The organism is Streptomyces sp. NPDC003023 (genome assembly GCF_042888225.1).
In the GTDB taxonomy this organism is placed as follows: Bacteria; Actinomycetota; Actinomycetes; order Streptomycetales; family Streptomycetaceae; genus Streptomyces.
Genome location: NZ_JBIAPL010000013.1, coordinates 68,157 through 182,361, shown reverse-complemented (window position 1 = coordinate 182,361; position 114,205 = coordinate 68,157). Strand labels below are relative to the sequence as shown.

The 114,205-nt window shown below is 70.6% G+C and carries 96 protein-coding genes, 1 pseudogene and 1 riboswitch (1 of these 98 running past the window's edge); of the genes and pseudogenes, 58 read left to right on the top strand and 39 right to left on the bottom strand.

Translation table 11 applies throughout. The features are described 5' to 3' along the window. From ACFYV1_RS31190 to ACFYV1_RS31175, 4 genes are all read left to right on the top strand, one after another. Positions 1-731 carry the 3' portion of a tetratricopeptide repeat protein gene (locus tag ACFYV1_RS31190; protein ID WP_389398972.1) on the top strand. The gene continues 238 nt to the left of window position 1, outside the view, so the window shows 731 of its 969 coding nt (coding positions 239-969); its start codon lies off the left edge, out of view; its stop codon occupies positions 729-731. Between the two features lie 716 nt (positions 732-1,447). Then, positions 1,448-2,119 carry a DUF6230 family protein gene (locus ACFYV1_RS31185; protein WP_389398971.1) on the top strand — a complete coding sequence of 224 codons (672 nt, stop codon included), beginning with the start codon at positions 1,448-1,450 and terminating at the stop codon, positions 2,117-2,119. A gap of 97 nt (positions 2,120-2,216) precedes the next feature. Further along, a complete protein-coding gene (locus tag ACFYV1_RS31180; RefSeq protein WP_389398970.1) occupies positions 2,217-2,774 on the top strand; it encodes a DUF6114 domain-containing protein in 558 nt (185 codons plus the stop codon). Then, entirely contained in the window at positions 2,764-4,065 is a 1,302-nt protein-coding gene (locus ACFYV1_RS31175) for a hypothetical protein (RefSeq protein WP_389398969.1), read from the top strand. Before ACFYV1_RS31180 ends, ACFYV1_RS31175 begins: the two co-directional genes overlap by 11 nt. Positions 4,066-4,254: 189 nt before the next feature. Here ACFYV1_RS31175 and ACFYV1_RS31170 read toward each other — a convergent pair whose 3' ends face one another. From ACFYV1_RS31170 to pta, 7 genes and pseudogenes are all read right to left on the bottom strand, one after another. After that, on the bottom strand, positions 4,255-4,644 hold the full coding sequence (locus ACFYV1_RS31170; protein ID WP_389398968.1) for a GntR family transcriptional regulator: 390 nt from the start codon (positions 4,642-4,644) through the stop codon (positions 4,255-4,257). Further along, positions 4,641-5,399, bottom strand: a complete 759-nt coding sequence (locus tag ACFYV1_RS31165) for a hypothetical protein (RefSeq protein ID WP_389398967.1) — start codon at positions 5,397-5,399, stop codon at positions 4,641-4,643. Before ACFYV1_RS31165 ends, ACFYV1_RS31170 begins: the two co-directional genes overlap by 4 nt. Positions 5,400-5,588: 189 nt before the next feature. Beyond that, positions 5,589-5,942 (bottom strand): annotated as a pseudogene (locus ACFYV1_RS31160) (pyruvate kinase alpha/beta domain-containing protein); the annotation flags it as partial. A gap of 3 nt (positions 5,943-5,945) precedes the next feature. Beyond that, entirely contained in the window at positions 5,946-7,421 is a 1,476-nt protein-coding gene (locus ACFYV1_RS31155) for an ATP-binding protein (RefSeq protein ID WP_389398990.1), read from the bottom strand. A gap of 140 nt (positions 7,422-7,561) precedes the next feature. Further along, positions 7,562-8,992, bottom strand: coding sequence for a pyruvate kinase (gene pyk, locus ACFYV1_RS31150; RefSeq protein ID WP_389398966.1), 1,431 nt, complete (start codon positions 8,990-8,992; stop codon positions 7,562-7,564). A 128-nt stretch (positions 8,993-9,120) separates the two neighbouring features. Further along, complete coding sequence (locus ACFYV1_RS31145; protein WP_389398965.1) at positions 9,121-10,323, bottom strand: acetate kinase; 1,203 nt, start codon at positions 10,321-10,323, stop codon at positions 9,121-9,123. Then, positions 10,320-12,410, bottom strand: coding sequence for a phosphate acetyltransferase (pta, locus tag ACFYV1_RS31140; protein ID WP_389398989.1), 2,091 nt, complete (start codon positions 12,408-12,410; stop codon positions 10,320-10,322). Before pta ends, ACFYV1_RS31145 begins: the two co-directional genes overlap by 4 nt. 618 nt (positions 12,411-13,028) lie before the next feature. Here pta and ACFYV1_RS31135 point away from each other — a divergent pair. From ACFYV1_RS31135 to ACFYV1_RS31125, 3 genes are all read left to right on the top strand, one after another. Beyond that, a complete protein-coding gene (locus ACFYV1_RS31135; RefSeq protein WP_389398964.1) occupies positions 13,029-14,054 on the top strand; it encodes an ATP-dependent 6-phosphofructokinase in 1,026 nt (341 codons plus the stop codon). An 848-nt stretch (positions 14,055-14,902) separates the two neighbouring features. Beyond that, positions 14,903-16,504, top strand: a complete 1,602-nt coding sequence (locus tag ACFYV1_RS31130) for a M4 family metallopeptidase (RefSeq protein ID WP_389398988.1) — start codon at positions 14,903-14,905, stop codon at positions 16,502-16,504. A 183-nt stretch (positions 16,505-16,687) separates the two neighbouring features. Further along, the gene (locus ACFYV1_RS31125; RefSeq protein WP_389398963.1) at positions 16,688-17,665 is read left to right on the top strand and encodes a LuxR C-terminal-related transcriptional regulator; all 978 of its coding nucleotides are present in this window, start codon (positions 16,688-16,690) and stop codon (positions 17,663-17,665) included. A 38-nt stretch (positions 17,666-17,703) separates the two neighbouring features. Here the strand turns inward: ACFYV1_RS31125 and ACFYV1_RS31120 are convergent, their stop codons facing one another. The 3 genes from ACFYV1_RS31120 to ACFYV1_RS31110 form a co-directional block, all read right to left on the bottom strand. Further along, positions 17,704-18,315: a helix-turn-helix domain-containing protein gene (locus tag ACFYV1_RS31120; protein ID WP_389398987.1), complete on the bottom strand. Its 612-nt coding sequence runs from the start codon at positions 18,313-18,315 to the stop codon at positions 17,704-17,706. A gap of 309 nt (positions 18,316-18,624) precedes the next feature. Beyond that, on the bottom strand, positions 18,625-19,305 hold the full coding sequence (locus tag ACFYV1_RS31115; protein WP_389398962.1) for a response regulator: 681 nt from the start codon (positions 19,303-19,305) through the stop codon (positions 18,625-18,627). After that, a complete protein-coding gene (locus tag ACFYV1_RS31110) occupies positions 19,302-21,173 on the bottom strand; it encodes an ATP-binding protein (RefSeq protein WP_389398961.1) in 1,872 nt (623 codons plus the stop codon). The genes ACFYV1_RS31115 and ACFYV1_RS31110 overlap by 4 nt, the downstream gene beginning before the upstream one ends. Before the next feature lie 129 nt (positions 21,174-21,302). Between ACFYV1_RS31110 and ACFYV1_RS31105 the strand changes: the two genes are divergently transcribed. The 4 genes from ACFYV1_RS31105 (at position 21,303) to trxA (ending at position 23,914) form a co-directional block, all read left to right on the top strand. Continuing rightward, positions 21,303-22,679, top strand: coding sequence for a cation:dicarboxylate symporter family transporter (locus ACFYV1_RS31105; protein ID WP_389398960.1), 1,377 nt, complete (start codon positions 21,303-21,305; stop codon positions 22,677-22,679). Positions 22,680-22,949: 270 nt separating this feature from the next. After that, positions 22,950-23,153 carry a zinc ribbon domain-containing protein gene (locus tag ACFYV1_RS31100; protein ID WP_389398959.1) on the top strand — a complete coding sequence of 68 codons (204 nt, stop codon included), beginning with the start codon at positions 22,950-22,952 and terminating at the stop codon, positions 23,151-23,153. A gap of 29 nt (positions 23,154-23,182) precedes the next feature. Further along, a complete protein-coding gene (locus ACFYV1_RS31095; RefSeq protein WP_389398958.1) occupies positions 23,183-23,575 on the top strand; it encodes a MerR family transcriptional regulator in 393 nt (130 codons plus the stop codon). A gap of 3 nt (positions 23,576-23,578) precedes the next feature. Beyond that, complete coding sequence (gene trxA, locus ACFYV1_RS31090) at positions 23,579-23,914, top strand: thioredoxin (RefSeq protein WP_389398957.1); 336 nt, start codon at positions 23,579-23,581, stop codon at positions 23,912-23,914. Positions 23,915-24,038: 124 nt separating this feature from the next. On the opposite strand, the gene ACFYV1_RS31085 is transcribed toward trxA, so the two are convergent. Further along, positions 24,039-25,478: a WGR domain-containing protein gene (locus tag ACFYV1_RS31085; protein ID WP_389398956.1), complete on the bottom strand. Its 1,440-nt coding sequence runs from the start codon at positions 25,476-25,478 to the stop codon at positions 24,039-24,041. 315 nt (positions 25,479-25,793) lie between these two features. Here ACFYV1_RS31085 and ACFYV1_RS31080 point away from each other — a divergent pair, with 315 nt between their 5' ends. Then, complete coding sequence (locus tag ACFYV1_RS31080; protein ID WP_389398955.1) at positions 25,794-28,022, top strand: HelD family protein; 2,229 nt, start codon at positions 25,794-25,796, stop codon at positions 28,020-28,022. A 59-nt stretch (positions 28,023-28,081) separates the two neighbouring features. Here the strand turns inward: ACFYV1_RS31080 and glgB are convergent, their stop codons facing one another. The 4 genes from glgB to ACFYV1_RS31060 form a co-directional block, all read right to left on the bottom strand. Beyond that, positions 28,082-31,006, bottom strand: a complete 2,925-nt coding sequence (gene glgB, locus ACFYV1_RS31075; RefSeq protein ID WP_389398954.1) for a 1,4-alpha-glucan branching enzyme — start codon at positions 31,004-31,006, stop codon at positions 28,082-28,084. Between the two features lie 330 nt (positions 31,007-31,336). Beyond that, positions 31,337-32,713, bottom strand: a complete 1,377-nt coding sequence (locus ACFYV1_RS31070) for a maltokinase (protein WP_389398953.1) — start codon at positions 32,711-32,713, stop codon at positions 31,337-31,339. A gap of 178 nt (positions 32,714-32,891) precedes the next feature. Continuing rightward, positions 32,892-34,640, bottom strand: a complete 1,749-nt coding sequence (treS, locus tag ACFYV1_RS31065; protein ID WP_389398952.1) for a maltose alpha-D-glucosyltransferase — start codon at positions 34,638-34,640, stop codon at positions 32,892-32,894. Then, positions 34,637-36,745 carry an alpha-1,4-glucan--maltose-1-phosphate maltosyltransferase gene (locus ACFYV1_RS31060; RefSeq protein ID WP_389398951.1) on the bottom strand — a complete coding sequence of 703 codons (2,109 nt, stop codon included), beginning with the start codon at positions 36,743-36,745 and terminating at the stop codon, positions 34,637-34,639. Before ACFYV1_RS31060 ends, treS begins: the two co-directional genes overlap by 4 nt. Before the next feature lie 353 nt (positions 36,746-37,098). Between ACFYV1_RS31060 and glgP the strand changes: the two genes are divergently transcribed. The 4 genes from glgP (at position 37,099) to ACFYV1_RS31040 (ending at position 42,750) form a co-directional block, all read left to right on the top strand. Next, positions 37,099-39,777 (top strand): alpha-glucan family phosphorylase, encoded by a 2,679-nt coding sequence (gene glgP, locus ACFYV1_RS31055; RefSeq protein ID WP_389398950.1) that lies wholly within the window; start codon positions 37,099-37,101, stop codon positions 39,775-39,777. Between the two features lie 202 nt (positions 39,778-39,979). Continuing rightward, entirely contained in the window at positions 39,980-41,245 is a 1,266-nt protein-coding gene (locus tag ACFYV1_RS31050) for an alginate lyase family protein (protein ID WP_389398949.1), read from the top strand. A 399-nt stretch (positions 41,246-41,644) separates the two neighbouring features. Beyond that, a complete protein-coding gene (locus ACFYV1_RS31045) occupies positions 41,645-42,226 on the top strand; it encodes a hypothetical protein (RefSeq protein WP_389398948.1) in 582 nt (193 codons plus the stop codon). Then, positions 42,223-42,750, top strand: a complete 528-nt coding sequence (locus ACFYV1_RS31040; RefSeq protein WP_389398947.1) for a hypothetical protein — start codon at positions 42,223-42,225, stop codon at positions 42,748-42,750. The genes ACFYV1_RS31045 and ACFYV1_RS31040 overlap by 4 nt, the downstream gene beginning before the upstream one ends. A gap of 15 nt (positions 42,751-42,765) precedes the next feature. Here ACFYV1_RS31040 and ACFYV1_RS31035 read toward each other — a convergent pair whose 3' ends face one another. Continuing rightward, complete coding sequence (locus ACFYV1_RS31035; protein ID WP_389398946.1) at positions 42,766-42,975, bottom strand: DUF397 domain-containing protein; 210 nt, start codon at positions 42,973-42,975, stop codon at positions 42,766-42,768. Between the two features lie 22 nt (positions 42,976-42,997). Then, entirely contained in the window at positions 42,998-43,849 is an 852-nt protein-coding gene (locus tag ACFYV1_RS31030; RefSeq protein WP_389398945.1) for a helix-turn-helix transcriptional regulator, read from the bottom strand. 412 nt (positions 43,850-44,261) lie between these two features. On the opposite strand from ACFYV1_RS31030, the gene ACFYV1_RS31025 reads away from it, so the two are divergent. Further along, positions 44,262-44,396, top strand: a complete 135-nt coding sequence (locus tag ACFYV1_RS31025; RefSeq protein WP_389398944.1) for a hypothetical protein — start codon at positions 44,262-44,264, stop codon at positions 44,394-44,396. Further along, entirely contained in the window at positions 44,396-44,800 is a 405-nt protein-coding gene (locus ACFYV1_RS31020) for an ATP-binding protein (protein ID WP_389398943.1), read from the top strand. Before ACFYV1_RS31025 ends, ACFYV1_RS31020 begins: the two co-directional genes overlap by 1 nt. Positions 44,801-44,840: 40 nt before the next feature. Here the strand turns inward: ACFYV1_RS31020 and ACFYV1_RS31015 are convergent, their stop codons facing one another. Both ACFYV1_RS31015 and ACFYV1_RS31010 read right to left on the bottom strand, forming a co-directional pair. Then, positions 44,841-45,311, bottom strand: coding sequence for a redoxin domain-containing protein (locus tag ACFYV1_RS31015; RefSeq protein ID WP_389398942.1), 471 nt, complete (start codon positions 45,309-45,311; stop codon positions 44,841-44,843). A gap of 380 nt (positions 45,312-45,691) precedes the next feature. After that, positions 45,692-46,369, bottom strand: coding sequence for a helix-turn-helix domain-containing protein (locus ACFYV1_RS31010; protein ID WP_389398941.1), 678 nt, complete (start codon positions 46,367-46,369; stop codon positions 45,692-45,694). 282 nt (positions 46,370-46,651) lie between these two features. Between ACFYV1_RS31010 and ACFYV1_RS31005 the strand changes: the two genes are divergently transcribed. Together ACFYV1_RS31005 and ACFYV1_RS31000 are read left to right on the top strand one after the other, a co-directional pair. Beyond that, positions 46,652-48,097 carry an NCS2 family permease gene (locus ACFYV1_RS31005; protein ID WP_389398940.1) on the top strand — a complete coding sequence of 482 codons (1,446 nt, stop codon included), beginning with the start codon at positions 46,652-46,654 and terminating at the stop codon, positions 48,095-48,097. Positions 48,098-48,181: 84 nt separating this feature from the next. Then, a complete protein-coding gene (locus ACFYV1_RS31000; protein ID WP_389398939.1) occupies positions 48,182-48,562 on the top strand; it encodes a hypothetical protein in 381 nt (126 codons plus the stop codon). A gap of 101 nt (positions 48,563-48,663) precedes the next feature. Here the strand turns inward: ACFYV1_RS31000 and ACFYV1_RS30995 are convergent, their stop codons facing one another. The 4 genes from ACFYV1_RS30995 to ACFYV1_RS30980 form a co-directional block, all read right to left on the bottom strand. Continuing rightward, positions 48,664-50,229 (bottom strand): sensor histidine kinase, encoded by a 1,566-nt coding sequence (locus tag ACFYV1_RS30995; protein WP_389398938.1) that lies wholly within the window; start codon positions 50,227-50,229, stop codon positions 48,664-48,666. A 65-nt stretch (positions 50,230-50,294) separates the two neighbouring features. Beyond that, a complete protein-coding gene (locus ACFYV1_RS30990; protein WP_389398937.1) occupies positions 50,295-51,032 on the bottom strand; it encodes a Clp protease N-terminal domain-containing protein in 738 nt (245 codons plus the stop codon). Between the two features lie 52 nt (positions 51,033-51,084). After that, positions 51,085-51,855 (bottom strand): response regulator, encoded by a 771-nt coding sequence (locus ACFYV1_RS30985; protein ID WP_389398936.1) that lies wholly within the window; start codon positions 51,853-51,855, stop codon positions 51,085-51,087. Positions 51,856-52,077: 222 nt separating this feature from the next. Continuing rightward, positions 52,078-54,102: a M4 family metallopeptidase gene (locus tag ACFYV1_RS30980; RefSeq protein WP_389398935.1), complete on the bottom strand. Its 2,025-nt coding sequence runs from the start codon at positions 54,100-54,102 to the stop codon at positions 52,078-52,080. Between the two features lie 743 nt (positions 54,103-54,845). Between ACFYV1_RS30980 and ACFYV1_RS30975 the strand changes: the two genes are divergently transcribed. Continuing rightward, positions 54,846-55,208, top strand: a complete 363-nt coding sequence (locus ACFYV1_RS30975) for a peptidase inhibitor family I36 protein (protein WP_389398934.1) — start codon at positions 54,846-54,848, stop codon at positions 55,206-55,208. 619 nt (positions 55,209-55,827) lie between these two features. Here the strand turns inward: ACFYV1_RS30975 and ACFYV1_RS30970 are convergent. Both ACFYV1_RS30970 and ACFYV1_RS30965 read right to left on the bottom strand, forming a co-directional pair. Continuing rightward, on the bottom strand, positions 55,828-57,654 hold the full coding sequence (locus ACFYV1_RS30970) for an ABC transporter ATP-binding protein (RefSeq protein WP_389398933.1): 1,827 nt from the start codon (positions 57,652-57,654) through the stop codon (positions 55,828-55,830). Between the two features lie 134 nt (positions 57,655-57,788). Next, the gene (locus ACFYV1_RS30965; RefSeq protein WP_389398932.1) at positions 57,789-59,666 is read right to left on the bottom strand and encodes an ABC transporter ATP-binding protein; all 1,878 of its coding nucleotides are present in this window, start codon (positions 59,664-59,666) and stop codon (positions 57,789-57,791) included. A 291-nt stretch (positions 59,667-59,957) separates the two neighbouring features. Between ACFYV1_RS30965 and ACFYV1_RS30960 the strand changes: the two genes are divergently transcribed. Genes ACFYV1_RS30960 through ACFYV1_RS30935 form a run of 6 tightly spaced genes read left to right on the top strand, consistent with a single transcriptional unit; the run spans position 59,958 to position 64,438 of the window. Then, positions 59,958-60,353, top strand: coding sequence for a hypothetical protein (locus ACFYV1_RS30960; RefSeq protein WP_389398931.1), 396 nt, complete (start codon positions 59,958-59,960; stop codon positions 60,351-60,353). Further along, complete coding sequence (locus ACFYV1_RS30955; protein WP_389398930.1) at positions 60,350-60,715, top strand: hypothetical protein; 366 nt, start codon at positions 60,350-60,352, stop codon at positions 60,713-60,715. Before ACFYV1_RS30960 ends, ACFYV1_RS30955 begins: the two co-directional genes overlap by 4 nt. A gap of 55 nt (positions 60,716-60,770) precedes the next feature. Next, entirely contained in the window at positions 60,771-61,712 is a 942-nt protein-coding gene (locus tag ACFYV1_RS30950; protein WP_389398929.1) for an ABC transporter ATP-binding protein, read from the top strand. Then, positions 61,709-62,488, top strand: a complete 780-nt coding sequence (locus ACFYV1_RS30945) for an ABC transporter permease (RefSeq protein WP_389398928.1) — start codon at positions 61,709-61,711, stop codon at positions 62,486-62,488. Before ACFYV1_RS30950 ends, ACFYV1_RS30945 begins: the two co-directional genes overlap by 4 nt. Before the next feature lie 32 nt (positions 62,489-62,520). Next, positions 62,521-63,795: a sensor histidine kinase gene (locus ACFYV1_RS30940; protein ID WP_389398927.1), complete on the top strand. Its 1,275-nt coding sequence runs from the start codon at positions 62,521-62,523 to the stop codon at positions 63,793-63,795. Then, the gene (locus tag ACFYV1_RS30935; protein ID WP_389398926.1) at positions 63,788-64,438 is read left to right on the top strand and encodes a response regulator; all 651 of its coding nucleotides are present in this window, start codon (positions 63,788-63,790) and stop codon (positions 64,436-64,438) included. Before ACFYV1_RS30940 ends, ACFYV1_RS30935 begins: the two co-directional genes overlap by 8 nt. An 18-nt stretch (positions 64,439-64,456) precedes the next feature. Here the strand turns inward: ACFYV1_RS30935 and glgX are convergent, their stop codons facing one another. Then, positions 64,457-66,775: a glycogen debranching protein GlgX gene (gene glgX, locus ACFYV1_RS30930; protein WP_389398925.1), complete on the bottom strand. Its 2,319-nt coding sequence runs from the start codon at positions 66,773-66,775 to the stop codon at positions 64,457-64,459. A gap of 196 nt (positions 66,776-66,971) precedes the next feature. On the opposite strand from glgX, the gene ACFYV1_RS30925 reads away from it, so the two are divergent. The 5 genes from ACFYV1_RS30925 to ACFYV1_RS30905 all read left to right on the top strand — a co-directional run bounded on the left by ACFYV1_RS30925 (position 66,972) and on the right by ACFYV1_RS30905 (position 72,357). Then, positions 66,972-68,198: an Ig-like domain-containing protein gene (locus tag ACFYV1_RS30925; protein ID WP_389398924.1), complete on the top strand. Its 1,227-nt coding sequence runs from the start codon at positions 66,972-66,974 to the stop codon at positions 68,196-68,198. A 170-nt stretch (positions 68,199-68,368) separates the two neighbouring features. Next, positions 68,369-69,616: an Ig-like domain-containing protein gene (locus tag ACFYV1_RS30920; protein WP_389398923.1), complete on the top strand. Its 1,248-nt coding sequence runs from the start codon at positions 68,369-68,371 to the stop codon at positions 69,614-69,616. A 78-nt stretch (positions 69,617-69,694) separates the two neighbouring features. Further along, positions 69,695-70,462: an enoyl-CoA hydratase/isomerase family protein gene (locus tag ACFYV1_RS30915; protein ID WP_389398922.1), complete on the top strand. Its 768-nt coding sequence runs from the start codon at positions 69,695-69,697 to the stop codon at positions 70,460-70,462. Between the two features lie 275 nt (positions 70,463-70,737). Next, complete coding sequence (locus ACFYV1_RS30910; RefSeq protein WP_389398921.1) at positions 70,738-71,241, top strand: ATP-binding protein; 504 nt, start codon at positions 70,738-70,740, stop codon at positions 71,239-71,241. Positions 71,242-71,745: 504 nt separating this feature from the next. Then, complete coding sequence (locus tag ACFYV1_RS30905; protein WP_389398920.1) at positions 71,746-72,357, top strand: ADP-ribosyltransferase; 612 nt, start codon at positions 71,746-71,748, stop codon at positions 72,355-72,357. Between the two features lie 18 nt (positions 72,358-72,375). Here the strand turns inward: ACFYV1_RS30905 and ACFYV1_RS30900 are convergent, their stop codons facing one another. Continuing rightward, the gene (locus ACFYV1_RS30900; RefSeq protein ID WP_389398919.1) at positions 72,376-73,023 is read right to left on the bottom strand and encodes a GNAT family N-acetyltransferase; all 648 of its coding nucleotides are present in this window, start codon (positions 73,021-73,023) and stop codon (positions 72,376-72,378) included. A 114-nt stretch (positions 73,024-73,137) separates the two neighbouring features. Here ACFYV1_RS30900 and ACFYV1_RS30895 point away from each other — a divergent pair, with 114 nt between their 5' ends. Beyond that, positions 73,138-73,353, top strand: a complete 216-nt coding sequence (locus ACFYV1_RS30895) for an EF-hand domain-containing protein (RefSeq protein ID WP_389398918.1) — start codon at positions 73,138-73,140, stop codon at positions 73,351-73,353. A 62-nt stretch (positions 73,354-73,415) separates the two neighbouring features. Here the strand turns inward: ACFYV1_RS30895 and ACFYV1_RS30890 are convergent, their stop codons facing one another. From ACFYV1_RS30890 to gcvT, 7 genes are all read right to left on the bottom strand, one after another. Continuing rightward, positions 73,416-74,090 (bottom strand): hypothetical protein, encoded by a 675-nt coding sequence (locus ACFYV1_RS30890; RefSeq protein WP_389398917.1) that lies wholly within the window; start codon positions 74,088-74,090, stop codon positions 73,416-73,418. A gap of 55 nt (positions 74,091-74,145) precedes the next feature. Next, positions 74,146-76,428, bottom strand: coding sequence for a hypothetical protein (locus tag ACFYV1_RS30885; protein ID WP_389398916.1), 2,283 nt, complete (start codon positions 76,426-76,428; stop codon positions 74,146-74,148). Next, positions 76,425-76,805: a hypothetical protein gene (locus ACFYV1_RS30880; protein ID WP_389398915.1), complete on the bottom strand. Its 381-nt coding sequence runs from the start codon at positions 76,803-76,805 to the stop codon at positions 76,425-76,427. Before ACFYV1_RS30880 ends, ACFYV1_RS30885 begins: the two co-directional genes overlap by 4 nt. Positions 76,806-77,753: 948 nt before the next feature. Then, positions 77,754-79,124, bottom strand: a complete 1,371-nt coding sequence (locus ACFYV1_RS30875) for an L-serine ammonia-lyase (RefSeq protein WP_389398914.1) — start codon at positions 79,122-79,124, stop codon at positions 77,754-77,756. A gap of 231 nt (positions 79,125-79,355) precedes the next feature. Beyond that, complete coding sequence (gene glyA, locus ACFYV1_RS30870; protein WP_389398913.1) at positions 79,356-80,615, bottom strand: serine hydroxymethyltransferase; 1,260 nt, start codon at positions 80,613-80,615, stop codon at positions 79,356-79,358. A 33-nt stretch (positions 80,616-80,648) separates the two neighbouring features. After that, positions 80,649-81,023, bottom strand: coding sequence for a glycine cleavage system protein GcvH (gcvH, locus tag ACFYV1_RS30865; protein ID WP_389398912.1), 375 nt, complete (start codon positions 81,021-81,023; stop codon positions 80,649-80,651). 78 nt (positions 81,024-81,101) lie between these two features. Continuing rightward, positions 81,102-82,217 carry a glycine cleavage system aminomethyltransferase GcvT gene (gene gcvT, locus ACFYV1_RS30860; protein WP_389398911.1) on the bottom strand — a complete coding sequence of 372 codons (1,116 nt, stop codon included), beginning with the start codon at positions 82,215-82,217 and terminating at the stop codon, positions 81,102-81,104. A gap of 149 nt (positions 82,218-82,366) precedes the next feature. Continuing rightward, a riboswitch (glycine riboswitch) is annotated at positions 82,367-82,462 on the bottom strand. A 144-nt stretch (positions 82,463-82,606) separates the two neighbouring features. Between gcvT and ACFYV1_RS30855 the strand changes: the two genes are divergently transcribed. The 10 genes from ACFYV1_RS30855 to ACFYV1_RS30810 all read left to right on the top strand — a co-directional run bounded on the left by ACFYV1_RS30855 (position 82,607) and on the right by ACFYV1_RS30810 (position 93,625). Beyond that, positions 82,607-83,284 (top strand): AAA family ATPase, encoded by a 678-nt coding sequence (locus ACFYV1_RS30855; protein ID WP_389398910.1) that lies wholly within the window; start codon positions 82,607-82,609, stop codon positions 83,282-83,284. A gap of 681 nt (positions 83,285-83,965) precedes the next feature. Then, a complete protein-coding gene (locus ACFYV1_RS30850; RefSeq protein WP_389398909.1) occupies positions 83,966-84,712 on the top strand; it encodes an enhanced serine sensitivity protein SseB in 747 nt (248 codons plus the stop codon). Positions 84,713-84,853: 141 nt separating this feature from the next. After that, positions 84,854-85,642, top strand: a complete 789-nt coding sequence (locus tag ACFYV1_RS30845) for an enhanced serine sensitivity protein SseB C-terminal domain-containing protein (RefSeq protein ID WP_389398908.1) — start codon at positions 84,854-84,856, stop codon at positions 85,640-85,642. 213 nt (positions 85,643-85,855) lie between these two features. Further along, positions 85,856-87,523 carry an ABC transporter substrate-binding protein gene (locus ACFYV1_RS30840; protein ID WP_389398907.1) on the top strand — a complete coding sequence of 556 codons (1,668 nt, stop codon included), beginning with the start codon at positions 85,856-85,858 and terminating at the stop codon, positions 87,521-87,523. 85 nt (positions 87,524-87,608) lie between these two features. Beyond that, entirely contained in the window at positions 87,609-88,613 is a 1,005-nt protein-coding gene (locus tag ACFYV1_RS30835) for an ABC transporter permease (protein WP_389398906.1), read from the top strand. A gap of 10 nt (positions 88,614-88,623) precedes the next feature. After that, positions 88,624-89,577: an ABC transporter permease gene (locus ACFYV1_RS30830; RefSeq protein WP_389398986.1), complete on the top strand. Its 954-nt coding sequence runs from the start codon at positions 88,624-88,626 to the stop codon at positions 89,575-89,577. A 6-nt stretch (positions 89,578-89,583) separates the two neighbouring features. After that, positions 89,584-90,582: an ABC transporter ATP-binding protein gene (locus tag ACFYV1_RS30825; RefSeq protein WP_389398905.1), complete on the top strand. Its 999-nt coding sequence runs from the start codon at positions 89,584-89,586 to the stop codon at positions 90,580-90,582. Then, on the top strand, positions 90,579-92,027 hold the full coding sequence (locus ACFYV1_RS30820; protein ID WP_389398904.1) for an ABC transporter ATP-binding protein: 1,449 nt from the start codon (positions 90,579-90,581) through the stop codon (positions 92,025-92,027). The genes ACFYV1_RS30825 and ACFYV1_RS30820 overlap by 4 nt, the downstream gene beginning before the upstream one ends. Before the next feature lie 46 nt (positions 92,028-92,073). Further along, complete coding sequence (locus ACFYV1_RS30815) at positions 92,074-92,751, top strand: trimeric intracellular cation channel family protein (RefSeq protein ID WP_389398903.1); 678 nt, start codon at positions 92,074-92,076, stop codon at positions 92,749-92,751. Positions 92,752-92,776: 25 nt separating this feature from the next. Beyond that, entirely contained in the window at positions 92,777-93,625 is an 849-nt protein-coding gene (locus tag ACFYV1_RS30810; RefSeq protein WP_389398902.1) for a thioesterase family protein, read from the top strand. 28 nt (positions 93,626-93,653) lie between these two features. On the opposite strand, the gene ACFYV1_RS30805 is transcribed toward ACFYV1_RS30810, so the two are convergent. After that, positions 93,654-94,226 (bottom strand): TIGR03086 family metal-binding protein, encoded by a 573-nt coding sequence (locus ACFYV1_RS30805; protein WP_389398901.1) that lies wholly within the window; start codon positions 94,224-94,226, stop codon positions 93,654-93,656. Between the two features lie 84 nt (positions 94,227-94,310). Here ACFYV1_RS30805 and ACFYV1_RS30800 point away from each other — a divergent pair, with 84 nt between their 5' ends. Continuing rightward, on the top strand, positions 94,311-95,417 hold the full coding sequence (locus tag ACFYV1_RS30800; RefSeq protein WP_389398900.1) for a helix-turn-helix transcriptional regulator: 1,107 nt from the start codon (positions 94,311-94,313) through the stop codon (positions 95,415-95,417). Here ACFYV1_RS30800 and ACFYV1_RS30795 read toward each other — a convergent pair. Then, positions 95,386-96,000: a TetR family transcriptional regulator gene (locus ACFYV1_RS30795; protein ID WP_389398899.1), complete on the bottom strand. Its 615-nt coding sequence runs from the start codon at positions 95,998-96,000 to the stop codon at positions 95,386-95,388. The genes ACFYV1_RS30800 and ACFYV1_RS30795 overlap by 32 nt on opposite strands. A gap of 100 nt (positions 96,001-96,100) precedes the next feature. Between ACFYV1_RS30795 and ACFYV1_RS30790 the strand changes: the two genes are divergently transcribed. From ACFYV1_RS30790 to ACFYV1_RS30780, 3 genes are all read left to right on the top strand, one after another. Beyond that, positions 96,101-96,262, top strand: a complete 162-nt coding sequence (locus ACFYV1_RS30790) for a hypothetical protein (RefSeq protein ID WP_389398991.1) — start codon at positions 96,101-96,103, stop codon at positions 96,260-96,262. A 43-nt stretch (positions 96,263-96,305) separates the two neighbouring features. Continuing rightward, complete coding sequence (locus ACFYV1_RS30785) at positions 96,306-96,662, top strand: hypothetical protein (RefSeq protein WP_389398898.1); 357 nt, start codon at positions 96,306-96,308, stop codon at positions 96,660-96,662. Between the two features lie 125 nt (positions 96,663-96,787). Further along, positions 96,788-97,951, top strand: coding sequence for a cysteine desulfurase family protein (locus ACFYV1_RS30780; protein ID WP_389398897.1), 1,164 nt, complete (start codon positions 96,788-96,790; stop codon positions 97,949-97,951). A gap of 49 nt (positions 97,952-98,000) precedes the next feature. Here the strand turns inward: ACFYV1_RS30780 and ACFYV1_RS30775 are convergent, their stop codons facing one another. Continuing rightward, on the bottom strand, positions 98,001-98,696 hold the full coding sequence (locus ACFYV1_RS30775; protein ID WP_389398896.1) for an N-acetylmuramoyl-L-alanine amidase: 696 nt from the start codon (positions 98,694-98,696) through the stop codon (positions 98,001-98,003). Positions 98,697-98,799: 103 nt separating this feature from the next. On the opposite strand from ACFYV1_RS30775, the gene mnmA reads away from it, so the two are divergent. After that, entirely contained in the window at positions 98,800-99,930 is a 1,131-nt protein-coding gene (gene mnmA / locus ACFYV1_RS30770; RefSeq protein ID WP_389398895.1) for a tRNA 2-thiouridine(34) synthase MnmA, read from the top strand. Positions 99,931-100,340: 410 nt separating this feature from the next. Next, on the top strand, positions 100,341-101,345 hold the full coding sequence (locus tag ACFYV1_RS30765) for an ArsR family transcriptional regulator (protein WP_389398894.1): 1,005 nt from the start codon (positions 100,341-100,343) through the stop codon (positions 101,343-101,345). A gap of 105 nt (positions 101,346-101,450) precedes the next feature. Here the strand turns inward: ACFYV1_RS30765 and ACFYV1_RS30760 are convergent, their stop codons facing one another. Continuing rightward, positions 101,451-101,849, bottom strand: coding sequence for a hypothetical protein (locus ACFYV1_RS30760; RefSeq protein WP_389398893.1), 399 nt, complete (start codon positions 101,847-101,849; stop codon positions 101,451-101,453). Positions 101,850-102,074: 225 nt separating this feature from the next. After that, on the bottom strand, positions 102,075-102,872 hold the full coding sequence (locus ACFYV1_RS30755) for an alpha/beta fold hydrolase (protein ID WP_389398892.1): 798 nt from the start codon (positions 102,870-102,872) through the stop codon (positions 102,075-102,077). Positions 102,873-102,962: 90 nt separating this feature from the next. Here ACFYV1_RS30755 and ACFYV1_RS30750 point away from each other — a divergent pair, with 90 nt between their 5' ends. From ACFYV1_RS30750 to gatB, 9 genes are all read left to right on the top strand, one after another. Beyond that, on the top strand, positions 102,963-103,502 hold the full coding sequence (locus ACFYV1_RS30750; protein WP_389398891.1) for a TIGR00730 family Rossman fold protein: 540 nt from the start codon (positions 102,963-102,965) through the stop codon (positions 103,500-103,502). A gap of 16 nt (positions 103,503-103,518) precedes the next feature. Then, the gene (locus ACFYV1_RS30745; RefSeq protein ID WP_389398890.1) at positions 103,519-104,208 is read left to right on the top strand and encodes an SDR family oxidoreductase; all 690 of its coding nucleotides are present in this window, start codon (positions 103,519-103,521) and stop codon (positions 104,206-104,208) included. A 60-nt stretch (positions 104,209-104,268) separates the two neighbouring features. Continuing rightward, the gene (locus ACFYV1_RS30740) at positions 104,269-105,282 is read left to right on the top strand and encodes a methionine synthase (RefSeq protein WP_389398889.1); all 1,014 of its coding nucleotides are present in this window, start codon (positions 104,269-104,271) and stop codon (positions 105,280-105,282) included. Between the two features lie 30 nt (positions 105,283-105,312). Next, positions 105,313-107,493: an NAD-dependent DNA ligase LigA gene (gene ligA, locus ACFYV1_RS30735; RefSeq protein WP_389398888.1), complete on the top strand. Its 2,181-nt coding sequence runs from the start codon at positions 105,313-105,315 to the stop codon at positions 107,491-107,493. A gap of 310 nt (positions 107,494-107,803) precedes the next feature. After that, entirely contained in the window at positions 107,804-109,933 is a 2,130-nt protein-coding gene (locus ACFYV1_RS30730) for a putative bifunctional diguanylate cyclase/phosphodiesterase (RefSeq protein WP_389398887.1), read from the top strand. 542 nt (positions 109,934-110,475) lie between these two features. Then, complete coding sequence (gatC, locus tag ACFYV1_RS30725; RefSeq protein ID WP_389398886.1) at positions 110,476-110,772, top strand: Asp-tRNA(Asn)/Glu-tRNA(Gln) amidotransferase subunit GatC; 297 nt, start codon at positions 110,476-110,478, stop codon at positions 110,770-110,772. A gap of 5 nt (positions 110,773-110,777) precedes the next feature. Continuing rightward, positions 110,778-112,274: an Asp-tRNA(Asn)/Glu-tRNA(Gln) amidotransferase subunit GatA gene (gene gatA, locus ACFYV1_RS30720; RefSeq protein ID WP_389398885.1), complete on the top strand. Its 1,497-nt coding sequence runs from the start codon at positions 110,778-110,780 to the stop codon at positions 112,272-112,274. A 5-nt stretch (positions 112,275-112,279) separates the two neighbouring features. Continuing rightward, a complete protein-coding gene (locus tag ACFYV1_RS30715) occupies positions 112,280-112,513 on the top strand; it encodes a hypothetical protein (protein WP_389398985.1) in 234 nt (77 codons plus the stop codon). Between the two features lie 16 nt (positions 112,514-112,529). Beyond that, on the top strand, positions 112,530-114,038 hold the full coding sequence (gene gatB, locus ACFYV1_RS30710) for an Asp-tRNA(Asn)/Glu-tRNA(Gln) amidotransferase subunit GatB (protein ID WP_389398884.1): 1,509 nt from the start codon (positions 112,530-112,532) through the stop codon (positions 114,036-114,038). Positions 114,039-114,205: the final 167 nt, after the last annotated feature.

Below are 114,205 nucleotides of genomic sequence, written 5' to 3'. Positions count from 1 at the left end.
AGCCGTGCAAGCAGCTCGGCCCGCTCCTGGAGCGCCTCGCCAGGGAGTACAACGGCCGTTTCGTCCTCGCCAAGGTCGACGTCGACGCCAACCAGATGCTGATGCAGCAGTTCGGGATCCAGGGCATCCCCGCGGTCTTCGCGGTGGTGGCCGGCCAGGCGCTGCCCCTCTTCCAGGGTGCGGCCCCCGAGGCGCAGATCCGCCAGACGCTGGACCAGCTCGTGCAGGTCGCGGAGGAGCGCTTCGGTCTGACCGGCATCGCGGTCGACGCGGAGGCGTCGGACGACGCGGCCGAGGCCCCCGTTCCCGCCGGCCCGTACGACGCCCTGCTCGAAGCGGCCGTACAGGCCCTGGACGCGGGCGACTTCGGCGGTGCGGTCCAGGCCTACCGGAACGTGCTCTCGGACGATCCCGGCAACACGGAGGCGAAGCTCGGCCTCGCGCAGGCCGAACTGCTGGGCCGCGTCAAGGACATGGACCAGGCCAAGGTGCGCCGGGAAGCGGCCGACAACCCGGCCGATGCCACCGCCCAGATCGCCGCGGCCGACCTGGACCTGGTCGGCGGGCATGTGGAGGACGCCTTCGGCCGGCTCGTCGAAACCGTGCGGCGCACGGCGGGGGACGAGCGTGACGCGGCGCGGGTGCGACTGCTGGAGCTCTTCGAGGTGGTCGGTCCCGACGACCCCAGGGTGACGACGGCGCGGCAGGCCCTCGCGCGAGTGCTCTTCTGAAGCTTTTCTCCGGTGGCCTGAATGTTTCGTCGGCGCCTCTGGTGCGTTTGGTTGACGCTTCATTGACAGCCGTTATGACAAGGGTGTCCTGAGAGTCCCGTTCTGACGGAAATGCGGCGGTGGCGCTGACGCGGCGTCACCGCCGTTTTGGCGACACAGTGACAATTCGCGACGCGGCTTTGCCAAAACTTGGTAAACCGAACCTCGGGTTACTCCGAGTACAACAGCGCGCTGTTTCTGTCCGGTTATCAACAACTTTCATCCCCTCTGTGTGGCGGGTCGGTGGTACCGAGCGTGCTCGCGCGACATCGCGCGGTCGCGCCGTGGTTATGCGGCCGTTACTGCCCAGTAACGAACCCCCTTGTGCCCTGGCCTGGAATGGACAACGATCGGCGACGCTCGGTCCAATACCGCACCAGCCCGGCCACCAGCCGTGCCGCGGCACCTTGGGTCCCCACCGAGCCGGTCGACGCCGACGGCGTCGACCGCGGACAGGGGGGTTCCTGCTACAGACCGGCAGGGCCTGTCCGGCAGGTTGTGCGTGATGAGTCAGGCGCGACCAGTGGTTGTCGCTCGGGGGTGATCGCCGGTGTTTTTCGGACGCTCAGCGCGCCTGAAAGAGCAGGCGCTCTCCTTCCCGAGGACGTAGCACTTCTCCCATCCCAGGACGGGCCGAGGCCCGGACCGGAGATGTACGTCCGAGAAGGAGGAAAGTCATGGAGTCTATGGCTCGTGGTGGAACCAGATGGAAGCGGTTCGCCCTTGTCATGGTGCCGAGCGTGGCCGCGACGGCCGCGATAGGCGTCGGCCTGGCACAGGGGGCGCTCGCCGCGTCCTTCGCGGTGTCCGGCCAGGAGTTCAAGGTCACCACCGGCAAGCTCGTCGGACATGGGTTCTCCCAGTACGGCGGCGTCGACATGGGGTACAAGGACCTCAAGGGTGAAGAGAAGGTCGCGCACCCCGTTGCGATCTCGACCTTCAAGAACGCGTCGATCACCAACATGTGCCAGTCGGTCGTCACCGACGTGCCGTTCGTCGGCAAGATCACGCTGAGGCTGACCGCCGGTGACAAGGGCACCGACGTTCAGGCCGAGAAGCTCTACCTGGACGTGTCCGAACTGGACGCGGACGCCAAGTTCAAGAACATCGACATCGGCGTCGCGGCCAAGGACACGGACAACCCGGCAGGTGGCCCCGGCCCCGCGGGCAAGGGCCCGGCGGTCAAGGACACCTCCATCCTCCCCAACGGGTTCGCCCAGCAGGCGGATGAGGTCGAGCTGACCGGCGTCAAGCAGAAGGCGTGGGCGACGACCGCCGGCACCTTCGAGCTCAGTGGTCTGAGCATGCGCCTGCACAAGGGCGACGGCCCCAAGGTCGAGTGCTACTGACGGTAGCCCCGTCCGGGCGGGCGGGTGAAACTCTGGCAGCTTCGCCCGCCCGCCACTCTCTTCACACAGCAACGCCAGTACCAGGGAGCTGTTTTCCATGAGCGCCGAGACTGCAGTGTCACAGGGGCGGGACGAGCACTACACCCGCGTCCTTCGGCGGAACTTCCGTACCTGGCGGGGGCAGCGGCCCTTCTGGGCGGGTCTGCTGACCCTGCTCGGCGGGATCCCCATCGCCTACTTCCCGTATGCGACCTTCAAAATCGGCCACATGAACCTCGCCATGCAGACGACGGCGGGGGCCGGCTCGCTGATCATCGGCGTGCTGCTGGTCACGCTGGGTCTCACGATGTGGTTCCAGCACATCGTGCGGGTGTTCGCAGGCGTGGCCACGATTCTCCTGGCGCTGGTCTCCCTTCCGATCGCCAACATGGGCGGCTTCATCGTCGGGTTCGTCCTCTCCCTCACCGGCGGTGCGCTCTCGCTGTCGTGGGTTCCGGCCAAGACGGTCCTGCCCGCGCCCGCGCCCGCGGCCGAGGATCCGCTCTGGGCCGACGAGGCCGAGGCCTCCGCCGTGCCGGAGCAGTGGGACGGCCGGGGCACGGACACGCACGAGACATACACCGAAGGCAACGGCGGGAGGAACAGTGCCGGGTGACGTGACACCACCGCTGACCGCGACCGCGGGCGGCGACGGCTCGCGGGAGAGAAAAGGGCCGCGGCACGCCGCCCCGAGGAAGTCGCTGCTGACAAAGCTTCACATGCCCGCGAGCAAGGCGATCGCCCTCGCCGCGATGCCCACGGCCGTCTTCGTCGGGATGGGGCTCACGCCGAAGCTCGCCCTGGCCGACGACAAGGAGATCCCGTTCGCGCCCGGCCCGTGCGTGACCCGCTCGGACGAGCCGTCGGAATCCGCCTCACCGTCCGCCTCCGAGTCACCGAAGCCGTCCGAGTCGGCGTCCCCGAGCGAGACCGCGAAGCCGGAGCCGACGCCGAGCGCGACGTCCGGAACCGGTACGGGTGCCGACGAGCTGCTGCCGCAGCCGGGCGAGAGCCCGTCCTCCTCCGTGGCCGGATCCGAGCCGAAGGTGCCCGCACCGGAGCCGTCGGCGGGCGAGACGAAGAACCCGCTCGACCCGCTGGGCGTCGGCGAGAAGATCGAGGACTTCTTCGACGGTGTGGGCGACGCGCTCAAGGGTGAGCCGTCCGAGACGCCGTCCCCGAGCGACACCGCGACCGAGCCCGTCGAGGAGCCGGCGGAGAAGCCTTCCGAGGCGCCCGCCGACGAGCTCACGGACAAGCCCGGCGATCTCGTGGACGGAACCGTCGACAAGACCAAGGAAGCGATCAAGGACGCTGCCGAGAAGGCCGGCGTCGAGGTCGAAGAGCTGGACGAGGACGTCAAGGGTCTCGACCCCAAGAAGGACGAGGACATCCCGGAAGGTGCCAAGCCGCGCTTCCCGTGCCCGACCCCGGACCCGGACGCCCTGGCGGCCGCCGAGGCCGAGCCCGGTCTGCCGCTGCTCCCGGACGACCCGTGGATCCTCGAGAGCTCGATGCTCACCCTGAGGGGGCTGGACTACCACGGCATCGTCGAGGTGAGGACCGGCAGCGGCAAGACCAAGAAGGTCCTGAAGTTCACCGCGACGGGCGTGGACATCAAGGACCTGCACCAGCTGGTGGTCGGTCCCATGGGCACGACGACGCACGTCGAGGCCGACAAGGGGTCCACATCGACCATTCGCGACGGCGAAGTCACCATGTACACGGAGGAGTTGAAGGGTAACCTGTTCGGGATCATCCCGATCACGTTCAGCCCGGAGACCCCGCCGCCGCTGAACGTCCCCTTCGCGATGTTCACCGACGTGAAGGTCACCCAGGCCGGCCAGTTCGGCGGGACGCTCACCGTCCCCGGCCTGCACAACTACTTCACCGGCGGGAACTCCTGACCCAGGACCACCGGGAGCCGCGAAAACGCTGTGGGTCGCACCCGTTCAGGGGGGTGCGGCCCACAGCTGTTCCCGGTTCACGGGTTCACCGGCTCGGAAGCCGCCGGGCGTTCATGCCGTCGCGCCGACCCGGTGGAGCACCCGAGAACCGGTGGGCAGGGGCGGTGCCTCAGGGCGCCGACCGAAGCCCTAGCAGCTCTCCGTCGACGCCAGTGCGTGCCGGATCGCCGCCAGTGCCTCCTCGTCCGTGGCGTGGAGCTGCCTGGCCGCCGTCGCGAACAGACGGGCCTGTTCCGCGAGTTTCGCCTTCGAGTCGGAGATCGAGGCGGGTGCGACGACCTGGGTGCCCGAGCCGCGGCGGGTTCTGACCAGGCCGGCGGACTCCAGTTCGCGGTAGGCGCGGACCACCGTGTTGTTGGCCAGGCCCAGGTCGGAGGCGAGCTGGCGTACGGAGGGGAGTCGGTCGCCCTGACGGAGCCGGCCCACCGAAATCAGGTCGGCGAGCTGCGCCCGGACCTGTTCGTAGGGTGGGGTCGGACTCATGTGGTTGACGACGATGCGGATTCCGCCGGTGCTCATGGCCTCGCCTTCGTGTAGGCCGTGGGGATCAGGAGGACGCCCAGGCAGTGGCAGCCGGTCAGTGCGGAGGTGAAGGCGGTGAGGGCGAGTGCCGCCAGGGCGGCCAGTTTCGCCGCGCCTCCGCAGGCCAGGCTCAGTACGACGACCGCCATTGTGGACGAGACGGCGAACAGCGGAGCCGTCACCAGCACGCCCCAGGCACCGACTGCCGCGCGTGCCTGGACCCGGCGCTGGTCCTCCGGCTGGGGACGCAGGGTCACACGGCGCAGCAGCAGTGCGCAGGCGAGCGTGCCGAGGGCGACACCGCCCAGCGCGGGCCAGGCGTAGTAGAGGCCGGGCCAGGGGCTGAGAAGCTGGGACCCGGCCGGGCATTCAACGGCCAGAGCCCGTCCGGAGCGGCCTTTGGAGTCCGCTGACGCCGTGGTCGCGGAGATGACGACGAGCACCGTGAGGATCGCCGTCTGCGCGGTGACGAACAGTGTGAGGGCGCGGGGTATGCGGTCGCGGACGCGGCGGGGCGTCACTTCCGCCACCCGTATCCAGTCCCGTCCGGGGCGGGCGATGAGATCGGCCACAAGGACGCCGGCCATCACGGACAGGCCGAACACGGGGAACGCGTACAGGAGTTGGACATCCGGCTCCGGGCTGAAGTCGACGAACACCCCGACCGCGATGCCGGCGGCCGCGCCGGCCCATCGGACGAGAGTGTCGATCCAGGTCCGCCAGGTGTCTTCCGTCGTCGTGGCAGCAGACATGCCTGCCCCCTTTCGTGGTCCGCTCGGCCCCATCAGGTGTATCAGTCTATTAATACACTTCCTCAACTGGAGGACTGTGTCAAGGAGTTGATACATCCGGCTCGGGCCAGGAGGCGGCCGGTGCCGAGAAGAGGGCGGCCCCCCACCCGGAAGGGTCGGGGGCCGCCCTGCGGCAGGGGAGGCGGAAGGTCAGCTCCGGGACTTTCCGCCGAGGTGGTGCACCCGCACCATGTTCGTGGTGCCGGGGACGCCGGGAGGCGAGCCGGCCGTGATCACCATGATGTCGCCCGCGTTGTAGCGCTGGAGCTTCAGAAGTTCGGCGTCCATCAGGTCGACCATGGCGTCCGTCGTCTCCACGAACGGGGCAAGGAAGGACTCGACGCCCCAGCTCAGCGTGAGCTGGTTGCGGGTGTCCTGGTCCGTGGTGAAGGCGAGGATCGCCTGCTCGGCGCGGTAGCGGGACAGTCGGCGGGCCGTGTCGCCGGACTTGGTGAAGGCGATGAGCGCCTTGCCGCCCAGGAAGTCCGCGATCTCGGCGGGGGCGGTTCAGGACCTCCCGTACAGCATCCCGAGGTCGACCAGTCCCATGTCCCCCGACGCCCCCGCGGCGGCACGCGCCTTGTTGTTGAAGCCCGCCCCGCTGAAGCACAGCAGCCGCGTGCGCGTGGTGTCGAAGCGGTCCGCACGGGCGATCAGGTCCCGTACGTGCTTCAGCCGTTGTACGTGTGCCGCGCCCATCTCGTCGTTCCACTTCGCCTCGCCGATGGCCAGCAGCGGTGGCTTGCCGCTGCCCTCGGGGATACCGACGACCGCGACATCGACCTCGTGGCCCTTGCGCGCCGCCGCGTCGTGGACGGTGCCGTGGCCGACGCGGGCCGGCAGACCGCCCAGCCAGTCGGGGTCGGCGTGGTGCAGGGTCCACTCGCGGCAGACCTGTTCGAAGTGCGGTCCGAGGACGTTGCTCGCGAAGCGGCGGCGGCTTGCCTGCCAGACACGGGCCGCACTGCCGGGGCGCTCCAACTGGTCCCAGACGGGTCGCATGATGGCGTGGTAGAAGGCGATCAGTGGTTCGGCGATCCGATAGGCGGGACGGTTCTCGCGGAAGGCATCGGCGTCCCGGTGGAGAAGGCCGGCGTCCTCCAGGACGGTGATCGGATGCGCGATGTCCGTCGCCTTGCGTTCCAGGTAGCCGGCCATGCCGCCGCGCGTCGCGTTCCCGTCCGCTACGGCGCTGAGGACGGACAGGTACAGGGTGGTGTCACGCAGGTCCGGTTCCTCCGCGAGGAGGTATCGGGCCTCGCGGAAGAGCGGGGTCTCTGGATTGAGTACCGTACGGACGACCCAGTCGTCGAAGTCGTCGAGGCCGGAGGGGCTGTCGCCGCGTGCGAACTCACGCCGATAGGCGGGCGTGCCGCCGACGACCGCGTTGACCTGGAGGGCGAGACGCGGGTCCGAGATGTTCCAGAAGTCCGCCGCGAGTCGGTGATCGAGCGTACGGACGATGAGTTCCAGCCCTGCGCGACCGCGCAGCGGCGCGTTCCCCGAGAGCAGCTTGCCCATGAACGACAAGGCCGAGCCGCACAGCAACAGCCGCGTGCGGGAGTTGGTGCGCTCCGCGCGCAGTGGGCGCAGCGCCTCTTGGATGATCGACGGAAGCTCCGGGTTGGCTTTCACCAAGTAGGGGAACTCGTCGAGGACCACAGGCACCGGTCCGTCCGAGCCCAGAGCGAACAACGCGTCGATGGCTTCGGACCAGTTGGCGAAGTGGTACGGAGCGGCGGGCCGTGCGTGTTCGGTCAGTGCCGAGCTGATCCGCCGGAGTGACTCGGCGTCGGTCGCCTCGGTCGCACCGAAGTAGAAACCGCCGCCCGCCCGGCAGGCGGCGTCCAGGAGGAACGTCTTGCCCTGGCGGCGTCGTCCGGAGACCACGCCCAGCGTGGCGCCCGGCTGCGCATCGGTGATGAACCGGGAGAGCGCGGACCACTCGTGTTCCCGGTCGAACATCTCCTCCGGCTTTTGCAGCAGCATGTTCACCTCGGCCCAGAGATATAGGGGTACAGTTCTGTAAACTGTACCCCTATATCTTTTCCGCGTGCGCAACGCAGGGCGGCCTCCGACCCGGGCTGGATCGGAGGCCGCTCAGGGAAGGGTGAGGCGGAGCGTCAGTCGCGCTCGCTGCCGCCGAGGTGGTGCACCCGCACCATGTTCGTGGTGCCGGGGACGCCCGGAGGCGAGCCGGCCGTGATCACCATGATGTCGCCCGCGTTGTAGCGCTGGAGCTTCAGAAGTTCGGCGTCCACCAGGTCGACCATGGCGTCCGTCGTCTCCACGAACGGGGCAAGGAAGGACTCGACGCCCCAGCTCAGCGTGAGCTGGTTGCGGGTGTCCTGGTCCGTGGTGAAGGCGAGGATCGCCTGCTCGGCGCGGTAGCGGGACAGTCGGCGGGCCGTGTCGCCGGACTTGGTGAAGGCGATGAGCGCCTTGCCGCCCAGGAAGTCCGCGATCTCGGCGGCGGCGCGGGCCACCGAACCGCCCTGCGTGCGGGGCTTCTTGCCGGGGACGAGAGGCTGAAGGCCCTTGGAGAGGAGCTCCTCCTCCGCCGCGGCGACGATCTTCGACATCGTCTTGACCGTCTCGATCGGGTACGCGCCGACCGACGACTCCGCCGACAGCATGACCGCGTCCGCGCCGTCCAGGATCGCGTTGGCGACGTCGGACGCCTCCGCGCGCGTGGGGCGGGAGTTGGTGATCATCGACTCCATCATCTGGGTCGCCACGATCACCGGCTTGGCGTTGCGGCGGCACAGCTCGATGAGGCGCTTCTGCACCATGGGGACGCGCTCGAGGGGGTACTCCACGGCGAGGTCGCCGCGCGCCACCATCACCGCGTCGAACGCCGCGACGACGTCCTGCATGTTCTCGACCGCCTGCGGCTTCTCCACCTTGGCGATGACCGGGACCCGGCGGCCCTCCTCGTCCATCACCTTGTGGACGTCCTTGACGTCCGCGGCGTCACGGACGAATGAGAGGGCGACCATGTCGCAGCCCATGCGCAGTGCGAAGCGCAGGTCCTCGACGTCCTTCTCGGACAGGGCCGGGACGTTGACGGCGGCACCCGGCAGGTTGATGCCCTTGTGGTCCGAGATGACGCCGCCCTCGACGACGATCGTCTTGACCTGCGAGCCGTCCACCTCCACGACGCGCAGTTCGACGTTGCCGTCGTTGATCAGGATCTGGTCGCCCTTGGAGACGTCTCCGGGCAGGCCCTTGTACGTGGTCCCGCAGATGGACTTGTCGCCGGCGACGTCCTCCGTGGTGATGGTGAACTCGTCACCGCGGACCAGCTCCACCGGACCCTCGGCGAAGGTCTCCAGACGGATCTTGGGGCCCTGGAGGTCGGCGAGCACGCCCACGGCGCGGCCGGTGTCCTCGGACGCCTGGCGGACGCGGTGGTACCGCTCCTCGTGGTCGGCGTGGGTGCCGTGGCTGAAGTTGAAGCGGGCCACGTTCATACCGGCCTCGATGAGCGCTTTCAGCTGCTCGTATGAGTCGACGGCGGGGCCCAGTGTGCAGACGATTTTGGAACGGCGCATAAGGCGGATCCTATCGGTTTGTTTCCCTGCGGAATATTCCGTCTGGTGGAATGTACAAATGGGCGCCGGCCCGCTCAGGCGTTCACCGATTCGGGGCAAACCGATTCGGTTCACGTCACCGACTTCCCTCACTTCACCAGATCAAAGGTCTGTCGTGCGATCTCGAGTTCCTCGTCCGTCGGGACCACGGCGACCGCCACCCGTGCCGCCTCGGGCGAGATCAGCCGGGCCTGGTCCGACCGTACGGCGTTCAGGCCCGCGTCCACCGCCAGGCCCAGCCCTTCCAGACCCGCGACGGCGGCCTCGCGAACGGGAGCGGCGTTCTCGCCCACACCCGCCGTGAACGCCACCGCGTCCACCCGTCCGAGTACCGCGTAATAGGCGCCTATGTACTTCTTCAGCCGGTGCACGTAAATGTCGAACGCCAGCCGCGCCCGCTCGTCGCCCTCTTCGATCCGTCGGCGGATCTCCCTCATGTCGTTGTCCCCGCACAGGCCCACCAGCCCGCTCTTCTTGTTGAGCAGCGCATCGATCTCGTCCGTGCTCATTCCGGCGACCCGCCTGAGGTGGAACGTCACCGCCGGGTCGATGTCACCGGAGCGCGTACCCATCACAAGGCCCTCCAAGGGGGTGAGCCCCATGGAGGTCTCCACACACCGGCCCCCGGCCACCGCGGAGGCGGAGGCGCCGTTGCCGAGGTGCAGCACGATGACGTTCACCTCGGACGGGTCCTTGCCGAGCAGCGCCGCCGTGGCCCGGGAGACGTAGGCGTGCGAGGTGCCGTGGAAGCCGTAGCGGCGGATACGGTGCGCGTCCGCGGTCTCGACGTCGATGGCGTACCGCGCCGCCGCCTCCGGCATCGTCGTGTGGAAGGCCGTGTCGAAGACCGCGACCTGCGGCAGGTCGGGCCGGAGCGCCCGGGCGGTACGTATGCCGGTGATGTTCGCCGGGTTGTGCAGCGGGGCGACCGGTACGAGCCGCTCCACCTCGGCGAGCACCTCGTCGGTGATCACCGTGGGAGCGGTGAACCGCAGCCCGCCGTGCACCACCCGGTGGCCGATGGCGGCGAGCTCCGGCGAGTCCAGACCGAGCCCGTCCCGGGTCAGTTCCCCCGCGACCGCCTTGAGCGCCGCGTCGTGGTCGGCGATCGGGCCGGAGCGCTCGCGCCTGTCACCGCCGCGCGCGAGCGGTGTGTGGACCAGCCGGGAGGTCTGTTCGCCAATACGCTCCACCAGGCCGATCGCCAGCCGGGACGAGTCGCGCATGTCGAGCAGCTGGTACTTCAGGGACGACGAGCCGGAGTTGAGGACGAGGACGCGGGTGGCGGTCATGCGGAGGGCTCCTGTGCCTTCGACGGGCTCGCGGACGGGCTCTGGGACCGGCCCGCGGACGGGCTCTGGCTCTGGGACCGGTTCTGCGCCGGGCTCTGGGACTGGATCGCGGTGATGGCGACCGTGTTGACGATGTCGCTGACCAGCGCGCCGCGCGACAGGTCGTTGACCGGCTTGCGCAGACCCTGCAGCACCGGCCCGACCGCGACGGCGCCCGCCGAGCGCTGCACGGCCTTGTACGTGTTGTTGCCGGTGTTCAGGTCCGGGAAGATCAGGACCGTCGCCCGGCCGGCCACCTCCGAGTCGGGCAGCTTCGTCGCCGCGACGGAGGGCTCGACGGCCGCGTCGTACTGGATCGGTCCCTCGATCCGCAGATCCGGGCGGGAACCGCGCACCATCCCGGTCGCCTCGCGCACCTTGTCCACGTCGGCGCCGGACCCCGAGGTGCCGGTGGAGTACGACAGCATCGCGATCCTCGGCTCGACGCCGAACCGGGCGGCCGTCGCGGCCGACTGGATCGCGATGTCGGCGAGCTGCCCGGCGTCCGGGTCCGGGTTGACCGCGCAGTCGCCGTAGACGAGCACCCTGTCGGCCAGGCACATGAAGAAGACGGACGAGACGATCGAGGCCTCTGGCTTCGTCTTGATGATCTCGAAGGCCGGACGGATGGTGGCGGCCGTGGAGTGCACGGAGCCGGACACCATGCCGTCGGCCAGCCCCTCCTCCACCATGAGGGTGCCGAAGTAGTTCACGTCCGCCACCACGTCGTGCGCCAGATCGACCGTCACGCCCTTGTGGGCGCGCAGCGCGGCGTAGCGTTCCGCGAACGTCTGGCGCAGGTCGGAGGTGTTCGGGTCGATCAGCTGGGCGGCCGACAGATCGATGCCGAGGTCGGCTGCCTTCTTGCGGATGATCTCGGTGTCACCGAGGAGCGTCAGGTCGCACACGTCCCGGCGGATCAGCACATCGGCCGCGCGGAGCACCCGCTCCTCCGTGCCCTCCGGCAGCACCACGCGACGGCGGTCGGCGCGCGCCTGTTCCAGCAGCTCGTGCTCGAACATCATCGGTGTGACCCGGCTGCTGCGGGACACCGCGAGACGGGCCAGCAGGTCGGCGGTGTCCACATGGCGCTCGAAGAGGCCGAGCGCGGTCTCCGCCTTGCGCGGTGTGGTGCCGCTCAACTTGCCTTCCATCGCGAACAGTTCACCGGCGGTGGGGAAGCTGTTGCCGGCCACGGAGACGACCGGGGTGCCCGGCGCGAGACGGGCCGCGAGGGTGAGGACCTCGTCGCTCGGGCGCTCGTTCAGCGTCAGCAGCACGCCCGCGATGGGCGGGGTGCCCGCAGAGTGCGCGGCGAGCGAGCCCACCACCAGGTCGGCGCGGTCGCCCGGTGTCACGACGAGGCAGCCGGGGGTCAGGGCGGGCAGAAAACTCGGCAGCATCGCGCCGCCGAAGACGAAGTCCAGGGCGTCACGCGCGAGACCGGAGTCGTCGCCGAGGAGGACCGTGCCGCCGAGGGCGTGCGTGATCTGGGCGACCGTGGGGGCGGCGAGCGCGGGCTCGTCGGGGATCACGTAACAGGGGACCGGCAGCCGCGCCGCGAGCCGTTCGGCGATGCCTGCCCGTTCGGCGGGGACGACGCGGTTGGCGACCATGGCGAGGACGTTGCAGCCGAGGGCCTCGTAGGCGCGGTAGGCGTTGCGGGTCTCCGCCCGTACGGACTCCGGGGTCTGGCCCTTGCCGCCCACCACCGCGACCACGGAGGCGCCGAACTCGTTGGCGAGCCGGGCGTTGAGCGCCAGCTCGTCGGGGAGCTGGGTGGCGGCGTAGTCGGTGCCGAGGACCAGGACCACCTCGTACTCCCTGGCCACCGCGAGGAAGCGTTCGACCAGGTGGGAGACCAGCTCGTCGGTGCCCTTCTCCGCCTGGAGCGCGGCCGCCTCGTGGTAGTCCATGCCGTAGACGGAGGCGGAGTCCTGGGAGAGCCGGTAGCGCGCCCGGAGCAGTTCGAAGAGGCGGTCGGGTCCGTCGTGGACGAGGGGGCGGAAGACGCCCACCCGGTCCACCTGGCGGGTCAGGAGCTCCATGACTCCCAGCTCGACCACCTGCCGGCCGTCTCCGCGGTCGATCCCGGTCACGTACACTCCGCCTGCCTTCGGCGGGTGGTGCCCCCTGCGCGTCACGCTCGTGCTCTCCCGTCCATGAAGTCCGTGTTCATGATGTCCGTACCGGGCGTATGGGCGCCCTGGCCGCTCCGACCGCCTGCCGACCGCCCTGCCGGGCGCCCGCGCAAGCCGTCCGCCGCACCGCCTCGCGGACGGCGGGGTCGGGGCGTGCCTGAGGGCCGCTCGGGGCGGCATTGCCCTCTTGACAGTACCTCCGAAGGTGGCTAAGGGCTGTCCCGTCATCCGCGGTGGATCAGCGCGCGGCGTCAGATGCGGTGCATCGCAAGGCGGAGGGTCGTCCTCATACTGGATGTATCCGGGCGATTCGACAACGCGGCGAGGTGCCGTAGCTGTCGTCGTGCGCCCAGCGGGGATTGCGGGACAGCCCTTAGGGCGCCCGCCGGGCGAGCGGGGCGGCCGCGAGGAGAGCAAGGAGCGGCAGGAGCGCCCCGGAGCAGCAGGGAGCGCGGGCGATCCAGGGCCCGTGGGACAATCGGAAACGGCTCACAAGGACCACCGAGGAGCAGGAGACACAGCACGATGCGCATCGGAGTTCTCACCGCAGGCGGCGACTGCCCGGGTCTGAACGCAGTGATCCGCTCTGTCGTGCACCGTGCCATGACAGGTCACGGCGACGAAGTCATCGGTTTCGAGGACGGATTCAAGGGTCTCCTCGACGGCCACTACCGTCCGCTCGATCTCAACGCGGTCAGCGGCATCCTCGCCCGCGGCGGCACGATCCTCGGCTCGGCCCGCCTGGAGCGCGGCCGGCTGCGGGAAGCGGCGGAGAACGCGGCGGAGTTGGCGAAGCAGTACGGCATCGACGCGCTCATCCCGATCGGCGGCGAGGGCACACTCACCGCGTCGCGGATGCTGTCCGACGCCGGGATGCCCGTCGTCGGCGTCCCGAAGACCATCGACAACGACATCTCCTCCACCGACCGCACCTTCGGCTTCGACACCGCCGTCATGGTCGCCACGGAGGCAATCGACCGTCTGAAGACCACCGCCGAGTCGCACCAGCGGGTCATGGTCGTCGAGGTCATGGGCCGGCACGCCGGCTGGATCGCGCTGGAATCGGGTATGGCGGGCGGTGCCCACGGCATCTGTCTGCCCGAGCGGCCGTTCGACGTGGGCGACCTGGTCAAGATGGTCGAGGAGCGCTTCTCCCGCGGCAAGAAGTTCGCGGTCATCTGTGTCGCGGAGGGCGCGCACCCGGCCGAGGGTTCCATGGAGTACGCCAAGGGCGAGATCGACCAGTTCGGCCACGAGCGCTTCCAGGGCATCGGCAACCGGCTCGCCGCCGAACTGGAGCGCCGGCTCGGCAAGGAGGCCAAGCCGGTCATCCTCGGCCACGTCCAGCGCGGCGGCACGCCCACGGCGTACGACAGGGTGCTGGCGACCCGCTTCGGATGGCACGCGGTCGAGGCGGCGCACCAGGGCGCGTTCGGCATGATGACCGCCCTGCGCGGCACGGACGTGGTGATGGTGCCGCTGGCCGAGGCGGTGACGCGGCTCAAGACCGTCCCGGAGAACCGGATGTTCGAGGCGGAGTCGGTGTTCTGAGCCCTCCGCCCGTCGTCGTGCGGTCCTGATCGTCCTCCGAGGGCGGTCGGGGCCGTTTGCTGTTTCCTGCTGCTTCCGCGCCGTCGGCCCGACGGCCTGTCGCCCCTGCTCGTGACGCCGACTCCGGGTAGGTGACCGGGGCGGCGCCCGCGACCACGGTCGGGTGGCCTCCTGAACCGCGACGGCGACGGCGACCTCGACGGCAACAGCGACGGCAACTGCGACGGCAACTGCGACGGCAACTGCGACGGCGACGGCGACGGCAACAGTGACCGCTACCACGGCAGCGGACCGCCGACCGGGAGTCCGCCCTCGCGCCTGCCGCCGCCCTCGCCGCCCTCGCCCTGTCGGCCGCCGCCGCGACTCCCTCGCCCCCGGCGGCCGCCCTGCTCCCGGCCCGCGCCCCGGACTCCCGTCCGCCGCCCGGTCGTTGGTGAGCCGGGGCGCCTCTCCCGCTCGTGCGCGACGCCCGCGACCTGCCCCGACCTGCCCCGACCTGCCGTCACCCTCTCCGTGCGCTGACGTGATTCGGCATGTCGGGTATACGACAGCTCTTGTCCGGCCACTGTCATTCACGCCCTGGTTGCTGGCAGTCTCGGCCGCGTTCATCCGGAGGCGTCGGACATCGCGTCCCGGCAGGCTCGCCCGTCCCCCCTTGAGGCGTTCCTGACGGGCCGTGCGGTCCCGGCTGCCCCGGCGAGCTCCTGACAGGACGGCGCCTGCACCCCGGCCCGTCACCCCCCTCGGCCGCGGTCCCCACGCGGCCCTCGCCTAGGAGTACTTGAGTGACACGCACCACCACCCGCAGGGCGACCGTCCGGGCCGCGGCTCTCACCGCCTGCGCCGCCATGGTCGTCGTCGGGATCCAGTCCGGCTCGGCGACAGCGGGCTCCGACGGCATCGCTGACGCGACGGCGGTCGCGCTCGCCCCCTCGGAGCGGGTCGCCGCGCTGAAGTCCGCGCAGGCCGCCGCCGGTTCGGAGGCGAACGCCATCGGGCTGGACAACCGCGAGAAGCTCGTCGTCCGCGATGTGATCAAGGACGCGGACGGCACCGTGCACATCCGTTACGAGCGCACCTTCGACGGGCTGCCGGTCCTCGGCGGCGACCTCGTCGTGCACAAGGAGAAGAACGGCAAGCGCGGCGTCACCAAGGCGACGAACGCCCGCATATCCGTGCCGAGCACGTCCGCCAAGGTGCCGGCCGCCGCGGCGAAGAAGGCCGCCGTGAAGGTCTCCGCGGAGAAGGAGAACACCGAGGCTGCGGCCAAGACCGCGCGCAAGGTGGTCTGGGCCGCCTCCGGTACGCCGGTACTGGCCTGGGAGACCCTTGTCACCGGTGTGCAGCACGACGGCACGCCCAGCGAGATGCTCGTCGTGACCGACGCCGCCACCGGCGCGGAACTGTTCGCCTACGAGACCGTCCACACCGGCACGGGCACCGGCGACTACAACGGCACGGTCCCGCTGACGACCACGGCCAACGGCGCCGGCTTCGACCTCAAGGACGGGGCGCGCGGTGGCCACCGCACCCTCGACATGAACCAGGGCACCTCCGGCTCGGGAACGCTGTTCAACGACGCCGACGACGTGTGGGGCGGCGGCCGCCAGAACGCCGCCGTCGACGCGCACTACGGTGCGGCCGTCACCTGGGACTACTACAAGGACGTGCACGGCCGCAACGGCATCAAGAACGACGGCGTGGCCGCGTACTCCCGGGTGCACTACGGCGACAACTACGTCAACGCCTTCTGGTCGGACTCGTGCTTCTGCATGACCTACGGTGACGGCTCCGGCAACAGCAAGCCGCTCACCGCGCTCGACATCGCCGCCCACGAGATGACGCACGGCCTCACCTCCAACACCGCCGGTCTCGTCTACCGCGGTGAGTCCGGCGGCCTGAACGAGGCGACCAGCGACATCTTCGCCGCCGCTGCCGAGTTCCACGCCAACAACTCCCAGGACGTGGGCGACTACCTGGTCGGCGAGAAGATCGACATCCGTGGCACCGGCGCGCCGCTGCGCTACATGGACAAGCCGAGCAGGGACGGCAACTCCGCGGACTACTGGTCCAGCTCGCTCGGACGGATCGACGTGCACTACTCGTCGGGCCCGGCCAACCACTTCTTCTACCTGCTGTCCGAGGGCAGCGGCGCCAAGACGATCAACGGCGTCAGCTACGACAGCCCGACCTACGACGGCAAGGCGGTCAGCGGCATCGGCATCGCCAAGGCCGAGCAGATCTGGTACAAGGCGCTCACCGTGTACATGACCTCCACCACCGACTACCAGGGCGCGCGCACGGCCACTCTGTCCGCGGCGACCGACCTGTACGGCGCGGGCAGCGCCGAGTACCAGGCGGTCGACGCGGCCTGGGCGGCGGTCAACGTGAAGGCCGGCACCTCCGGCAAGGGCGGCAAGGGCGGCAAGGGCGCCCGGAGCGGCAGCTGACGACCTGATCCGGGCCCGGCTCCAGCGGAGCCACGGCCGTACCGCACCGCTGTCCCGCGGTGCGGTACGGCCGTTCGCGTTTTCGAAGCGTTATTGCAGAATGTGGTCCGGCTCATGCGTCGGGACCGAAGACATCTGACATCATCTCTCCCGCCGTGAACAGCAAGTCGGAGGGGTGATCCCGTGGTCGAGCCCGAGCGTACGGGGCGCATACTGCCGGTCGACGACCCCGTCCTCGAGCAGGTGTACGCGGAACTCGCCCGGTCACCCTGGCACGACCCGAGGAGCCTGGCCGCCGCGACGAAGCTGACCCCCAAGGAGGCGCGCGAGGCGCTCGACCGGCTGCTGGACATGGGAGCGGCGGAGCCCGCCGCCGGCGTACCTCTGGAAGCGGCGGTCCGGCCGCCCGGCGCGGTGTCCGCCGCGTGGGTGGGCCGACTGGAGGAGCAGGTGCTCCTCTCCCACCGGGCCGTCGAGTCCCTCACCCAGCAGTACCTGGCGGCGCGGGGCGCGGGGAACACGTCGACGATCCGCGAGGTGCGGGCCGAGGAGATGCTGCGCCTCTTCGCGGCGGGCCAGGACAACTGCCGGTCCAGCGTGCGCGGGATAGCCGCCCCGCCCTTCGCGCAGACGCTCGGCGCCAACGACGAACGTCAGATGAAGGCCATGGACCGGGGCGTCGCCTACCGCACCATCTACGCGGCGGAGGCGCTGAACCTGCCCGCCGCGCGGGCGAGCATGCTCCGCACTCTGGCCCGGGGCGAGGAAGGGCGCTTCATCGCCAGGACGCCGATGAAGCTGGTCATCTTCGACGAGGACATGGCCCTCGTACCCACCGCGACCGCGTCGCCGAACCACAGTTCCGAGTCGCTGGTGATCGGCCGCTCCGCCCTGCTCGACGGCTTCATCAGCCTCTTCGAGACGGTGTGGGAGATGGCGATGCCGCTCGGCGGCGAGGGTGAGGCGGACGTCGACCTCGGGGACCAGGAACGGGAACTGCTGTGCCTGATGGCCGCCGGCTCCACCGACCTGCGGATCGCCCGCCACTTCGGCGTCTCCCCGCGCACCGTCGAGCGCAGGATCAGGACGGTCCTCGACCGGCTGGGTGCCACGAGCCGGTTCCAGGCGGGTGCTCTCGCGGCCCGGAGGGGCTGGCTGTGACCGCGTGATCCGGTCCGTGGGCGGGCCCGGCTCCGGGGTCAGCCGTGTGCCAGGTCCCAGAAGTGGTCCAGTACGCGGTCCAGGTACTCCCGGCCCGCCTCGCCCGTGTCCTGTGACGCGTCGCCCCAGCCGAGGGTGGCCACCATCCGGGACTGGTAGTCGGTGTGCAGTCGCTGGAGGACGTCCTCGAGACGGGCGCGCTCCAACGGCAGCATCTTGCCCACCGGCCGTACGTACGCCTGCCAGCGCGAGGTCACCGCGGCCCGCAGCAGGTCGGCCAGATCCTCGTCGCGCCCGGTGGCGGCGAGCAGTTCGCGGGGGCCGAGGCCGAGCACATCTGCGAGGGCGGCGGTCTGCCGCTCGTTGCCCCGCCACCGGCCCGACTCCTCCATCCGCGTGTAGGCGAAGGCGTCCATGCCCAGTCGTCTGGCCAGCTCGTCGGGCGCGAGGCCGCGGGCGATCCGCTGCTCGCGCAAGGTTGTCGCGGCGGACAGCAGTTCGCCCGGTGAGCACCACAGCACCCCGGCGAGCGCGGTCAGTTGCCGCGCGTCGGGTACGGCGAGCCCTCGTTCCCAGGCCGTCACCGTGTCCGGGGTGACGCGCATCCCGTACTGGGCGTGCAGCCCGTACGCCACATGACCGGGCGCCATCCCGAGCGCCAGACGCAGTCGGCGGGCGGCGGAGGCGTTGAAGGGAGGGGAGGGGTTGTGCTGCACGCGCACAACCTACGGGCGGCCCGCCGGCCCTGACCACGGTGCGTACCCCCAAAGCGACGGTTCGTCGAAACGTCCTACGGACTCGGTCGCCCGTACCGTCGTGATGGCCATGAGCGGGCCGGGGGAAGAGGCGTCGAAGAGGTTACCGACCGGTTCCGTGCAGAGCCGCCGGAGCAGGGCCGCGGGGTGTGGGCCGCGGGGTGCGGGCCGCGGGGTGCGGGGCGTGGGGCGTGGGGCTCGGCGTCAGCGCACGGTGCTGATCCAGCGGTACTGCAGTTCGGGGCGGCCGATCTGGCCGTACTGGGGGGCGCGGGCCGCGCGACCGGCGGTGACGAGGTGCTCCAGATAGCGGCGGGCCGTGATCCGCGAGATGCCGACGGCCGCCGCGGCCTCCGTGGCGGTGAGCCCTTCCGCCGACTCGCGCAGGGTCCGCGTGACCGCCTCCAGGGTGGGGCCGCTCAGGCCCTTGGGCAGGGAGGTGGTGACCCGGGGGGTGCGCAGGGTCGCCAGCGCCCGGTCGACCTCGTCCTGGCCGCTGGCCTCACCGGCCGACGCGCGGAACTCCGCGTAACGGGTGAGCCGGTCGCGCAGGGTGGCGAACGTGAACGGCTTGAGGACGTACTGAACGACTCCGAGGGACACGCCCTCACGGACGATCGCCAGGTCGCGGGCGGAGGTGACGGCGATGACGTCCGCGGAGTGGCCGGCCGCGCGGAGGGACCGTACGAGCGCCAGGCCGTGGCCGTCGGGCAGGTAGAGGTCGAGCAGCAGCAGATCCACGTCGGTGCGCTCCAGTGCGCGCACGGCCTCGGCCCGCGAGTGCGCGATCCCGGCCACCTGGAAACCGGTGACCCGGCCCACGTACAGGGCGTGCGCGTCGGCGGCGACGGGGTCGTCCTCGACGACGAGAACGTTGATGGTCACACGGTCACCTCCGCTGGGTGCAGGGGCAGCCGTACGGTGAACTCCGCTCCGCCGTCCGGACCCTGCGCGAGCCCGATGGTGCCACGACCACGGTGCACCGCCTGCCGCACCAGCGCGAGACCGAGGCCGCGGCCGGCGCCGTGCGTGGACCAGCCGCGGCGGAACACCTCGGCGGCGTCGCCGGGGGCGACGCCGGCGCCGGTGTCGGCGACCCGGAGCAGCAGCTCGCCGTCGTCGGCCCGCGCGGTGACGGTGACGCGGGCGCGTCCGCCCCGGGGGGCACCGGCCGTGGGCGCGTCGCTCGCGAGGGCGTCGGCCGGGTCGGCGTCGGCCGGGTCGGCCGGGTCCGGCTCTCCGGCGCGACCGGCGCCCGGGGCGGGGGCGGCTGCCGAGGCCCGCGTGCCGGGCCCACTGGCTGTGCCGGGTTCGTCGGCCGTATCCGGCCCACTGGCCGTGCCCGCCGCCTGGGCCGGGAGCCGGGGGGTCCCGCCCACATCGCCCGTCGCCGCCTCCGCGGCCACCTCCGCAGGGACTCCGCCGCCCGCTGTCGCCTCCGCCGCCGCGTCGACCGCGTTGTCGATCAGGTTGCCCAGGATCGTCACCAGGTCGCGGGACGGCAGGCAGCGGGGGATGACACCGTCGTCGATGCGGCTGTCTTCGGTGAGGGTCAGTTCCACGCCCCGCTCGTTGGCCTGCGCGGCCTTGCCGAGCAGCAGGGCCGCCAGCACCGGCTCGCCGACGGCGTCGACGACGCGGTCGGTCAAAGCCTGGGCCAGTTCCAGCTCGGCCGTCGCGAAGTCGATCGCCTCGTCCGCCCGGCCCAGCTCGATGAGGGAGACGACGGTGTGCAGCCGGTTGGCGGCCTCGTGCGCCTGGGACCGCAGGGCCTGGGTGAAGCCCCGCTCCGAGTCGAGTTCGCCCGACAACGACTGCAGCTCGGTGTGGTCGCGCAGGGTGACGACCGTGCCGCGCTGCTCGCCGCCCACCACCGGCTGGGTGTTCACGACGACGACCCGGTCGGCGGAGAGGTGGAGCTCGTCGACCCGCGGTTCGGAGGACAGCAGGGCCCCGGTCAGCGGCCGCGGCAGCCCGAGGTCGGCGACGTGGCGGCCCACGGCGTCCTCGCCGAGCCCGAGCAGCTCGCGCGCTCCGTCGTTGGCCAGCGCGATCCTGCGGCTGCCGTCGAGCATGACGAGCCCCTCGCGCACGGCGTGCAGCGCGGCCTCGTGGTAGTCGTGCATGCGCCCGAGCTCCGCCGCGTTCATGCCGTGGGTGTGCCGTCGCAGGCGCGCGTTGATCACGTACGTGCCGAACCCGCCGAGCGCGAGGGCCGCCCCCGCCATGCCGAGCAGCGCGGTGACCTGGTCGCGCACCTGCTCGGTGATCTCCTCGACCGTTATGCCCGCGCTGACGATGGCCACGACCTCGCCGTCGTCGTACACCGGCGCCACCGTGCGCACCGACAGGCCGAGCGTCCCGACGTACTGCTCGCTGTAGATCCGCCCGTCCAGCGCCGGCTCGATGTGGCCGAGATACGTCCTTCCGATCCGGTCCGGCACGGGATGCGTCCAGCGCCGGCCCGCCGGGTCCATGATCACGACGAAGTCCATGGCGGTGTCCCGGCGCAGGGACTCCGCGTACGGCTGGAGGACCGCGGAAGGGTCGTCCGACCGGACGGCCTCGGCAACCGAGGGCGAGCGGGCGGCGCCCGCCGCGGTGGCCCTGGACTGCAGGCGCGCGCTCTCCTCGGCCTGCGACCGGTCGGTGAGGTACGCGAAGAGCGAGAAGCCGGCCACGATCGCGGCGACGAGCACGACCTGCATCGCGAACAGCTGGGCCGCGAGGCTGCGAGGGCGGGGGATGCGCATGCGTTAAGTCTGCCTGGCCGGATTTGTGTGAACGAAAAGAACGCAACGGTGACCGGGGTCACAGGCTGATGGATAGTCGCTGGGATCCACCGGGACGTGGACGCATATTCCCAACGAGGAGGCACCCCCGTGGCCACTACAGCCGCAGGCAAGCGGGACCGTACCCACTATCTGTACCTGGCAGTCATCGCCGCGGTGGTGCTCGGCATCATCGTCGGTTTCGCCGCACCGGGCGTCGCGGTGGAGCTCAAGCCCATCGGCAAGGGCTTCGTGAACCTGATCAAGATGATGATCTCGCCGGTGATCTTCTGCACGATCGTGCTGGGCATCGGCTCGGTACGGAAGGCGGCCAAGGTCGGCGCCGTCGGCGGGCTGGCGCTCGGCTACTTCCTGGTCATGTCGACCGTCGCCCTGGCCATCGGCCTGGTGGTCGGCAACCTGCTGGAGCCGGGATCCGGACTCCACCTGACCGACGCGGCACGCGCGGCCGGCGCGGAGCAGGCCTCCGGCGGCGGGGAGAGCACCGCGGACTTCCTGCTGGGGATCATCCCGACGACGCTGGTCTCCGCCTTCACCGAGGGCGAGGTGCTGCAGACGCTGCTGGTGGCGCTGCTGGCGGGCTTCGCGCTGCAGGCCATGGGTTCGACGGGTGAGCCGATCCTGCGCGGCATCGGGCACATCCAGCGGCTGGTGTTCCGCGTCCTGGCCATGATCATGTGGGCCGCTCCGATCGGTGCCTTCGGCGCGATCGCCGCGGTGGTCGGCGAGACCGGTGTCGACGCCCTGAAGTCGCTGGCCGTCATCATGATCGGGTTCTACGTCACCTGCGCCCTGTTCGTCTTCGTGGTGCTGGGCCTGCTGCTGCGCCTGATCGCCGGGATGAACATCTTCACGCTGCTGAAGTACCTGGGCCGTGAGTTCCTGCTGATCCTCTCCACCTCCTCCTCCGAGTCCGCGCTGCCGCGGCTGATCGCGAAGATGGAGCACATGGGCGTGAGCAAGCCGGTGGTCGGCATCACCGTCCCGACCGGCTACTCCTTCAACCTCGACGGCACCGCGATCTACCTGACGATGGCCTCGCTGTTCATCGCCAACGCGACGGGTGCGCCGCTGAGCGCCTCGGAGCAGATCTCGCTGCTGATCTTCATGATCATCGCGTCCAAGGGTGCGGCGGGCGTCACCGGAGCGGGTCTCGCCACGCTGGCCGGCGGTCTGCAGTCGCACCGCCCGGACCTGGTCGACGGCGTCGGTCTGATCGTCGGTATCGACCGCTTCATGAGCGAGGCGCGCGCCCTGACGAACTTCGCCGGCAACGCGGTGGCCACGGTGCTGGTCGGCACGTGGACGAAGGAGATCGACAAGGAGCGGGCCACCCAGGTGCTCGCCGGCAGGATCCCGTTCGACGAGAAGACGCTGGTCGACGACCACGCCCCGCACGACGGCGGCTCCGAGGCCGCGGACGTACCGCTGCCGCGCGACGACGAGCGTGAGCCCGTGAAGGTCTGATCCCCCGGATTCTCCGCGGACCTTCACTCCCCGGCGTGTGCCGGACCCTCTTCCCCCTTGGGTCCGGCACACGCCGCTTTTTCGGCTCACGGGCGGGCCGTCAGTGCTGGGCCGTCCGTCCGCGCGACGGGGCCGCCGTGAGTCCGGCGCACTGCCCGGCCGCCGCCGTCCACATGGAAGACCTTGCCGGTGTCCGCATCCCGGCACGGCTGAGGAAGCCCCAACGGGCCGCGCTGCACTCCTGGGCGTCCGCCCAGCTCGGACTTGTTCGTGGAGTACCAGGCCCGCAGGGCCGTCCCCGTGCCGTTCGTCCATCCCGCCCACACCTCCCGCATGTGCGCGCGGTGCGGGCACACAGAAAAGCGGAGCTGTGTCTCCCAGAGACGGTTCGCGTGCCGGTCGTGCGGATTCGTCGATCACGCCGACCGCTGGAGCGCGAGCCGTAGGGCGCTTGCCCTGACGTCCTTGCCTTGACGTCGGCGTCAAGGCTTACGGTCGGGCACATGCGAATCGGCGAGCTCGCGGAACGGGCCGGCACGACCACCCGCACCCTGCGCTACTACGAGTCCCGGGGGCTGCTGCCCGCCCGCCGGACGGTGAACGGCTACCGCACGTACGACGAGGACGACCTGCGACTGCTCCAGCAGATCCGGACCCTGCAGGACTTCGGGTTCGGCCTGGAGGAGACGCGGCCGTTCGTCGAGTGTCTGCGCGCCGGTCATCCGGCGGGTGACTCGTGCCCCGCCTCGCTCGCCGTCTACCGGGCCAAGCTCGCCGAACTGGACGCGCTGATCGGGCAACTGCGGTCGGTGCGGGCCCAGGTCCGTGCACAGCTCGTGCGGGCCGAGGCGCAGTTGCCGGCGGGCCCGGACCCACAATGCGAATTCGGAGGCTGACGGATGATCCAGGCAAAGGGTGTGGCCGCGGTGACGGACACCGACTTCGACGCCGAGGTGCTGGGCGCGGACCGCCCCGTCCTCGTCGAGTTCACCGCGGACTGGTGCGGCCCGTGCCGTCAGCTCGCGCCGGTGCTGAGCGCGGTCGCGGAGGAGGAGAAGGCGCGGCTGAAGGTCGTCCAGATCGACGCCGACACCAATCCGGAGACCGTCACCCGCTACGGCGTGCTGTCGATGCCGACTTTGATGGTGTTCGAGGCCGGCGAGCCGGTGAAGTCGATGGTGGGCGCCCGGCCCAAGCGCAGGCTCCTGCAGGAACTGGAGGTCGTGCTCGGCTGACCGGCCCCGCCCCGCCCGCGAGTCGTCTCGGACGAGGCGCCGCGGACGAGGCGCCTTGGACGGCCCGCCTCGTCCGCGCCCCGCCCGTGAGCCCTTTCGGACGAGGCGCCAGGGACGAGCAGTCTCAGACGAGGCGGCGGATCTCGCCGCGCACGCGGTAGAAGCCGGACTGGGCGGGATGCAGCGAGTCCACCACGTAGCGCGCACCCGGCTCGCGTATCCCGCGTGGGAACTGCACGTTCCAGGAAGGCTCGAAACCGTCCGAGACGACGTGCACCCGCAGCTTCCCGCCCGCCTGGACGCACTCCACCACCACACCGCCGGCCGGCGGTGCCGAGACCGTCGCGATCGCCGTGAGGGAGGCCGCGGGGGTGTAGGTCGGGAGCGCCGCCGCCGACTTGATGTCCCTCGCGACGGGGACCATGCCCTGCTGGGCGGAGGCCACGGCCGACTCGCCCGCGTCCATGCACACCAGGGAGCCGTCGGTGGTGACCATGTACAGCCGCTCCGCGCGGTACTGCATGGACAGGGCCGACCCTCCGCCGGTGCGGAGCTTCCAGAGGCGGGTGCCGTCGGCGGCGAAGCAGTAGACCGAGGACGAGGAGTCGCCGGCGAACACGTACCGCCCGTCCGGCGAGGTGGCGCAGGAGTACACCGCGGTGTCGCAGCGGAACGTCGCCTCGACGGCGCCCGTCCGCTTCGACAGACGCTGCACCACGTTGCGAGCCGTGCCGGCGTAGACCGCCGTGTCCTCCTGCCAGCCGAAGAGCACGCCACCGGTCGTGGGCGTGTGCCACAACTCCCTGCTCCCGTCGGGGGAGTACGCGGTGACGCCCTTCTGGTGGCCGTGGTAGACGGCCTGCTCGTCCGCCCGCACCATCCAGGCGTGCTCACCGGCCGACTTCCGGGCCCACTGGTACTCGTCCTCGTGGTCGATGACGGTGAGACCGCCGTCGGCGTCGGCGACGTTGAGGACGCCCTCCCTGATGTCGAGCCAGAAGATGTCGACGTCCGCCGCGATGTCGTACGCGGCGAACGGCAGCTTCGACGAGAGGTCGTACACCTTGCCGTCGTCGCAGCCCGCGTAGATCCAGAAGTCGTCCGCCACCAGGCACTTCACCCCGTCCGGCAGGGAGTACCTGGCCAGCACCTCGCCGTCGTGACCGAGAGTGAAGACGTCACCGGCCTGGTTGCCCACCCAGCAGCGGTCCTCGTCGATGTGGATCCCGAAGGCGGCGGAGCCCGTCCGGAACCGCCACAGGACCGGGGCCGTGGAGCGGGCGGTGGACGGCGCCGACGTCACCTGGCGGCGTGTCACCGGGCGGGCGGCGCGCTGTCCCCGCACGGCCGGCGCGTATCCCTTGCGTATCTTCTCGCCGATCTTCTTCGACGCCGCGGCCTGCGCCTTCTCGGCAGTCGGGAAGGAAGAACTCTGCACCTGGCCGGTGGCTCCGATCCTGCCGTAGCGGACCGAGACGACCGTCCCCTCGACGACGACCTCGTAGAACTTGTGCGCCGTGCCGTCGTCCTGTGACAGCTCCAGATACGTCTTCGTCCGCGACACGGCAGACCCCTCCCCAGGATCGAACAGGCGGCCGTTCCCCGCCTGTTCCCACTGCAGAGAACGCTACGGGCCGCCACTGACAACGGCCGGTCCGCTCACGCCGGGTCCGTTCACGCCAGGTCGAGCCGGACCCGGTGCAGGAAGAGGCGCTCTGTCCGTTCCGGTCATGGTCCCCCCGGCGTCGGGCCGCAAAAAAGCCCCGGTCCGAATTGACGGCCGGGGTATTCAACTGCGTATATTAGGGGTTTCCGTGTTCACGTTTCATTGACACGCGGAGAAGCTCGATAAACGCACCCTATCGCTTCAGGAGCTGAATTGTCAACCGAGGAATTGCGGCGGGAACAGCAATTCGTCTCCCTCGTGCACGAGCGGCTCGACCAGCTCCGCGACGAGGCCGAGGCCGCGCTGGGCGCCACGATCGGCCAGGTCGGGACCGGTCGGCAGGCGCGCGTGGAGCGGGACATCGGTGTCGTCGAGCATTCCGCCACGCTGGCCGCACTGAATGCCGCGGACTCCGGCCTCTGTTTCGGGCGCATCGACCGGCGTGACGGAGTGACGCATCACATCGGGCGTACCGGAATCCGCCGTGACGACGCGGAAAGGACCCCGCTCCTGATCGACTGGCGGGCCCCGGTCGCGCGCCCCTTCTATCTCGCCACCGGCTACGAGCCGATGGGGCTGCGCCGCCGCCGGCACATCACCACGCAGGGGCGGACGGTCAGCGCGCTGCACGACGAGATCATGGACCTCGCCGACACCACCCGCACCGGCCACGAGTCGCACGACGCCGACGAGGTGCTGCTCGCCGCACTGAACAGCGCCCGCACCGGCCGGATGGGCGACATCGTGTCCACCATCCAGGCCGAGCAGGACCGGATCATCCGCGCCCCGCAGCCCGGTGTGCTCGTCGTCGAGGGCGGTCCCGGCACGGGGAAGACCGCCGTCGCCCTGCACCGGGCCGCGTATCTGCTGTACGCGCACCGGGAGCAGCTCGCCAAGCGCGCGGTGCTGATCGTCGGGCCCAACCCGGCCTTCCTCGGCTACATCGGGGAGGTGCTGCCCTCGCTCGGTGAGACCGGCGTACTGCTGTCGACGGTCGGCGAGTTGTTCCCCGGCGTGCACGCCACCGGCACCGACAGTCCCGCCGCCGCCGAGCTCAAGGGCCGCGCCGCCATGGCCGACGTACTGGCACAGGCCGTACGGGACCGGCAGCGGGTACCGGAGAAGGACGCGCCGCTCGTCGTCCCGCACGACGACGGGGACCTGGTCATCGACTGGGGCATGGCCGTCGAAGCGCGCCACAAGGCCCGCGAGACCGGGCTGCCGCACAACCTCGCCCGACCGCACTTCGTCTTCCGGATCATCGACGACCTGACCTCCCAGCTCGCGGACCGTATCGGCGCCGATCCGTACGGAGGCCCCAACTTCCTCGGCCCCGACGACATCGCGCAGCTCGGCAAGGCCATCGCCTCCAGCGCCGACGTGCACGCCGCGATCGCCACGCTGTGGCCGCCGCTCACCCCGCAGGAGTTCGTCGCGGACTTCCTGGCCGAGCCGGCGCACCTGCCGGAGGAGGAGGCCGCGCTCCTGCGACGCGGCACGGGGCCGTGGACCGCCGCCGACGTGCCGCTGCTCGACGAGGTCGCGGAACTCCTCGGCGAGGACGACTCCGCCGCCCTCGCCCGCGCCGAGGCCGAGCGCGCCCGGCAGATCGCCTACGCGCAGGGTGTGCTCGACGTCTCCTACGCGTCACGGACCTACGAGTTCGAGGACAAGCACGACGAGGAGTCGGAGGTCCTCGCCGCGCACGACATCATCGACGCCGAGCGGATGGCCGAACGCCAGGAGGAGGCCGACCACCGCAGCGCGGCGGAACGCGCCGCCGCGGACCGGACCTGGGCCTTCGGGCACATCATCGTCGACGAGGCGCAGGAGCTCTCGCAGATGGCGTGGCGGCTGCTGATGCGGCGTTGCCCGACCCGGTCGATGACCCTGGTCGGAGACCCGGCGCAGACCGGCGACGCGGCGGGCTGCGCCTCGTGGCAGGACATTCTGGAGCCGTACGTCGGCGACCGGTTCGAGCACACCCGGCTCGGCGTCAACTACCGCACTCCCGCCGAGATCATGGAGCTGGCGGCCGAGGTGCGGCGCCTCGAGGACCCGGCGTTCCAACCGCCGCGCTCCGTCCGGTCGACGGGTGTCGAGCCGTGGCAGGTGACCGTGGAGCCGGCGGAGCTCGCCGCCACCGTCGCCGCCCGGGTCGCCGGCGCGCCGCACGACGGCCGGATCGCGGTGATCGCCCCCGCCCCGCTGCATGCCGCTCTCGCCGACGCGATGCCGGGAGTCCGGGCGACGGGCGGGCCCGATCTGACCCAGCCCGTGGTCCTGCTCGACCCGAGGGCCGCCAAGGGCCTGGAGTTCGACACCGTGATCGTGGCCGAGCCGGAGCTGATCCGCTCCGGCTCGCCGCACGGTGTCAACGACCTGTACGTGGCGTACACGCGGGCGACCCAGCGCCTCGGCGTGGTGCGCACCGGCGGATGAGAGCCGGCGCATGAGCACTGGGGGGCGGTCACGGTCCGTTCCGTGACCGCCCCGGCACCTCAGGCCGGCCGGAACCAGATCGTCGCGAGCGGCGGCAGTGTCGGCGCGATCGACGTGCGCCGCCCGTGCGAGTCGATCTGCTCGGGCTTCAGCGGGTCCGCGTTGAGCACGCCGGAACCGCCGAAGCGCTCCTCGTCGGTGTTGAGAACCTCCGTCCAGGCGCCGACCGACTCGGGGACGCCCAGGCGGAACGCGTGCCGTACGACCGGCGAGAAGTTGCTCACCGCGAGCAGTGGCGTGCCGTGCCTGTCGAAGCGCAGGAAGGCGAAGACGTTGTCCTCCCAGGCCCCGCCGTCCACCCACGCGAACCCTGCGGGCACGGTGTCCTGCTGCCACAGCGCGGGGGCGTCGCCGTACACGGTGTTCAGTGCGCGCACCAGGTCACGCACCCCGCGGTGGTCGGGCTCCGCCGCGTACGAGGGGTCGAGCAGCCACCAGTCGGGGCCGTGGCCCTCCGACCACTCGGCGCCCTGGGCGAACTCCTGGCCCATGAAGAGGAGCTGCTTGCCCGGGTGGGCCCACATGAAGCCCAGGTACGCGCGGTGGTTGGCCCGCTGCTGCCACCAGTCGCCCGGCATCTTGCTCACCAACGCGCGCTTGCCGTGCACCACCTCGTCGTGGGAGATCGGCAGCACGTAGTTCTCGCTGTACGCGTACACCATCGAGAACGTCATCTCGTCGTGGTGGTACTTGCGGTGCACCGGCTCCTTGGAGACGTACACCAGCGAGTCGTGCATCCAGCCCATGTTCCACTTCAGGCCGAAGCCGAGGCCGTCGTGGTGGGTCGCCCGCGTCACGCCGTTCCACGCCGTGGACTCCTCGGCGATCGTGACGACGCCCGGATTGCGACGGTAGACGGTGGCGTTCATCTCCTGCAGGAACGCGACCGCGTCCAGGTTCTCCCGGCCTCCGTGCTCGTTGGGCGACCACTGGCCGTCCTCGCGGGAGTAGTCGAGGTAGAGCATCGAGGCGACCGCGTCCACCCGCAGTCCGTCGATGTGGAACTCCTCGCACCAGTAGGTGGCGTTGGCCACGAGGAAGTTCCGGACCTCCTTGCGTCCGTAGTCGAACTCGAGCGTCCCCCAGTCCGGGTGCGCGGCGCGCATCGGGTCCTCGTGCTCGTACAGCGGACGGCCGTCGAACTCGGCCAGTGCCCAGTCGTCCCGCGGGAAGTGCGCGGGCACCCAGTCCACGAGCACCCCGATGCCGGCCCGGTGCAGGCTGTCCACCAGGTGCCGGAAGTCGTCCGGGGTGCCCATGCGGGAGGTCGGCGCGTAGAAGCCGGTGACCTGGTAGCCCCAGGAGCCGCCGAAGGGGTGCTCGGCGACCGGCATGAACTCCACATGGGTGAAACCGAGGTCCTTCACGTACTTCGGCAGCTGTACGGCGAGCTGTCGGTACGTCAGCCCCGGTCGCCAGGACGGGAGGTGGACCTCGTAGACGGAGAAGGGCGCCTCGTGGACCGGGACGTCGCCCCGGTGCGCCATCCACTCCTGGTCGCCCCACTCGTGGTGCGACTCGGTCACGATCGACGCGTTGGCCGGCGGCACCTCCGCACGGCGTGCCATCGGGTCGGACCGCTGGGTGTACGAGCCGTCCGGACGCATGATCTCGAACTTGTAGAGCGCGCCGTCACCGATGCCGGGCAGGAACAGCTCCCACACACCGGTCGCGCCGAGCGACCGCATCGGGAAGCCGGAGCCGTCCCAGAAGTTGAAATCGCCGATCACGCGGACGCCCCGCGCGTTCGGCGCCCAGACGGTGAACCGGGTGCCGGTCACGCCCTGGTGCGTCATCGGGTGCGCGCCCAGCGCCTTCCACAGCTCCTCGTGCCTGCCCTCGCCGATCAGATGCAGGTCGAGGTCACCGAGGGAGGGGAGGAGACGGTACGGGTCCTCCACCTCGAAGCCGTCCTCGTGGCCGTCGTAGGTGACGAGGAGGCGGTAGTCGGGGGCCGTACGCATGGGGAGTACGCCGGAGAACAGCCCGTCGCCGTCGTCGTTCAGCTCGCAGCGCAGTCCCTTGGCGACCACGGTCACCGACAGGGCGTGCGGGCGCAGCACCCGCAACTGGATGCCGCCGCGCACCGGGTGGGCGCCGAGCAGGGCGTGCGGGTCGTGGTGGCCGCCGGAGAGGAGCCGCCCCCGCTCGTCGTCGCCGAGCGGTTTCGCCGCGCGGACCCCACGGCCGTCGCGCGGCCTCGGGGCGGCCGGGCCGGAGCGGCCGGTCCTACCGGGGGCCGCCGCCTCCGGCGAGTGACCTGCGGTCGGGTCCGGCCGGGAGCCGACCGCCTTGCCGGTGCCGGTGCCGGATCCGGTGCCTGCGGCCGCGTCGGCGGTTGACCCGCCGGTCCCGGTGCGGTTCGCCGCGGAGCGCCTCTCTCCTCCGGCCGGCCCGGAAGGTCCGGCTCCCGCCCCCGTTTCCATGGGCGTGACGGCACCGGACCCGCCGGTACCGACGTCCGAGGACCGGCCCGCGCGGGCGGGCGCCGGTGCGCGCTTGCCGGCGGTCGCAGGCCGGTCGGCCCCGGCCTTGGCCGAACCGGTGCGGGCGGTCCTCGTCCGCGCGGCGCTCTTCCGGGCGGGCGGTGCAGCCTCCGCGGCCGCACCGCCCGCCCCGACACCGCCCGCCCCGGCACCGCCCGCGCTCACGGCCTGTGCGCGGCCCGCCTCGTCCTCGCTGGAGCCGACCGGCTCGGGCACGGTCGCGACCGCCTCCGCGGTGGCGACGGCGGTGCCGGCCGAGCCCGCCCGAGCCCGCTTCCTGCCGCCCTTGCCCTCCGCCCGTTCCGCCTGTTCCGCCTGACGACCTGCGGCACCGGTCGGCTCGGCCTCGCCACGGCCCGGCCCTGCCTTCGCCGCCGCCCGGCCCGCGCGGCGGCGGCCCGTGCCCGTGCCCGTGTCCGTCTCCACAACCTCCGGCACGCTTCCCGGCCCGCCCGCTTCGTCGGAGGATCCGGACGGTGTGCCGCCCCCAGGACCGGCGCCGGCCGCCGCCGTGCCCGAGGTACCTGGTCCGGACCGGTCCGGACCGGGAGCGGTCCCGGGCTCACGGGTCCGTCCGGATCCTGACCGCTTGCTCCCCCTGCCGCGCACCGGGTCCGGCTCGGCCTGCACGGCGGGGTCGGTGTCTGCGTTGTGCGTCTCGGTCGGCTGGTGCGGGACTTCCGGTCCCGGGGAGTTGCGGGACGACGGTCGGGCGGTCACGGAATCGGCCTCCTAGGGCGCATGTACGGCAAGAGGGGAGGGGAGCGGTCAGTCGACCGAGGCGAGACGGTCGATCGCGGCCATGGGCACCGGCAGCCAGTCGGGCCGGTGTCTGGCCTCGTAGACGACTTCGTAGACGGCCTTGTCGGTCTCGTACGCGCGCAGCAGCTCCGGCTCCTCGCGCGGATCGTCGCCGCCGGCCTCCGCGTATCCGTCGCAGTAGGCCTCGCGGCACCGTTCGGCCCAGGCCGGGTTCCACGGGCGGTGCGTACGGGCCGCGTAGTCGAACGAGCGCAGCATGCCCGCCACGTCGCGCACGGCGGGCTGTGGCCGGCACCGTTCGGTGAGCGGCCGGGCCGGCTCGCCCTCGAAGTCGATGACGGACCACGGGGTGTCCTCGGGGCCTCGCAGTATCTGGCCGAGATGCAGGTCTCCGTGGACCCGCTGGGCGGCCCATGTGCGGCCGCGTCCCCCGAGCACCGCGACCGCGTCGAACGCGGCCCGCAGCCGCGGCGCGTACGGCACCAGCGCGGGCACCGACTGCGCGGCCGCGTTCAGCCGCCGGACCATCGCGGCCGCCAGCCGTTCGGTCTGCGAGCCGTTCAGTTTCACCGTCGGCAGGGCGTCGGCGAGCGACGTGTGCACCTCCGCGGTGACCCGGCCCAGTGCGCGGGCCTCGCCCAGGAAGTGACGGTCGGCGGCGAGGGCCTCCAGGGCGAGCACCCAGCCGTCGCGCGAGCCGGGCAGAAACGGCTGGAGCACCCCGAGGGTGAAAGGTTCCGGCACGCTCGACTCGTACCAGGCGACCGGCACCGGCACCCGTTTGCACCCGGCGCGGGCGAGGGCGAGCGGCAGTTCCAGATCCGGGTTGGGGCCGGGGTGGACGCGGCGGAAGAGCTTGAGGATGTAGGCGTCGCCGTAGACGAGCGAGGAGTTGGACTGCTCGGCCTCCAGCGGCCTTGCGGGCAGGTCCGCCGGGATCGCCGGCGCACCGTCGAACCGGTCGAAGCGCAGCGGGCCGAGTGCGCCCGGTGTGCGCAGCCGCTCCAGCAGCAGTGCGGCGAGCCACGGGTCGCGGGTCCCCTCGTACACGGTCCGGCCGGCCAGGGGGCCCTGCGTGAGGTGGCCGATCAACGCGGGGGCGAGCGCCGGCGGCAGGGTCTCGCGTACGCCGATGAGCAGTTGGTAGCAGTCGGCGGACGATCGTGCGGGCATGTCCCGCTGCCGTACCCGCACGAGCAGGTGCAGCAGTCCGGGACCCGGCCCGTTCAGGGGCAGCAGCTCCGTCGCGGAGACGAGGGAGAAACCTGCGACCGCGCACCCCTTGCCCGCGAACCAGCGCTGCCCGGGGAGCCATCGGCGCAGCAGAGGGGCGAGCGAGGGAAGCAGACCGAGCGGAGTCCGGGTGGATGCAGCCTCCGACATGGGCATCGCGTCCTTTCCCCGGGTACACCACGAATGCGCAAAGTGTCCCGGATTGCAGCTGTGGCTGTCCGGCGGCGCGCGGGGATGAGGGGGGAGTGCCCGAAGCGGGGCGGTGGAAACCGCCCCGCCGGAGTAGGGGGCGCCTTTCGGACCGGTTCAGTCCCCCTCGACGGACACGTCAGGCGGTGGTGCTGTTACCCGTGGGTGGGGTGGTGCCTGTGATGGAGGTCTTGGCGTCCTTGCGGAGCCGGAACCAGTAGAAGCCGTGACCGGCGAGGGTGAGCAGGTACGGCCACTGTCCGATCGGCGGGAACCGCACCCCGCCGATCAGTTCCACCGGGTGCCTTCCCGCGAAGGTCCGCAGATCGAGCTCCGTGGGCTGGGCGAACCGCGAGAAGTTGTGGACGCACAGGACCAGGTCGTCCTTGAACTCGCGCAGGAAGGCGAGCACCGCGGGGTTGGACGACGGGAGTTCCGTGTACGACCCCAGACCGAAGGCCGGATTCTGCTTGCGGATCTCGATCATCCGCCGGGTCCAGTGCAGCAGCGACGACGGCGACGACATCGACGCCTCGACATTGGTGACCTGGTAGCCGTAGACCGGATCCATGATGGTCGGCAGGTAGAGCCGTCCCGGATCACAGGACGAGAAGCCCGCGTTGCGGTCGGGGGTCCACTGCATCGGCGTGCGCACCGCGTCCCGGTCACCGAGCCAGATGTTGTCGCCCATCCCGATCTCGTCCCCGTAGTAGAGGATCGGTGAGCCGGGCAGCGACAGCAGCAGCGCGGTGAACAGTTCGATCTGGTTGCGGTCGTTGTCCAGCAGGGGTGCGAGGCGGCGGCGGATGCCGATGTTGGCGCGCATCCGCGGGTCCTTGGCGTACTCCGCGTACATGTAGTCGCGTTCTTCGTCCGTGACCATTTCGAGGGTCAGCTCGTCGTGGTTGCGCAGGAAGATGCCCCACTGGCAGCTTTTCGGGATGGACGGTGTCTTGGCCAGGATCTCCGACACCGGGTAGCGGGACTCGCGGCGGACCGCCATGAAGATCCGCGGCATCACCGGGAAGTGGAAGGCCATGTGGCACTCGTCGCCGCCGGCCGTGTAGTCGCCGAAGTAGTCGACGACGTCCTCCGGCCACTGGTTGGCCTCCGCCAGCAGCACGGTGTCCGGGTAGTGCGTGTCGATCTCCTTGCGCACCCGCTTGAGGAAGGAGTGGGTGCGCGGGAGGTTCTCGCAGTTGGTGCCCTCCTCCTGGTACAGGTACGGCACGGCGTCCAGCCGGAAGCCGTCGATGCCGAGGTCGAGCCAGAAGCGCAGTGCGGAGATGATCTCCTCCTGCACGGCCGGGTTCTCGTAGTTGAGGTCCGGCTGGTGGGAGAAGAACCGGTGCCAGTAGTACTGCTTGCGCACCGGGTCGAAGGTCCAGTTCGACGCCTCCGTGTCGACGAAGATGATGCGGGCGTCCTGGTACTGCTTGTCGTCGTCGGCCCAGACGTAGTAGTCGCCGTACGGGCCTTCCGGGTCGCTGCGCGACTGGAGGAACCACGGGTGCTGGTCGCTGGTGTGGTTCATGACGAAGTCGATGATGACGCGCATGCCGCGCTGGTGGGCGGCGTCGACGAACTCGACGAAGTCGGCGAGGTCGCCGAACTCGGGCAGTACGGAGGTGTAGTCGGCGACGTCGTAACCGCCGTCCTTCAGGGGTGACTTGAAGAACGGCGGCAGCCACAGGCAGTCGACGCCGAGCCACTGGAGGTAGTCCAGTTTCGCGGTGATGCCCTTGAGGTCGCCGACGCCGTCGCCGTTGCTGTCCTGGAAGGAGCGGACCAGGACCTCGTAGAAGACGGCACGCTTGAACCAGTCGGGGTCGCGGTCGCGCGCGGGGGTGTCCTCGAACGTGTCGTGGACGGGCTCATTCACGATCATGATGTGGGTGACCCTCCGGTCTGCTGGGACGGTCGCAGGGTGAGGACGTGCGCGGGCGCGATGCCCGGCTCGAGGCGCACATAGTTGGCCCTGCCCCAGTGATAGGTCTCGCCGGTGAGCTCGTCGCGCACCGGTACGGTCTCGTGCTCCTCGAGGCCGAGCCGCTGCATGTTCAACGAGACCGTGGCCTCCTGGGTGTGGTGGGGGTCGAGGTTCGCCACGACGAGGACGACGTCGTTTCCCGAGCGTTTGGAGTAGGCGATCATCCGGTCGTTGTCGATGTGGTGGAAGTGGATGTCGCGCAGTTGCTGGAGGGCCGGGTGGCGGCGCCTGACCCGGTTGAGGACGGTGATCAGCGGCGAGAGCGTGCGGCCCTCGCGCTCCGCCGACTCCCAGTCCCGCGGGCGCAGCTGGTACTTCTCGGAGTGCCGGTACTCCTCGCTGCCCTGCCGGGCGGGGACGTTCTCACAGAGCTCGTATCCCGCGTACAGGCCCCAGGACGGGGACATCGTCGCGGCGAGCACCGCGCGGACCTCGTAGGCGGGGCGGCCGCCCTCCTGGAGGTAGGCGTGCAGGATGTCCGGCGTGTTCACGAAGAAGTTGGGCCGCATGTAGGAGGCGGAGTCGCCGGAGAGCTCAGTGACGTACTCGGTGAGCTCCTGCTTGGTGTTGCGCCAGGTGAAGTACGTGTACGACTGCTGGAAGCCGATCGCGCCCAGGGTGTGCATCATCGCCGGCCGGGTGAACGCCTCGGCCAGGAAGACGACATCGGGGTCGGAGCCGTTGATCTCGGCGATCACCTTCTCCCAGAAGACGACCGGTTTGGTGTGCGGGTTGTCCACACGGAAGATCCGTACACCGTGGCCCATCCAGAAGCGCAGCACCCGCACCGTCTCGCGGACCAGGCCCCCGAAGTCCTTGTCGAACGCGATGGGGTAGATGTCCTGGTACTTCTTCGGCGGGTTCTCCGCGTAGGCGATGGTGCCGTCGGCCCGGTGGTGGAACCACTCCGGGTGCTCCTTCACCCACGGGTGGTCGGGGGAGCACTGCAGGGCGAAGTCGAGCGCCACCTCCATGCGCAGCGAGCGGGCGGCCGTGACGAAGTGGTCGAAGTCGGCGAGTGTGCCGAGGTCGGGGTGGACGGCGTCGTGCCCGCCGAACGGGGAGCCGATGGCCCAGGGCACGCCGACGTCGTCGGGGCCCGCCGTCAGCGTGTTGTCCGGCCCCTTGCGGTGGGTGTGGCCGATGGGGTGGATCGGCGGCAGGTACACCACGTCGAAGCCCATCGCCGCGACGGCCGGCAGTCGTTCCGCGGCGGTGCGGAAGGTACCGGAGACGGGTGGCTCGCCCTCCTTGACGACGGCGCCCTCCGAACGGGGGAACAGCTCGTACCAGGAGCCGTACAGCGCCCGCCGGCGCTCCACCTGCAGGGGCAGCGGGGGCGAGGCGCTGACCAGTTCGCGCAGCGGATGCCGTGCGAGGGCGGCGTCCGCGTCGGCCGCGAGCGCGGCGGCGAGCCGGGCCACGGCGGGCCGCGTCGTGTCGCGCATCGCGTCGGCGGCGGCGAGCACGGCCTCGCGGCCGTCCTTCTTGGGGACCTTGGCCGCGGCGCGTTCGTACAGCTCCGCTCCTTCGGCCAGGACCAGTTCGGTGTCGATCCCGGCGGGGATCTTGATGCCGGCGTGGTGCCGCCATGTGGCGACGGGATCGCTCCAGGCCTCGACGGTGTACGTCCAGCGGCCTTCCGCCGAGGGGGTGACCTCTGCGCCCCACCGGTCGGTGCCGGGGGCGAGTTCCCGCATGGGGGTGAAGGGACCGGGGCGGCCCTTCGGGTCGTGCAGCACGACATTGGCGGCGACAGCGTCATGGCCCTCGCGGAAGACCGTGGCGGTGACCTGGAAGGTCTCACCCGCCACGGCTTTCGCGGGCCTTCTGCCGCAGTCGACGAGTGGGCGGACGTCCAGGACGGGGATGCGACCGATGAGCGAGTTCACAACATCACCTGAGGGCTGTGCGGGCAGGTCGGATGGAGCCGGTTGTCCTCTTTTGTGCGGGCTGGCTCTCATTTGTAGCCGCTTGGACGGTGACTGGCGGGCTGCGGGCATGTCCGCTCCTGTCCGCGTTCACTCGGTTGGACGGTGGAGAGGCCGATCGAGGGGTCCTCGCCTGCGTACCGGGTGAGCCTTCCCACCGCTTTCGGGTGGGCAATCCGGTGATGTGTTAACTACTAGGACGTACGGGGTCGCACAAGACACACGGAACGAGACCGGCCTGTCATGGGCGTGGAACCGGTCGTCCCGCGCGGCGGCTCACCGCGCCGGACGTGCCGATGCGCCCGGCGGACGTCCGTGCGCCGTGGTTGGCGGCCGCCCGGACCGATACCGTCGAAAAATGACGGAAAAGGACGCACCGCCCTGCGTCCGCTCGGATGCGTACCTCCCCTGCGAAGGTGGAACTTGTGAAGGCCATTCGTCGATTCACCGTCCGCCCCGTCCTCCCCGAACCGCTCGGCCCGCTGAGCGACCTCGCACGCAATCTGCGGTGGTCCTGGCACACCGAGACCCGAGAGCTCTTCCAGGCAGTCGACCCCGAAGGATGGCGGGCCGTCGGCGGCGACCCCGTGCGGCTGCTCGGGAACGTCTCCGCCACCCGTATGGCCGAACTGGCCAAAGACCGGCGCTTCCTGCGCAGACTCACCGCCGCGGCCGGCGAGCTGGACGACTATCTGCACGGCCGCAGGTGGTACCAGTCCCACGGCGGTGACGGCGGCTCCGACACCCCCGCGTTCCCCGCCGCCATCGCCTACTTCTCGCCCGAGTTCGGCGTGACCGCCGCCCTTCCGCAGTACTCCGGCGGCCTCGGCATCCTCGCCGGCGACCACCTCAAGGCAGCCAGCGACCTCGGCGTGCCGCTGATCGGCGTCGGCCTGCTGTACCGCCACGGCTACTTCCGCCAGTCCCTGTCCCGCGACGGCTGGCAGCAGGAGCACTACCCCGTGCTCGACCCGAACGAGCTGCCGGTGAGCCTGCTGCGCGAGGTGGACGGGGCACCGGCCCGGGTGTCGCTCGCCCTGCCCGGTGGCCGCTCGCTGCACGCGCACATCTGGGTCGCGCACGTCGGCCGCGTACCGCTGCTGATGCTCGACTCCGACATCGAGGAGAACGGCCCCGGCGCCCGTGACATCACCGACCGGCTGTACGGCGGCGGCAGCGAGCACCGGCTGCTGCAGGAGATGCTGCTGGGCATCGGCGGCGTACGGGCGGTCCGTACGTACTGCCGGCTCACCGGCCGACCGGCTCCCGAGGTGTTCCACACCAACGAGGGCCATGCCGGCTTCCTCGGTCTCGAACGCATCCGCGAGCTGGGCGAGGCGCCCGAACACGGCGGCAGCGGCCTCGGCTTCGACGCCGCGCTGGAGGCGGTGCGCGCCGGGACCGTCTTCACCACCCACACGCCCGTACCGGCCGGCATCGACCGGTTCGACCGCGAACTCGTCGCCCGGCACTTCGCAGAGGGCGCCGAACTGCCCGGCGTGCCCGTCGACAAGGTGCTCCAGCTCGGCATGGAGACCTACCCGGGCGGCGAGCCCGGCGTCTTCAACATGGCCGTGATGGGCATGCGGCTCGCCCAGCGCGCCAACGGCGTCTCCGAACTGCACGGCGCCGTCAGCCGCGGCATGTTCGCCGGCCTCTGGCCGGGGTTCGACGCCGCGGACGTGCCCATCACCTCCGTCACCAACGGTGTGCACGCCCCGACCTGGGTGGCACCGGAGGTGTTCCGGCTCGGCGCGCGGCAGATCGGCGCGGGCCGCGCGGAGGACGCCCTCTCCGTGGGCGGCTCGAACCGCTGGGACGCCGTCGGGAACATCCCCGACGCCGACATCTGGGAACTGCGCCGGTCGCTGCGCGAGCAGCTGGTCGACGAAGTACGGGACCGGCTGCGCGCCTCCTGGCGCCAGCGGGGCGCGGGTGCGGCCGAACTGGGCTGGATCGACGGCGTGCTGGACCCGGACGTGCTCACCATCGGGTTCGCCCGCCGGGTGCCGTCGTACAAGCGGCTCACCCTGATGCTGCGCGACCGGGACCGGCTGACGGAGCTGCTGCTGCACCCCACTCAGCCGATCCAGATCGTCGTCGCGGGCAAGGCCCACCCGGCCGACGACGGCGGCAAGCGGCTCGTGCGGGAACTGGTGCGCTTCGCCGACGACCCCCGCGTGCGCCACCGCATCGTCTTCCTGCCGGACTACGGCATGGCGATGGCGAAGAAGCTCTACCCCGGCTGCGACGTCTGGCTGAACAACCCCCTCCGGCCATTGGAGGCGTGCGGCACCAGCGGCATGAAGGCGGCGCTCAACGGCGCCCTCAACCTCTCGGTGCTCGACGGATGGTGGGACGAGTGGTTCGAGCCGGACTTCGGCTGGGCGATCCCCACCGCAGACGGCGCGTCCACCGACGAGGACCGCCGCGACGAGCTGGAGGCGGCCGCGCTGTACTCGCTGATCGAGGACCGGGTCGCCCCCCGCTTCTACGACCGGGGCAGCGGCGGGCTGCCCGACCGCTGGATCGAGATGGTCCGCCGCACGCTCACCACGCTCGGCCCCAAGGTGCTCGCGGGCCGCATGGTGCGCGAGTACGTGGAGCGGCTGTACGCGCCGGCGGCCCAGGCGCACCGGTCCATGAACGCCACCAGTGCCCAGGAACTGGCGGCCTGGAAGTCACGTGTGCGCTCCGGCTGGAGGCAGGTGGCCGTCGACCATGTGGAGGCCGTCGACCAGGATGCGGCTTCCGGCCAGGCGGCGACGGCGGGCCTCGGCTCCACGCTCACCCTGCGGGTCCGTGCGGCGCTCGGCGAACTGCAGCCGGAGGACGTGGAGGTGCAGGTGGTCGCGGGCCGGGTCGACTCCGACGACGCGATCCGTGACGCCCGGACCTTCCCGCTGAAGCCGGCGGGCGGGCCGGACCTCGAGGGCCGCTGGGTGTACGAGGGACCGCTCGCCCTCGACCGCACGGGGCCGTTCGGCTACACGGTCCGCATCCTGCCCGCCCACCGGCTGATTCCGACGGGGGCGGACCTGGGGCTGGTGGCCGTGCCGACCGAGTCGGCGGGTGAGGGAACGGGCGGCGTGCTGCTGCGCTGACGTCTCGCCGGTGCTGTCACGGCGCCTGCTGCCCGGAGCTCCGGGCAGCAGGCGCCGTGTTTGTGGTCTGGACCAAAGCCTTGACGTGTTCATGGGATGCGCCTAGTTTCCTCACGCACCACGGCTGTTCAGGTTCGCACTCGATGTTCAAGTGGGTGAACCTGTGGTCGTGTTGGCCCCCACCACCGGAAGGTCACCCCCCATGCGTACCGAATCCCCCGCCGGACACGCCCTGCGCCGCCCGAGAGCACTCGTGGCCGCACTGTCCGCCGTCGCCGCCGCCGCACTCGGCGCGGCCCTCATGTCCCCCGCCTCCGCCGAGCAGGCCCCCCGGACGTCCGCCGCGGCCTCCGCCATGGCCTCGGCGGCCGCCCCCGCGGTCTTCACGCACCCCGGCGTGCTCGTCAGCCGCCCCCAACTCGACTTCGTCAAAGGCAAGGTGAACGCGGGCGCCCAGCCGTGGAAGTCGGCCTACGACCAGATGGCGGGCAGTGCGTACGCGTCGCTGTCCCGCGTGCCCAAGCCCCGCGCGGTCGTCGAGTGCGGCTCGTACTCCAACCCCAACTACGGCTGCACCGACGAACGCCAGGACGCCATCGCCGCGTACACCACCGCGCTCGCCTGGTACATCACCGGTGACAGCCGCTACGCCAAGAAGTCCATCGAGCTGATGGACGCGTGGTCGGCCGTCATCAAGGACCACACCAACAGCAACGCACCACTGCAGACCGGATGGGCCGGCTCCTCCTGGCCGCGGGCCGCCGAGATCATCAAGTACACCTACTCCGGCGGCTGGCCGAACTCGGGGCGCTTCGGCACGATGCTGCGCGATGTCTACCTGCCCGAGGTCACGAACGGCTCCCACTCCAACGGCAACTGGGAACTGTCCATGACGGAGGCCGCGATCGGCATCGCGGTCTTCCTCGAGGACCGCGCCGCCTACGACAAGGCAGTCGCCAAGTTCCGTGGGCGGGTCCCCGCGTACATATACCTGACCAGTGACGGCTCCCTGCCCAGAACCGCACCCGGCTCCGGCCTGGACACCCGCGACGAGATCGTCCGCTACTGGCAGGGCCAGTCGACGTTCGCCTGGAACGGCCTCAGCCAGGAGACCTGCCGCGACCTGACCCACGCGGGCTACGGCTTCTCGGCGATCTCCCACATCGCCGAGACCAGCCGCATCCAGGGCCAGGACCTCTACCCGGAGATCGCCGACCGTCTGCGCCATGCGCTGGGCCTGCACGCCAAGTACCAACTGGGCGCGGAGCCCGTCCCCGGCAACCTGTGCGGCGGCAGCCTCAAGGACAGGCTGGGCCCGATCACCGAGGTCGGCTTCAACGCCCTGGCGAACCGCATGGGTTACGGCATGACCAACACCCAGCGGCTGACGGAGCAGCAGCGCCCGGCGGCAACGAACAACCTGTTCGTGGCCTGGGAGACCCTGACGCACGCGAACAACCCGCACTGACGCCGGCGTCCACCCCCTCCCTCGAACCCGGGTCCGGCGGGGCGCAGCGGTGCCCCGCCGGCCCGAGCGGCGAGAAACCGGCCACCCCGGTCGTATCGTTGGCCAAGTGCCTGCTTCCCGCTTGCGAATCCCGTTCCATATGTTTGTCCAGCATTGAGACCATGCTGTGGAGGGGACCAGTGGCCTGGGACGAGTGGGAGCAGATCAAAGCCGAGGCAATCACGCGGCGTACCACCCAGCTGCAACTGAATCAGCTCGCCCCGCCCGGGGGTGGTGGCGGCACTGCTCCGGATCTGGCCTCCAGTCCGGCGAAGAAACAAGCGGCCGTGGTTCCACGCCCGTGCGCTGGCGATCGCGACGGCGGGGGATGTCATCGGGGAAGTCGGAGCGTCACGCAACATGCTGCACTATCTGGGGGCCACCGGTGAGCCTCTGACCCTCGACGTAGACCGGATGATGCACGACGATTCTGGGTTCCGATCAGAGATCGAGAACGAGCACCTGGCGCAGAACCAGGATTCCTGGCGAAGGAAGGCGTTGGACGAGTTTCACAGGGCTGGAGGCGACACGGTTGTGGTCGTGCCGGTCGAAAGCTCGGTGAAACACCGCACCATGCAGAGTGACGAGTGGTTCCATGCGGTCGGATCCCATGCGCAGAACGTGTCCGGCATGGTCACGGTGACACCGGACGCAGACGGTGGCGCTCCCAAGGTGTCGCTCGACTACCAGGTGAATGTGTGGGATCGATACAACTGGGACGAGGGTAAGGCGGCGACGTTCCCTGGTGGCATCGTTATAGAGGACGCCGACATGGGCCGTCTGCACAAGGTGGGCATGGGGCAAGAATTCGACATGCGCGGTGGAAGCTCTGCGTACACCCATGATCTGGACAACCCCGCCTCAACCGGTGTCACACCGGGGGCTCCAGGACGAGAGGGTTCGCGCACGGACGTGTCCCGAGGCGAGGAGGAGAACCGATGATCGGCTCGCGAGGTGACACGTGGTGTCCGGCCTGGGTTTGGATGCCTGCCTTTGCCGCAAGCCTGCTCCTCGCTGCCTGCGCACCGTCTCCCGGTGACCGTGGCATCGGGGAGGACCGGTACCCGTACTGGCAGAAGGGCGCAGGAGCTGTTGATGCGGCAGCTTTCATGAAGGTTGAGATCCCTGATGGCGCGGCAGAGGTGAAGGGCGCCGTGCGGGTCCAACCGCAGGAAAGCGTCTACCTGCTGTCCTTCCTCACCGAGGAGAGAACTGCCGTGGCCATCACAGCCGACCTGCGCCCTGACAGCCCTCTGGAGGAGGAAGACAACTTGACCTCCTCCCTCAGCGGGGATGGATTCCAGCATCTGGGGCTCACTTCACCACAGAATCTGGACCGTGTTCGTACGGCGACTGCTTGCCCACCGTGTGTCGGGGACGTTCGGCGCAGCTCCGTCCAAGCCATTGAGATTCATCTGGGACAGGTCGCCGACGACCGTGTGCGCGTCTATCTGACGGCGTACTGACCCAGGCACATCGCCTCAGTTACGGGGCATCGCAGCCACATTGTGAAGGAAGGTACGCCACGGGTTGTGACCGAAGGCCAGTACGGGACTGTGGGCGTTCTTGCTGTCCCGAACGACGGCGTGGTCGATGAGAGCGGCGACTTCGACGCAGTCCCCGCCGGACGAACCACCACCGCTGTAACTGCTCTTTCGCCAGGTGACGTTGGGTTCTATGTCGGCCTGCATGGTGCGTACCTCTCTTTTCTGGCTACAGCTCGCGCCTGACGTGCTTGATCAGACCGAGACTGTCGGCGGGACTCAATGCCGCAGATCTCAGAGAATCGAACGCGAGCGTATACCGGTCGGTCTCCTCGGCGTTTTCCATGTGCAGGGTGCCGGTCACATGCTCGACACAGACCACGTCCGAGAAGGCGGGGGTCGGGAAGGCGAAGAGCACGAATGCCCCGACGAGGCCGACATGGGCGCCGGCGGCCAACGGCAGCACTTGAATGTCGACGTTGGGACGTTCTGCCGCCTTGACGAGGCAGTCCAGTTGTTGCCCCATGACGGTCCTGCCGCCGACCTGGCTGCGTAGAGCGGCTTCACCCTCGATGACGCAGATGCGTGGCGGGCTGACCTCGTCGAGGATCCGTTGACGCTGCATGCGCATGTCCACGAATTCATCCACCCGCTTGTTGCTGAGCATCTCGGGATTCGCCTGGTACAAGGCGCGGGCGTAGTCAGGTGTTTGGAGGAGGCCAGTGATCAGCAGTGGTTGGAAAGACCGGATGTAGGCGGCGGTCTGTTCGAAGTCGATGTGGTCGGCGTAGGACGGAAGCGTCGCCCCGAGGTGTCTTGTCCATCCACGCTCGGTACCACGCCTGGCCAGGCTCACCAGGTCCTCGACGTAGTCAGGGTCGTCCACCCCGTAGAACGTGACGAGATCGCGCAACTCGCCCAGTGAGATGCCGAGGCGGGCGTTCTCGATGCGGCTGATCTTCGATCGGTGGCAGCCGATTCGCTCCGCCGCTTCCTCCGGCGACTTGCCTGACTCCTCTCGTAGTTTGACGAGGGTTGCAGCGAGGCGGCGTCGCCGAACAGTTGGCCGAGGCTCGACCATGAGTTGCCTCCTTCGGGCATCAGGTTCCCCAAGAGTAGTGACCCTAAAAGATCATGGAACATTTTCCTTTCGGTTCGGTTGCGGAAAGTGGCGACTGGGGAGCACTCTGTTCGGGTCGCGCAGGGTGATCGGGCGGTGGTTGTTCCGTGTTGAGCTGTGCCGACGATCAGCAGAGAACCCCCGCGACCGTGCGACCGGTCCGGGGGTGTGGCCAACGCTTCAGAGGAGCGTCAACGTGATGAACCCTATCTTCCGACTCTTGGACTTGCTGTTGCGGCTCTTCCTCCCTCCGTCCGGCCGCCATCGGCTCTCCGGTGGCTGGGCGGTTGTCGCCCCTCGACCCGCCGCCGAGATTGAGGACCCCGCTCCCACGCGCGAGTGCCCCCGGTTGCGTGGTGAGGACAGTCGACTCGTGCGGCCGTACCTCACCGCGTACGAGGCGCAGGAGTCCGTCCGGTTGCAGCGGCGGCGTCGGTGCGCGTTGTGGCTCGCGGTGCATGGCGTCGTCGTGGGCCCGCGTCTGATCCGCGGCGTGGAGGTGGCGTGATGGGGCAGCCGTCCGCCGTGCCGGAGGTGGTCGTGCGGCGCTGGAGCCGTGACCGGAAGAACGTCGGCCGAGCCAGGTCCGAACTACGTGCCACGCTCGGGAGTTGGGGCCTGGCCGGAATCGAGGACGAGGCGTCGCTCGTGCTGTCGGAACTGTTGACCAACTCCGTCCGGCACGCGGTGGCTCCGGGCCGGGAGATCGAGACCCGGTACCTGCGGTTGGCCGACGGCCTTCGCATCGAGGTCCACGACGCGTCCGAGGAGCGCCCGTTGATGGCGATTCCGGCAAAGGACGCGACGGGCGGCTGGGGACTGCCCCTGGTGGACTTACTGGCTGCGAAGTGGGGCGTCTGCGACCGGGAGGGCCCTGGGAAGCTCGTCTGGGCCGAGCTCTGGCGTACGTAGCGTCGGCACGGGCCCTGTACGGCTGCGGAGGGCCGTCCCGTCAGGGGCGGTCCCCTTCGGCGCACAACGCTGCAAGGGCGTTCAGCGCCAGAGCGGCATGCTGCCCGGGCTCGGAAACCGGGTGGATCAGGGACCGGACCTGCCCGTCCCTGTCGAGCACGACGGCAGCCCGGGCGTACAGGGAGCGCCCGCCGGCCCGCACCTCCGGTACTCCGAGTGCCCGGCCCAGCTCCCGCTCCTCGTCTCCCGCGACGGGGGAGCCGAGGAGGCGGTCGCGTGCGAACTCGGAGAGGTGGCCCGGGGCGTGGGCGCTGACGCCGAGGACGCGGGCGTCGAAGCGGGCGAACGCGGCGGCCTCGTCCCGTACGGAGCACAGCCCGGTGGTGCAGCCGGCGAGCTCCGGCAGTGTCTCCCCGATGCCGGGTTCGGTGATGAAGAACAGCACCGTCCACCGGTGGTCGGGCGAGGGGACCGTGACGTGGCCCTCGGTGGTCTCGACGGTGGTGCGCATGACGGCTCCTCGGACTTTCGGCGCAGCCGTTGCCGGACGAGCCGGCGTCGTGGAACTCGGAGGGGGACCAGTGCTCGCGGTCCATGGGGAAACGGCCGAGGCCCGGCTCCTCGTGAAGCAACCCTTTGCAACTGTGGCCAGGTCAGGAATTCTGTGGGACCCGCTGCTCAGGGAATCGGTGAACTCAACAGTGCGCCGACGGACTTGACGGACAAAGAGCGATTCGGCGGAAGTGACGTAGACCTGGCCGTTCTCCAGCAATTCACCCATAGGCTTTACGGCAGATGGTGATCCACAGGCAATTGCGTCCTGCACGGTCTCCTGATCCGGGTCTTGCCGACCTCGATCGCCAGGAGCGGAACGACCGTGGACGGTCGGGGTCAGTGGTCCGGGAGGCGGGACCAGAAGTGGTCGACGATCTCGTCGAGGTAGCGTCGGCCGTCCTCGCCGGAGGCGGTGGTGCCGCCGGCCCGGCTGAGGGTGGCGGCCATGAGGGTCTGGTACTCCTGGTGCATGTCGCGCAGGGCGTCCTGCAGGTCGCGGCGCTCCATGCCGATGAGTTTGGCTATGGGCTTGATGTGGGCCTGCCATCGCGTGGAGACGGCCTCGGTGAGCAGGCGGGTGAGTTCGTCGTCGAGACCGGTGATGGAGATGAAGTCACGGGGCGGCAGGCCGAGTACCTGGCCGAGCGCGGCGGACTGGCGTTTGTCGCCCGTCCATTGACCGGTCTCCTCCATGTAGTGGTAGGCCTCGAGCGTCAGGCCCGTGGCGCGGGCTATGTCGTCGGCGTGGAGGCCGCGGGCGAGACGGTGCTCGCGCAGGGTGCGGGCGTGGCCCATGAGTTCGCCGGGGGAGCACCACAGGGCACCGGCCAGGGCGGTGAGTTCGTCGGTGGTGGGAAGAGCGGTGCCGCGTTCCCACGCGGCGACGTGCTCCGGGGTGATGTGGGTCATGCCGAAGGAGGCGGCCATGCCGTACGCGACGTGGCCGGGCGCCATCCCGAGTTTCTCGCGCAGAGTGCGGGCGGCGCGCGCATTGAAGGGAAGGGGAGGATGCACGGGGCGAGAGTAGGCAGTTACTCGCCGCTACTCCACGGGGGCTGTCTCCTGCATCCCATTATGCGGAATAGGTCGCTCGAGATTTCGTAGGAACTGACGAGAGGCTGACCGGAAGCTGCCAATCCTCGTACGTTTCCAGTTGGTTGTGAACCGGCTTATGCCGCGTATGATCCGCCACGCGGGGTGCCGCATGTGTGTTCGTACAAAAAGTCGGCGCACGTTCCCCCTCCGGCTCCTCCGTGCTTTTCGCTCCCCACCCCCGTAGGCCCAGGAGACGCCGCCATGCAGAACAGTGCGACCAGGACGACCGATATGTCGCCCAACAGATCCGGCAGTCCACTCGACCGGTTCTTCCGTATCAGTGAACGGGGCTCGACATACGGTCGGGAGATACGTGGCGGGTTCGCCACGTTCTTCACGATGGCGTACATCCTCGTGCTCAACCCGATCATCCTCGGCAGCGCCAAGGACAAGTTCGGCGAGCAGCTCGACGCCGGTCAACTGGCCACGGCCACCGCCCTGGTGGCAGCGGTCATGACCCTGATCATGGGTGTCGGCGGCAACCTGCCGCTCGCCCTTGCCGCGGGCCTCGGTATCAACGCCGTCGTCGCCTTCCAGGTCGCTCCCCTGATGAGCTGGGACGACGCGATGGGCCTCATCGTGATCGAGGGTCTGCTGATCTGCGCGCTGGTGGTCACCGGTCTGCGTGAGGCGGTCATGCACGCCATCCCGCAGCCCCTGAAACAAGCGATCAGCGTCGGCATCGGCCTCTTCATCGCCTTCATCGGTTTCGTGGACGCCGGCTTCGTCACCCGTATCCCGGACGCCGCGAACACCACCGTCCCCGTGCAGCTCGGCAGCGGTACCCTCACCGGCTGGCCCATGCTCGTCTTCTGCCTCGGCGTGCTTCTGACCATCGTGCTGCTCGCCCGCAAGGTGAAGGGCGCCATCCTCATCAGCATCGTGCTGATGACCCTCGTCGCCGTCGTCGTCAACGCGGTCGCCGACGTCAAGTCCTGGGGACTGACGTCGCCCGCCCTGCCCGACAAGCCCTTCGCCGCCCCCGACTTCGGACTGCTGGGCAACTTCGACCTGTTCGGCTCGTTCGGTCAGGTCAGCGTCCTGACGGTCGTCCTGCTCGTCTTCACCCTGATCCTTTCCGACTTCTTCGACACCATGGGCACCGTCGTCGGCGTCACCGCCGAAGCGGGACTTCTCGACGAGCGCGGCCAGGTCCCCGGCCTGGGCCGCGTTCTGCTCATCGACGGTGCGGCCGCCGTCGCGGGCGGCGCCTCCTCCGCCTCGTCGGCCACCACCTACATCGAGTCCGCCGCCGGTGTCGGCGAGGGTGCTCGGACCGGCTTCGCGAACCTCGTCACCGGTGGTCTGTTCGCTCTCGCCCTGTTCCTGGCCCCCGTGCTGACGATCGTGCCGCTCCAGGCCGCGGCCCCGGCCCTCGTCGCGGTCGGGTTCCTGATGATGACCCAGGTCAAGCACATCGACTGGGAGCGCTACGACGTCGCCGTCCCCGCCTTCCTGACCATCGTCGTCATGCCGTTCACCTACTCCATCACCAACGGCATCGGCGCCGGCTTCATCGCCTACGTGGTCATCAAGGCGTGCCTGGGCAAGGCCCGTGAGGTGCACTGGCTGCTGTGGGGCACCGCGGCGCTCTTCCTCGTCTACTTCGCCATCGACCCGCTGGAGCAACTGCTCGGCATGAAGTGACGGACGCCGTCGTCCCTGCCCTGTGCCCCCCGGCCGCACCGGCCGGGGGGCACACGGCGGACCGCCTCTGAGAGAGTGAGCGCCATGCCGAACATCACGGTGCAGACGGAGAACGGTGAACACCACGCCGGTGTGACCGCCGAGCGGCTTGCCGGGCTGGTGCACCGCATCGGTGGCGAGGGCGACCACTTCCTCGTCGTCCAGCGGACACCGGCCCTGCCGGACGTCCTCGTCCAGGTCTGGCACGAGACCGGCGGCACCTACACCTTGGAGCACCGCGACGGTTCGGACGAGCGGCACTTCCAGACGATCCTCGACGGGCCGGAGCCGGTGGTGCGCGCGATGACCGGCTGGGCCCGGCAGGAGACGGACTGGGACGCCGGGCTGGACTGGGAGCCGCTCACGTTCGGCCCAGGGCGTCTGTCCCGCTGGTGGAAGCGGGTGAAGCGGGTGAAGCGGGGGTGACCGCCCGACGGGGCGGGGCGTGATGCCCGACCCTCGGGCTTCGGTCCGAAGCCGTATGTCCCTCGGCCCGTCGGCCGCTGCTCCCCGAGCGATCAAGAAGCTCATGGACCGCCGTATTCGGTGGGCCGGCCGGTCCTGAACTCCTCGTTGTCGACGTCCGTGACGATCGCCTTCGAGTCGAGGCGGCCCTCCTTGAAACAGAGGCGGTAGGCCGGGGAGGCCTCGTACTTGACGGCGCGGTAGTACTCGCAGTCGCCCGCGTCCGGCGGTTCCGGGTCCACGCCCGCCGGCGCGCCGTCCAGGGAGAGGCGGGGCAGCCGGGTCAGTACGTCGGCGCGGGCGTCGCCGACCCGGACGCGGTCGTACTGGTCGCGGTCCATGACCGTGCGGGTGTCGCTGTACATGCGGAAACCGAGGATCAGGACCGCCAGGACGGCTGCCACCGCCACCGGCACGGTGATCGCCTGGACCAGGCCACGGCGGACCCGGCGGCGGGCGTGGTCCAGCGCGCGGGCCGAGGCCGGCGCGGGAGGCGGCGCGAGTGCGGCGTCCGGCGCCAGGGGAAGACGGGCGGTCACGGCGAAGCCGGACCCGTCCGGGCCGTGGGTGAGCGTTCCGCCCGCCAGACGGACGCGTTCGTCGAGACCGACGAGTCCCGTACCGCCGGAGGCGAGTGAAGGGGCGGACACCGGCGTGGAGTTGGTGACGCGAACGGTGACGTCGTCCGCGCCGTACGACAGATGGACCCGGACCGCCGCGCCCGGCGCGTGCTTCGCCGCGTTCGTCAGCGACTCCTGGACGACACGGTGCACGGCCCGGTCGGTCATCGGGAGCAGGGCGGCCGGTGTGCCCTGCTCGGCCAGCTCGACCGTCATGCCGGAGCCACGGGTCCGCTCCACGAGGGCCGTCACGGTCTCGTCGGCGGGGGAGGTCGGGGCGCCGCCGTTTTCGCGCAGTACGCCGATGATGTCCCGCAGCCGGGCCGTGGCGTCCGCGGCGGCCTGCCGGAGTTCGCCCGCCGCCGCCCGGTGGCGACCGTCCAGGCCCGGGTCGACCTCGAGCGCGGCGGCCCGCACGGCGATCAGGGACAGATCGTGGCCGAGGGAGTCGTGCATGTCCCCGGCGATACGGGACCGCTCACGCAGCCGTTCACGGTCGGCCACCGCCTCCTGCTCGCGCTCCATCCGGTCCGCCAACTGCCAGCCCGTGGCCACCAGTTGGGCGTACTGGCGGACATAGCGGCCACCGAGCCACGGCACCACGACGGCGAAGAGGAGCGTGGCGAGCTGCGCGAACCAGGTCCACAGGTCGTCGAGGAGCAGGGAGAGGACCAGGCCCGTGGCGGCGAATCCGGTGAAGGTGAGCAGAGCCGGCCGGGCGGTCGCCGTACGGCGCCCCGCGAGGTAGCCGAAGGCGGCCAGCCCGACCGCGTACGACGGTGTGAACAGCTCCAGGCTCTGCCATCCGCTGAGCACCACCACGATCGCCAGCGAGGCCAGCGGCCGTGCCCGGCACAGCAGTACGGCGACACCGGTGAGTGGTACGCCGAAACCGACCCACCACCACGAGCCGCCGTCGGCCGGGTCCGATTTGAGCACCACGGACCCGGCCAGGACCGTCCACAGGGCCAGGTCCGTGAGCCAGTCCCTCCGCCGTTCTCCGCGCATGCCCCCACCTTGCCGCACGGCCCCGGGTCAGGGCCCCTGACGAAAGTGGGGGCATCGCGGCGTGCTCACTTCTTCGGCGGGCCGAGGAAGGGCGCGAGCAGTTCGGTGATGTGCTGCTCGGTGGCCTCCTTGGTGAGACCGAGGCCGGACAGCGGGCCGGTGCCGTTCTCCGCCTCGAGCAGAGCCAGCAGGATGTGTTCCGTACCGATGTAGTTGTGGCCGAGGCGCAGTGCCTCGCGGAAGGTGAGTTCGAGTGCCTTGCGGGCCCGTGCGTCGTACGGAATGACCTCGGGCAGTTCCTCGGCCGGGGCCGGCAGGGCCGTGGTGAGCGAGCCGCGGACCATGTCCGGGGTCACGCCCTGCTCGGCGACCGCCTTGGCGGCGAGGCCCTCCGGCTCGGCCAGCAGGCCGAGACCGAGATGTTCCGGACCGACATGTGCGTTGCCCGCGGCGCGGGCCTCGTTCTGAGCGGCCATGACCACGTTCCTCGCGCGGTCGGTGAAGCGGCCGAAGCCCTGGCTGGGGTCGAGGTCGAGCGGCCGGTCGGACTCCTTGGTCACGAAGCGCTTCTGCACGGCCTGCTTGGACACCCCCATGGACCGGCCGATGTCGGTCCACGAGGCACCGGAACGGCGGGCCTGGTCCACGAAGTGGCCGATGAGATGGTCGGCGATGTCCCCGAGGTGGTCGGCGGCGATGACGGCGTCGGAGAGCTGGTCGAGCGCATCGGTGTGCGTCTTCTTGATCGCGTCGATCAGATCGTCGAGCCGGACGGGATGAGTCATGCGGACTGGATCTGTCATGCGACAACCTTAGGTTGACGTCTGGGGCATCGTCAACCTTTGGTTGTCGCATTCAGGTCTGGGTCACGACTCCCGCCTCGTACGCGAGGATCGCCAGCTGCACGCGATTTCTGAGCGCCAGCCTGCCGAGGACGGCGCTGACATGGGCTTTGACCGTGCCCTCCACGACGAACAGCCGGGCCGCGATCTCCGCGTTGGACAGCCCGGCCCCGACGAGCGCGACCACCTCCCGCTCGCGACCGGTCAACGGCTCCAGTGCCGCCCTGGCCTCCGCCCGCCGCGACATGCGGCCGCCGTCGAGCCGGTCGAGCACCCGGCGCGCGATCTCGGGGGAGAGGCAGGCGGCGCCCCGGGCCGCCGCCCGCACGCCCGCGATCAGCTCCCGCGGGTCACCGGACTTGAGGAGGAACCCGCTGACGCCCGCACCGAGGGCCCGCTCGACGTACTCGTCCTCGGAGAACGTGGTGAGCACGACGACCGACGTACCGGGCGCCGCCCGCCGCAACTCCTCTGCGGCCGCGAGCCCGTCGAGCCGCGGCATCCGGATGTCCAGGAGCGCCACGTCCGGCCGGTGCCGCAGCGCCAGTTCGACGGCCTCGCGTCCGTCGCCGGCCTCCGCGACGACCTCGATGTCCGGATCGGCGGCCAGGATCGCGCGCACTCCGGCCCGCAACAGGGTCTCGTCGTCGGCGAGGAGGACACGCACGGGCACCGGCCCGTGCCCGTGCCCGTGCTCGTGCCCGTGCGCGGACGTGGGTTCGGGTACGGACGTGGGCACGGACGTGGGTTCGGGTTCGGCGGGTGCGCCGGCGGCCTCGGTCATGGCCGCCAGCGTAGACATCCCGTCAGTCCCGGCGGATCAGTTCGGGGTCGATCCGACGGCCCACCAGGGGGAGGGGCGCCAGGGCCCGGTCGATGCCCGACGCCACCGGCTGAGCACGCCGGGACGTCCGTCCGGACGGCATGGAAGGGCGCTGCCCGGGAGCCTCTTCGGCGTCCCGGGCAGCGCCCCGGATCGATGCGGAGGCCTTCGGCCTCCGGAGCGTCAGAAGGTGAGCTTGACGCTGTTGATGTAGCCCGTGTCGTAGCGGGCCACGTCCTGCACCCGGAGCTTCCAGGTGCCGTTGGCCGTCTCGCTCGAGGCGTTGACGGTGTAGGTCTCCTTGACGTCGTTCGCCGAGTCCGAACCGCTGGAGTTCTTCAGGCGGTAGGCGGTTCCGTCCGGGGCGAGGAGGTCGATGACCAGGTCACCGCGCCAGGTGTGGACGATGTCGACGCCGACCTTGAGGGCGGACGGGGCGCTGCCCGTGCGGCCGGTGACGTTGACCGAGGAGGTCACCGCGGCCCCGGCGTCCGGGATGGCCACGTCGGCCGTGTTCTCGAAGACCGTGCCGTCGCCCGGGTCGCCGCCCCCACCGGGGCGGGAGCCGACGTTGACGCCGGCCCAGGCGTCGGTGACGGACTTGACCTCGGCGCTGCTCGCCCCGTACAGCTCCGTCGCGACCGCGAGGGTGCCGGTGCGGGCGCCCGCGTAGTCGGTGCGGGAGCTGAACTTGGTGGTGAGCGCCTTGTACCAGATCAGCGCGGCCTTCTCACGGCCGATGCCGGTCACCGGCAGGCCGTCCGAGGTCGGCGAGTCGTAGCTGACGCCGTTGACCGTCTTGGCGCCGCTGCCCTCGGAGAGGAGGTAGAACCAGTGGTTCGCCGGGCCCGAGGAGTAGTGGACGTCGACGTTGCCGATGCCCGAGTACCAGTAGTCCTTGGACGAGCCGTCCCTGCTGGGCTTGTCCATGTAGCGCAGCGGGGTGCCGTTGCCGCGGATGTCGATCTTCTCGCCGACGAGGTAGTCGCCCACGTCCTGGGAGTTGTTCGCGTGGAACTCGACGGCCGCGGCGAAGATGTCGCTGGTCGCCTCGTTGAGACCGCCGGACTCGCCGCTGTAGACCAGGCCGGCGGTGTTGGAGGTGACGCCGTGCGTCATCTCGTGCGCGGCCACGTCGATGGAGGTGAGCGGCTTGCTGTTGTTCGAGCCGTCGCCGTACGTCATGCAGAAGCAGCTGTCCTGCCAGAACGCGTTGACGTAGTTGTTGCCGTAGTGGACCCGGGAGTACGCGCCGACGCCGTCGCCGCGGATGCCGCTGCGGCCGTGCACGTTCTTGTAGTAGTCCCAGGTGAGGGCGGCGCCGTAGTGCGCGTCGGCGCCCGCGGTCTCCAGGTTGGACGGCGAGCCGTTGCCCCAGATGTCGTCCGGGCCGGAGAACAGGGTGCCGGTGCCCGACGTGCCGCGGTTGAGGTTGTACGTCTTGTGGCTGCCGCGGTTGGTGTCCGTGAGCGTGTACGACGGCGCGGTGCCCAGCGTCACCTGGCCGCTGTACTGGGTGTTGCCGGTGCCGTTGTGCACGGCCTGCCACTCGTAGAGCTTCTCGCCGGTGGCGGCGTCGGTGACGACGTGCAGCTCGTTCGGGGTGCCGTCGTGCTGCAGGCCGCCGACCACGGTCTCGTAGGCGAGGGTGGGGCTGCCGGTGCCCATCCAGACGACCTTGCGGGGCGCCCGCTCGGCCTTCGTCTCCTTCGAGCCCTCCGCCTTGGCGGCGCCGAGTGCCTGCTTCTCCGCTGTCGCCGGTGCGAGGTCGGCGCTGGTGTCGACGTTCTTGAGGGCGGCGCGGGAGGCCTTCGTGACCGACTCCGTCGCACCCGTCGCGCTCTCGGCGACCACGAGGTCGCCGCCGAGGACCGGCAGGCCCTCGTAGGTGCGCTCGAAGCGGGTGTGCGTCGTGCCGTCGCGGTCCTGGGTGACGTCCCGGACGACGAGCTTCTCCTTGGCGGTCAGGCCGAGTTCCTTCGCGGTGGCGGCCGTCGTGGCGGACGCCTCGCGTATCAGCTCCGCGCGCTGGGCCGGGGACAGACTCTTGGGCAGGGCGCCCGGGTCCGCCTTGCCCGTCTGCGCCGCCGCCGGTGCCTCCTGCGGGGCGGCGGCGGAGGTTCCGGCCTGGAAGCCGACCGCGAGCATGGCGGCGGTGGCGATGAGGGCTCCGGTCGCGGTGGCGCGCCGGCGATGCGTGGGTCTCACGCGGACTCCTTCTGCGAGGGGGGTCCCGGTCGGCTGGGTGGGTCGGCCGGGCAGAGCAAGCGGAGCGGTGGTGCGTGGATCGGATCGCAGGAAGAGTGACAGCCACGAACGGTTTCTGTCAGGGGCGTGACAAGAAGTTGGCTGGAAATCGTCCGTTGCCTGAAAGGTCATGTCCGCTGAGCGGACGTTGTGCGAGGTGTTGCCCGGTGGTCATGGGCGTTTGTGCGGGCCCGACGCCGTGCCGCGCTTCGGTGATGTGTCGCTCCCGAAGAGGGTGCTGCGCCGGAGTGCACCCCTATTCCTGCGGCAGGTCTCCGTGGCGGTGGGCGTGGTGACCGCCGGGGCGGTTCGCTCCCGCCGCTCCCGCCGCTCCGGGTTGACAGGGGTGATGTTCGTATTCACGTCCACGAGTTCGACGGGCACGTGGGCAGTGAGCATCGCGATTTGGTCCACCGGGTTCAGCTCGCAGCGGTCCGGAGGTGAAGAGCAGTTAAGTCCGGGCGGCATTCGGCCACTTAATAACGTGAATCAGCCGTCCGGTTGGAAAAAGCTTGTCATGACGGGATGCAATCGGGGTCACCCAGACATTGATCGATCTGTTTCGGACTTCTGCTCGACCTGGGGTCGACCTGTTCGTCCGGGGTTGATTCCATTGAATTGCACGCACGGGGAAACCTCGCACCTGCGGTCTGTCGAGGAAGGTGAGGAGTGCGTGCGAATCATCAACAGGAAGGGAGAAGCTCATGAGGAAGACATTTGTCTCCGGTGCCATTGCGGCGGTTTGTGTGACGGCCACCTCGATCATTGCGGGAGGGACGCCGGCGAGCGCCGATCCGCAGGACTGTCCCAGCGGATACGTGTGCGTATGGGGTGACAGCAACTACCAGGGTCGTTACCTCTTCGCGCCCGGGCCCGAACGTTCAAGCGTCGGCGGTTACATGAACGACCTGACCACCTCCCTGTGGAACCGCACCGGTTCCCAGGTCTGCTTCTACCAGCACGACAACTGGCGCGGGGCCACACTGAAGATCATCCCCGCGGGTGGCTCGAGCCCCAACGTCGGATCGAGCGCCAACGATGCGATCAGCTCATGGCGGGCCTGCTGAGGAATCGATCCGTTCGTCGGTGACGGGTCGCCGGATTCCCCGGCGGCCCGTTTCGGCTCTTCGGGCCGTCAGCCGCGAGGTCGGCCACTACGGCACCCGCAGCCCATTCCTCGGGTGCTCAGAAACCATACGCCTGGGCAGCGTTCGCCGCAGGAATCATCGAACATCTCGCCGTGGCTGAAGATCTGCGTATTCAAGTGGGTCGATTGTGGGTGCCACAAGGTATTCGTGAACAGTCGCGGCGGCGGTTGTGGTGGACGCGGCCTCGCGCACGCGCAACGAATCCTCAATTCCCAGTCCGTTGACCGGGCGTTGGTAACGCCCGCTGAGAATCGCAAGATGTCGACGATCATTCGAGAAAGAACCCCTGGCGCCATGACATGTCGGCCGAGCCGATCGATCGTAACGGGAGGCGGTTGTCGAACAGTTGTCGTCGTCGCGCGGCAGGCCTGCGTCGAACGCGAGAAGCTGCCGGCAGCCGGTGCGACGAACCGACCGAGCCGGCCCGCCTGCCGACACCGGCGCCGACCACGTCACGATCCTTGACCAGCGTGTCACGCAGACACCCGATGCCAACCGCCCGGCACCGTCGCGCCACCTCGTCGCCGTCGGATACGGCTCAGCTCACCACGCTGTCCCGCCATGCCCGGTGCAGCCCCGCGAACCTGCCCTCGCCGCTGATGAGTTCGTCCGGCGTGCCGTCCTCGACGATCCTGCCGTGCTCCATCACCAGCACCCGGTCCGCGATCTCCACCGTGGACAGCCGGTGCGCGATCACCACCGCCGTACGGCCCTGGAGCACCGTGTCCATCGCGCGCTGCACCGCCCGTTCGCCGGGGATGTCCAGGGAGCTCGTCGCCTCGTCGAGGATCAGCACCGCGGGGTCGGCGAGCAGCGCGCGGGCGAACGCCACCAATTGCCGCTGGCCCGCCGAGATCCGCCCGCCGCGTTTGCGCACGTCCGTGTCGTAGCCGTCGGGCAGGGAGGCGATGAAGTCGTGCGCGCCGATCGCCTTCGCGGCCTGCTCGATGTCCGCGCGGGTCGCCTCCGGCCTGCCGATCGCGATGTTCTCCGCGACCGTCCCCGAGAACAGGAACGCCTCCTGGGTCACCATCACCACGCCGCGCCGCAGTTCGGGCACCGCGAGGTCGCGCAGATCGGTGCCGTCGAGCAGCACCCGCCCCTCCGTCGGGTCGTAGAAGCGGGCCAGCAGCTTGGCGAGTGTCGACTTCCCGGCGCCGGTCGAGCCGACGACCGCGACGGTCTGCCCTGCGGGGATCGTCAGGTCGAAGCTGGGCAGCACCTCGCCGCCCGTGCGGTAGGCGAAGCGGACCTTCTCGAACACGACCTCACGCCCGGGCCTGCCGGAGTCCCGTACCGGTAGCTCACGCGGCTCGCTCGTCTCCGGAACCGTCGGCGCCTGCGCCAGCAGGCCCGCGATCTTCTCGAGCGAGGCGGCCGCCGACTGGTAGGAGTTGAGGAACATTCCGAGCCGGTCGATCGGGTCGTACAGCCGCCGCAGGTACAGCACCGCCGCCGCCAGCACGCCGAGCGCCATCGTGCCGCCGGCGACCCGGTACGCGCCCCACAGGACCATCGCAGCGACGGCGGTGTTGGCGACGAGCCGGGAGCCGACGACATAGCGCGCCATCTCCAGGATCGCGTCGCCGTTGCGGCGCTCGTGGTGGTGGTTGAGGGTGTGGAAGTCGGCGTCGTTGGCCCGCTCCCGCCGGAAGGCCCGCACGGGGCGGATGCCGTTCATCGTCTCGGCGAACTTGACGATGACCGCCGCGATCGCCGTGGAGCGGGCCATGAACACCGACTGGGCGCGGCGCTGGTAGAGACGTACGAGGAGATAGAGCGGTACGAACGACAGGACGGCCAGGCCGCCGGTCCCGAGGTCGAGCCAGAGCAGCATGGCCGAGATGTACACGAAGGCCAGCACGACGCCGATGAGCTCCTGGAGCCCCTCGCTCAGCAACTCGCGCAGCGACTCGACGTCGGTCGTCGAGCGGGAGATCAGCCGGCCGGACGTGTACCGCTCGTGGAAGTCGACGCTCAGCGCCTGCGCGTGGCGGAAGATCCGGCCGCGCAGATCGAGCAGCACGTCCTGGTTGACGCGGGCCGCGGCGCGGATGAAGGCGTACTGGAGCGCTCCCGCGGCCCCCGAGCACAGCGCGTAGCCCACGCCGACCGCGATCAGCGGGCCGTAGTCGTGCGCGCGCAGCGCCGGGACGCCGCGGTCGATCGCGTACGCCACGAGCAGTGGACCGGCCTGCACCGCCGCCTGCTGGAGCAGCAGGAGTACGGCGGCGAGCACGACACGGGCGCGCCGGGGAGCGAGCAGCGAGCGCAGCAGTGCGCCCGTCGCGCCGGCGGGCGCGGGCAGGGCGTCCTGGTCGAAGGGGTCGCCGGCGGCGGGGCGGCCGTGGTCGGGCCCGTCCACCGGCCCTTGCCTTCCTCCTGCTCCGGCTGCCGGGCGGGCCGAGTTCTCGGCCTGTGCCGCGACGTCCTGCGCAGCCGATGCCGCGAGGTCTTCAGCCGCCGATCCGCTTGCCGCGCCCGTCGTCGAACCCGTCGTCACTGTGCAGTCCTTTCGGTACGCGCGGACTCCGCCGCTTCCCGGCCGCCGGTCGGCGAGGGCGCCGCGCGACCGGGCCCGTCCACCGGTTCCACCGTGCCGTCGGGCCCGGCCGTGCCGGACATCAGCCATGCGTACTCCGCGTTGGTACGCAGCAGTTCCTGGTGGGTGCCCACCGCCGCGACGCGGCCCTCGGACAACAGCGCGACCCGGTCCGCGAGCATCACCGTCGACGGCCGGTGGGCCACCACCAGCGCGGTGGTGTCCGCCAGGACCCGGCGCAGCGCGGCCTCCACCAGAGCCTCCGTGTGCACGTCGAGCGCGGAGAGCGGGTCGTCCAGCACCAGGAAGCGCGGCCGGCCGACGACGGCGCGCGCCAGCGCGAGGCGCTGGCGCTGACCGCCGGACAGGCTCAGACCCTGCTCGCCGACCTGTGTGGCCGGGCCGTGCGGCAGAGCGTCCACGAACCCGGCCTGAGCGATGTCCAGGGCCCGGCGCAGCTCGGTGTCGTCGGCCTCGCCGCTGCCGCCCATGAGGACGTTCTCGCCGACGCTCGCGGAGAACAGCGTCGGCTCCTCGAAGGCGACCGACACCAGCTCCCGCAGCCGCTCGCGCGGCATGGCGGTGATGTCCTGCCCGTCGAGCGTGATCCGCCCACCGGTCGGCTCGTACAGCCGCGGTACGAGCGCGGTCAGCGTGGTCTTGCCGCTGCCCGTGGCCCCGACCAGCGCCATGGTCTCGCCGTGGCGCACGTGCAGGTCGATCCGGTCGAGGACGGGCGCGGACCCCGGGGACGCGTCCGGGTAGCGGAACTCGACGCCGTCGAAGCGCAGTCCGCCTGCGCCCTTGGACGGCGCGGCCGCACCGGCGTCGTACGTCTCCTGCTCCTCCTCGGCGTCCAGCACCTCGAAGTACCGGTCCGCCGCCGTCGCCGCCTCCTGGCTCATGGCCAGCAGGAAGCCGATCGACTCCACCGGCCAGCGCAGCGCCAGCGCCGTCGAGAGGAACGCCACGAGGGTGCCGGCGGAGAGGCCGCCGTCCGCGACCTGGATCGTGCCCAGCACCAGCGCCGCGCCGATGGCCAGCTCGGGGATGACCGTGATCAGGGCCCATACGCCGCCCAGCAGACGGGCCTTGACGAGTTCCGTGCCGCGCAGCCGCTCGGACAGACTTCGGAACGCCGCTGCCTGGGCGCGGTGCCGGCCGAAGCCCTTGATGATGCGGATGCCGAGGACGCTCTCCTCGACGACCGTCGTCAGATCGCCGACCTGGTCCTGCGCCTTACGGGCGACCAGGGAGTAGCGCGCCTCGAAGAGCGAACAGACGAAGACCAGTGGTACGACGGGGGCCAGCAGGACGAGACCGAGCGTCCACTCCTGACCGAGCAGGATGACGAACCCGACAAGGATCGTGGTGCCGTTGACGAGCAGGAAGGTCAGCGGGAACGCCAGGAACATCCTCAGCAGCATCAGGTCCGTGGTGCCGCGGGAGAGCAGTTGGCCGGAGGCCCACCGGTCGTGGAAGGCAACCGGAAGACGCTGCAGATGCCGGAACAGATCGGCCCGCATGGCCGCCTCCACGCCCGCCAGCGGACGGGCGACCAGCCACCGGCGGAAGCCGAACAGCACCGCCTCCGCGATGCCCAGCAGCAGCAGGACGAGCGCGCCGAACCAGACCCCGCCCGGATCGCCGCCGGCGACCGGTCCGTCCACGATCCACTTCAGGACCAGCGGGATGACGAGGCTGAGGCACGAGGCCACGATCGCGACGAGAGCCGCGCTGAACAGGCGCGCACGGACCGGGCGCACGTACGGCCACAGCCGCAGGAGCGAACTCACGGTGGACCGGTCCTTGGTATCCGAATGTGTTGTGGGCATCAGGTGCGAGCCTACGAGTCACCACTGACACCGCTCATGTGGTTTTCCGCCGGGCGGAGTACACCGGGACCGGTGGCGCCGCCGCCGGGGCGACCTGCCGCCGGGCCGGCGAGCCGGTACTTCCGAGGGAGCAGCACGGGCCCGGCGCCCCGTCCGGGCCGGCCTGGGCCGGACGGGAAACCTCGGCCGTCCGGGGGCCGTTGCGCGGCACCGCCGTACGACCGGCGGCGCAGTCCGGATGCCTTCCGCGGGGCGACGCCCGGAAGGGCAGCGGTCCCTAGCGTTCGGGGCATGAAGAAGAAACCCACCGCTGTGCGGTTCACCGTCGCAGCCCTGCTGGTCATGGCCTCCACCATCGTCCTCCAGACAGCCGGCGGCGCCGACTATCCCGTCGTCCCACCGGGGCTTGTGCTCCCCCTTGCCGCAGCGGCCCTGCTTGTTTGGCGGCCGGGCGTCTGGACGGAATCGTTCGCTCTGGCCAACGGCCTGTGGATCGGATTCGGCGCCCTGGTGGCCCCGGACGCGTGGGACAACCTCGCCTCCGGGAACTCCCTCGTGGTGGTGGCAACCGCCGTGGAACTCGTCATGCTCGTCCTCATCACCGCCGGCGCGACGTGGGCCCTGGTGCGGAGGTCCCGGACCGCCGGCGGCCGGCGTCGTGCCACAGCGACGGGAGACGGCCGGTGAACGCCCTTGCCGCTCGGCGCTCACCCGCTGCCCTCCTGGCCTGGTCCGGCATGCTCGCCGCCTCCGCGGGCGACTTCGCCCAGGGCTACGACGGCCCCGGCCCCTTCGTCTTCCTCGCCGTCGCACTCGCCGTGCTGCTCGTCCCACGGCGCCCCGTCCCCCTGCTCGCCTCCGCCGCGGCGGTCTTCTTCCTGGTGGGCGCCGCCGTCAACAGCCACGACGTCACCGCCACCCTGGAGACCGGCGGGCCTCTCGCGGTCACCGGTGTGGCGGTGCAACTCGCCGGGCTCGCGGCCGCCGCTGCCGCCGCGGTCCCCGCGGTGCGCGGACGCGGCGCTCCGGGAACGGCCCGGCGACCCTGACGGTCGCAGAGTCGTGTCAACCGATCGGCTGATGCGGGTCCGAGCGTGATGGGCGATGTGGCGGGCACCCGCCGCGCGGGAGCCTTCCCGTATGACGATCGTGGAAGTGAACGGGCTGCGGAAGTCCTACGACGGCAGGCTCGCTGTCGACGGGGTGAGTTTCGCGGTCGAGGAGGGCGAGATCTTCGGGATCCTCGGCCCGAACGGGGCGGGCAAGACGACCACCGTCGAATGCGTGGAGGGCCTGCGGACACCCGACTCGGGCACGGTCAGGGTCGCCGGTCTCGACCCGGTGGCAGACCATGAGCAGGTCACCCGGCTGCTCGGCGCACAACTCCAGGAGAGCGAGCTGCAGCCCAAGCTCACCGTGCGCGAGGCCCTCGAGCTGTACGCGTCCTTCCACGACCGGCCTGCCGACTGGCGGGCGCTGGCCGAGCGGCTCGGTCTGGAGACGGAGCTGGACACCCGCTTCGCGAAGCTCTCCGGCGGCCGGCAACAGCGGCTGTCCATCGCGCTGGCCCTCATCGGCAGCCCGCGGATCGTCGTCCTCGACGAGCTCACCACCGGACTCGACCCCAGGGCGCGCCGGGACACCTGGCGACTCGTCGAGGACGTACGCGAATCGGGCGTCACCGTGCTGCTCGTCACGCACTTCATGGAGGAGGCGCGGCGCCTCTGCGACCGGATCGCGGTCATCGACAAGGGCCGGGTCGCCGCGCTCGACACCCCGGCCGGGCTGATCGGCCGGTCCGCCGCGTCGGCGGTCATCTCCTTCACTCCCTCCGCCCCGCTCGACGAGCGGGAACTGGCCGCACTGCCGCAGGTGGCGTCCGTCGAGACCGGGGGCGGCCGGATCGTCGTCCAAGGCACCGACGAGACCGTCACCGCGGTGACCTCACTGCTGGCGAGGCTCGGCATCACCGCCCGTCAGCTCCGCGTGTCCGAGGCCACCTTGGACGACGCGTTCCTCGACCTCACGGAGGACAGCGCCCGATGACCACCACGACCACCCCTGTCCGCGGCTCCGCCTCCTCCGCCGCCTCCGTCACCGTACTGAGGACCGAGGCCCGGCTCTTCCTCCGGGAGCCCGGCTCGCTGTTCTGGATCCTGCTCTTCCCGACGCTGCTCATGACGATCCTGGGACTGATCCCGTCGTTCCGCGAGGCGTCCGACGACATCGGCGGCCGGCGCGTCATCGACCTCTATGTGCCGGTCGCCGTGCTCCTCGCCATGATCATGGCCGGGCTGCAGGCCATGCCGCCGGTCCTCACCGGCTACCGCGAGCGGGGCATCCTGCGCCGGATGTCGACAACCCCGGTGCGGCCGTCCGCCCTGCTCACCGCCCAGCTCGTCCTGCACGGCGCGGCGGCCGTCGCCTCCGCCCTCCTCGCCCTGGCCGTGGGCCGGATCGCGTTCGACGTGCCGCTGCCCGGGCAGCCCGCGGGCTATGTGCTCGCCATGCTGCTGACGACCGCCGGCGCGCTGGCGCTCGGCGCCACCGTCTGCGCCGTCTCCAGGACGCAGAAGATCGCCTCCGCGATCGGCTCGGTGATCTTCTTCCCGTCCATGTTCACCTCGGGAGTGTGGCTGCCCGTGCAGACCATGCCCGCGACCCTGCAGCACATCGTCGAGTTCACGCCCCTCGGCGCCGCGTCACAGGCCCTCGACGCGGCCGCGGCGGGCAGTTGGCCGGCCTGGGCCGATCTGGGCGTCACCGCGCTGTGGACGGTACTGCTCACCGCGGCGGCCGTCCGCCGGTTCCGCTGGCAGTGAGACCCGTGGCGGGAGCGGGTGACACTTGGCGCATGAAACTGTCCGGGACGGTGCCGAGGCCGGGAGCGGCCGTGCCGATTGAGGAGCGCTGGGCGCAGTTCTACCGCTACGGTCCCTACGCCCTCCTGGGCCTCGCCACCCTGGTCGCGGGCGCCGTCGCCGTCGAGTTCATGAACCGGGCCGAGATGTACGCCGCCGGGGTGCTGGTCGCCGCCGCGACGGTGCTCCAGGTGTGGTGGGGCACCCGGCAGCCGGACGCGGCCGAGTACGCCCCCGTCGGCCAGGTCTACTACGTTCTGCGGACGGTGCTCTCCTTCGCGCTCACCTGGCTGAACCCGCTCTTCTCCATCTACGCCGTCCTCGGCTACTTCGACTCCGGTCATCTGCTGCCCGCGCGCCGGGTGTACGCGGGGCTGCTGGCCACGGCCGTGACCATGGCCGGTTCGCAGGCCGGCGGTCTGCCGCCCGGCTCGGCGATGCACTGGGTCCTCTTCGCCGGCCTCTACGCCCTCAACGCATCCCTCTGCCTGCTCTTCGCCCGCCTCGGTGTCCGGGAGACGGAGCGGGCCAAGGAGCGCCTGGCCACCATCCAGGCGCTGGAGGACGCCAACGCCCGCCTGGAGCAGGCTCTCGGCGAGAACGCGGGACTGCACGCCCAACTGGTCCTCCAGGCCAGGGAGGCGGGCGTCGCCGACGAACGCCGCCGACTCGCAGCCGAGATCCACGACACCATCGCCCAGGGACTGGCCGGCATCATCACCCAGCTCCAGGTGGTCACCTCCACCGACGACCCGGAGCTGGCCGGGCAGCACCTCGCCAGCGCCGCCGCGCTCGCCCGGCACAGCCTCGGGGAGGCGCGGCGCTCGGTGCAGAACCTCTCACCGGCGGCCCTGGAGCACGCCACGCTCCCCAAGGCCCTCGAGAACACCGTCGCCGCATGGTCGGAACGCACCGGTGTGCGGGCCCGGTTCACCGTGACCGGCAGCGAGGAGCCGCTGCACGACGAGATCGCGGCCACCCTGCTCCGTATCGCGGAGGAGGCCCTCTCCAACACCGCCAGGCACGCGGCGGCGACCCGCGCCGGCGTCACCCTCTCCTACATGGGCGACGAGGTGACCCTCGACGTCCGCGACGACGGCCGCGGCTTCGATCCGCTTGCCGTGGCGCCGCGTTCCGGCACCGGCGGTTTCGGTCTCGACGGCATGCGGGCCCGTGCCGAACGGATCGCGGGCACGGTCGCCGTCGAATCCGAGGCCGGTCAGGGTGTGGCCGTGTCCGCTCGCGTACCGTTGGTGCGCCATGGCTGACGAGATGATCAGGACCATCACCGTGATCGTCGTGGACGACCACCCGGTCGTCCGGGACGGTCTGCGCGGCATGTTCGAGTCCGCGCCCGGCTTCCAGGTGCTCGGTGAGGCGGCCAACGGGGAGGCGGGAGTGGACCTCGCCGTCTCCCTCGACCCCGATGTCGTCCTCATGGACCTGCGCATGCCCGGCGGCGGGGGAGTGGCGGCGATCGCGGAACTGGCCCGCCGAGGGGCCCGCTCCAGGGTCCTGGTGCTCACCACGTACGACACCGACACGGACACGCTGCCCGCCATCGAGGCCGGTGCGACGGGCTACCTCCTCAAGGACGCGCCCCGCGACGAACTGTTCACCGCCGTACGGGCCGCGGCGGACGGCCGCACCGTGCTCTCGCCCGCGGTCGCCTCGCGCCTCGTCTCGCATGTCCGCAACCCCGTCGCACCGGGTGGCGAACCGCTGTCGGCCCGCGAGCGGGAGGTGCTGGAACTGGTCGCCAGGGGCACCTCGAACCGGGAGATCGCCCGCGAGCTCTTCATCAGCGAGGCCACGGTCAAGACCCACCTCACCCACATCTTCGCCAAACTCGGCGCCAAGGACCGCGCCGCCGCGGTGGCCCTCGCGTACGACCGCGGCATCCTCGGCTGACGGTGAGGAGGTGACCGTCTACGTCACGACCTTCAGCAGGAGCACGCACCGGGCCGGTACCCGCACCACCTCACCCCCCTCGTGGACCGAGCCCGGCGCCGCGGCCTGGTCCTCCAGGGAGGTGTCCACCACCAGCTCGTACGCCTCGGCCCACGGCGCCCCCGGCAGAAGGAAGTCCACGGGCTGCGCGCCCGCGTGCAGCACCGTCAGGAAGCTGTCGTCCGTCACCTGCGACCCGCGGGCGTCCCGGCCGGGGATGTCCCGGCCCGACAGGTAGAGGGCGAGCGTGGCCGAGGGGGCGTACCAGTCGCCTTCCGTCATCTCGCTGCCCCGTGGCGTGAACCAGGCGAGGTCCCGCAGACCGTCCGCCGCCTGCGGGCGGCCGGCGAAGAAGGCGCGCCTGCGCAGCACCGGATGGGTGTGGCGCAGTGTGAGCAGCCGCCGTGTGAGCTCCAGCAGACCGGCCGGGCCGGGCTCGTCGAGCAGTGACCAGTCGAGCCAGCTGACCTCGTTGTCCTGACAGTAGGCGTTGTTGCTGCCGCCCTGGGTCCGGCCCATCTCGTCGCCCGCGACGATCATCGGGACACCCGTCGACAGCAGCAGGGTGGTCAGCAGGTTGCGCAGCTGCCGGCGGCGCAGCGCGTTGATGTCCGGGTCGTCACTCTCGCCCTCCGCGCCGCAGTTCCAGGACCGGTTGTCGTTCGTCCCGTCGCGGTTGCCCTCGCCGTTGGCCTCGTTGTGCTTGCGCTCGTAACTGACGAGGTCGCGCAGGGTGAAGCCGTCGTGGGCGGTGATGAAGTTGATCGACGCGTACGGCCGCCGCCCACCCCAGGCGTACAGGTCGCTGGAGCCCGACAGCCGGTAGCCGAGATCGCGGACGTCGGGCAGGGCACCGCGCCAGAAGTCCCGTACGGCGTCCCGGTACCGGTCGTTCCACTCCGTCCACAGCGGTGGGAAGGCACCCACCTGGTAGCCCCCGCTGCCCACGTCCCACGGCTCCGCGATCAGCTTCACCCGGCGCAGCACCGGGTCCTGCGCGATGACGGCGAGGAAGGGGGACAGCATGTCGACGTCGTGCATCGAACGGGCCAGCGCGGCGGCCAGGTCGAAGCGGAAGCCGTCGACACCCATCTCGGTCACCCAGTAGCGCAGCGAGTCGGTGATCAGCCGCAGCACATGGGGTTGCACCACGTGCAACGTGTTGCCGCAGCCGGTGTAGTCCGCGTATCTGCGGGCGTCCTGCTGCAGGCGGTAGTAGCCGCGGTTGTCGATGCCGCGCAGCGACAGCATCGGCCCCAGCTCGCCCGCCTCCGCCGTGTGGTTGTAGACCACGTCGAGAATGACCTCGATCCCGGCGGCGTGCAGGGCCCGCACCATCCGCTTGAACTCACCGACCTGCCCGCCGGCGGTGCCCGACGCCGCGTACGCCGCGTGCGGGGCGAAGTAGCCGATGGAGTTGTAGCCCCAGTAGTTGCGCAGCCCTCGGCGCAGCAGATGGTCCTCGTGCGCGAACTGGTGCACCGGCAGCAGCTCGACCGCCGTCACGCCGAGCCGCACCAGGTGCTCGATCGCCGCCGGGTGGGCGAGCCCCGCGTACGTGCCGCGCAGTTCTCCGGGGATGTCCGGGTGCAGCCTGGTGAAACCGCGGACGTGCACTTCGTAGATGACCGAGTCCGCCCACGGCGTCTTGGGCCTGCGGTCGTCCATCCACTCGTCGCCGTCCGCGTCGTCGTGGACGACGACCCCCTTGGGCACGTACGGCGCCGAGTCGCGGTCGTCGCGCACCGTGTCGGCGACATGCTGTTCGGGCCAGTCGCGGACGTGCCCGTACACCTCGGGCGGCAGCGCGCCGTACTCGTCTCCGCCGGCGCCGTCTACCGCCCTCGCGTACGGATCGAGAAGCAGCTTCGCCGGATTCCAGCGCGCCCCGGTCCAGGGGTCCCACCGGCCGTGCACCCGGTAGCCGTAGCGCCGGCCAGGTCCGACGCCGGGCACGAAGCCGTGCCAGATCTCGTGGGTCAGTTCGGTGAGCGGCAGCCGGGTCTCCGCGCCCGACTCGTCGAAGAGGCACAGCTCCACCCCTTCCGCGCCGCCCGCCCACAGGGCGAAGTTGGTTCCCGCGACCCCGTCGGGGCCCTGCCGGTACCGCGCCCCCAGCGGAGTGGGGGCACCGGGCCACACCGGCGGCCTGTGCAACGGCGTCTCGGGCGCGGGGGACGACCCGTGCCCGCCGGTGTCCGGGGCCGGGCGGCGGGCGCCCGCCACCGCCGAACGGGTGCCGGGTGGTTCGCCCGGCACCTCCTCCCGCACCGTCTCCTGCTCGGCTGCGCTCGACACCTGCCGGCCTCCCGCGGCTCGTCGGGCCCTGCTGAAACCGTTGCCGGGCCCGGGGGCTCCGGTGGAGCCGGCTCGCGGCGTCCCGGCCGCGGTGCCCCACGCGTGGTCCTCCCACCATGTCTGCCCGCGCGGCCCCCGTCCCAACATCGCGCGCCGTTCACGTTGCCCCCGCAGGGTCGTCGTCGTTGTCCGGTACGTGAGACATGTACTGAAGCGGGCAGGACGCAGGGCCGGGGTCGCCCTGGCAGGAGCAGGACTGATCGCGGGGCTCGTCGGCTGCTCCGGCGGGACCCTCGGCATCGGCGACAAGCCGCGGTCGCAGAAGAGCACGATCCGCGTCACGCCCGACGACGGGGCGAAGCAGGTGCGCCCCGACGACACCGTGGAGGTGCGGCTGCCCAGCGGCCGGCTGGAGCGCGTGAAGGTGACCCGGATCGAGGACGCCACGAGGACCGAGGTCGAAGGGGAGATCTCCGACGACGGACTGCGCTGGCGGCCCAAGGACGGCAGCAGGCTGAAGCTCGCCGCGAAGTACAGCGTGGACGTGGTGGCACTGGACGGGCACGGCCGGCGGGCGGCCCGCCACACCACGTTCACGACCCTGGTGCCGGACAGCAGGTTCATCGGCTACTTCAAACCGGAGAACCGCTCGACCGTCGGCACCGGAATGATCGTTTCCTTCGCCTTCAACCGGAAGATCGAGAACCGGGCGGCCGTCGAGCGTGCCATTCGCGTCAGTTCACAGCCGCCGGTGGAGGTTGTGGGTCACTGGTTCGGCAAGGAGCGGCTCGACTTCCGGCCCCGTACCTACTGGAAGCCGGGCACCGAGGTCACCGTCGACATGCGGCTGCGCGACGTCGAGGCGGCGCCGGAGGTGTACGGCATCCAGCACAAGACGGTCTCCTTCACGGTCGGCCGGTCCCAGGTTTCCACCGTCGACGCGGCGGCGCACACCATGAAGGTCGTACGTGACGGCCGGCTGCTGGCGACCGTGCCGATCACCGCGGGCGCGCCCAAGTCGACGACGTACAACGGCAGGATGGTGGTCACGGAGATGTACGACGTGACCCGGATGAACGGCGCGACCGTCGGCTTCACCAGGAAGGACGGCAAGGGCGAGTACGACATCAAAGACGTGCCCCACGCGATCCGGCTGACCACGTCGGGCACGTTCCTGCACGGCAACTACTGGGCCACGCCCGACACCTTCGGCTCGGCGAACGTCTCGCACGGCTGCGTCGGCCTGCGGGACGACAAGGGCGGCAGCAGCGAGTCTCCGGCCGGCTGGTTCTTCGACCGCACGCTGATCGGGGACGTGGTCGAGGTAGTCGGCTCCAAGGACAGGACGGTCGCTCCCGACAACGGGCTGGGCGGCTGGAACCTGGACTGGCAGCGCTGGAAGGCGGGTTCCGCGCTGAGGTAGCGAACGCCTCGCCGGCCTGGCGCTTCTTCCCTGCCGGGTTGGGACCGAACGGTGACATTCAGGTGCACATTTGACGACCTGCGGTGTGATTGTCTGTCGCCGTGCGCGCGTGAGGCGCGCGGGGGTGCGGGCCGTGGCGTCACCAGGCCGTGCGAGGGGAGAACAACACTGTGAACGGGCAGCCGATATCGGGTGCATCGGCCAGAACCGGACGCGGGCGCGGGGGCGCCGTGCTGTCTGCTCTGGTGATGGGGGCGATGCTGGTACTGACGGCCTGCGGGGGCGGGGGCTCCGGCAAGGGCGGCGGCGCGGACGCGGATCGCAAGGACGGTGGCGGGAAGGTCGAGAACGCGGCCTCCCAGGCGGTGGTGACCATCACGCCCAAGGACGGTGCCGATGCCGTCGCCACCAGCGGCGCGCTGAAGGTGACCGCGGCCAAGGGCAGGCTGACCACGGTCACGGTGCAGGACGACAAGGGCACGAAGATCGAGGGCGAACTGTCCGCCGACGGGGCGAGCTGGGAGCCGCTGCACCATCTGGCGGGCTCCACCCGGTACAAGGTGCACGCCGTCGCCAAGGACGCGGACGGCCGGGAGTCGGCCCGTGACACCGCCTTCACCACGCTGACGCCCAAGAACACCTTCATCGGCCACTACACGCCCGAGCACGGCTCCACCGTCGGCGTCGGCATGCCCGTCTCGATCAACTTCACCCGCGGCATCACGGAGCCGGAAGCCGTGGAGAAGGCCATCACGGTGACCGCGGAGCCGTCGGTACCGGTCGAGGGCCACTGGTTCGGCAACGACCGCCTCGACTTCCGCCCCGAGCAGTACTGGGCCGCCGGCACCAAGGTGACCGTCAAGCTCAATCTGGACGGCGTCGAGGGCCGGCCCGGCGTCTACGGCACGCAGGCCAAGAGCTTCTCGTTCACCATCGGCCGCAGCCAGGTGGCCACCGTCGACGCGAGCGCCCACACCATGAAGGTCGTGCGCGACGGCAAGGAGATCAAGAACATCCCGATCACCGCGGGCGCGCCCTCCACCACCACGTACAACGGGCAGATGGTCATCAGCGAGAAGTACAAGGTGACCCGGATGAACGGCGCAACCGTCGGCTTCGGCGGCGAGTACGACATCAAGGACGTGCCGCACGCCATGCGGCTGTCCACCTCCGGCACGTTCATCCACGGCAACTACTGGGCCTCGCCGGGGACGTTCGGCTCGGCGAACGTCAGCCACGGGTGCGTCGGGCTGCGCGACGTGCGCGGCGCCTACGACAAGAACACCCCGTCCGCCTGGTTCTACAACAACTCGATCATCGGCGACGTGGTGATCGTGAAGAACTCGAAGGACAAGCAGATCGCTCCGGACAACGGCCTCAACGGCTGGAACATGTCCTGGTCGGAGTGGACGAAGTAGCACGCCCCGCAGACGGGCCCGGTGCTGTGAGCAACAGCACCGGGCCCGCTCGCGTTAACGCGGACTAACCTTCGCCCCATGACCGTTTCTCTCGAAGTCTCCGAAGGCGTCGGCACCATCAGGCTCGACCGCCCCCCGATGAACGCCCTCGACATCGCCGTCCAGGACCGCCTGCGTGAGCTCGCGGAAGAGGCCACGCGCCGCGAGGACGTACGGGCCGTCATCCTCTACGGCGGTGAGAAGGTGTTCGCCGCCGGCGCGGACATCAAGGAGATGCAGGCCATGGACCACACGGCGATGATCGTGCGCTCCCGTGCCCTGCAGGAGTCCTTCACGGCCGTCGCCCGGATCCCGAAGCCCGTCGTCGCCGCGGTCACCGGATACGCCCTCGGCGGCGGCTGCGAGCTCGCGCTGTGCGCCGACTACCGGATCGCCGCGGACAACGCCAAGCTCGGCCAGCCCGAAATCCTGCTGGGCCTGATTCCCGGCGCGGGCGGCACCCAGCGGCTCTCCCGGCTGATCGGCCCCTCCCGCGCCAAGGACCTGATCTTCACGGGCCGCATGGTGAAGGCGGACGAAGCGCTCTCCCTCGGCCTGGTGGACCGGATCGTCCCCGCCGCGGAGGTCTACGAGCAGGCGCGTGCCTGGGCGGCGGCGCTGGCGAAGGGACCGGCGCTGGCCTTGCGCGCGGCGAAGGAATCGGTGGACGCCGGGCTCGAGACCGACATCGAGACGGGACTTGCGGTGGAACGGAACTGGTTCGCGGGCCTGTTCGCCACCGAGGACCGCGAGCGCGGCATGCGCAGCTTCGTCGAGGAAGGCCCGGGGAAGGCCCAGTTCCTCTGACCGAGGGGCCGTCGGACGCCTCCCGAATCGGCCGCGGCAATGCGTCAATCGCATGAACCGACGGGTCCGACCTTGGGGAAACCATCGGGCCCAGTGCACCCGCCGAGCGCCCCGTGTCATCCGTAAGTGTGGCATCGGCGCAGCTCAGATGGGGTATCAAAGATCGCATGGGGCCAGAGTCATATGCCGATCGATCCCCCCGGAGTGTCTCATTCCGGGGGGCTTCTTCCTCAGGAACACCCACATGGACGGACGGTAGCGGCCATGATGGAGACATGGCGGGCCTCGAAGGTGTGGGACAACCGCGGCAGCGTGCCGGCGCGACCGCCGCACGGTGGGTACCTGCCGCCGATGACGAACAGGCGCTCAAGGCGATCGAGTTGTTCGGCAGTCCCGCCGACGCCGAAGTGCGGCTGCCGTCCCGCCCCGAGTCCGCCGCCACAGCGCGCAGGCTCACCCAGTGCGTGGTGCTGCGTCAGTGGTCGCTGCCCGCGCAGACCGGTGAGCACGCGGTGCTGCTCGTCTCCGAACTGGTCGGCAACGCGGTGCGCCACACCGGTGCCCGGGTCTTCGGTTTACGGATGCTGCGCCGCCGCGGCTGGATCCGTATCGAGGTGCGTGATCCCTCGCGCGGCCTGCCCTGTCTGATGCCCGTCACCGAGTTGGACACCAGCGGCCGCGGCCTCTTCCTCGTCGACAAGCTCGCCGACCGCTGGGGTGTCGACCTGCTGCCGCGCGGCAAGACCACCTGGTTCGAGATGCGTGTCACCGACCGCTGAAGCCGACCTTTGCCGCGCCGGCCCGTGACGCCGGTGGGTGACGTGTGGACGCACAGAAGCCCCCTGGCGCCGGGATGACGGCGCGGCGGGGGCTTCTGTGTGGAGCGCCGTGGATCGGGGGGGTGTATCCACGGCGGTTCGTGACGACCTGGCCCGGGTCAATGGAGGTCGTGTCGTCGACTATGACAGACGGACGCCTCATCTCCAAATTCTCTTAATAGGGCAATTTATCACCAAAGGTGCATTGGTCTGGGGAATCATAGGTGAAGTGGCCCACCTACCTGGCATTCAATGCATAAATATCCCGACGCGGGAGTGATTCCATACGATGCTGAGCGTGTTGATCCACGTCGATCCGATCCACGTCGATCCGATCCGCGTCGATCCGCGCCGGGCCGCGCGTGGCGCGGTGCTCCGGCCCCCGCCGTCATGACGCCGCCCAACTCGCCCACCTGCGGGTGACGATGCACGGTCCGGCCCAGCCGCGGCGGGAGGGTGAGTGCCATGATCATCACTCGCCTGCGGCGGCGGGCCGCCGTGCTCGTGCTCGCCCTGGCCGCCACCCTCGTCCCGGCCGCCGCCCCGACCGCCGCCGCCCCTGCTCCCGCCACCTCTTCCCTCGCCGCCGCGGTCGCGTGTCCGGTTTCCGCGGACCCGCTCCATGCCGCCGCCGATCGCAGTGTCGACATCGACAGGGTCACACCGGCACCGTCGTACCGCACCAACTGCAAGCAGCTGTACCGGGCCGACGGGCGCGGCCCGGAAGTCGTCTTCGATCAGGGCTTCCACCCCAAGGCGCCGCAGAACGGCCAGTACGACCTCGAGAAGTACGTCCTCGTCAACCAGCCGTCGCCGTTCGTCTCCACCACCTACGACCACGACCTCTACAAGCAGTGGAAGAGCACCTGGAACTACTACATCGACGCCCCGGGCGGCATCGACGTCAACAAGACCATCGGCGACACCCACAAGTGGGCGGAGCAGGCCGAGGTCGCCTTCCCCGGTGGTATCGCGAGGGACTTCATCGTCGGGGCCTGCCCGATCGACGTGAAGACCAAGCGCGAGATCATGAGCGAGTGCCAGGACAACCCGAACTACCTGCCCTGGCGGCTGTGACCGCGTTGGGAGCCCGCGTCAGCGGGCCATGAGGACCGCCTCGGAGGCCACCGGCCGGTAGCCGGCCCGCTGGAACGCCCGCACACTGCGCGCGTTGCCCGGCGACTGCTGGGACCACAGCACGGGGCCCGGGGCCAGGCACCGGGCCGCAAGCGCGAGACGCGGCCCGAGGCCCCGGCCGCGTGCCTTCTCCTCGACCTCGATCGACACCTCCCACCGGCCGGCCAGTCCGCGGCCCAGAACCAGCACCCCGCCGTCCGCCGCCGCCCACACCCGCACCTCGTCGCGGCGCTTCAACGCGGCCGCGACCCGCGGGTGTTCACGGTCCTCGATCTCCCGGAGGCCGAGCCCGGGCTCCGGCTCGCCGGACAGGGCATCGGACACCGTCACCAGATCGATGGTGTCCATCGAGCGGCCGGTACGGGCCATCAGCGCGGACAGGAAAACGGGGTTCATCGTGGCGGCCAGCCGATCGGAGTCCGTGGCGGCCAACTCCGCCCGTACCCATGCCGGATCCTCGGCGGTGAAGACGACCGAGTGCGCCGTGAAGGCCACCACGCCCTCTTCTCGGGAGCCGGGCCGTCCCAGCACCGTCACCCCGCCGTCCGGCGGAGGGAACCGCCCCTGTGCCGCGTCCGCCAGGATCCCCGCCAACTCGTCGCTCATCACACGCCTCCCCGATGTGCGTACCCGCCTCGCCTCCATGATCGAGTATGCGGGCCGATAATCTGACCTCGTCAGTACATGCACCACGTACACGCATCAAGAAGGGGTGGACCTGTGGCGGACATCGAGGCAGCACGCAAGGCGTTCGACCGTTACGACGCGGACGGCGACGGCTTCATCACGGCGGCCGAGTACAAGACCGCGATGGCTCAGATGGGCGACTGGAACGTCACCGAGTCGGTGGCCGAGGCCGTGATCGCCGCACAGGACACCGACAAGGACAAGCTCCTGTCGTTCGACGAGTTCTGGGCCCACGTCAGCAAGGCCTGAGCCGGCGGACATGCGCGTCGGCCCCGGCACGACCGCCGGGGCCGACGCGGTCCGTCCACAGGCTACGTCCCCTCCGCTTTTGCTTCGCCGACGAAGTCCTTCTCCATCTCCTCCAACGAGGAGGGCGGCATGCGGTAGTCGGACGCCGGTGCGGGTTTTGGCAACTGTGCCGGGATGCCGGCCTCGTCGAGACAGCCCGCCTTCTCGGCCATGATCCGGGTCGCGGAGTGCAGAAGCACCATGAGCGCCCGGCTGCGTTCCGGCTCCGGCAACTGTGGTACCGCGTCGCCGTAGTAGTCGTCGTGTGCTCCGGCGTGGCCCGCGATCACCGGGGGAGCGTCCCTGGACAGACCGCTCCTGCAGGGAAAGACGATGTGGGCTTCGCCGCCGCCCGCATGACCGAACAGCCCCATGCGGTAATGGCTGTCGTGTGGTTCGAGCTCCTTCGGCCAGGTTCGATATGTGCCGTAGCGCATGAACTGAATCCCTACGAGGCTCTTCTCCTTGCCGTCCTCCAGGGTGGAGATCACGCAGACGGTCGTGCCGGACGAAGGCACGTCCTTCCCTGTCCGGAGACGGTCGACCGCATTCTCATAGCCCATGCCGCTCTCCTCGTACCGGTCGTGAAGGCTCAGCCTGTCGAGCGCCTCTTGGGCACGGGCGGACAAGGAGGACTGGCACAGCTCGCCGGTGGGCACACCCTTCGGCGCGTCGGCGGAGCACGATGTCAGCACCATTGTGGCGCAGAGTGCCGCCGGCAGTGCCGTGCGGCGGAGCACGCCGGCCCGTCGCTCACCCCGTGTAGGGCGGGTGGCCTCGCTGGGCGCTTTCCTGGGCGCCGGTGCCGTAGTTGTTCTTGAGGTGGTCGATGAGGTTACCCATGGCGTCGGGTTCACTGCCGTGCCCTTCGAAGTACTGCGCGGCCGTCGCGCCCAGTTGATTCTCACCTGCGATGAAGAACTCCCTTGAATCCACCGGCGGGGGTTGTTCCGGGCCACCGAACACCGCGTCATTGTGGAACAACTTGGCGAATTCGGTGCCCGCACCCATGGCGATGGGGACGAGCATTCCCCAGGGGCCCGCTTTGCCGACAACGCCGACGATCCCGGCCGCAAGGGCGGGAGAAGCTCCGCTGTAGCCGACGCGCGTCCAGTTGGACGATTCCTGGAACGAACGCTGTGCGCCGGCGCTGTCGTGTGCGAAGTCGGCCTCGATCTGCGCGACGCGGGCGTGGTCGAGAATGCCGCGGGCCTCGGCCTCGGTGAGCAGTGCCCGACGGGCGTTGGCGTAGTCGTCCGCGCTGTCGCCCGGTGGATGCTGCGCGATCCGGTCGAGGGTGTAGAGATGCTCGGCCTGGTTCATGATGCCGTGTGAGATCTCGTTCTGGCCGAGGACGCTGAGGAAAGGGGCAGCTCCGTTACGGCCGAAGTCGGCGCGTGGTTCGTAGGCCGGAGGGAAAGCCCACTTGTTCTGATTTCGCTCTTCCACGCCGAAGCCCGAGAGCCCGTAGTTGAGGTCGTCCACGTACGCCCCGCCCATCGCCCCCAGCGCGCCGGCGATCCCCGGCTGGTCGTGGAGAAGCCGGGGACCGTTCTCGCCGCCGTAGAGGGCGACCACCTGCTCCATCACGTCGGCGGTGGCCCCCGTTCTGCGGTCGCCGCCGTGGCTGAAGATCTCAGGGTCCTTGCCACTCAGCTCCTCGGCGTCCCAGGCGTAGCCGGTCGTCGCAGCCGTCAGCGCGTGGCCGAGCGCCTCGTGTCCGGGCAGATCCCGGGGACCGCCGGTGTAGCCGTCGAAGATCCAGTTGCGGTCCTGTGCGAGGTAGTCGAGACGAGCGTTGGTCCCGCCTGCCGACGGTGGTTCGAAGAACTCGGTCGCGGCCGCCGGGTTGTGGCCCAGACCTTCGAGGAAGCCGGTCATCGGGTCCTGGCCGTTGTCGTCCCGCCTGCCGATGAGGTTGAGCGAGTCGATATCGGCGCTGTTGGACCAGTAGGCGAGGCCGTCACGGGTGTTCTGCCCCCGGTCCCATGCCACGAGCTTGTCGCCGTACCGGTTGAGGAACTCCGCGTCGTAACTGCCGGAGCGCATCAGGTTGCTCATGACCTGGAAGCCGTACGGGTGCGTGCGGGCCCCGGTGTCCAGCCGCTCCGGACCGGTGCGGATGATCTCGTCCTTCCACGCGCGCATCTCCGGGCTGTCGGAGTGCGACGCGGTGGCCAGCGTGGTGCCGAGACTCTCCTGCAGGCTCTTCGCCGACTTCCACCACGACTTCTCGTTTATGTTCGTGCCCGGGTGGAGCTCGTTGCGCGGATGGGTGGCGTTGTACCAGAGGCGGAGCGTCCTCTCCGGCCCCAGCCGGGTGGCGAACTCTTCGGCGAAAGCGGGGTCATGGCTGTGTCGGGCCATCACGAGCGCCAGCCGGCTCAGTTGGTCGGAGGACAGGGTGCCGTTCTCGAGGCCCGCCAGGTCCAGCGCTGTACGAAGATCCCGGGCAGTCGCTTCGCGGGCCTGGGTCAGACTGGCGTAGGCGCCGTCGTTGAAGCCGCGGGCCGTGCCGTTCACATCTGTCGTCAGAGCCTGGGAGAGGGCGCTGTCGGCCCGGTCCGCAAGCTCGACGGCGTGGCTCGTGCGCTGCCGGTAGTACGCGAAGGTCTCCTGGTACGTCTTGGCGAGGCGGGCCCCGTCGCCGTCCTCGGCGGTGGTCAGGTCCACGTAGACGGAGCCGTCGTGTTTGTTGAGCCGCAGGTGCGGGTGGCCCTCCAGTTCCGTCTCGATGTCCTGGAGCGCCTTCTTCGCCGCCTGGAAGTCCTCCAGACCCTGCCGGAGGACCTTGTGCACCCGGCGGGACTCGTCGGCAGCCGCCTGGATCTGCTCCTGGACCTTGCGGAACCTCGCCATCGCCGCGTCGGCGGCCTCGCCCTGCCAGTCGGAGTCTGCCAGTCCCTTGGTGACGTCGGTGCCGAAGTGCACTCCGATCTGCTGGAACTTCCCCGGTGCGACGTTCCACTTGACCACCGCTTCGCCGAGGGGTCCCAGGTCGGCGTTCCGAATGTCCGTATAACCGAGACCGGTCACGGCTGCATCGCCCCGTTCTGCGCGGGGGTCCTCACGCCGGCGGCGGCCTGCCCCTGCTTCGTGTCCTCCGTCGTGAAGGTCTCGGAGGCGGCCTGCAGGGCACCGGCCGTACCGGTGAACAGCTCCTTGACGTACGACATCTGGCCCCGCCAGCGCTCCAGGAACGTGTCGATCGCGGTGTTCGTGGCGAAGCCCTTGAGGGTTCCGGAAACCTGCCCGGTCTCGAGCACGACCTCGTCGTCGGCCTTCAGGAACTGTCCGCGAACGTTCTCTGCCTTACCGGCGCGTTCCCTCAGCACCGACGCCGTGACCTTGAGCTTCGGCCCTGGAGCGGGACCGGCCGGCCCGTACGGGCTGTCGGCGTGATTGAGCGACATGCTTGCGAACGCCGACGGTCGCCCGGCGGTGCCGAGCGACTCCGCTTCCCCTGATGACGCCACGTTGACCGCCTCCCCGCACGGCGAAGGGTTCGCCGCCGCGTGCACGGAAAGCTAGTGAACGAACAGCAACGGAAGGTGACGTACCGGAGGCCATTCGGTGGGGGGACGCGACAGCCGTGCCGTGGCCTCACCCGGCGCCATTCGTCGGTGGGGCGGCGAAGGGACTGGTTTCTCCTGCTCCAGTGCTCGTACCCGCGGCCCAGGACGGAAGCAGCAGCACATTCGCCGGCAGCGCGGCAGTCCGGCCTCCCCATTCGCTGATGCCGGTGCCGCCCCGGGGAACTCGGCTCGCCGCCAGACACTGCGCGGCCTGGCTGAAGGTGAATGCCCCGGCCTCGTACGCCTCTCTGCTGCCACCCGCCCCGGAGCAGGCCATTGAGGCTGCGGACGCCCAGTTGAGGCATCACCTCGACTTCGGTCGTCCCGGTGAGCTGGGCGATCTCTGGCGGCTGTGTGAGGGGGTGGAACACCAGTACATCGAGGCCGATGAGGAAGAGGGCGAGGTCGTATCGGGGGCGTTCCTGCCGGGCGGGGCCCTGCTCGGCTCCGCGGATGCGCTCTGGCTGCGGCTGCCCGACATGAGCCGCAGGGACTGGTGGGGCGCCGCGGTGGTTCCGTGGCTGACCGGCGACCAAACGGGCCACGAGTCCGGTCACTACGTGGGCGCGAACGGCGTCGGCCACTGGTCGCTGCCGACAATCTGGCCTGCGACAAGCCGGGCTGGTTGCGGATACGTTGACCGCCCGCAAGGAGCCCCCGGAGCAGGGACATTCCCAGGGACTTTCACGTCTGTCCCAGGGCGTCTCCAGAGACTTTCCGCCGCGTGGGCAGGGGAGGCCCTGACAGCGCTGATGGAAACAAATGCGCCGGTCAGGGCCTACACGCTCAGCACTCGATAATGTTCACCGCGAGGCCGCCGCGAGCGGTCTCCTTGTACTTCACCGACATGTCCGCGCCGGTCTCCTTCATGGTCTTGATGACCTTGTCCAGCGAGACCTTGTGGCTGCCGTCGCCGCGCATCGCCATCCGGGCCGCGGTGACGGCCTTGACCGCCGCCATGCCGTTCCGCTCGATGCACGGGATCTGGACCAGGCCGCCGACCGGGTCGCAGGTGAGGCCCAGGTTGTGCTCCATGCCGATCTCGGCGGCGTTCTCGACCTGCTCCGGGGAGCCCCCGAGGACCTCGGCGAGCGCGCCGGCCGCCATTGAGCAGGCGGAGCCGACCTCGCCCTGGCAGCCGACCTCGGCGCCGGAGATGGAGGCGTTCTCCTTGAAGAGCATGCCGATCGCGCCCGCGGCGAGCAGGAAGTCGACGATGCCCTCCTCGTCGGCGCCGGGGACGAAGTTCATGTAGTAGTGCAGGACGGCGGGGATGATGCCCGCGGCGCCGTTGGTGGGGGCGGTGACGACCCGGCCGCCGGCGGCGTTCTCCTCGTTCACGGCCATCGCGTAGAGCGTGATCCACTCCATGGAGAGCGCCAGCGGGTCGCCCTCGGAGCGCAGCTTGCGCGCGGTGGTGGCGGCACGGCGGCGGACCTTGAGGCCGCCCGGCAGGATGCCCTCGCGGGACATGCCGCGGGAGACGCACGCCTGCATGACCCGCCAGATCTCCAGCAGGCCCTCGCGGATCTCGTCCTCGGTGCGCCAGGCCTTCTCGTTCTCGAGCATCAGCGCGGAGATCGACAGGCCGGTCTCACGGGTGAGGCGAAGCAGCTCGTCGCCGGTGCGGAAGGGGTGCTTGAGGACCGTGTCCTCGGGAACGATCGGGTTGTCGCCCGCGACCGCGTCCTCGTCCACGACGAAGCCGCCGCCGACCGAGTAGTACGTCTTCTCCAGCAGCGTGGTGCCCTCGGCGTCGCGGGCCAGCACCGTCATGCCGTTGGCGTGGTACGGCAGGGCCTTGCGGCGGTGCAGGACCAGGTCCTTGTCGAAGTCGAAGCCGATCTCGTGGGCGCCGAGGAGGTTGATCCGCTTGTCGGTCTTGATCCGCTCGACCTGCTCGTCCGCGGTCTCGACGTCGACGGTTCGCGGAGAGTTGCCCTCCAGGCCCAGCAGGACGGCCTTCGGCGTGCCGTGGCCGTGGCCGGTCGCGCCCAGGGAGCCGTACAGCTCGGCCCGTATCGAGGCGGTGTGGGCGAGCAGGCCCTCGTTCTTCAGGCGCCGGGCGAACATCGCGGCGGCGCGCATCGGGCCCACGGTGTGGGAGCTGGAGGGGCCGATGCCGATCGAGAACAGGTCGAAGACCGAAATGGCCACGGAGAACTCCTTGTGGGTGGTAGACGCCGTTGTCTGCCGGGTGGAGCAGCGGCGCGAAGCGCCTCGTTCAAGGGCGGTGGTGGGCGAAGGGGGCGCGTGAGGCAATGCGCGGGTGCGTGGTGCTTACGTGGTGCGTGGTGCGTGGTGCGTACGTGGTGCGGGGCACCGCGCTCACGATCCAGTGTGCGCGGTGCCCCTTTTGTTTTGCTCCGGGATGTTACGGGAGATCCGTCACAGTCCAGGGTAGAGCGGGTGCTTCTCGGCCAGGGCGGTCACCCGGGCACGCAGCGCCGCCACGTCGTACGACGGCTTCAGCGCCTCGGCGATGATGTCCGCGACCTCGCGGAAGTCCTCGTCCTGGAAGCCGCGGGTGGCGAGTGCCGGGGTGCCGATCCGCAGACCCGAGGTGACCATCGGCGGCCGGGGGTCGTTCGGGATGGCGTTGCGGTTGACCGTGATGCCGACCTCGTGGAGACGGTCCTCGGCCTGCTGGCCGTCCAGCTCGGAGTTGCGCAGGTCCACCAGGACCAGGTGCACGTCCGTGCCGCCGGACAGGACGGAGACGCCGTGCTCGGTGACGTCCGCCTGGACCAGGCGCTCGGCCAGGATCCGGGCGCCGTCCAGCGTGCGCTGCTGGCGCTCCTTGAAGTCCTCGGAGGCGGCGACCTTGAAGGAGACCGCCTTGGCCGCGATGACGTGCTCCAGCGGACCGCCCTGCTGGCCGGGGAAGACCGCGGAGTTGATCTTCTTGGCGAGCTCGGCCGTGGAGAGGATCACGCCGCCGCGGGGGCCGCCGAGGGTCTTGTGCGTCGTGGTGGTGACGACGTGGGCGTGCGGCACCGGGTTGGGGTGCAGGCCCGCGGCGACCAGGCCCGCGAAGTGGGCCATGTCGACCATCAGGTACGCGCCGACCTCGTCGGCGATCCGGCGGAAGGCCGCGAAGTCCAGCTGGCGCGGGTACGCGGACCAGCCGGCCACGATCAGCTTCGGCTTGGACTCCTTGGCGAGCCGCTCGACCTCGGCCATGTCGACCTGGCCGGTGGCGTCGTCGACGTGGTACGCGACCACGTTGTAGAGCTTGCCGGAGAAGTTGATCTTCATGCCGTGGGTCAGGTGACCGCCGTGGGCCAGGTTCAGACCCATGATCGTGTCGCCCGGCTTGAGCAGCGCGAACATCGCGGCAGCGTTCGCCTGCGCGCCCGAGTGGGGCTGCACGTTGGCGTGCTCGGCGCCGAACAGCGCCTTGATCCGGTCGATCGCGATCTGCTCGACCACGTCGACGTGCTCGCAGCCGCCGTAGTAACGGCGGCCCGGGTAGCCCTCGGCGTACTTGTTGGTGAGGACGGAGCCCTGGGCCTCCATGACCGCGACCGGAGCGAAGTTCTCCGAGGCGATCATCTCGAGGGTGGACTGCTGGCGGTGGAGCTCGGCGTCGACAGCGGCGGCGACATCCGGGTCCAGCTCGTGGAGAGGGGTGTTGAGAAGCGACATCACTCGGTCCCTAGGGTCTTGATCAGCGCTTGGTCAGCCGGCGAATTTGGTGTACTCGTCCGCGGAGAGCAGGTCCTTCGGCTCCTCGCTGAGGCGCACCTTGAACAGCCAGCCGCCCTCGAACGGGGCGGAGTTCACCAGTGACGGGTCGCTGACGACGTCCTCGTTGGCCTCGATGACCTCACCGGAGACCGGGGAGTACAGGTCGCTGACCGACTTGGTGGACTCCAGCTCGCCGCAGGTCTCGCCCGCGGTCACCGTGTCACCGACCTCGGGGAGCTGGACGTACACCACGTCGCCGAGCGCGTTGGCCGCGTGCTCCGTGATGCCGACCGTCGACACGCCGTCCTCGGCGGCCGACAGCCACTCGTGCTCCTTGCTGTAGCGCAGCTGCTGGGGGTTGCTCATGACGTGAATTCTCCTGTACGCGGGGGGATGGTGTTGAACGGGACCAAGGTGCGGACGATCACGTCCGTCACCACGGGATCACTTCTGGCGCTTGTAGAACGGCAGCGCCACGACCTCGTACGGCTCGTGGGTGCCGCGGATGTCGACGCCGACACCGGCGGTGCCGGGCGCGGCGTGGGCGGCGTCGACGTACGCCATCGCGATCGGCTTGCCCAGGGTCGGGCTCGGGGCGCCCGAGGTGACCTCGCCGATGACCTCGCCGCCGGCGACGACCTGCATCCCTGCGCGCGGGACCCGGCGGCCCTCGGCGATCAGGCCGACGAGCTTGCGCGGAGGGGCGGTCTCGGCGCGCTCGGCGGCGGCGGTGAGCGCCTCCCGGCCCACGAAGTCGCCCTCCTTCTCGAACTTCACGACCCGGCCCAGGCCCGCGTCGAACGGGGTGAGCGCGGTCGTCAGCTCGTGCCCGTACAGCGGCATGCCCGCCTCCAGGCGCAGCGTGTCCCTGCAGGACAGGCCGCACGGGATCAGGCCGACGGGCGCGCCCGCCTCCGTCAGCGCCTGCCAGAGCTTCTCGGCGTGCTGCGGCTCGACGAAGAGTTCGAAGCCGTCCTCGCCGGTGTAGCCGGTACGGGCGATCAGCGCCGGGACGCCGGCGACGGTGCCGGGCAGGCCCGCGTAGTACTTCAGGCCGTCCAGGTCGGCGTCCGTGAGGGACTGCAGGATGCCGGGGGACTGCGGGCCCTGGACGGCGATCAGCGCGTACGCGTCACGGTCGTCGCGGACGACGGCGTCGAAGCCCTCGGCGCGCTCGGTCAGGGCGTCCAGCACGATCTGGGCGTTGCCGGCGTTGGCGACGACCATGTACTCCTGCTCCTGGAGCCGGTACACGATCAGGTCGTCGAGGATGCCGCCGTCCGTCCGGCAGATCATCGTGTAGCGGGCGCGGCCGAGGCCGACGGTGCCGATGTTGCCGACCAGCGCGTGGTTCAGCAGGTCGACGGCCTGCGGGCCGATGACGGTGATCTCGCCCATGTGGGAGAGGTCGAAGAGGCCGGCCGTGGAACGGACGGCGAGGTGCTCGTCGCGCTCGCTGCCGTACCGCAGGGGCATGTCCCAGCCGGCGAAGTCGGTCATGGTCGCGCCCAGCGACCTGTGCAGGGCGTCGAGTGCGGTCAGACGGGGGGCATTGCTCATGGATGTGGCTCCCAGGGCATGGCTACGAGGACAATCCTCCCCATCTGTCATCGGAACCTGAGAGGTTCGCCCCGACTACGCGTACGGGTAGTCGTGACTTGCACCTTGGGTGGAGCCGCTCGAACACGGCTCGCTTTTCAGATCTGCCTCATCGCTACGCGGTACGGGGCCTGAGAGATTCAAGGGAGGAACTTGCTCCTTCGGCGCCCGCCACAGGGTGGCCGGGACTCTCCCGCGCGGATTCAAGCGGCCGGTATGCAGTTGGCGCGCACATCATTGCACGCATCGGGGAAGAGTGGAGCGAGAGGCCGCCCTGAAATCACTTGAGCCGCATTACCAATTCTTTACACTTCATGGGCAAGGGTGTGGGATGACCCGAAGGGGGAGGCATGACGTTGCAGCCGTCCGGTGCATACGCCACGACCACGGGGGCGCCCGCGCCGCCGGGCATGAAGGCCGTCCCAGCACCGGCCCAGGCGGCGCCGCCGTCACTCGTCCCGGTTCTGCGGGACCTGCGTGAGCGCGCCGGGCGCGGCCCGCACAGCCTGCTCTTCGCCGCCGGTGACGTGGTGGTCGTGTCGGGTCTTCCCGGCAGCGGCAAGTCCACGCTGATGCGGCGCGCCGCCCAGGGCCGCGGCATCGACTCGCAGGACACCCGCGACCGCTGGGACGCGGTCGCGCCGCGCTTCCTGCCGTACGCGGTCTACCGCCCGCTGGTCCGGCTGGCGCACTACGCGGGACTGCGGCGCGCCCTGCGCTCGGGCGAGAGCGTCGTCGTCCACGACTGCGGCACGCAGGCGTGGGTCCGGCGCTGGCTCGCCCGCGAGACGCGGCGGCGCGGCACGTCCCTGCACCTGGTGCTGCTCGACGTGACCCCCCAGGTGGCCCGCGCGGGCCAGCGCGAGCGCGGGCGCGGCGTCTCCGGCTACGCCTTCGCCCGCCACCGCCGGGCCGTGTCCCGTCTGGTCACGGACGCGGAGGCGGGGCGGCTGCCGTGGGGGTGCGCGTCGGCGGTCCTGCTGGACCGTGACGCGGCGGGGGCGCTGAGGCGGTTGGGGTTCGGGTGAGCGCGAGGCGGGCGGTGCGGGTCCGTTGACGCGGGACGATCGTGGTGCCTGCGTCCGATCCGCGATGTCGGGCTGCGACTCGCGGATTACCCGGCCGGGTCGCCGTGGCCCGTGGTCGTGGTGATCGCAGGGCCGCCCGGCCCTTCACCCGGCCGTGGACGGTCGGACCGCCGCGCCCCGGTCTGGATCGGGCCCGATCAGTGAGCAGGCGGAGGCTCTGGTGCGTGCGACCGCGAGGCGGAGGGCGGAGTCCACGCGGAGGGCGCATCTCTCGTGCCCGGAGGGCTACTGAGGAGTCGGCGACGGGCGGCAACGCGGCGTGGGGGTACCTCCCGTGCCGAAGGCCGGGCGCGCGAGCCCGACGTGATCCGAACGAGAGGCCCTGACCGGCCCCTCAGCGGTGTGCCCGGGTGCGGTGGCCTCGATCGCCGGCCGGGCTGAATGCCGCTGCGCGGCGTCCAGCCCCGCGGCGCAGGCGCACCCTGCCTCGCCGGTGGTGCCGCTCCTGCGCCTGGCGAGGTGTGGGGTTCCAGGCGGCGCCTCCGGATCAGAGGGGCGGGGCGGGGACCGCGGCGGCCCCCGCGACCTCCCACGGCGCTAAGGTCGGGGGCGGGCATGCCCCGCGCGACCGGGCAGGGGCAGCAACAGCACCTACGCACGTACGAAGGACGATCGCGCGCAATGGACATACCGCCCCCCGCCTGGCCCGCCAACGAGCTCGAAGAGGTGCTCGCCGCCTCCCTCGGCAATCCCGCGGCCGGAGGCCGCCTCGTCGAGGTGCTCGGCCGCAGCCCGATATGGATCCCGCTCCCGAACGGCGGCGGCCCGGACAGCCGGGACCTCGATCTCCCCACCATGGAGATCGACGGCGGCGCCTTCGTCCCCGTCTTCAGTTCCGAGCAGCAGTTCCTCCAGTGCGCCGGCGCGCAGATGTCGTTCACCGTCGCCCCCGCCAGGGACTTCGCCCGCGGCCTGCCCCCGCAGCTCGGCATCGCGGTCAACCCCGGCGGCGCCGTCGGCGTCCCCCTGCCACCGCCCGCCGTCGCGGAGCTGTGCCGGGCGGGGCGGACGCCCCTCGACGGTGCTGCTTCCGGCGGCCGGGTCCGGCTGTTCGAGCCGGACTGGAAGGAGGAGCCGGTCGACTTCCTCGCCGCGGCCGCGGGCGAGTTCGAGAGCACGGGCATCGTGTCGACCGCCCGTCGCGCGCTGGCGTCCATCGAGGGCGGCGCGCCCACGCTCTTCGTCGGTGTCCAGCTCCTGTGGACGGGCGTCGACGGCAACGCCCCCATGGACGCCCTGGGCAGGGCCCTGGGCCGGGTCGAGGTCCCGTGGCCGGTCAACCTGGTGCTGCTCGACGTCGCGCAGGATCCGGTCGGCGACTGGATGCTCGAGCGCGTGCGGCCGTTCTATCAACGACAGCACGCGTAGTGGTCAAGTCATTGCCGTAACGGCCGATTAAGCTGGTTTGATGGCCTGACCAGCCTGACAGGGGCCGCGCGCGGAACGCCGCGCGGAGCCGCTGCGCGTGGCGTCGGGTGAAACGGTGGGACCGAAGAGGGGCGGAACAGGGTGAGTGCGTCAGGCACCGCGGCGGCCGGGCAGGTCGAGCACATGCTGCGCCAGGTGACTCCGGGCCGCTACGACGCGTACGAGGCGCTGCTGCACGCCCTCGCCGACCCCTCGGGCGGCCGGATCTGGATGCTGCTGTGGCACGGGCAGCCCGGCTCGACCGACGCCCAGTACGGGAACATGGAGGTCGACGGCGTCTGTTACGCGCCGTGCGTCACCTCCGCACAGGAGCTCGCCGTCTCCGGCTGGAACCGCGCCCACGAGGTGACGAGCGGCCGTGACATCGCCCGCGCCCTCTACCCGGACCGCTGGGGGATCTGGCTCAACCCGCACGCCCCGGGCGGCGGCGTCGGAGTTCCGTGGCTGGATCTGCGCCGTATCGCCACGGGCCTGGACCGGATGCCGGCGGGACCGCTGCGGCTGTCCGACCCGGCGATCGAGATCCCGCAGTTCTACGCCCTGCTCACGCAGAACGCCCACCGCACCCCCGCCGTCCGCTCCTTGCGGCGCGCCTGGGTGCAGCCCGCGATCGGCCCCGCGTACCTGGCGATCGGCCTGGACCTGTACGACACCGCGCCGCAGTCGGTCGACGCGGTGCGCGCGATGATGCAGCAGTCCGTCGCCGCGGTGCCGGACGGCCTGCCGGTGTCGACGGTCGCCATGTCCGACGAGTACGACCCGGTCACCATGTGGATGCGGGTCAACGCCCGGCCGTTCTACGACCGCGACGCCCACGCCGGGCCGCCGGTCGCCGGCGGTTACGGCTACCCGCCCCCGCACACCCGCTGAGCTGCGACGCCGCATCGGACGGCCGGAAACGAACGCCGCCAGATGTCAAGGGCGTCAACTCGACGGGCAAGGATGTCCCGTATCTGACCGGTTTGTTGAGTGTCCGGGTCTCGAGTAGGTATCACCGCTATCCGGACTGTTCTCCCAAGTGTCTCCCGTCTGTAGTGTTCGGCCGTCAAGACCTCTCCCACGGCGGAACCTCGGGGTGGACCCATGCGAATATTCAAGTCCGGAGCTGTCCGGGCGATCACGGCGGCGGTGGCCGTCGGCCTGATCGCCACCGGCTGTGCCAGCGAGCGGGGCGAAGGGGACAAGGGGGGCGCCAAGGACACCTTCGTGTTCGCCGGCGCCGGCGACCCCGGTTCTCTCGACCCGGCGCTCGCGAGCGACGGTGAGACCTTCCGGGTCACCCGTCAGGCCTTCGAGGCCCTGCTCGAGCACGAGTCGGGCGGCAGCAAGCTCGTCGGCGGCCTCGCCGAGAAGTGGTCGAGCGACCCGGCCGGCAAGGTGTGGACGTTCAACCTGCGCAAGGGTGTGAAGTTCCACGACGGAGAGGCGTTCAACGCCGCCGCGGTCTGCGCGAACTACGACCACTGGTTCAACTGGAAGGGCACCTACCAGTCGAGCGCGGTCTCCTACTACTGGCAGACCATCATGGGCGGCTTCGCCAAGAACGAGGACAAGGAAGCCCCCAAGCCGAACTACAAGTCCTGCACGGCGAAGGACGAGAACACGGCGGTCATCGAGGTCAACGAGCCCTCGGCGAACCTGCCCGGCGGCTTCTCCCTCCAGGCGCTGGCGATCCACTCGCCGAAGGCCATCAAGGAGTACGAGAAGCAGGACGCGACCGCCAAGGGCGACGCGATCACGTACCCCAAGTACAGCCAGGAGGCCGGCACGGTCGCCGGTACCGGCCCGTACAAGATCATGAAGTGGAACAAGGGCAACAAGGAAGTCACCCTTGAGCGCTTCGACGACTACTGGGGCGAGAAGGCCAAGATCAAGAACCTGGTCTTCCGCACGATCGACACCGAGGCCGGTCGCCGTCAGGCGCTCCAGGCCGGTGACATCGACGGCTACGACCTCGTCGCGCCGGCCGACATCAAGACGCTCGAGGGCGAGGGCTACCAGGTCCCGACCCGTGACGTCTTCAACATCTTCTACGTCGGCATGACGCAGTCGAAGAACCCCGCGCTGAAGAAGCCCGAGGTCCGTCAGGCCATCTCGCACGCGATCGACCGCGAGGGCATCGTCAAGACGCAGCTGCCCGAGGGCGGCAAGGTCGCGACCCAGTTCATGCCCGACACCGTCGCCGGCTACTCGGACAAGGTGAAGACGTACCCGTTCGACACCGCCAAGGCCAAGGCGCTCCTCAAGCAGGCGGGTGAGGAGAAGCTCCAGCTCGAGTTCTGCTACCCGACCGAGGTGACCCGCCCGTACATGCCTGCTCCGCAGGACATGTTCGAGCGCATGAAGGCCGACCTCGAGAAGGCCGGCATCACGGTCACCCCGAAGGCCATGAAGTGGGCCCCGGACTACCTGGACGCCACCGAGGCCGGCTCCTGCGCCCTGCACATGCTCGGCTGGACCGGTGACTTCAACGACGGCTACAACTTCATCGGCACCTGGTTCGCCGGGCCGGACAAGCAGTGGGGCTTCAACGACAAGAAGGTCTTCGACGCGGTGAACGCCGCCTCGAAGGTCACCGACCCCGCCGCCCGCGTCGACGCCTACAAGAAGGCCAACGAGACGATCATGGAGTACGTCCCGGGCGTCCCGATCTCGGCTTCCCCGCCGGCGATCGCCTTCGCCAAGAACGTCAACCCGCCGAAGGTCTCCCCGCTGACGCAGGAGAACTTCGCCGAGGTCTCCTTCAAGTAATCGCTCACCAGCGGGTCCGCCCGGCCACAGAACCTCGGTGGCCGGGCGGACCCGCATCGACGCACGTAAGAAAGGGGCACGCGGGGTGCTGCGACTCGTCGTACGAAGACTGCTTCAGCTCATACCCACCCTGCTCGGCCTGTCGGTTCTGCTCTTCCTCTGGCTGAACCGGCTGCCCGGCGGACCCGCCTCAGCGATCCTGGGCGAGCGGGCGACCGAAGCCGAAGTGGCGCGCATCAACCGGGCCCTCGGGCTCGACCAGCCCGTCTACGTCCAGTACTGGCGCTTCATCAAGCGCATCTTCGAGCTGGACCTCGGCACATCCACCCAGACCGGCCAGCCGGTGTGGGACGAGTTCGCGACGCGCTTCCCCGCGACCGTGGAACTCAGCATCGTCGCGATCATCATTGCCATCGTTGTCGGAATCCCGATGGGTTACCTGGCGGCCAAGCGCCGTGGCGGCTGGCTCGACGTGGCCTCCGTCTCCGGGTCGCTGATCGGCATCTGTATCCCGGTGTTCTTCCTCGCCCTGATCCTCAAGGGCGTCTTTGCCGTCAGCCTGAACTGGTTCCCGAGCTACGGCCGTCTCGAGACCGGCCTCGACGCCACGAGCGTCACCGGATTCGCGGTCCTCGACGGCCTGCTCACCGGTGAGTTCGACGCCAGCCTGGACGCGCTCCACCATCTGGTCCTGCCCGCCATCGCGCTCTCCTCCATCCCGCTCGCCGTCATCGTGCGCATGACCCGGGCCAGCGTGCTGGAGGTCCTCGGTGAGGACTACGTCCGCACGGCGGAGTCCAAGGGCCTCGACAAGCGCGTCGTGCGCGGCCGTCACGTGCTGCGCAACGCGCTGCTGCCCGTCGTCACCGCCGTTGGTCTGCTGACCGGAAGCCTGCTGTCGGGTGCGGTGCTGACCGAGTCGGTCTTCTCCTTCAACGGCATCGGCAACTTCATCCGCACCTCGATCGACGCCCGCGACTACCCGGTGCTCGTCGGGTTCATCCTCTTCATCGCGATGGTGTACGTCCTCATCAACCTGCTGGTCGACCTCGCGTACAGCATCATCGACCCGAGAGTGCGGGTGCACTGACGTGACGACCATGACGAAGAAGGCCGACAAGATCGATCGGCTCGCCGAGCTGATGCAGACGTCGGAGGCCACCAGCGGCGCCAGTCTGTGGCGCGAGGCCATGCGGCGACTGCGGGCCAGCAAGATGGCGATCATCGGTGCGGTGATCATCGCGCTGTTCGTGGTCCTCGCGATCGTCGGACCCTGGATCGCGCCGTACGGCCCGTCCGTCCAGACCTGGCGCGGCGAAGTGTTCGCCAACAAGGGCGAGTTCGTCGGCGCGCGCGACGGGAACTGGTTCGGCCTCGACCACCTGGGCCGCGACATGTTCTCCCGGATCCTCGTCGGTGCCCGGCAGACCCTGCTGGTCGGCGTGGTGTCGATGCTCATCGGCCTGATCGTCGGCGCGATCGTCGGCGTCCTGTCCGGTGCCGCCGCCACCCTCGGTGGCAGGTCGGGGCAGCGCATCGACACGGTGGTCATGCGCTTCACCGACATCATGCTCTCGCTGCCGTCGCTGCTGCTGGCGGTCTCGATCGCCGCGGTCATGGGCCAGTCCCTGACGACCGTGATGATCGCCGTCGGTGTCGTCCAGATCCCGATCTTCGCGCGACTGCTGCGCGGTTCGATGCTGGTGCAGGGCAGCTCCGACTACGTCCTCGCGGCCAAGGCGCTGGGTATCAGGAAGAAGCGGATCGTCCTCACCCAGATCCTGCCGAACTCGCTCAGCCCCGTGATCGTCCAGGCGACGCTCAGCCTCGCCACCGCGATCATCGAGGCGGCTGCCCTGTCCTACCTGGGCCTCGGCAACCCGGATCCGGCGATCCCGGAGTGGGGCGTCATGCTCGCCCAGGCCGAGCGGTTCTTCGACAACGCGCCCATGATGGCGGCCTACCCCGCCATCGGCATCATCATCACCGCCCTCGGCTTCACCCTGCTCGGCGAGGCCATGCGCGAAGCCCTCGACCCGAAGCTGCGAGGCTGAAGTCCCATGGCACTGCTCTCTGTTGAAGAACTCAGCGTCACCTTCACCGCCAAGGGCCGCAAGGACTCCACGGCCGTCGACGGCGTCTCCTTCGACGTCGACCAGGGTCAGGTCGTCGGCCTCGTGGGCGAGTCGGGCTGCGGCAAGTCCGTGACCTCGCTCGCACTGATGGGCCTGCTGCCGGCCAAGGGCGTGAAGATCGGCGGACGTGCCGTCTTCGACGGCCAGGACCTGCTGAGCCTGAACCCGGGCAAGCTGCGGGACATGCGCGGCAGCCAGCTGGCGATGATCTTCCAGGACCCGCTGTCCTCGCTGAACCCGGTCGTCCCCATCGGCGTCCAGGTCACGGAGATCCTCGAGCGCCACCGCGGTCTCAAGGGCGAGGCCGCCCGCAAGGAGGCCGCCAACCTGCTGGACCGGGTCGGCATCCCCGACCCGGACCGGCGGCTCAAGGAGTACCCGCACCAGCTGTCCGGCGGAATGCGCCAGCGCGCGCTCATCGCCATGGCGGTCGCCTGCGCACCCCGGCTGCTCATCGCCGACGAGCCGACGACCGCGCTGGACGTGACCATCCAGGCCCAGATCCTCGAACTGCTCAAGGAACTGGTCGACCAGGAGGGCACCGCCCTGCTGATGATCACCCACGATCTCGGTGTCGTGGCCGGCCTCTGCGACCAGGTCAACGTCCTGTACGCGGGCCGGGCCGTGGAGTCCGCGGGCCGCCGCGAGCTGTTCGCGCACCCCACCCACCCGTACGCGCACGGACTGCTCGGGTCCATCCCGCGCCTCGACGCGCCGCGCGGCGAACCGCTCAGCCCCATCCGCGGATCCATCAACGACCGGATCGCCTGGGCCGACGGCTGCGCCTTCGCGCCCCGTTGCGACCACTACACGATGGAGTGCCTGACCGGCACACCCGAACTGACCGAACCACGCGCGGCCGGACACCAGGTCCGGTGCGTCAACCCGGTCCTTCCCAAGCCCCAGGCGGAGGTCTCGGCATGAGTCTGCTCGAACTCGACGACGTGAAGGTCCACTTCCCGGTCAAGAAGGGCATCCTCTTCGACCGCACGGTCGGCCACGTCTACGCGGTCGACGGCGTGTCGCTCAAGGTCGAGGCCGGCCAGACGTACGGGCTCGTGGGCGAGTCGGGCTGCGGCAAGACGACGCTCGGCCGCAGCGTGCTGCGTCTGGTGGACATCACCGACGGCGAGGTCGTCTTCGACGGGACCGACCTGGCGAAGCTGCCGGAGGAGGAGATGCGCCGGTACCGCCGGCGTCTGCAGATGGTCTTCCAGGACCCGCTCGGCAGCCTCAACCCGCGGCAGAACATCGAGTCCATCCTCAGCGAGGGCATGGCCGCTCACGGGATCGGCAAGGACCAGGACGAGCGCCGGGAGAAGATCAAGGCGATCCTCGCCAAGGTCGGCCTGCCGACCAACGCGCTGTCGCGCTACCCGCACGAGTTCTCCGGCGGTCAGCGCCAGCGCATCGGCATCGCGCGTGCGCTGGTGCTCGAGCCCGACGTGATCATCTGCGACGAGCCGGTCTCGGCGCTCGACGTGTCGGTGCAGGCGCAGGTCATCAACCTGCTGGAGGACCTGCAGAAGTCGCTGGGCCTGACGTACCTGGTCATCGCCCACGACCTCGCGGTCGTCCGGCACATCTCGGACGTCATCGGGGTCATGTACCTGGGCTCCCTGGTGGAGGAGGCGCCGAGCGACGCGCTGTACGCCGGGCCGAAGCACCCGTACACCAAGGCGCTCATGTCGGCGGTTCCGGTGCCCGACCCGGAGGTGGAGGACCGCCGCGAGCGGATCCTGCTCCAGGGCGACCTGCCCTCGCCGGCCAACCCGCCGACGGGCTGCCGTTTCCACACCCGGTGCCCGTGGGCGCAGGACAAGTGCGCCGTCGAACGCCCTGTGCTGACGGACGTCGGTGACGGACACAAGGTGGCCTGCCACTTCGCGGCGGAGATCGAGGACGGCACCATCGGCCTGACCCGCCCGACGGGCATCGAGGCCGTGACGCAGACCGAGACGGTCGCCGCGGAAGGCCCCGAGGAGCCCGAGGCCGAGGTGCCCGCGGCCGAGGTGCCCAGGCAGGCGTCGCCGAAGGACGCGTCCGCGGAGGCGTCCGACGACGACAAGGCGTCGGACGACGACAAGGCGTCGGACGAGTCCGAGGAGTCGGAGAAGTCGGACGGGTCGACCGCGTCGGCCGACGGCGGTTCCTCGGACGCCGGGTCGGCGGACGACGCCCCGGCGGAGGACTCGGAGACCGAAGCGACGTCTCCCGGCCGGGACGGCGAGGCCGACGCGGACGGCGAGGCGCCGGACGCCTCCGAGGCCGCGGCGACCGATGCGCCGGCCGACGACGCCGACGCCTCGGACCCCGCCGACGCTCCGGAGTCGGACGCCTCCGAGGCGAAGTCCGGCACGACCGCCTGACGGACGCGCGCACATCTTGGAGCACCGGGCGTTGTAGAACTGTCCGGTGCTCCAAGAACTGTTCACGCCCTCCGTCCAGCACGCGCTCGAGCTCGTCGGCATCTTCGTCTTCGCGATCTCCGGCGCGCTGCTCGCCGTGCGCAAGAACTTCGACGTTTTCGGCATGGCGGTCCTCGCCGAGGTCACGGCGCTCGGCGGCGGTCTGCTGCGTGACCTGATCATCGGGGCCGTACCGCCGGCCGCCTTCACCGACCTCGGCTACTTCGTCACACCGCTGGTGGCGACCGGCCTGGTGTTCTTCCTCCACCCGCATGTCGAGCGGATCCAGGTGGCCGTAGGCGTCTTCGACGCGGCCGGCCTCGGTCTGTTCTGCGTGACGGGAACGACCAAGGCGTACGAGTACGGCCTCGGTCTGACTTCCTCCGCCACCCTGGGGCTCGCCACGGCCGTCGGCGGCGGCGTGCTGCGCGACGTGCTCGCCAACGAGGTGCCGTCGCTGCTGCGCTGGGACCGCGATCTGTACGCGGTGCCCGCGATCGTGGGCGCGGCGATGGTCGTGGTGTGCATCCGGTTCGAGGCGTTGAACCCGTTCACGAGCGGGCTGGCCGCGGTGACCGCGTTCACCCTGCGGCTGCTGGCGATGCGCTACCACTGGCGCGCTCCGAGGGCCTGGAACCGGCGCTCGGCGGCGAGCGAGGAGGAGCAGGGCAAAGCTACCGCTTAGTAGTTGTTTGTTGTACGGTACCGGCATGGCAGAAGCAGCGACCCGGGCGACCGTCGGCAACAGCGAGTTCGACCGCGACACGGCGATCACCCCCCGCGGTGCGGGCGTCTACGACGCGGAGCTCTCGGCGGGCTGGACGATCATCCACGCCGTCAACGGCGGCTACCTGCTGGCACTGCTCGGACGGGCACTCGGCGACGCGCTGCCGCACCCCGACCCGTTCTCGGTGTCCGCGCACTACCTCACGGCCTCCCGGCCGGGCCCCGCGGTGATCCGCACCGAGACCGTCCGCACCGGGCGCACCCTCTCCACCGGCCAGGCGTCCCTCTTCCAGTACGAGGACGACGGCACCGAGGTCGAGCGCATCCGGGTGCTGGCGACGTACGGCGATCTGGACTCGCTGCCGGACGACGTCCGCACCGCCGCCGAGCCGCCGCTGATCCCGCCGTACGAGCACTGCCTCGGCCCGGCCGACGGTCCCGCGCCCATCCCCGGGAGTTCGGCGATCACCGAGCGGCTGGACATCAAGCTGGACCCGGCGACGGTCGGCTGGGCGATCGGCGCCCCGTCGGGCAAGGGCGAGATGCGCGGCTGGTTCGGCCTCGCGGACGGGCGCGACGCGGACCCGCTGTCGCTGCTGCTGACCGTGGACGCGCTGCCGCCGACCTCGTTCGAACTGGGCCTCACCGGCTGGACCCCGACGGTCGAATTGACCGCCCACATCCGCTGCCGCCCGGCCCCCGGTCCCCTCCGTGTCTCGATCACTACGCGCAACCTCGCGGGCGGCTTCCTCGAGGAGGACGCGGACGTCTGGGACTCGGCCGGCCGTCTCGTCGCCCAGTCCCGGCAGCTCGCGAAGGCCCCCCGGAGCTGACGCGACGGCCCCGAGCGCGCCGGCCGGATCACACCGCGCGCCCCAGCCACGCCGCCAGCCGGCCATAGGCGTCCGCGTCCGCCGGTGCCTCGCGCACCGCCGCGAACGGCACACCCTCGCCGCGCCGGTCCTCGGGCAGTGCCTGCCGTGCCATGGGCAGGACGGCGATGGCCAACTCCTCGTCCAGCGGCAGCGGGTGTCCGAGGGCCTGGGACAGGTCCCAGGTGTGCGTCAGGGTCTCCATCACATAGCCCCCGACCACCGCCGCTCCCGGCACCCGGCCCCACGGGGCGGTGTACTCACCGGCGAGTTTCGCGTCGTCGGCCCAGGCCGTCGTCGCCCGCCGCTGGATGTCCTCGTAGGCGGAGTTCCATCCGTCGTCCGCCACGCCGTCCGTCTGTGTCCGCACCGCCATGCCGTCGCCGCCCTCGCCGATCACCGCGAACCGGCGGGTGGCGCCGACGACATGGGACAGCAGTTGCCGTACATCGAACTCGGCGCACGGGGTGGCCCGGTCGAGATCCTCGGCCGTGACGGTCTTGAGCAGGCCCGTGAACTGGGCGGCGGCGCGGGCGTACTGGGTGCGCGGGTCGTTCGTCATGTCCGGCTCCTTCGGTCGGTGCGGGTTACGGGAGGCACGATGCCCGGTTAACCTGACACCCCCCGTCAGGTATTCGGAGGGCCCGTGAAGTCGGACCGGCTGCTGTCGATCCTGCTGCTCCTGCAGACCCGCGGCCTCGTCCCGGCCTCCGAACTGGCCCAGCGGCTCGAGGTCTCCGTACGCACCGTCTACCGCGACGTCGAGGCACTGTCGGCCGCAGGGGTCCCGGTGTACGCCGAACGCGGCCGGCATGGCGGAATCGCGCTGCTGCCCGGATACCGCACCGATGTCACCGGGTTGACGGCGGACGAGTCCCGCGCGCTGTTCGTCCTCGCCGCGCAGGGCGCTCACCACGCCCTGGGACTCCAGAAGGCCCTCGGTTCCGCGCTGCGCAAGGTGATGGCGGCGCTGCCGGAGCCGCACAGGCCCGCCGCCGAGCTGACCAGCCGTCGCGTTCTCGTCGACCCGGACCGCTGGATGGCCGCCCCCAGGACGGCGGTCGAGCTGGACACCCTCAGCCCCGCGGTCTTCGCCGACCGGAGGCTGCGGCTGCACTACCGCCACAGCGGTACGACCCGGCCCCGCGGGTACACCGTCGATCCGTACGGCCTCGTCGTGAAGGCGGGTGTCTGGTACCTGGTGGCCGACCACCGGGGCGAGCCCCGGCTGTACCGCGTCGACCGGGTGCGCTCCGCACGGGCGACCGAGGAGCCGGTGCGGCGCCGGCCGGGGTGCGAACTGGCGGACGTGTGGGAGGTGCTGCGCCGCCAGGTGGAGGAGCGCCCGGCAGGGGAGCGGGTCGTCGTGCTGGTGAGGGACGAGCGGCTGGACCTGTTCCTGCGCATCCAGGCGGCCCAGGTGGCGGGCGTCGCGGAGCCGCACGGGGACGGCTGGTCGAGGGTGCCGCTCCTGCTGCCGGCTCCGGGGGCGGTGCGCACACTGCTGGCGTTCGGCGAGAGCGTCGAGGTACTGGAACCGGCGGAGGCGCGCGAGATCCTCGCGGAGGCGGCCGCCGCCGTCGTGGAGATGTACCGGGGCGGCACCGGTGGTGAGCCCGTGGCGGGGGACCGGGGCGGCACCGGTGGTGAGCCCGTGGCGGGGGACCGGGGCGGCACCGGTGGTGACCCCGTGCCGGGGGACCGCGGCGACGGTACGCCGGTCAGTCCAGCCAGTGGTTGCGCCCCAGGGTGATCAGCCGGAGCCGGCGGCGCGCCGACGCGGCCACCTGCTCCTCGCCGCCGGGCCCGGCCTCCAGGAAGTACGAGGCCGTCATCACCATGTGGTCGACGTACACGCCCGCGAGCATCCGCAGGTCCTCCTCGCTCCAGCCCGCCGACTCCGGTTCGCGGGCGAACGCGGCCGCGACCTCGTCGCCGAACCGGTCGAGCTGCTCGCCTATCGCCGCCCGGACGGCAGCCACGCCGCCGTGCCGTTCGCGGGCGATGAACCGGACGTGGGCGGGGGACGTGCGGACGAGTTCGGCCACGAGCGCGACGGTGCGTACGATCCGGGCCTCGTCGTGCGGCTCCCGCAGCGCCTCCCCGATCATCACGTGGAGGCTGCCGAGCGCTTCCTCCACCAGTGCCACACCGAGATCGGCCATGTCGCGGAAGTGCCGGTAGAACGCGGTCGGGGCGACGCCCACGCCGCGGGTGACCTCACGCAGCCCGAGGCTGCTCAGGCTCTGCTCCTCCAGCAGGTGAAGCGCGGCGTCGAGGAGGGCCTGACGGGTCCTCTGCTTCTGGGCCGTGCGGCTGGCCACGGTGTGACTCATGACATTCAGTAAACAACCGTTCCCCGGATTGAGGAAGACTAGACTCGGCAGTCAGTGAACAGTCGTACCTACAAGTGTTCACCGAGAAGTCGCCGAAAGGATGACGATGATCGCCCTCGTCGCAGCGCTCCTCCTGATGGGAATCATGCTGGGCGCAGTGGTCCAACTCCCCGTGTCCGTCTCACTGGTGGCTGCCTCCGCCATCGGCTGCTGGCTGCTCGTCTTCGCCGTGCGCGAGCGCGGCCGGGCCCGCCGCCACTGAACCGAGCGCCCCACCCCGTACCGGCACCGGAGGGAGAGACGTCATGCACCTCACCGACCTCGTACGTCGCAGGCACCGGGGTGGCGACCTGCCCGGCCCCACGACCGGCTCGGAAGGACCCGGCGAACCGGCGGAGCCCGTGAACGGGTCCGTGCGGGAGCGCCGCACGGACGCCGACGGCATGGCCGTCGCCGCGTTCGTGCTCGGTCTCGTCGGGCTCCTCGTGATGAACATCGTGCTCGGCCCCACAGCCGTCGTACTCGCGGCCCTCGCCCTGCGGCGCGGGACCGCACGCCGCGGCCGCGCCCTGCTCGGCCTCGCCCTCGGCGTGGCCGACCTCGTGGTGCTCGCCGTGCTCGTGACCGTCAACGGAGCGGTCGTCTGGGGCTTCGGCGGATAGGACGCCGGACCGGCCGGGACGGAGCCGCTCCCGGCCCCCACCCGCCCCTGGGGCGCACGCCGGACGGTCGTGCACCCCTGCGCCGCGTCCGCGCCCCCTCCGGGCCTCGTAGAATCGGGGCCACCATGGCCTACCTCGACCACGCCGCGACCACTCCGATGCTGCCGGAGGCCGTCGAGGCGATGACCGCCCAGCTCGCCGTCACCGGCAACGCCTCCGCGCTCCACGCCGCCGGGCGCCGGGCCCGCCGTACCGTCGAGGAGGCCCGCGAGAACCTCGCGGAAGCCCTCGGCGCAAGGCCCAGCGAAGTCGTCTTCACCTCGGGCGGCACCGAGGCCGACAACCTCGCCGTGAAGGGCCTCTACTGGGCCCGCCGGGACGCCGACCCGGCAAGAACCCGGGTGCTGGCCAGCCCCGTCGAGCACCACGCGGTCCTCGACGCCGTGGACTGGCTCGGCGAGCACGAGGGCGCGAACATCGAGTACCTGCCGGTCGACGCCTACGGCAGAGTGCGTCCCGAGGCGCTCCGCGAGGCCATCGGACGCAATCCCGACGACGTCGCCCTCGCCACCGTCATGTGGGCCAACAACGAGATCGGCACCGTCATGCCGGTCCGGGAACTCGCGGAAGCGGCAGCGGAGTTCGACGTCCCGCTGCACGCCGACGCCGTCCAGGCATTCGGTCAGCTCGACGTCGACTTCGCCGCCTCCGGCCTCGCCGCCATGACCGTCTCCGGCCACAAGATCGGCGGGCCGTACGGCATCGGGGCCCTGCTGCTCGGCCGCGAGTACAGCCCCGTCCCCGTCCTGCACGGCGGCGGCCAGGAACGCCACGTACGGTCCGGCACCCTCGACGCCCCCGCCATCGCCTCGTTCGCGGTGGCCGGCCGGATCGCCGCCGAGCGGCGCGAGGAGTTCGCCCGCGACATCGGCGGCCTGCGCGACGACCTCGTGCAGGCCGTACGCGCCGCGGTCCCCGAAGCCGTCCTCGGCGGCGACCCCGACGACCGGCTCCCCGCCAACGCGCACTTCACGTTCCCGGGCTGCGAGGGCGACTCCCTGCTCCTGCTGCTCGACGCCCAGGGCATCGAGTGCTCCACCGGCTCCGCGTGCACGGCCGGCGTGGCGCAGCCCAGCCACGTCCTCCTCGCCACAGGCACCGCCCCCGAGCTCGCCCGCGGCACCCTGCGCTTCAGCCTCGGCCACACCTCGACGAAGGCCGACGTGGAAGCGGTCGCCCAGGCCATCGGCCCGGCCGTCGAACGCGCCCGCACGGCGGGCCTCAGCTAGGGCTGTCCCGCGATCCCCGCTGGGCGCACGACGACAGCAACGGCAGCCCTCAGCGGCGTGACCGGAGGGGCTCACCGGCCGAGAGGCCCTGGGCCCGGCCTCCGGCCGCCTCCACCGCCTTGCGCGCCGCCGGCATCGCCGCCGTGACCAGCTTCATGTACCTCGGCCAGTCCCAGTGCGGACCGGGGTCCGTGTGATCCGTGCCGGGGACCTCGATGTGGCCCACGATGTGCTCGCGATCCACGGGTATGCCGTAGCGGGCGCAGATGTCGGCCGTCAGCTTCGCCGACGAGCCGTACATCGCGTCCGTGAAGTCCTGCGGACGGTCCACGAACCCCTCGTGCTCGATGCCGACGCTGCGCTCGTTGTACGAGCGGTTCCCCGCGTGGTACGCCACGTCCAGCTCGCGGATCATCTGGGCTACATGGCCGTCCTTGCGCACCACGTAATGGGTCGCCGCACCGTGCGTCGGGTCCTTGAAGACCTTCAGCGCGGTCCGGTAGCTGCCCTGGACGACATGGATGACCACCCGGTCGATGCCGAAGTCGTCGGGCCGGTCGGCCAGCCGCCAGTTCGAGGCGCTCGCCGCCACCCACTGGGCGCCCGCATGATCGATCTCTCCTTCTTTGCGCGGCTTGCGCGCCCATGGCATGCCGCGCCACAGCCTGCGGATCTCGTCCTCGGCCAGCACTCCGCCGCCCACGACCACCGCGCCGGTGCCGATCAGCACGGCCCGTCTGGTCATGCCGCTCTTCCTGCCGCCGCCGTGCCTGCTCTCGCTCCCCATGCCGGTGACAACGCATACTCGCGAGCTTTCGGTTCCCCGGGGCCCGTACCCTGGTACCGCTATGACTGAGACCTCCCCGCGCCCCCTCCGTGTCCTCGCCGCCATGTCGGGCGGAGTCGACTCCGCCGTCGCCGCCGCCCGCGCCGCCGAGGCGGGGCACGACGTCACCGGTGTGCACCTGGCGCTCTCCGCGAACCCGCAGTCGTTCCGGACCGGCGCTCGCGGCTGCTGCACCATCGAGGACTCGCGCGACGCCCGCCGCGCCGCGGACGTCATCGGCATCCCCTTCTACGTGTGGGACCTGGCCGAGCGCTTCCGCGAGGACGTGGTCGAGGACTTCGTCGCCGAGTACGAGGCGGGCCGCACGCCCAACCCGTGCCTGCGCTGCAACGAGAAGATCAAGTTCGCCGCGCTGCTCGACAAGGCGCTCGCGCTCGGCTTCGACGCGGTGTGCACGGGCCACTACGCCACCGTGGTGGTGGGCGAGGACGGCTCCCGCGAGCTGCACCGCGCCAGCGACATGGCCAAGGACCAGTCGTACGTACTGGGTGTGCTCGACGAGAAGCAGCTCGCCCACGCCATGTTCCCGCTCGGCGACACCCTCACCACCAAGGACGAGATCCGGGCCGAGGCCGAGCGTCGCGGCCTGGCGGTCGCGAAGAAGCCCGACAGCCACGACATCTGCTTCATCGCCGACGGCGACACCCAGGGCTTCCTGGCGAACCGCCTCGGCCGGGCGGAGGGCGACATCGTCGACGAGGCGGGCGCGAAGGTCGGCACCCACGAGGGTGCGTTCGGCTTCACCATCGGCCAGCGCAAGGGCCTGCGCATCGGCCACCCGGCACCCGACGGCAAGCCGCGCTACGTCCTCGACATCTCCCCGGTGAACAACACCGTGACCGTCGGTCCGGCCGAGGCGCTCGACGTCACCGCCCTGACCGCGATCAGGCCCCGCTGGTGCGGCACGGCCCCCGCGGGCCCCGGTACGTACACCGCCCAGCTCCGCGCCCACGGCGGCGAGACCGAGGTCACGGCCGAGCTGGTCGACGGCTCGGAGCTGCGGGTCGCCTTCACCGAGCCGGTACGCGGCGTGGCCCCCGGCCAGGCGATCGTGCTGTACGACGGCACGCGCGTGGTCGGTTCCGCGACCATCGCGACGACGACCCGCCGGCCGGCCGCGGTCGCCCAGTAGATCTCTCGGTGACGGGCAACCTGCCGAGTGGCCGTGATCGGTGGGACCGCCCGCCGGTCGCGCCGGTCCCGCGGATCCCGGAATCGGCCCGGACAGAGACCGGACAGAGACCGGGCAGAGATCGGTGGTGAGTCCGTCCCGCGGTCGCCGCGGCGGGTCCTGCGGTTCCGGCGTGCCGGAAGACCCCGCGGACGCCGTGGCAGGCAGCCGCCACTCGCCTCGGGCCCCGTCCTTGCCGCGCAGGTCGAGTCGGCGGCCGGAGCATCCGACGCCACGCGCGGCCAAAGGCACCCGTCCTTTGCGGCCAGGCGGAACCGGACGGGCGCCTCACATGTGTTGAGCCCTTGTTCATCGAGCGCTGATCTCCGCGACCTACGCTCTCCCCGCCGGCCATGCCCAAAGGGGGGGACATGCTCCGCATCCATTTCAGCGATGGAGATCTGGCGAGAACCACGATTGCCGCCGCGCCCGATCCGCTCTGGGAAGTCGCCGCGAGTCTGCACCGACTGCAGTCGCGCAGAGGGCGGTGGGCCTACGCCGGGTGGTACCGCACGGCAAGACAGCAGATGAGGGAGAAGGGACTGGGGCGTGCCCTGCAGAGCGTTCTCCTGCCCTTGTATCCAAGGGCCGCTTATTTTCCGGACTTTCTCACGCCCGCTGATGCGGTAGGTGATCTGGACGCCGGACTGGAGTCGATTCTGGCCACGCCCGCGCGACAGGTCCTGAAGGAAGTGACCATCCTCGACCGGACCGTCGGCGCTCCCACGTGGGCCGGTCGGCTGGCCCACCTGGAGGCGCGCAAGGAGTTCACGGGGGTGCTGCGGGCCTACCACGACGCGGTGATCGCCCCGTACGAGGAACGGGTACAGGCCCGGATCGAGTCGGAGCGAGCGGCGCGTGCCCGAGGGTTCCTGGACGGCGGAGCCGAGGGCATGCTCTCGGGACTCGGGCCGATGCTGCGCTGGCGCCCTCCCGTACTGGAGGCCGTTTATCCCCGGCAGGTCGAGGACCGGGACCTGTATCTGAACGGACGTGGGCTCACCCTCGTGCCTTCGTACTTCAACTGGGGTGAGCCGGTGGCCTTCGCCGACCCGGAGATGCCGCCCGTGCTCTGGTACTCGCTCCTCCACGAGCAGAGCCCCCCGGATACCCCGCACGGCGTCGACGCCACCGGGAAGTCCCTGGTCACCCTGCTCGGGCGTGCCCGAGCGGTCGCCTTGCGCGCCGCGTCCAGCGGTGCCACGACCGGCGAGATCGCCCGTGCCGCCGGAGTCTCGGCATCCTCCGCCAGCAGACACGCCACCGTGCTGCGCGACGCGGGCCTCATCACCACCGTCCGGAACGGCCCGACCGTGCTGCACACCCTGACCCCGGCGGGGGCGTCCCTGCTGCGCGCCGTGAGTGCGACGCAGTGACCGGCAGCGGTTCGTCGCGTCGGCGCACGAGCGTGAAGCGGGCCCGCCGGTTGTCCACCGGCGGGCCCGCTCCTCGTGTACCGACATGTCGTGCGGTTGTCGCGGTCAGGCGGCGTAGGAGCCCGACGCGGAGCCGGTGGTCTGGAAGAAGAACACGAACTCCTGGTAGTCGCGGACGTTGGTGGCGATCACCTTCCAGGAGCCCGAAGAGGCCCACTTGTAGTCACTCTGGCAGTCGAAGGAGCCGCTGCTGAGCTTGAAGCACACCTTCACGTACCGGCCGCTGGAGCCCATCTTGATGTTGATGTCGTTGCACCGGGTCGACGTCTTGTAGACGCTCGTCGTGTACCGGCCGGACGCCTTCGAGAAGGACGAGGCCCCGCCGTAGCAGGTGGCCTGCACGCTCACGTCGCCCTGCGGAGCGGCGACAGCCACCGTCGATCCGCCGAGCGCCAGAGCAAGACCACTGACGGCCACGGCGAGCTTCTTGAGGTTCTTCTGCACGGTTTCCCCCTAGGACTGTTGTGCAAGGCGAGACCAACTCTGCCGACCGGCACCGCGCCCGGCCATGCTGTTGCGGCAGGCCGCAAAAGCCGAGGTCACCGGGGGAGGACGGGATGCGGGGCGTCCGCTTGCACGGCAGCGGCGTGACCCTTCTTCACGGCGTCGGAGTGAACGGCCCCGCGGATTCGACCTCGCACGAGGAAGTCGGGCTCGTGCACACCCCGTTCACACGCCGAAGAACCGCACCAGTGCCGGTGCCAGGACGTGCGGGGCGACCTCGTGGGTCTGGCCCGTGAGGGTGTGGTGGCGGCCCCGGGGGAGGGCCGCGGCGACCGCGCGGGCCGCCTCCCGCATACCGGCCGGGCTCGCGCCGCCGTCCACGACCGTCACGGGGACGGTCACCGTGCCGAGCAGGCCGCTCGGCACCAGGCCGTCGCCCATCACCTCGTGGTCGTACGCCAGCGTGTGCTCGAGTGCCTGCATGTCCGCCCACATCGGCAGCAGTCGGAGCCTGGACAGCGCCTGTGCGGGCATGCCGGCGGTTCCCAGGAACTCGGCCAGCGCGTCGCCCGGCCTGCCCCCGGTCAGCAGCGCCGTCATACGGGCGACGTACTCGGTGTTCCGGTCCCGGGCCGCGGGGTCGGTCTCGAACGGCGGCTCGTAGAGCGACAACCGGGTGATCGGGAGCCCGGCCGCCGCCGAACGCACCGCCAGGGCGGCTCCGGAGGACGTGCCGTGGACGGCGGCACTGCCGCCCGCCGCTCTGATGACTGCCGCGAGGTCCTCGATCTCGCGCTCCACCGCGTACGGCACCGTGTCACCGCTTTGGCCACGGCCCCGGCGGTCGTACGTGAACACGGTGAAGTGCGGGGCGAGCAGTTCCGCCAGGGGCGCTTCGGACGCCGACGTGCACAGCGCGCCGCTCACCAGGACCAAGGGGGTGCCCTCGCCGTGCTGTTCGTAAGCGATGAGGGTGCCGTCCGCCGACTCGGCCTTCTTCACTGCGGTGCCCGTGGTGTCCATAGGAGGGTTGACCGGGGACGCCGGGAGAACTCATCGCCGCGGGCGGGAAAAGTTCGCCGCGGTGTCGGCGGCCCCCCGTACCGTGGTCCCATGAACATCTGCGTCTTCCTCTCCGCCGCCGATCTCGACGAGCGCTACACCCGCCCGGCCCGTGAATTCGCCGAGCTCATCGGCAAGGGAGGGCACACCCTCGTGTGGGGCGGCTCGGAGAGCGGGCTGATGAAGGTCGTCGCGGACGGTGTGCAGGAGGCAGGCGGCAGGCTCGTCGGGGTGTCGGTCGAGTTCCTGCGGCACAAGGCGCGGCGGAACGCCGACGAGATGCTGGTCGCGAAGGATCTCGCCGAGCGCAAGGCGCTGCTGCTCGCCAGGTCCGACAGCGTGGTGATCATGGTCGGCGGGACGGGGACGCTCGACGAGGCGACCGAGATCCTGGAGCTCAAGAAGCACGGTCACCACACCAAGCCAGTCGTCCTGCTGAACGCCGCCGGGTTCTACGACGGTCTCAAGCAGCAGTTCCAGCGGATGGAGGACGAGGGATTCCTGCCGCTGCCGCTCACCGAGCTGGTGTTCTTCGCCGAGGACGGCGCCGGCGCGATGGCCTACCTCGAGGAGTCCGCCGGCATTCGTTAGTGCGAGCATGGCGGGCATGACCACCCATCTGATCACCGGCGCAGGATCCGGCATCGGCGCGGCCGTCACGCGCCGTCTCCACGAACGGGGCGACGACCTCGTCCTCGTCGCCCGCAACGCGGGCCGTGCGAAGGAATTCGAGGCGCGGTACCCGGGAGCCGGCACGATCGTCGCCGACCTCGCGGACCCCGACCGGATCTCCTGGGCCCTCGGGCACCAGTCGATGCCGGAGACGGTCGACTCGCTGCTGCACATCGCCGGCATCGTCGACCTCGGACCGGTCGGCGAGCTGCGCCCCAAGACGTGGCACCAGCAGCTCAACGTCAACCTGATCGCGCCGGCCGAACTGACCCGGCTGTTCCTGCCCCAACTGCGCTCCGTCCAGGGGCACGTGGTCTTCGTCAACTCGGGCGCCGGACTCAACGCCCACGCAGAGTGGGGCGCGTACGCGGCCTCCAAGCACGGCCTCAAGGCGCTGGCCGACTCCCTGAGGCACGAGGAGCACGCCTCCGGTGTGCGGGTGACGTCCGTCTACCCGGGGCGCACCGCGAGCCCGATGCAGGCGAAGGTGCACTTGCAGGAGGGCAAGGAGTACGACGCCTCCCGCTGGATCGACCCCGAGTCCGTCGCCACCGCGATCCTCACCGCGCTGGACCTGCCGCGTGACGCCGAGATCAACGACCTGACGGTGCGGCCGGGGCGCTGACCGGCAGGGCCGTACGCCGGGACGGTCCGTGACCCGCGGGGCGGCACGTACGCTTCCCGGGTGAGTGAGAAGAGCGAGTTCCCCTGGGGCCCCGCCACCGGTGTGGGGTCCATGCCCGGCGGTGACGCCCGCGAGGCCGCGAAGGCGGTCAGCGGGACGTTCGAGGAGTTTGTGCACCTGGCCGAGCTGCCCGCCCGAGGGCCCGGCGCCGACATGATCGGCCGGACCGTCGGGCTGCTCGTCGAGATGTACGCACATGTGGAGCCGAGCGGCTGGCGCATCAGCGACCGGCCGGGCCGCGACACCCGCCGCGCCCGCTCCTGGATGGGCGAGGACCTCGACGCACTGGAGGAGTTCACCCAGGGCTACGAGGGTCCGCTGAAGGTGCAGGCGGTCGGCCCGTGGACGCTCGCCGCCGCGCTGGAGCTGAGGGGCGGCGAGGCGCTGCTCAACGACCCGGGGGCCTGCCGGGACCTCGCCGGATCGCTCGCGGAGGGATTGCGCGGCCACCTCGCGGAGGTACGCCGCCGGGTGCCCGGCGGCCAGGTGGTGCTCCAGCTCGACGAGCCGTCCCTCACCGCCGTGCTGCGCGGGCAGATCAGGACCGCCAGCGGCTACCGCACCTACCGGGCCGTGGACCGCCAGGTCGTGGAGAGCGCGCTGCGCGACGTGATGGCGGTGGCGGACGGCCCGGTGGTCGTGCACTCGTGCGCACCCGACGTGCCCTTCGCGCTGCTGCGCCGAGCCGGGGCGCAGGGGATCTCGTTCGATTTCTCTCTGCTCACCGAGCGTGAGGAGGAGTCGATCGGCGAAGCCGTGGAAGCCGGCATCAAGCTCTTCGCGGGTGTCGTCCCCCCGACCGACGACGTGTCGGCCGGATTGTCGGTGGGCGCCGATATCGTCAAGGGTGTACGGACACTGTGGCGCAGGCTGGGGCTGAATCCGGGGACTCTCGCGGAGTCGCTGGTGATCACCCCGGCGTGCGGACTCGCGGGCGCCTCGCCCGCGTACGCGCGCGCCGCGCTCGCCCACTGCGTCCGTGCCGCGAGATCACTCGCGGACAACCCTGAGTAACGGGTGCACGGACAACGGGAGGACGAAACGGTGGCCGGCGAACAGCAGACGAACCTGCCCGCGGACGCACGGGAGCAGCACGCACTCCTCGCGGAACAGATCGAGGAGCACCGCTTCCGGTACTACGTGAAGGACAGCCCCGTCGTCTCCGACGCGGAGTTCGACAAGCTGCTGCGCGAGCTCGAAGGGCTCGAGGAGCGGTATCCGGAGCTGCGGACGCCGGACTCGCCGACCCAGAAGGTCGCGGGGAACTACGAGACGGAGCTGTCCAAGGTCGAGCACCGCGAGCGGATGCTCTCCCTGGACAACGCCTTCGACGACGCGGAGCTCGACGCCTGGGCGGAGCGCGTCGCCCGCGACGTCGGCGCCCCCGGGTACCACTTCCTGTGCGAGCTCAAGGTCGACGGCCTCGCGGTCAACCTCACGTACGAGAAGGGCAGGCTGACCCGCGCGGCGACCCGCGGCGACGGCCGCGTCGGCGAGGACATCACCCCGAACGTGCGCACCATCGCCGGCATCCCCGACCGGCTGAAGGGCGACCGCATCCCCGGCCTCGTGGAGATCCGCGGCGAGGTCTACTTCCCCATGGAGCAGTTCCAGGAGCTCAACGCCAGCCGTGTGGAAGCCGGTGAGCAGCCCTACGCCAACCCTCGCAACTCCGCCTCCGGTTCGCTGCGGCAGAAGGACCCCAAGGTCACCGCCAAGCTGCCGCTGCACATGGTGGTCCACGGCATCGGCGCCCGCGAGGGACTGGCCATCGACCGTCTCTCGCAGGCATACGCCCTGCTGCGGGAGTGGGGGCTGCCCACGGCGCGGCACAACAAGGTGGTCGGCTCGATGGAGGAGGTGCGGGAGTTCATCGCGTACTTCGGTGAGCACCGCCACTCCGTGGAGCACGAGATCGACGGCGTCGTCGTCAAGCTCGACGAGATCCCGCTGCAGGGGCGCCTCGGTTCGACCGCCCGGGCGCCGCGCTGGGCGATCGCCTGGAAGTACGCGCCGGAGGAGGTCAACACCAAGCTGGTCAACATCCGCGTGGGCGTCGGCCGCACCGGCCGTGTCACGCCGTACGCGCAGGTCGAGCCGGTGACGGTGGCGGGCTCCGAGGTGGAGTTCGCGACCCTGCACAACCAGGACGTCGTCAAGGCCAAGGGCGTCCTCATCGGCGACACGGTGGTGCTCCGCAAGGCCGGTGACGTCATCCCCGAGATCCTGGGGCCGGTGGCGGACCTGCGGGACGGCAGCGAGCGGGAGTTCGTGATGCCCTCCGAGTGCCCGGAGTGCGGGACGCCGCTGAAGGCCATGAAGGAGGGGGACATCGACATGCGGTGTCCCAACGCCCGCTCGTGCCCGGCGCAGCTGCGGGAGCGGGTCTCCTATCTGGCAGGGCGGGAGTGCCTGGACATCGACCACTTCGGCGAGGTGGTGGCCGCGGCGCTCACCCGGCCGCTGCAGCCGGCGGAGCCGCCGCTGACGGACGAGGGAGACCTGTTCGACCTCACCATCGAGCGGCTGCTGCCCATCAGGGCGTACGTCATCGACCAGGACAGCGGGCTGCCCAAGCGTGATCCCAAGACCGGCGAGGAGAAGATCGCCACGGTCTTCGCCAACAAGCAGGGCGAGCCCAAGACGAACGCGCTGAAGATGCTCGCCGGCATCGAGGCCGCCAAGCAGGCGCCACTGGCCCGGATCATCAACGGTCTGTCCATCCGCCATGTCGGACCCGTCGCCGCCCAAGCGCTCGCGCGGGAGTTCCGCTCCATCGAGCGGATCGAGCAGGCGACTGAGGAGGAACTGGCGGCCACCGACGGTGTGGGGCCGATCATCGCCGCCGCGCTCAAGCAGTGGTTCGCACAGGACTGGCACCAGGAGATCCTGCGCAAGTGGCGTGCCGCCGGTGTCCGGTTGGAGGAGGAGGCCGGCGGCGACGAAGGGCCCCGGCCGCTCGAAGGGCTGACCGTCGTCGTCACCGGAACGCTCGAGAACCACACCAGGGATGGCGCAAAAGAGGCGCTCCAGAGCCTCGGAGCGAAAGTGGCCGGTTCCGTATCGAAGAAGACGAGCTTTGTCGTGGTGGGTGACAACCCTGGTTCGAAGTACGACAAGGCTGTGCAGTTGAAGGTGCCGGTTCTGGACGAGGCGGGCTTCGCTGTCCTGCTCGAACAGGGGCCGGATGCGGCTCGTGAGGCAGCTGTGACTCAGGAGGCATGACAAAAGGGGCTCGGGCGGGCGCTCGAGGGGGGCGCGCGCGGCGCACTTTCGCATCACGAGGGGCGGGATCCGGACGCGTCGAGCGCCGGTGGAACGCCCAGTACAGGTCACCCGTTCAGCGCATACCAGATGGATAAGGGTGGCCGGGTCGCATTCGGGCAAGAGCTGTAGAGCGCTGCCCGTACGAGCCTTCTGCCGCCTAGTGTTGAGGTGTGCGCCTGTCGTGCACGGCTGCGCGGTGGGATTTCAGTCGTGGTGGCATGACAACGGGAGCCATCGCCAGGCACCGCCGGCTGTGAGAGGGACGGGAATGAAACCGACCGAGAGCGCCGCCCCGGTCCCGCGGCCGCGGGCACGCGCGGCCCTGGTGGGCAGGAAACCGGGCCTGCCCGCGGTGGTCGTGGCGGGCGCCGCACTCCTGCTCGCCACCACTGTCGTACGAACCGTCCGCGAGGGTCACGCGCTCTTCCCGGCCGAGACCGTCGGCTGGTCGCTCGCCGTCCTCACCGGGATCATCGTCGGTCATCTCGTCGCCCTCGGCCGCGACCGCTGGTGGGGCGGCACCGGCTCCGGAACCGCGCTGACGCTCGCCACACTGCTCCTGTTCGGCTGGGTCCCGGCAGGACTCGTCAGCCTCGCCGCCGTCGCACTCGTCGGCGCCGCCTGCCGCAACCGCTGGCGGCACGGCCTGCTGCACGGGGCCGTCGACATCCTGGGGATCGGCGCGGCCGCGCTCACGCTCGCGCTCTTCGGCGTCGTGCCCACCGTCGAGCGGCCCTGGAACCCGCTCCGCTGGGAGCTCGAGGCCGCGCCCGAGGTCATGGCCGCCGCCACCGTGTACCTCGTCGTCACACGGCTGCTCCTCTGGTACGTACTGGCCCCGCAGGCCGGCGGCCTGCCCACGGTCGCCCGCACCGCCCTGCTCAGGCAGGGCCTCGTGGCCGTCGCGCTCGTCGGCATCGCGCCGCTGATCTGCGTGGTCGCCGTCGCCATGCCGCTGCTGCTGCCGCTGTTCGCCGTGCCGCTGATCGCCCTGGACTCGACCCTGTGGATAGCCAGGGCCAGGGCGGAGGAGCAGCTGCGGGACCCGCTCACCGGGCTCCCCAACCGCCAGTGGCTGCTCGAACGCACCTGGTCCGCACTCGAGGACGCCGAGAGCAGCAGCGCGCGGGCCGCCCTCGTGCTGATCGACCTCGACCGCTTCCGGTCCGTCAACGACACCCTCGGTCACCTGGCGGGCGACCGGCTCCTGCTTCAGATAGCCGAGCGACTGAAGCTCGCACTGCCGCGGGGCGCGGAGGCGGCACGGCTCGGCGGCGACGAGTTCGCCGTGCTGCTGCCCACGGCGGACTCCACCACGTCCGCGCAGCGCATCGCCAGGCACCTCGTCGCCGAACTCTCCTCGCCCCTCGACCTCGACGGGCTCACTCTCGTCCTCGAGGCAAGCGCCGGACTCGCCGTCTTCCCCGATCACGCCCTGGACGCCGAAGGACTGCTGCGCCGCGCCGACGTGGCGATGTACCAGGCCAAACGGGACCGTACGGGCGTGGAGGTGTACGAGTCCAAGCGCGACAGCAACACCCCCGACCGGCTGGGGCTGCTGGGCGACCTGCGGCGGGCACTGGACGCCGGCGAGGTCGAGCTCCACTACCAGCCCAAGGTCCGGTTCGACGGGCACGTGTCCGGCCTCGAGGCGCTCGTCCGCTGGGTCCACCCCGAGCGCGGACGGGTCCCCCCGGACGAGTTCATCGCGATCGCCGAGTCCTCCGGGCTGATGCCGCACCTGACCGAGTACGTCCTCGAGACGGCGCTCGCGCAGGTCGCGAGGTGGCGCGCGCAGGGACTCATGGTCCCGGTCGCCGTCAACGTCTCGCCCCGCGACGTCCACACACCCGGCTTCGCCGGGGCCGTCGCCGCGAGACTCGCCCGGCACGGGGTACCGCCGGGGGCGCTCCAGCTGGAGATAACGGAACACGTGCTGCTGGAGGACCCGCAGCGCGCCGCGGACACGCTCGCCGGCCTGGCCGACCACGGCGTCAAGATGTCCCTCGACGACTTCGGCACGGGCTACTCGTCGCTCGTGCACCTGCGGCGGCTGCCGGTCAGCGAACTGAAGATCGACCGCTCCTTCGTGGCCCGGCTGGCCGTCGACACCGAGGACGCGGAGATCGTCCGCTGCACCGTGGACCTGGCCCACTCGCTCGGCCTGCTGGTGGTGGCGGAGGGTGTCGAGGACGACGAGACCTGGGAGCGGCTGCGCGACCTGCGCTGCGACGCGGTCCAGGGCTGGCTGGTCGCCGCGGCGATGCCGCCGCAGGAGATGACGGCGTGGCTGCTGGCGCGTGGCGAACGCGGCTGGCACCGGCCCGCGCTCCCGGCAGGCGAGCTCCCACCGTCCCAGCCCCGCGCCGACCGCGCCTCGGGCCGCGCGGTGACGTAGCCCCTGGCGGGGCACCGGCGCAGGGAGCACCCCGGCTCGTGCGGCCGGGAGTGTGCCGGGCAGGCGAAGCGCCCGTCGTGCGCCCCCGCTGCCGGACCGGGCCGCGGCCCGGTCCGGTCGCCGGCCGCCGATCCGGACGGCGGACGTCCTGTGGTCGCTCGCGGATCGGTGCGGCGGACGTCTCCTGACCGCTCGCGAGGCCAGGGGGAGCGAGGGTCCGTCGGCGGTCGGCGGTCGGCGGTCGGCGGTCGGCGGTCGCCGGTTGTCGGACGTTGTCGGTCGTCGGTCCAGACGGTGTCCTCGGCCGTCCATCCTGGCGGACGACGCCCCGTCATCGGTCATCGGTCGTCGCCCGGCGGTCATCGGCCGTCGGTCCGGACAGGGGCATCGGCCGCCGATCCGGACGGCGAGGCCGAGTACTTCGCCGGCGACCGAGCTCCCCGCCTGCCGCGGGGACGAACCGGGCGTTGCCTGGAGATCGGCCCGCACCCCATAGGATTGGGTCCAAACCCCAGAAGCCACTAACCCCTGAGGATCGCTGCATGCCTGGCATCACGCGCGAGGAGGTCGCCCACCTCGCCCGGCTGGCGCGTCTGGAGCTGTCCGGCGACGAGCTCGACCACTTCGCCGGACAGCTCGACGACATCATCGGCGCGGTCGCCCGCGTTTCCGAGGTCGCCGACCAAGACGTACCCCCGACCTCCCACCCGCTGCCGCTGACCAATGTCATGCGCGCGGACGAGGTCCGTCCGTCGCTCACCCCCGCGCAGGCGCTCTCCGGCGCCCCGGCCCAGGAGCAGCAGCGTTTCAAGGTGCCGCAGATCCTGGGGGAGGACTAAAAGTCATGACGGAAAGCATCATCAAGCTCACCGCGGCGGAGATCGCCGCGAAGATCGCCGCCGGCGAGCTCACCGCTGTCGAGGTCACCGAGGCCCACCTGGCCCGGATCGAGGCCGTCGACGAGAAGGTCCACGCCTTCCTGCACGTCGACCGCGAGGGCGCCCTCGCGCAGGCCCGCGCCGTCGACGAGAAGCGCGCCAAGGGCGAGAAGCTCGGCCCGCTCGCCGGTGTCCCGCTCGCGCTGAAGGACATCTTCACCACGGAGGGCATCCCGACCACCGTCGGCTCGAAGATCCTCGAGGGCTGGATCCCGCCGTACGACGCGACGCTCACCAAGCGGCTCAAGGCCGCCGACGTCGTCATCCTCGGCAAGACCAACATGGACGAGTTCGCCATGGGGTCCTCCACCGAGAACAGCGCGTACGGCCCGACGGGCAACCCGTGGGACCTGACCCGTATCCCCGGCGGCTCCGGCGGCGGGTCCTCCGCGGCGCTCGCCTCCTACGAGGCGCCTCTCGCGATCGGCACGGACACCGGCGGCTCGATCCGCCAGCCCGCCGCCGTCACCGGCACGGTCGGCGTCAAGCCCACCTACGGCGCGGTGTCCCGCTACGGCATGGTCGCGTTCAGCAGCAGCCTCGACCAGGGCGGGCCCTGTGCCCGTACGGTCCTCGACGCCGCCCTGCTCCACGAGGTCGTCGCCGGGCACGACCCGCTCGACTCGACGTCCATCGACGCCCCGGTCCCGCCGGTCGTCGAGGCCGCCCGCAACGGCTCCGTCCAGGGCATGCGCGTCGGCGTCGTCAAGCAGTTCCGCGGCGAGGGCTACCAGGCCGGCGTCGTGCAGCGCTTCGACGAGTCGGTCGAGCTGCTGAAGGAGCTCGGCGCCGAGATCGTCGAGTTGGACTGCCCGTCGTTCGACCTGGCGCTCTCCGCGTACTACCTGATCGCGCCGTCCGAGTGCTCCTCGAACCTCGCCCGCTTCGACGCCATGCGCTACGGCCTGCGGGTCGGCGACGACGGTACGAAGTCGGCGGAGGACGTCACCGCGCTGACCCGCGAGGCGGGCTTCGGCGACGAGGTCAAGCGCCGCATCATGCTCGGTACGTACGCGCTCAGCTCCGGCTACTACGACGCGTACTACGGCTCCGCCCAGAAGGTCCGCACCCTCATCACCCGCGACTTCGAGAAGGCCTTCGAGCAGGTCGACGTGATCGTCTCCCCGACGACGCCGACCACCGCCTTCCCGATCGGCGAGCGCGCCGACGACCCGATGGCGATGTACCTCGCGGACCTGTGCACCATTCCGACCAACCTGGCCGGCAACTCGGCCATGTCGCTGCCCTGCGGCCTCGCGCCGGAGGACGGCCTGCCCGTCGGCCTGCAGATCATCGCCCCGGCCATGAAGGACGACCGGCTCTACAAGGTCGGTGCCGCCGTCGAGGCCGCGTTCGTGGAACGCTGGGGACACCCGCTGCTCGAGGAGGCTCCTTCACTGTGAGTGCCATGGCAAAGAAGGCCAAGAACTTCAAGAAGTCCAAGACCGGGCTGTACGTGTCGCTCGGCTCCACCGCGTTCGGCGCGATCAGCGTGGCCAAGCAGGCCAAGCTCGCCCGTACCGACGGCGACATGCTCCGGCTGATCGACGCAGCGGTGTCCGCCGCCGCGATCGTCACCGGCCTGGCCATTCTTTATCGCGAGCTGAAGCGGCTCGGCGACGAAGACGTCCTGATGGGCTGAGAGGGAAAGTTTCATCGTGACCGTCACTGAACTGGTGTCGTACGAGGACGCCCTCGCGTCCTACGACCCCGTCATGGGCCTCGAGGTCCATGTCGAGCTCGGCACCAAGACCAAGATGTTCTGCGGGTGCTCCACGGAGCTGGGCGCCGAGCCCAACTCCCAGACCTGCCCGACCTGCCTCGGCATGCCCGGCTCGCTCCCGGTCGTCAACGCGATCGGCGTCGAGTCCGCCATCAAGATCGGCCTCGCGCTGAACTGCGAGATCGCCGAGTGGTGCCGCTTCGCCCGGAAGAACTACTTCTATCCGGACATGCCGAAGAACTTCCAGACCTCGCAGTACGACGAGCCGATCGCCTACAACGGCTATCTGGACGTCCAGCTCGAGGACGGCGAGGTCTTCCGCGTGGAGATCGAGCGCGCCCACATGGAGGAGGACACCGGCAAGTCGACCCACGTCGGCGGCGCCACCGGCCGAATCCACGGCGCGTCCCACTCCCTGCTGGACTACAACCGGGCCGGCATCCCGCTGATCGAGATCGTCACCAAGCCGATCGAGGGCGCCGGCGAGCGTGCTCCCGAGGTCGCCAAGGCGTACGTCGCCGAGCTGCGCGAGCTCATCAGGGCCCTCGGCGTGTCCGAGGCCCGCATGGAGATGGGCCAGATGCGCTGCGACGTGAACCTGTCGCTGCGGCCCAACGGCACTGAGAAGTTCGGCACGCGCTCCGAGACGAAGAACGTCAACTCGCTGCGCAGCGTCGAGCGTGCGGCGCGGTACGAGGTCCAGCGGCACGCCGCGGTGCTCTCGTCCGGCGGCACGATCGTCCAGGAGACCCGTCACTTCCACGAGGACGACGGCTCCACGACGTCCGGCCGGGTCAAGGAGGAGGCGGAGGACTACCGCTACTTCCCCGAGCCCGACCTGGTCCCCGTCGCGCCCTCGCGCGAGTGGGTCGAGGAACTGCGCGCCACGCTGCCGGAACTGCCGCGCCTGCGGCGCAACCGGCTCCGTGAGGAGTGGGGCGTGTCCGAGCACGACATGCAGTCGATCCTCAACGCGGGCGCCGTCGACCTGATCGTCGCCACGATCGATGCGGGTGCCCCGTCCGACCAGGCGCGCAAGTGGTGGATGGGCGAACTGGCCCGCAACGCCAACGAGTCGGGCAAGGCGCTGGAGGAGCTGGCGATCACCCCGGCGCAGGTCGCCAGGGTGACGGCGCTGGTGAAGGAGGGCTCGCTCAACGACAAGCTGGCCCGACAGGTCATCGAGGGCGTCCTCGCCGGCGAGGGCGACCCGGACGCCGTCGTCGAGAAGCGCGGTCTGAAGGTCGTCTCCGACGAGGGCGCGCTCGGCGCGGCCGTCGACGAGGCCATCGCCGGCAACGCGGCGATCGCGGACAAGATCCGCGGCGGCAAGGTCGCGGCGGTCGGCGCGCTGGTGGGCGCGGTCATGAAGACCACGCGCGGCCAGGCGGACGCGGCACGGGTGAAGGAACTGATCCTTCAGAAGCTCGGTGTCGAGGGCTGACGGCTGTTCGCTCCCGAGGGGCGGGGGGGGGCCCCGGGGGGGGGGCGGCCCCCCCCCCCCCCCCCCCCCCCCCCCCCCCCCCGGCCCCCCCCCCCCCCCCCCCCCCCGCCCCCCCCCCCCGGGGGGCCCCCCCCCCCCCCCCCCCCGGGGGGGGGGCGCCCGCCGGC

What these genes read in the sequence shown, in the direction of transcription:
- ACFYV1_RS31185 (WP_389398971.1), top strand. Translation starts at nt 1,448, where the DNA reads ATGGAGTCTATGGCTCGTGGTGGAACCAGATGGAAGCGGTTCGCCCTT.
- ACFYV1_RS31180 (WP_389398970.1), top strand. Translation starts at nt 2,217, where the DNA reads ATGAGCGCCGAGACTGCAGTGTCACAGGGGCGGGACGAGCACTACACC.
- ACFYV1_RS31170 (WP_389398968.1), bottom strand. Translation starts at nt 4,644, where the DNA reads ATGAGCACCGGCGGAATCCGCATCGTCGTCAACCACATGAGTCCGACC.
- ACFYV1_RS31165 (WP_389398967.1), bottom strand. Translation starts at nt 5,399, where the DNA reads ATGTCTGCTGCCACGACGACGGAAGACACCTGGCGGACCTGGATCGAC.
- pyk (WP_389398966.1), bottom strand. Translation starts at nt 8,992, where the DNA reads ATGCGCCGTTCCAAAATCGTCTGCACACTGGGCCCCGCCGTCGACTCA.
- ACFYV1_RS31145 (WP_389398965.1), bottom strand. Translation starts at nt 10,323, where the DNA reads ATGACCGCCACCCGCGTCCTCGTCCTCAACTCCGGCTCGTCGTCCCTG.
- pta (WP_389398989.1), bottom strand. Translation starts at nt 12,410, where the DNA reads ATGGAGCTCCTGACCCGCCAGGTGGACCGGGTGGGCGTCTTCCGCCCC.
- ACFYV1_RS31135 (WP_389398964.1), top strand. Translation starts at nt 13,029, where the DNA reads ATGCGCATCGGAGTTCTCACCGCAGGCGGCGACTGCCCGGGTCTGAAC.
- ACFYV1_RS31130 (WP_389398988.1), top strand. Translation starts at nt 14,903, where the DNA reads ATGGTCGTCGTCGGGATCCAGTCCGGCTCGGCGACAGCGGGCTCCGAC.
- ACFYV1_RS31120 (WP_389398987.1), bottom strand. Translation starts at nt 18,315, where the DNA reads ATGGCGCCCGGTCATGTGGCGTACGGGCTGCACGCCCAGTACGGGATG.
- ACFYV1_RS31110 (WP_389398961.1), bottom strand. Translation starts at nt 21,173, where the DNA reads ATGCGCATCCCCCGCCCTCGCAGCCTCGCGGCCCAGCTGTTCGCGATG.
- ACFYV1_RS31095 (WP_389398958.1), top strand. Translation starts at nt 23,183, where the DNA reads ATGCGAATCGGCGAGCTCGCGGAACGGGCCGGCACGACCACCCGCACC.
- trxA (WP_389398957.1), top strand. Translation starts at nt 23,579, where the DNA reads ATGATCCAGGCAAAGGGTGTGGCCGCGGTGACGGACACCGACTTCGAC.
- ACFYV1_RS31070 (WP_389398953.1), bottom strand. Translation starts at nt 32,713, where the DNA reads ATGTCGGAGGCTGCATCCACCCGGACTCCGCTCGGTCTGCTTCCCTCG.
- treS (WP_389398952.1), bottom strand. Translation starts at nt 34,640, where the DNA reads ATGATCGTGAATGAGCCCGTCCACGACACGTTCGAGGACACCCCCGCG.
- ACFYV1_RS31060 (WP_389398951.1), bottom strand. Translation starts at nt 36,745, where the DNA reads ATGCCCGCAGCCCGCCAGTCACCGTCCAAGCGGCTACAAATGAGAGCC.
- ACFYV1_RS31050 (WP_389398949.1), top strand. Translation starts at nt 39,980, where the DNA reads ATGCGTACCGAATCCCCCGCCGGACACGCCCTGCGCCGCCCGAGAGCA.
- ACFYV1_RS31045 (WP_389398948.1), top strand. Translation starts at nt 41,645, where the DNA reads ATGCTGCACTATCTGGGGGCCACCGGTGAGCCTCTGACCCTCGACGTA.
- ACFYV1_RS31040 (WP_389398947.1), top strand. Translation starts at nt 42,223, where the DNA reads ATGATCGGCTCGCGAGGTGACACGTGGTGTCCGGCCTGGGTTTGGATG.
- ACFYV1_RS31035 (WP_389398946.1), bottom strand. Translation starts at nt 42,975, where the DNA reads ATGCAGGCCGACATAGAACCCAACGTCACCTGGCGAAAGAGCAGTTAC.
- ACFYV1_RS31030 (WP_389398945.1), bottom strand. Translation starts at nt 43,849, where the DNA reads ATGGTCGAGCCTCGGCCAACTGTTCGGCGACGCCGCCTCGCTGCAACC.
- ACFYV1_RS31020 (WP_389398943.1), top strand. Translation starts at nt 44,396, where the DNA reads ATGGGGCAGCCGTCCGCCGTGCCGGAGGTGGTCGTGCGGCGCTGGAGC.
- ACFYV1_RS31015 (WP_389398942.1), bottom strand. Translation starts at nt 45,311, where the DNA reads ATGCGCACCACCGTCGAGACCACCGAGGGCCACGTCACGGTCCCCTCG.
- ACFYV1_RS31005 (WP_389398940.1), top strand. Translation starts at nt 46,652, where the DNA reads ATGCAGAACAGTGCGACCAGGACGACCGATATGTCGCCCAACAGATCC.
- ACFYV1_RS31000 (WP_389398939.1), top strand. Translation starts at nt 48,182, where the DNA reads ATGCCGAACATCACGGTGCAGACGGAGAACGGTGAACACCACGCCGGT.
- ACFYV1_RS30995 (WP_389398938.1), bottom strand. Translation starts at nt 50,229, where the DNA reads ATGCGCGGAGAACGGCGGAGGGACTGGCTCACGGACCTGGCCCTGTGG.
- ACFYV1_RS30990 (WP_389398937.1), bottom strand. Translation starts at nt 51,032, where the DNA reads ATGACAGATCCAGTCCGCATGACTCATCCCGTCCGGCTCGACGATCTG.
- ACFYV1_RS30985 (WP_389398936.1), bottom strand. Translation starts at nt 51,855, where the DNA reads ATGACCGAGGCCGCCGGCGCACCCGCCGAACCCGAACCCACGTCCGTG.
- ACFYV1_RS30975 (WP_389398934.1), top strand. Translation starts at nt 54,846, where the DNA reads ATGAGGAAGACATTTGTCTCCGGTGCCATTGCGGCGGTTTGTGTGACG.
- ACFYV1_RS30965 (WP_389398932.1), bottom strand. Translation starts at nt 59,666, where the DNA reads ATGCCCACAACACATTCGGATACCAAGGACCGGTCCACCGTGAGTTCG.
- ACFYV1_RS30960 (WP_389398931.1), top strand. Translation starts at nt 59,958, where the DNA reads ATGAAGAAGAAACCCACCGCTGTGCGGTTCACCGTCGCAGCCCTGCTG.
- ACFYV1_RS30950 (WP_389398929.1), top strand. Translation starts at nt 60,771, where the DNA reads ATGTGGCGGGCACCCGCCGCGCGGGAGCCTTCCCGTATGACGATCGTG.
- ACFYV1_RS30945 (WP_389398928.1), top strand. Translation starts at nt 61,709, where the DNA reads ATGACCACCACGACCACCCCTGTCCGCGGCTCCGCCTCCTCCGCCGCC.
- ACFYV1_RS30940 (WP_389398927.1), top strand. Translation starts at nt 62,521, where the DNA reads ATGAAACTGTCCGGGACGGTGCCGAGGCCGGGAGCGGCCGTGCCGATT.
- ACFYV1_RS30935 (WP_389398926.1), top strand. Translation starts at nt 63,788, where the DNA reads ATGGCTGACGAGATGATCAGGACCATCACCGTGATCGTCGTGGACGAC.
- ACFYV1_RS30915 (WP_389398922.1), top strand. Translation starts at nt 69,695, where the DNA reads ATGACCGTTTCTCTCGAAGTCTCCGAAGGCGTCGGCACCATCAGGCTC.
- ACFYV1_RS30910 (WP_389398921.1), top strand. Translation starts at nt 70,738, where the DNA reads ATGGCGGGCCTCGAAGGTGTGGGACAACCGCGGCAGCGTGCCGGCGCG.
- ACFYV1_RS30905 (WP_389398920.1), top strand. Translation starts at nt 71,746, where the DNA reads ATGATCATCACTCGCCTGCGGCGGCGGGCCGCCGTGCTCGTGCTCGCC.
- ACFYV1_RS30900 (WP_389398919.1), bottom strand. Translation starts at nt 73,023, where the DNA reads ATGAGCGACGAGTTGGCGGGGATCCTGGCGGACGCGGCACAGGGGCGG.
- ACFYV1_RS30890 (WP_389398917.1), bottom strand. Translation starts at nt 74,090, where the DNA reads ATGGTGCTGACATCGTGCTCCGCCGACGCGCCGAAGGGTGTGCCCACC.
- ACFYV1_RS30880 (WP_389398915.1), bottom strand. Translation starts at nt 76,805, where the DNA reads ATGTCGCTCAATCACGCCGACAGCCCGTACGGGCCGGCCGGTCCCGCT.
- glyA (WP_389398913.1), bottom strand. Translation starts at nt 80,615, where the DNA reads ATGTCGCTTCTCAACACCCCTCTCCACGAGCTGGACCCGGATGTCGCC.
- gcvH (WP_389398912.1), bottom strand. Translation starts at nt 81,023, where the DNA reads ATGAGCAACCCCCAGCAGCTGCGCTACAGCAAGGAGCACGAGTGGCTG.
- gcvT (WP_389398911.1), bottom strand. Translation starts at nt 82,217, where the DNA reads ATGAGCAATGCCCCCCGTCTGACCGCACTCGACGCCCTGCACAGGTCG.
- ACFYV1_RS30855 (WP_389398910.1), top strand. Translation starts at nt 82,607, where the DNA reads ATGACGTTGCAGCCGTCCGGTGCATACGCCACGACCACGGGGGCGCCC.
- ACFYV1_RS30850 (WP_389398909.1), top strand. Translation starts at nt 83,966, where the DNA reads ATGGACATACCGCCCCCCGCCTGGCCCGCCAACGAGCTCGAAGAGGTG.
- ACFYV1_RS30840 (WP_389398907.1), top strand. Translation starts at nt 85,856, where the DNA reads ATGCGAATATTCAAGTCCGGAGCTGTCCGGGCGATCACGGCGGCGGTG.
- ACFYV1_RS30830 (WP_389398986.1), top strand. Translation starts at nt 88,624, where the DNA reads ATGACGAAGAAGGCCGACAAGATCGATCGGCTCGCCGAGCTGATGCAG.
- ACFYV1_RS30825 (WP_389398905.1), top strand. Translation starts at nt 89,584, where the DNA reads ATGGCACTGCTCTCTGTTGAAGAACTCAGCGTCACCTTCACCGCCAAG.
- ACFYV1_RS30820 (WP_389398904.1), top strand. Translation starts at nt 90,579, where the DNA reads ATGAGTCTGCTCGAACTCGACGACGTGAAGGTCCACTTCCCGGTCAAG.
- ACFYV1_RS30810 (WP_389398902.1), top strand. Translation starts at nt 92,777, where the DNA reads ATGGCAGAAGCAGCGACCCGGGCGACCGTCGGCAACAGCGAGTTCGAC.
- ACFYV1_RS30805 (WP_389398901.1), bottom strand. Translation starts at nt 94,226, where the DNA reads ATGACGAACGACCCGCGCACCCAGTACGCCCGCGCCGCCGCCCAGTTC.
- ACFYV1_RS30795 (WP_389398899.1), bottom strand. Translation starts at nt 96,000, where the DNA reads ATGAGTCACACCGTGGCCAGCCGCACGGCCCAGAAGCAGAGGACCCGT.
- ACFYV1_RS30790 (WP_389398991.1), top strand. Translation starts at nt 96,101, where the DNA reads ATGACGATGATCGCCCTCGTCGCAGCGCTCCTCCTGATGGGAATCATG.
- ACFYV1_RS30785 (WP_389398898.1), top strand. Translation starts at nt 96,306, where the DNA reads ATGCACCTCACCGACCTCGTACGTCGCAGGCACCGGGGTGGCGACCTG.
- ACFYV1_RS30780 (WP_389398897.1), top strand. Translation starts at nt 96,788, where the DNA reads ATGGCCTACCTCGACCACGCCGCGACCACTCCGATGCTGCCGGAGGCC.
- ACFYV1_RS30775 (WP_389398896.1), bottom strand. Translation starts at nt 98,696, where the DNA reads ATGACCAGACGGGCCGTGCTGATCGGCACCGGCGCGGTGGTCGTGGGC.
- mnmA (WP_389398895.1), top strand. Translation starts at nt 98,800, where the DNA reads ATGACTGAGACCTCCCCGCGCCCCCTCCGTGTCCTCGCCGCCATGTCG.
- ACFYV1_RS30765 (WP_389398894.1), top strand. Translation starts at nt 100,341, where the DNA reads ATGCTCCGCATCCATTTCAGCGATGGAGATCTGGCGAGAACCACGATT.
- ACFYV1_RS30755 (WP_389398892.1), bottom strand. Translation starts at nt 102,872, where the DNA reads ATGGACACCACGGGCACCGCAGTGAAGAAGGCCGAGTCGGCGGACGGC.
- ACFYV1_RS30750 (WP_389398891.1), top strand. Translation starts at nt 102,963, where the DNA reads ATGAACATCTGCGTCTTCCTCTCCGCCGCCGATCTCGACGAGCGCTAC.
- ACFYV1_RS30745 (WP_389398890.1), top strand. Translation starts at nt 103,519, where the DNA reads ATGACCACCCATCTGATCACCGGCGCAGGATCCGGCATCGGCGCGGCC.
- ACFYV1_RS30730 (WP_389398887.1), top strand. Translation starts at nt 107,804, where the DNA reads ATGAAACCGACCGAGAGCGCCGCCCCGGTCCCGCGGCCGCGGGCACGC.
- gatC (WP_389398886.1), top strand. Translation starts at nt 110,476, where the DNA reads ATGCCTGGCATCACGCGCGAGGAGGTCGCCCACCTCGCCCGGCTGGCG.
- gatA (WP_389398885.1), top strand. Translation starts at nt 110,778, where the DNA reads ATGACGGAAAGCATCATCAAGCTCACCGCGGCGGAGATCGCCGCGAAG.
- ACFYV1_RS30715 (WP_389398985.1), top strand. Translation starts at nt 112,280, where the DNA reads ATGGCAAAGAAGGCCAAGAACTTCAAGAAGTCCAAGACCGGGCTGTAC.